Annotated in this window: 102 protein-coding genes (2 of these 102 only partly in view); 56 read left to right on the top strand and 46 right to left on the bottom strand. The window is 72.0% G+C overall.

Annotation, left to right across the window (positions count from 1 at the left end):
- From ACH34S_RS29230 to ACH34S_RS29200, 7 genes are all read right to left on the bottom strand, one after another.
- Positions 1 to 596 carry the 5' portion of a phosphoenolpyruvate hydrolase family protein gene (locus ACH34S_RS29230; RefSeq protein WP_395956037.1) on the bottom strand. Its footprint begins 226 nt before the window's first position, so only the first 596 of its 822 coding nucleotides appear in the window; it begins with the start codon at positions 594 to 596; its stop codon lies off the left edge, out of view.
- On the bottom strand, positions 593 to 1,786 hold the full coding sequence (locus tag ACH34S_RS29225) for a Tm-1-like ATP-binding domain-containing protein (protein ID WP_395956036.1): 1,194 nt from the start codon (positions 1,784 to 1,786) through the stop codon (positions 593 to 595). Before ACH34S_RS29225 ends, ACH34S_RS29230 begins: the two co-directional genes overlap by 4 nt.
- Before the next feature lie 52 nt (positions 1,787 to 1,838).
- Positions 1,839 to 2,537 carry an ABC transporter ATP-binding protein gene (locus tag ACH34S_RS29220; protein WP_395956035.1) on the bottom strand — a complete coding sequence of 233 codons (699 nt, stop codon included), beginning with the start codon at positions 2,535 to 2,537 and terminating at the stop codon, positions 1,839 to 1,841.
- The gene (locus tag ACH34S_RS29215) at positions 2,530 to 3,498 is read right to left on the bottom strand and encodes an ABC transporter ATP-binding protein (RefSeq protein WP_395956034.1); all 969 of its coding nucleotides are present in this window, start codon (positions 3,496 to 3,498) and stop codon (positions 2,530 to 2,532) included. The genes ACH34S_RS29220 and ACH34S_RS29215 overlap by 8 nt, the downstream gene beginning before the upstream one ends.
- Positions 3,495 to 6,092: a CRISPR-associated protein Cas5 gene (gene cas5, locus ACH34S_RS29210; RefSeq protein ID WP_395956033.1), complete on the bottom strand. Its 2,598-nt coding sequence runs from the start codon at positions 6,090 to 6,092 to the stop codon at positions 3,495 to 3,497. Before cas5 ends, ACH34S_RS29215 begins: the two co-directional genes overlap by 4 nt.
- 73 nt (positions 6,093 to 6,165) lie before the next feature.
- Positions 6,166 to 9,483, bottom strand: a complete 3,318-nt coding sequence (locus ACH34S_RS29205) for an FtsX-like permease family protein (protein WP_395956032.1) — start codon at positions 9,481 to 9,483, stop codon at positions 6,166 to 6,168.
- A 105-nt stretch (positions 9,484 to 9,588) separates the two neighbouring features.
- Entirely contained in the window at positions 9,589 to 12,822 is a 3,234-nt protein-coding gene (locus ACH34S_RS29200) for a BTAD domain-containing putative transcriptional regulator (protein WP_395956031.1), read from the bottom strand.
- Between the two features lie 289 nt (positions 12,823 to 13,111).
- On the opposite strand from ACH34S_RS29200, the gene ACH34S_RS29195 reads away from it, so the two are divergent.
- Positions 13,112 to 13,672 carry a dihydrofolate reductase family protein gene (locus tag ACH34S_RS29195; protein ID WP_395956030.1) on the top strand — a complete coding sequence of 187 codons (561 nt, stop codon included), beginning with the start codon at positions 13,112 to 13,114 and terminating at the stop codon, positions 13,670 to 13,672.
- Between the two features lie 118 nt (positions 13,673 to 13,790).
- Here the strand turns inward: ACH34S_RS29195 and ACH34S_RS29190 are convergent, their stop codons facing one another.
- The gene (locus ACH34S_RS29190) at positions 13,791 to 14,765 is read right to left on the bottom strand and encodes a helix-turn-helix domain-containing protein (protein ID WP_395956029.1); all 975 of its coding nucleotides are present in this window, start codon (positions 14,763 to 14,765) and stop codon (positions 13,791 to 13,793) included.
- 363 nt (positions 14,766 to 15,128) lie between these two features.
- On the opposite strand from ACH34S_RS29190, the gene ACH34S_RS29185 reads away from it, so the two are divergent.
- The 3 genes from ACH34S_RS29185 to ACH34S_RS29175 all read left to right on the top strand — a co-directional run bounded on the left by ACH34S_RS29185 (position 15,129) and on the right by ACH34S_RS29175 (position 17,879).
- A complete protein-coding gene (locus tag ACH34S_RS29185; RefSeq protein WP_395956028.1) occupies positions 15,129 to 15,467 on the top strand; it encodes a YciI family protein in 339 nt (112 codons plus the stop codon).
- Between the two features lie 121 nt (positions 15,468 to 15,588).
- Positions 15,589 to 16,875, top strand: a complete 1,287-nt coding sequence (locus ACH34S_RS29180) for an RNA polymerase sigma factor (RefSeq protein WP_395956027.1) — start codon at positions 15,589 to 15,591, stop codon at positions 16,873 to 16,875.
- Positions 16,876 to 16,937: 62 nt separating this feature from the next.
- Positions 16,938 to 17,879 (top strand): threonine/serine dehydratase, encoded by a 942-nt coding sequence (locus tag ACH34S_RS29175; RefSeq protein WP_395956026.1) that lies wholly within the window; start codon positions 16,938 to 16,940, stop codon positions 17,877 to 17,879.
- Between the two features lie 56 nt (positions 17,880 to 17,935).
- On the opposite strand, the gene ACH34S_RS29170 is transcribed toward ACH34S_RS29175, so the two are convergent.
- From ACH34S_RS29170 to ACH34S_RS29150, 5 genes are all read right to left on the bottom strand, one after another.
- Positions 17,936 to 20,530: a DUF6493 family protein gene (locus ACH34S_RS29170; RefSeq protein WP_395956025.1), complete on the bottom strand. Its 2,595-nt coding sequence runs from the start codon at positions 20,528 to 20,530 to the stop codon at positions 17,936 to 17,938.
- Between the two features lie 86 nt (positions 20,531 to 20,616).
- Positions 20,617 to 21,933, bottom strand: coding sequence for a serine hydrolase domain-containing protein (locus tag ACH34S_RS29165; RefSeq protein WP_395956024.1), 1,317 nt, complete (start codon positions 21,931 to 21,933; stop codon positions 20,617 to 20,619).
- Positions 21,934 to 22,130: 197 nt separating this feature from the next.
- A complete protein-coding gene (locus tag ACH34S_RS29160) occupies positions 22,131 to 23,027 on the bottom strand; it encodes an RNA polymerase sigma factor (protein WP_395956023.1) in 897 nt (298 codons plus the stop codon).
- A 167-nt stretch (positions 23,028 to 23,194) separates the two neighbouring features.
- Positions 23,195 to 26,572 carry a pyruvate carboxylase gene (locus ACH34S_RS29155; RefSeq protein ID WP_395956022.1) on the bottom strand — a complete coding sequence of 1,126 codons (3,378 nt, stop codon included), beginning with the start codon at positions 26,570 to 26,572 and terminating at the stop codon, positions 23,195 to 23,197.
- A gap of 170 nt (positions 26,573 to 26,742) precedes the next feature.
- Positions 26,743 to 27,204, bottom strand: a complete 462-nt coding sequence (locus tag ACH34S_RS29150; protein WP_395956021.1) for an HAAS signaling domain-containing protein — start codon at positions 27,202 to 27,204, stop codon at positions 26,743 to 26,745.
- A gap of 199 nt (positions 27,205 to 27,403) precedes the next feature.
- On the opposite strand from ACH34S_RS29150, the gene ACH34S_RS29145 reads away from it, so the two are divergent.
- Entirely contained in the window at positions 27,404 to 27,598 is a 195-nt protein-coding gene (locus ACH34S_RS29145) for a hypothetical protein (protein ID WP_395956020.1), read from the top strand.
- Between the two features lie 65 nt (positions 27,599 to 27,663).
- Here ACH34S_RS29145 and ACH34S_RS29140 read toward each other — a convergent pair whose 3' ends face one another.
- Positions 27,664 to 28,308 (bottom strand): TetR/AcrR family transcriptional regulator, encoded by a 645-nt coding sequence (locus ACH34S_RS29140; protein ID WP_395956019.1) that lies wholly within the window; start codon positions 28,306 to 28,308, stop codon positions 27,664 to 27,666.
- Positions 28,309 to 28,461: 153 nt separating this feature from the next.
- Here ACH34S_RS29140 and ACH34S_RS29135 point away from each other — a divergent pair, with 153 nt between their 5' ends.
- Positions 28,462 to 30,288 (top strand): serine/threonine protein kinase, encoded by a 1,827-nt coding sequence (locus ACH34S_RS29135; protein WP_395956018.1) that lies wholly within the window; start codon positions 28,462 to 28,464, stop codon positions 30,286 to 30,288.
- A 197-nt stretch (positions 30,289 to 30,485) separates the two neighbouring features.
- Here ACH34S_RS29135 and ACH34S_RS29130 read toward each other — a convergent pair whose 3' ends face one another.
- Positions 30,486 to 30,737 (bottom strand): DUF397 domain-containing protein, encoded by a 252-nt coding sequence (locus ACH34S_RS29130; protein WP_131967679.1) that lies wholly within the window; start codon positions 30,735 to 30,737, stop codon positions 30,486 to 30,488.
- Positions 30,737 to 31,558, bottom strand: coding sequence for a helix-turn-helix domain-containing protein (locus tag ACH34S_RS29125; RefSeq protein ID WP_395956238.1), 822 nt, complete (start codon positions 31,556 to 31,558; stop codon positions 30,737 to 30,739). The genes ACH34S_RS29130 and ACH34S_RS29125 overlap by 1 nt, the downstream gene beginning before the upstream one ends.
- A gap of 272 nt (positions 31,559 to 31,830) precedes the next feature.
- On the opposite strand from ACH34S_RS29125, the gene ACH34S_RS29120 reads away from it, so the two are divergent.
- The 6 genes from ACH34S_RS29120 to ACH34S_RS29095 all read left to right on the top strand — a co-directional run bounded on the left by ACH34S_RS29120 (position 31,831) and on the right by ACH34S_RS29095 (position 38,642).
- Complete coding sequence (locus ACH34S_RS29120; protein ID WP_395956017.1) at positions 31,831 to 32,448, top strand: ATP-binding protein; 618 nt, start codon at positions 31,831 to 31,833, stop codon at positions 32,446 to 32,448.
- Between the two features lie 121 nt (positions 32,449 to 32,569).
- The gene (locus ACH34S_RS29115) at positions 32,570 to 32,917 is read left to right on the top strand and encodes an STAS domain-containing protein (RefSeq protein WP_395956016.1); all 348 of its coding nucleotides are present in this window, start codon (positions 32,570 to 32,572) and stop codon (positions 32,915 to 32,917) included.
- A 259-nt stretch (positions 32,918 to 33,176) separates the two neighbouring features.
- Complete coding sequence (locus ACH34S_RS29110) at positions 33,177 to 34,433, top strand: M16 family metallopeptidase (RefSeq protein WP_395956015.1); 1,257 nt, start codon at positions 33,177 to 33,179, stop codon at positions 34,431 to 34,433.
- Positions 34,430 to 35,791 carry a M16 family metallopeptidase gene (locus tag ACH34S_RS29105; protein ID WP_395956014.1) on the top strand — a complete coding sequence of 454 codons (1,362 nt, stop codon included), beginning with the start codon at positions 34,430 to 34,432 and terminating at the stop codon, positions 35,789 to 35,791. The genes ACH34S_RS29110 and ACH34S_RS29105 overlap by 4 nt, the downstream gene beginning before the upstream one ends.
- 152 nt (positions 35,792 to 35,943) lie before the next feature.
- Positions 35,944 to 37,632, top strand: coding sequence for a sporulation protein (locus tag ACH34S_RS29100; RefSeq protein WP_395956013.1), 1,689 nt, complete (start codon positions 35,944 to 35,946; stop codon positions 37,630 to 37,632).
- A 128-nt stretch (positions 37,633 to 37,760) separates the two neighbouring features.
- Positions 37,761 to 38,642, top strand: a complete 882-nt coding sequence (locus ACH34S_RS29095; protein ID WP_395956012.1) for a hypothetical protein — start codon at positions 37,761 to 37,763, stop codon at positions 38,640 to 38,642.
- 14 nt (positions 38,643 to 38,656) lie between these two features.
- On the opposite strand, the gene ACH34S_RS29090 is transcribed toward ACH34S_RS29095, so the two are convergent.
- The 3 genes from ACH34S_RS29090 to ACH34S_RS29080 all read right to left on the bottom strand — a co-directional run bounded on the left by ACH34S_RS29090 (position 38,657) and on the right by ACH34S_RS29080 (position 43,789).
- Positions 38,657 to 39,946, bottom strand: a complete 1,290-nt coding sequence (locus ACH34S_RS29090) for a hypothetical protein (protein ID WP_395956011.1) — start codon at positions 39,944 to 39,946, stop codon at positions 38,657 to 38,659.
- Between the two features lie 155 nt (positions 39,947 to 40,101).
- On the bottom strand, positions 40,102 to 40,986 hold the full coding sequence (locus tag ACH34S_RS29085; RefSeq protein WP_395956010.1) for a hypothetical protein: 885 nt from the start codon (positions 40,984 to 40,986) through the stop codon (positions 40,102 to 40,104).
- A gap of 127 nt (positions 40,987 to 41,113) precedes the next feature.
- Positions 41,114 to 43,789 (bottom strand): SpoIIE family protein phosphatase, encoded by a 2,676-nt coding sequence (locus ACH34S_RS29080; RefSeq protein ID WP_395956009.1) that lies wholly within the window; start codon positions 43,787 to 43,789, stop codon positions 41,114 to 41,116.
- 429 nt (positions 43,790 to 44,218) lie between these two features.
- Between ACH34S_RS29080 and ACH34S_RS29075 the strand changes: the two genes are divergently transcribed.
- The 6 genes from ACH34S_RS29075 to ACH34S_RS29050 all read left to right on the top strand — a co-directional run bounded on the left by ACH34S_RS29075 (position 44,219) and on the right by ACH34S_RS29050 (position 52,767).
- Complete coding sequence (locus ACH34S_RS29075) at positions 44,219 to 47,356, top strand: M14 family zinc carboxypeptidase (protein ID WP_395956008.1); 3,138 nt, start codon at positions 44,219 to 44,221, stop codon at positions 47,354 to 47,356.
- 448 nt (positions 47,357 to 47,804) lie between these two features.
- Positions 47,805 to 48,425 carry a sigma-70 family RNA polymerase sigma factor gene (locus ACH34S_RS29070; protein ID WP_395956007.1) on the top strand — a complete coding sequence of 207 codons (621 nt, stop codon included), beginning with the start codon at positions 47,805 to 47,807 and terminating at the stop codon, positions 48,423 to 48,425.
- Between the two features lie 337 nt (positions 48,426 to 48,762).
- Positions 48,763 to 49,185: a CBS domain-containing protein gene (locus tag ACH34S_RS29065; RefSeq protein WP_395956006.1), complete on the top strand. Its 423-nt coding sequence runs from the start codon at positions 48,763 to 48,765 to the stop codon at positions 49,183 to 49,185.
- 111 nt (positions 49,186 to 49,296) lie between these two features.
- A complete protein-coding gene (locus tag ACH34S_RS29060; RefSeq protein WP_395956005.1) occupies positions 49,297 to 50,142 on the top strand; it encodes an ANTAR domain-containing protein in 846 nt (281 codons plus the stop codon).
- 75 nt (positions 50,143 to 50,217) lie between these two features.
- On the top strand, positions 50,218 to 52,224 hold the full coding sequence (locus ACH34S_RS29055) for a SpoIIE family protein phosphatase (RefSeq protein ID WP_395956004.1): 2,007 nt from the start codon (positions 50,218 to 50,220) through the stop codon (positions 52,222 to 52,224).
- Positions 52,225 to 52,257: 33 nt separating this feature from the next.
- Positions 52,258 to 52,767 carry a DUF6328 family protein gene (locus ACH34S_RS29050; protein ID WP_395956003.1) on the top strand — a complete coding sequence of 170 codons (510 nt, stop codon included), beginning with the start codon at positions 52,258 to 52,260 and terminating at the stop codon, positions 52,765 to 52,767.
- Positions 52,768 to 52,845: 78 nt separating this feature from the next.
- Here the strand turns inward: ACH34S_RS29050 and proS are convergent, their stop codons facing one another.
- Positions 52,846 to 54,294 carry a proline--tRNA ligase gene (proS, locus tag ACH34S_RS29045; protein ID WP_395956002.1) on the bottom strand — a complete coding sequence of 483 codons (1,449 nt, stop codon included), beginning with the start codon at positions 54,292 to 54,294 and terminating at the stop codon, positions 52,846 to 52,848.
- 76 nt (positions 54,295 to 54,370) lie between these two features.
- Here proS and ACH34S_RS29040 point away from each other — a divergent pair, with 76 nt between their 5' ends.
- From ACH34S_RS29040 to ACH34S_RS28995, 10 genes are all read left to right on the top strand, one after another.
- Positions 54,371 to 56,065, top strand: coding sequence for a proline--tRNA ligase (locus tag ACH34S_RS29040; protein WP_395956001.1), 1,695 nt, complete (start codon positions 54,371 to 54,373; stop codon positions 56,063 to 56,065).
- Between the two features lie 43 nt (positions 56,066 to 56,108).
- Positions 56,109 to 57,026: a DUF4429 domain-containing protein gene (locus tag ACH34S_RS29035; protein ID WP_395956000.1), complete on the top strand. Its 918-nt coding sequence runs from the start codon at positions 56,109 to 56,111 to the stop codon at positions 57,024 to 57,026.
- A gap of 68 nt (positions 57,027 to 57,094) precedes the next feature.
- Entirely contained in the window at positions 57,095 to 58,738 is a 1,644-nt protein-coding gene (locus tag ACH34S_RS29030; protein WP_395955999.1) for an ABC-F family ATP-binding cassette domain-containing protein, read from the top strand.
- 39 nt (positions 58,739 to 58,777) lie between these two features.
- Positions 58,778 to 59,620 carry an SAM-dependent methyltransferase gene (locus ACH34S_RS29025; protein ID WP_395955998.1) on the top strand — a complete coding sequence of 281 codons (843 nt, stop codon included), beginning with the start codon at positions 58,778 to 58,780 and terminating at the stop codon, positions 59,618 to 59,620.
- Positions 59,621 to 59,698: 78 nt separating this feature from the next.
- The gene (locus ACH34S_RS29020) at positions 59,699 to 60,688 is read left to right on the top strand and encodes an NAD-dependent epimerase/dehydratase family protein (protein WP_395955996.1); all 990 of its coding nucleotides are present in this window, start codon (positions 59,699 to 59,701) and stop codon (positions 60,686 to 60,688) included.
- Positions 60,685 to 61,848 carry a glycosyltransferase family 4 protein gene (locus ACH34S_RS29015; RefSeq protein ID WP_395955995.1) on the top strand — a complete coding sequence of 388 codons (1,164 nt, stop codon included), beginning with the start codon at positions 60,685 to 60,687 and terminating at the stop codon, positions 61,846 to 61,848. Before ACH34S_RS29020 ends, ACH34S_RS29015 begins: the two co-directional genes overlap by 4 nt.
- A gap of 10 nt (positions 61,849 to 61,858) precedes the next feature.
- Complete coding sequence (locus tag ACH34S_RS29010) at positions 61,859 to 62,587, top strand: hypothetical protein (RefSeq protein ID WP_395955994.1); 729 nt, start codon at positions 61,859 to 61,861, stop codon at positions 62,585 to 62,587.
- A complete protein-coding gene (locus ACH34S_RS29005; RefSeq protein ID WP_395955993.1) occupies positions 62,584 to 62,937 on the top strand; it encodes a hypothetical protein in 354 nt (117 codons plus the stop codon). The genes ACH34S_RS29010 and ACH34S_RS29005 overlap by 4 nt, the downstream gene beginning before the upstream one ends.
- A complete protein-coding gene (locus tag ACH34S_RS29000) occupies positions 62,937 to 64,058 on the top strand; it encodes a glycosyltransferase family 4 protein (RefSeq protein WP_395955992.1) in 1,122 nt (373 codons plus the stop codon). The genes ACH34S_RS29005 and ACH34S_RS29000 overlap by 1 nt, the downstream gene beginning before the upstream one ends.
- Positions 64,055 to 64,822, top strand: a complete 768-nt coding sequence (locus ACH34S_RS28995) for a hypothetical protein (RefSeq protein WP_395955991.1) — start codon at positions 64,055 to 64,057, stop codon at positions 64,820 to 64,822. The genes ACH34S_RS29000 and ACH34S_RS28995 overlap by 4 nt, the downstream gene beginning before the upstream one ends.
- Here ACH34S_RS28995 and ACH34S_RS28990 read toward each other — a convergent pair.
- The 4 genes from ACH34S_RS28990 to ACH34S_RS28975 form a co-directional block, all read right to left on the bottom strand.
- A complete protein-coding gene (locus ACH34S_RS28990) occupies positions 64,806 to 65,336 on the bottom strand; it encodes a YceI family protein (RefSeq protein ID WP_395955990.1) in 531 nt (176 codons plus the stop codon). The two genes, ACH34S_RS28995 and ACH34S_RS28990, sit on opposite strands and share 17 nt — an antisense overlap.
- Before the next feature lie 18 nt (positions 65,337 to 65,354).
- The gene (locus ACH34S_RS28985) at positions 65,355 to 66,398 is read right to left on the bottom strand and encodes a VanW family protein (protein ID WP_395955989.1); all 1,044 of its coding nucleotides are present in this window, start codon (positions 66,396 to 66,398) and stop codon (positions 65,355 to 65,357) included.
- Positions 66,399 to 66,542: 144 nt separating this feature from the next.
- Positions 66,543 to 66,779 (bottom strand): DUF6158 family protein, encoded by a 237-nt coding sequence (locus ACH34S_RS28980; RefSeq protein ID WP_395955988.1) that lies wholly within the window; start codon positions 66,777 to 66,779, stop codon positions 66,543 to 66,545.
- 46 nt (positions 66,780 to 66,825) lie between these two features.
- Positions 66,826 to 68,394: a bifunctional phosphatase PAP2/diacylglycerol kinase family protein gene (locus ACH34S_RS28975; RefSeq protein ID WP_395955987.1), complete on the bottom strand. Its 1,569-nt coding sequence runs from the start codon at positions 68,392 to 68,394 to the stop codon at positions 66,826 to 66,828.
- 209 nt (positions 68,395 to 68,603) lie between these two features.
- Between ACH34S_RS28975 and ACH34S_RS28970 the strand changes: the two genes are divergently transcribed.
- From ACH34S_RS28970 to ACH34S_RS28940, 7 genes are all read left to right on the top strand, one after another.
- Entirely contained in the window at positions 68,604 to 69,503 is a 900-nt protein-coding gene (locus ACH34S_RS28970) for an ABC transporter permease (RefSeq protein ID WP_395955986.1), read from the top strand.
- On the top strand, positions 69,496 to 70,293 hold the full coding sequence (locus tag ACH34S_RS28965) for an ABC transporter ATP-binding protein (protein ID WP_395955985.1): 798 nt from the start codon (positions 69,496 to 69,498) through the stop codon (positions 70,291 to 70,293). Before ACH34S_RS28970 ends, ACH34S_RS28965 begins: the two co-directional genes overlap by 8 nt.
- A 258-nt stretch (positions 70,294 to 70,551) precedes the next feature.
- A complete protein-coding gene (locus tag ACH34S_RS28960; protein WP_395955984.1) occupies positions 70,552 to 71,886 on the top strand; it encodes an ABC transporter substrate-binding protein in 1,335 nt (444 codons plus the stop codon).
- Positions 71,887 to 71,895: 9 nt separating this feature from the next.
- On the top strand, positions 71,896 to 72,972 hold the full coding sequence (locus ACH34S_RS28955) for an ABC transporter ATP-binding protein (RefSeq protein WP_395955983.1): 1,077 nt from the start codon (positions 71,896 to 71,898) through the stop codon (positions 72,970 to 72,972).
- Positions 72,969 to 73,892 (top strand): carbohydrate ABC transporter permease, encoded by a 924-nt coding sequence (locus ACH34S_RS28950; RefSeq protein WP_395955982.1) that lies wholly within the window; start codon positions 72,969 to 72,971, stop codon positions 73,890 to 73,892. The genes ACH34S_RS28955 and ACH34S_RS28950 overlap by 4 nt, the downstream gene beginning before the upstream one ends.
- The gene (locus ACH34S_RS28945; protein WP_395955981.1) at positions 73,889 to 74,770 is read left to right on the top strand and encodes a carbohydrate ABC transporter permease; all 882 of its coding nucleotides are present in this window, start codon (positions 73,889 to 73,891) and stop codon (positions 74,768 to 74,770) included. The genes ACH34S_RS28950 and ACH34S_RS28945 overlap by 4 nt, the downstream gene beginning before the upstream one ends.
- A gap of 55 nt (positions 74,771 to 74,825) precedes the next feature.
- A complete protein-coding gene (locus tag ACH34S_RS28940; RefSeq protein WP_395955980.1) occupies positions 74,826 to 75,341 on the top strand; it encodes a YbhB/YbcL family Raf kinase inhibitor-like protein in 516 nt (171 codons plus the stop codon).
- On the opposite strand, the gene ACH34S_RS28935 is transcribed toward ACH34S_RS28940, so the two are convergent.
- The 5 genes from ACH34S_RS28935 to ACH34S_RS28915 are packed head-to-tail and all read right to left on the bottom strand — an operon-like array spanning position 75,319 to position 80,002.
- Positions 75,319 to 76,134 carry an ABC transporter ATP-binding protein gene (locus tag ACH34S_RS28935; RefSeq protein ID WP_395955979.1) on the bottom strand — a complete coding sequence of 272 codons (816 nt, stop codon included), beginning with the start codon at positions 76,132 to 76,134 and terminating at the stop codon, positions 75,319 to 75,321. The genes ACH34S_RS28940 and ACH34S_RS28935 overlap by 23 nt on opposite strands.
- Complete coding sequence (locus ACH34S_RS28930; RefSeq protein WP_395955978.1) at positions 76,131 to 77,150, bottom strand: FecCD family ABC transporter permease; 1,020 nt, start codon at positions 77,148 to 77,150, stop codon at positions 76,131 to 76,133. Before ACH34S_RS28930 ends, ACH34S_RS28935 begins: the two co-directional genes overlap by 4 nt.
- A gap of 50 nt (positions 77,151 to 77,200) precedes the next feature.
- Entirely contained in the window at positions 77,201 to 78,196 is a 996-nt protein-coding gene (locus tag ACH34S_RS28925) for a FecCD family ABC transporter permease (RefSeq protein ID WP_395955977.1), read from the bottom strand.
- Positions 78,180 to 78,998, bottom strand: a complete 819-nt coding sequence (locus tag ACH34S_RS28920; protein ID WP_395955976.1) for a siderophore-interacting protein — start codon at positions 78,996 to 78,998, stop codon at positions 78,180 to 78,182. Before ACH34S_RS28920 ends, ACH34S_RS28925 begins: the two co-directional genes overlap by 17 nt.
- 8 nt (positions 78,999 to 79,006) lie before the next feature.
- Positions 79,007 to 80,002 carry an ABC transporter substrate-binding protein gene (locus ACH34S_RS28915; protein WP_395955975.1) on the bottom strand — a complete coding sequence of 332 codons (996 nt, stop codon included), beginning with the start codon at positions 80,000 to 80,002 and terminating at the stop codon, positions 79,007 to 79,009.
- A gap of 119 nt (positions 80,003 to 80,121) precedes the next feature.
- On the opposite strand from ACH34S_RS28915, the gene ACH34S_RS28910 reads away from it, so the two are divergent.
- Positions 80,122 to 80,949 (top strand): helix-turn-helix domain-containing protein, encoded by an 828-nt coding sequence (locus ACH34S_RS28910; RefSeq protein WP_395955974.1) that lies wholly within the window; start codon positions 80,122 to 80,124, stop codon positions 80,947 to 80,949.
- Here ACH34S_RS28910 and ACH34S_RS28905 read toward each other — a convergent pair.
- Both ACH34S_RS28905 and ACH34S_RS28900 read right to left on the bottom strand, forming a co-directional pair.
- The gene (locus ACH34S_RS28905) at positions 80,903 to 81,238 is read right to left on the bottom strand and encodes a hypothetical protein (RefSeq protein WP_395955973.1); all 336 of its coding nucleotides are present in this window, start codon (positions 81,236 to 81,238) and stop codon (positions 80,903 to 80,905) included. The two genes, ACH34S_RS28910 and ACH34S_RS28905, sit on opposite strands and share 47 nt — an antisense overlap.
- Before the next feature lie 159 nt (positions 81,239 to 81,397).
- Complete coding sequence (locus ACH34S_RS28900) at positions 81,398 to 81,550, bottom strand: hypothetical protein (protein WP_395955972.1); 153 nt, start codon at positions 81,548 to 81,550, stop codon at positions 81,398 to 81,400.
- Between the two features lie 188 nt (positions 81,551 to 81,738).
- Here ACH34S_RS28900 and ACH34S_RS28895 point away from each other — a divergent pair, with 188 nt between their 5' ends.
- Positions 81,739 to 82,557, top strand: coding sequence for a Scr1 family TA system antitoxin-like transcriptional regulator (locus ACH34S_RS28895; protein ID WP_395955971.1), 819 nt, complete (start codon positions 81,739 to 81,741; stop codon positions 82,555 to 82,557).
- Positions 82,554 to 82,844, top strand: coding sequence for a DUF397 domain-containing protein (locus tag ACH34S_RS28890; protein WP_395955970.1), 291 nt, complete (start codon positions 82,554 to 82,556; stop codon positions 82,842 to 82,844). Before ACH34S_RS28895 ends, ACH34S_RS28890 begins: the two co-directional genes overlap by 4 nt.
- A 177-nt stretch (positions 82,845 to 83,021) precedes the next feature.
- On the opposite strand, the gene ACH34S_RS28885 is transcribed toward ACH34S_RS28890, so the two are convergent.
- Both ACH34S_RS28885 and ACH34S_RS28880 read right to left on the bottom strand, forming a co-directional pair.
- Positions 83,022 to 84,260: a DUF222 domain-containing protein gene (locus ACH34S_RS28885; protein ID WP_395955969.1), complete on the bottom strand. Its 1,239-nt coding sequence runs from the start codon at positions 84,258 to 84,260 to the stop codon at positions 83,022 to 83,024.
- A gap of 430 nt (positions 84,261 to 84,690) precedes the next feature.
- Complete coding sequence (locus ACH34S_RS28880; RefSeq protein WP_395955968.1) at positions 84,691 to 85,671, bottom strand: ArsR/SmtB family transcription factor; 981 nt, start codon at positions 85,669 to 85,671, stop codon at positions 84,691 to 84,693.
- A 60-nt stretch (positions 85,672 to 85,731) separates the two neighbouring features.
- On the opposite strand from ACH34S_RS28880, the gene ACH34S_RS28875 reads away from it, so the two are divergent.
- A complete protein-coding gene (locus ACH34S_RS28875; protein WP_395955967.1) occupies positions 85,732 to 86,211 on the top strand; it encodes a hypothetical protein in 480 nt (159 codons plus the stop codon).
- Between the two features lie 24 nt (positions 86,212 to 86,235).
- Positions 86,236 to 86,985, top strand: a complete 750-nt coding sequence (locus ACH34S_RS28870; RefSeq protein ID WP_395955966.1) for a hypothetical protein — start codon at positions 86,236 to 86,238, stop codon at positions 86,983 to 86,985.
- Positions 86,986 to 87,028: 43 nt separating this feature from the next.
- Here ACH34S_RS28870 and ACH34S_RS28865 read toward each other — a convergent pair whose 3' ends face one another.
- Positions 87,029 to 88,345 carry a KamA family radical SAM protein gene (locus tag ACH34S_RS28865; RefSeq protein WP_395955965.1) on the bottom strand — a complete coding sequence of 439 codons (1,317 nt, stop codon included), beginning with the start codon at positions 88,343 to 88,345 and terminating at the stop codon, positions 87,029 to 87,031.
- 373 nt (positions 88,346 to 88,718) lie between these two features.
- On the opposite strand from ACH34S_RS28865, the gene ACH34S_RS28860 reads away from it, so the two are divergent.
- From ACH34S_RS28860 to argS, 6 genes are all read left to right on the top strand, one after another.
- Positions 88,719 to 89,408, top strand: coding sequence for a DUF998 domain-containing protein (locus ACH34S_RS28860; RefSeq protein ID WP_395955964.1), 690 nt, complete (start codon positions 88,719 to 88,721; stop codon positions 89,406 to 89,408).
- An 11-nt stretch (positions 89,409 to 89,419) separates the two neighbouring features.
- A complete protein-coding gene (locus tag ACH34S_RS28855; RefSeq protein ID WP_395955963.1) occupies positions 89,420 to 90,298 on the top strand; it encodes an alpha/beta fold hydrolase in 879 nt (292 codons plus the stop codon).
- On the top strand, positions 90,295 to 90,651 hold the full coding sequence (locus ACH34S_RS28850; RefSeq protein WP_395955962.1) for a hypothetical protein: 357 nt from the start codon (positions 90,295 to 90,297) through the stop codon (positions 90,649 to 90,651). Before ACH34S_RS28855 ends, ACH34S_RS28850 begins: the two co-directional genes overlap by 4 nt.
- Positions 90,652 to 90,733: 82 nt before the next feature.
- Positions 90,734 to 91,192 carry a hypothetical protein gene (locus ACH34S_RS28845; protein ID WP_395955961.1) on the top strand — a complete coding sequence of 153 codons (459 nt, stop codon included), beginning with the start codon at positions 90,734 to 90,736 and terminating at the stop codon, positions 91,190 to 91,192.
- Between the two features lie 136 nt (positions 91,193 to 91,328).
- Positions 91,329 to 92,474 carry a phosphate acyltransferase PlsX gene (plsX, locus tag ACH34S_RS28840; RefSeq protein ID WP_395955960.1) on the top strand — a complete coding sequence of 382 codons (1,146 nt, stop codon included), beginning with the start codon at positions 91,329 to 91,331 and terminating at the stop codon, positions 92,472 to 92,474.
- 52 nt (positions 92,475 to 92,526) lie between these two features.
- On the top strand, positions 92,527 to 94,272 hold the full coding sequence (gene argS, locus ACH34S_RS28835; RefSeq protein ID WP_395955959.1) for an arginine--tRNA ligase: 1,746 nt from the start codon (positions 92,527 to 92,529) through the stop codon (positions 94,270 to 94,272).
- A 3-nt stretch (positions 94,273 to 94,275) separates the two neighbouring features.
- Here argS and ACH34S_RS28830 read toward each other — a convergent pair whose 3' ends face one another.
- The 6 genes from ACH34S_RS28830 to deoC form a co-directional block, all read right to left on the bottom strand.
- Positions 94,276 to 95,184 carry an LLM class flavin-dependent oxidoreductase gene (locus ACH34S_RS28830; protein ID WP_395955958.1) on the bottom strand — a complete coding sequence of 303 codons (909 nt, stop codon included), beginning with the start codon at positions 95,182 to 95,184 and terminating at the stop codon, positions 94,276 to 94,278.
- A complete protein-coding gene (locus ACH34S_RS28825) occupies positions 95,181 to 95,426 on the bottom strand; it encodes a DUF2630 family protein (RefSeq protein ID WP_395955957.1) in 246 nt (81 codons plus the stop codon). Before ACH34S_RS28825 ends, ACH34S_RS28830 begins: the two co-directional genes overlap by 4 nt.
- A gap of 12 nt (positions 95,427 to 95,438) precedes the next feature.
- Positions 95,439 to 96,413, bottom strand: a complete 975-nt coding sequence (locus tag ACH34S_RS28820; protein ID WP_395955956.1) for a hypothetical protein — start codon at positions 96,411 to 96,413, stop codon at positions 95,439 to 95,441.
- Between the two features lie 82 nt (positions 96,414 to 96,495).
- Positions 96,496 to 97,350 carry an aldehyde dehydrogenase family protein gene (locus tag ACH34S_RS28815; RefSeq protein ID WP_395955955.1) on the bottom strand — a complete coding sequence of 285 codons (855 nt, stop codon included), beginning with the start codon at positions 97,348 to 97,350 and terminating at the stop codon, positions 96,496 to 96,498.
- Positions 97,343 to 98,773 carry an aldehyde dehydrogenase family protein gene (locus tag ACH34S_RS28810; protein ID WP_395955954.1) on the bottom strand — a complete coding sequence of 477 codons (1,431 nt, stop codon included), beginning with the start codon at positions 98,771 to 98,773 and terminating at the stop codon, positions 97,343 to 97,345. The genes ACH34S_RS28815 and ACH34S_RS28810 overlap by 8 nt, the downstream gene beginning before the upstream one ends.
- A gap of 2 nt (positions 98,774 to 98,775) precedes the next feature.
- Positions 98,776 to 99,699, bottom strand: coding sequence for a deoxyribose-phosphate aldolase (gene deoC, locus ACH34S_RS28805; protein WP_395956237.1), 924 nt, complete (start codon positions 99,697 to 99,699; stop codon positions 98,776 to 98,778).
- Positions 99,700 to 99,815: 116 nt separating this feature from the next.
- On the opposite strand from deoC, the gene ACH34S_RS28800 reads away from it, so the two are divergent.
- The 4 genes from ACH34S_RS28800 to ACH34S_RS28785 all read left to right on the top strand — a co-directional run bounded on the left by ACH34S_RS28800 (position 99,816) and on the right by ACH34S_RS28785 (position 103,337).
- Positions 99,816 to 100,220 (top strand): GntR family transcriptional regulator, encoded by a 405-nt coding sequence (locus ACH34S_RS28800; RefSeq protein WP_395955953.1) that lies wholly within the window; start codon positions 99,816 to 99,818, stop codon positions 100,218 to 100,220.
- Complete coding sequence (locus ACH34S_RS28795) at positions 100,217 to 101,095, top strand: ABC transporter ATP-binding protein (protein ID WP_395955952.1); 879 nt, start codon at positions 100,217 to 100,219, stop codon at positions 101,093 to 101,095. The genes ACH34S_RS28800 and ACH34S_RS28795 overlap by 4 nt, the downstream gene beginning before the upstream one ends.
- Positions 101,092 to 102,156, top strand: a complete 1,065-nt coding sequence (locus tag ACH34S_RS28790) for an ABC transporter permease subunit (protein WP_395955951.1) — start codon at positions 101,092 to 101,094, stop codon at positions 102,154 to 102,156. Before ACH34S_RS28795 ends, ACH34S_RS28790 begins: the two co-directional genes overlap by 4 nt.
- Before the next feature lie 125 nt (positions 102,157 to 102,281).
- Positions 102,282 to 103,337, top strand: a complete 1,056-nt coding sequence (locus ACH34S_RS28785) for an ABC transporter permease (protein ID WP_395955950.1) — start codon at positions 102,282 to 102,284, stop codon at positions 103,335 to 103,337.
- Between the two features lie 14 nt (positions 103,338 to 103,351).
- Here the strand turns inward: ACH34S_RS28785 and ACH34S_RS28780 are convergent, their stop codons facing one another.
- Entirely contained in the window at positions 103,352 to 104,110 is a 759-nt protein-coding gene (locus ACH34S_RS28780) for an IclR family transcriptional regulator (protein WP_395955949.1), read from the bottom strand.
- A 157-nt stretch (positions 104,111 to 104,267) separates the two neighbouring features.
- On the opposite strand from ACH34S_RS28780, the gene ACH34S_RS28775 reads away from it, so the two are divergent.
- Both ACH34S_RS28775 and ACH34S_RS28770 read left to right on the top strand, forming a co-directional pair.
- Positions 104,268 to 106,208 carry an acyl-CoA dehydrogenase family protein gene (locus ACH34S_RS28775; protein WP_395955948.1) on the top strand — a complete coding sequence of 647 codons (1,941 nt, stop codon included), beginning with the start codon at positions 104,268 to 104,270 and terminating at the stop codon, positions 106,206 to 106,208.
- A gap of 152 nt (positions 106,209 to 106,360) precedes the next feature.
- A complete protein-coding gene (locus ACH34S_RS28770) occupies positions 106,361 to 107,182 on the top strand; it encodes a class I SAM-dependent methyltransferase (RefSeq protein ID WP_395955947.1) in 822 nt (273 codons plus the stop codon).
- Positions 107,183 to 107,454: 272 nt separating this feature from the next.
- Here the strand turns inward: ACH34S_RS28770 and ACH34S_RS28765 are convergent, their stop codons facing one another.
- On the bottom strand, positions 107,455 to 110,367 hold the full coding sequence (locus ACH34S_RS28765) for a helix-turn-helix transcriptional regulator (RefSeq protein WP_395955946.1): 2,913 nt from the start codon (positions 110,365 to 110,367) through the stop codon (positions 107,455 to 107,457).
- A gap of 152 nt (positions 110,368 to 110,519) precedes the next feature.
- Here ACH34S_RS28765 and ACH34S_RS28760 point away from each other — a divergent pair, with 152 nt between their 5' ends.
- Entirely contained in the window at positions 110,520 to 111,476 is a 957-nt protein-coding gene (locus ACH34S_RS28760; RefSeq protein ID WP_395955945.1) for a DUF1152 domain-containing protein, read from the top strand.
- Between the two features lie 12 nt (positions 111,477 to 111,488).
- Here the strand turns inward: ACH34S_RS28760 and ACH34S_RS28755 are convergent, their stop codons facing one another.
- Genes ACH34S_RS28755 through ACH34S_RS28745 form a run of 3 tightly spaced genes read right to left on the bottom strand, consistent with a single transcriptional unit; the run spans position 111,489 to position 113,384 of the window.
- A complete protein-coding gene (locus ACH34S_RS28755; protein WP_395955944.1) occupies positions 111,489 to 112,136 on the bottom strand; it encodes a hypothetical protein in 648 nt (215 codons plus the stop codon).
- A gap of 20 nt (positions 112,137 to 112,156) precedes the next feature.
- On the bottom strand, positions 112,157 to 112,891 hold the full coding sequence (locus ACH34S_RS28750; protein ID WP_395955943.1) for a hypothetical protein: 735 nt from the start codon (positions 112,889 to 112,891) through the stop codon (positions 112,157 to 112,159).
- A gap of 46 nt (positions 112,892 to 112,937) precedes the next feature.
- Entirely contained in the window at positions 112,938 to 113,384 is a 447-nt protein-coding gene (locus tag ACH34S_RS28745; protein ID WP_395955942.1) for an ATP-binding protein, read from the bottom strand.
- 99 nt (positions 113,385 to 113,483) lie between these two features.
- Here ACH34S_RS28745 and ACH34S_RS28740 point away from each other — a divergent pair, with 99 nt between their 5' ends.
- From ACH34S_RS28740 to ACH34S_RS28730, 3 genes are all read left to right on the top strand, one after another.
- The gene (locus ACH34S_RS28740) at positions 113,484 to 114,359 is read left to right on the top strand and encodes a Scr1 family TA system antitoxin-like transcriptional regulator (protein ID WP_395955941.1); all 876 of its coding nucleotides are present in this window, start codon (positions 113,484 to 113,486) and stop codon (positions 114,357 to 114,359) included.
- Positions 114,281 to 114,556 (top strand): DUF397 domain-containing protein, encoded by a 276-nt coding sequence (locus ACH34S_RS28735; RefSeq protein WP_395955940.1) that lies wholly within the window; start codon positions 114,281 to 114,283, stop codon positions 114,554 to 114,556. Before ACH34S_RS28740 ends, ACH34S_RS28735 begins: the two co-directional genes overlap by 79 nt.
- Before the next feature lie 110 nt (positions 114,557 to 114,666).
- Positions 114,667 to 114,954 (top strand): DUF397 domain-containing protein, encoded by a 288-nt coding sequence (locus ACH34S_RS28730; RefSeq protein WP_395955939.1) that lies wholly within the window; start codon positions 114,667 to 114,669, stop codon positions 114,952 to 114,954.
- Positions 114,955 to 114,969: 15 nt separating this feature from the next.
- Here ACH34S_RS28730 and ACH34S_RS28725 read toward each other — a convergent pair whose 3' ends face one another.
- On the bottom strand, positions 114,970 to 115,033 hold the final stretch of the coding sequence (locus ACH34S_RS28725) for a tetratricopeptide repeat protein (protein WP_395955938.1). It continues 2,288 nt past the right edge of the window; 64 of the gene's 2,352 nt are visible here — the last part of the coding sequence; its start codon lies beyond the right edge, outside the window — the gene reads right to left on this strand; its stop codon occupies positions 114,970 to 114,972.

Here is a 115,033-nt window from a genome sequence, read left to right as displayed (position 1 = left end):
TCGTCGAGGGAAAGGGCCGTGCCCGCGCCGATGCTGCCCTTGGTCGTGAGCCCTACGTGCGGGACCAGGACGTCTGCGCCTGCTTCCGCCATTGCCCGTGCCTGGTCCTCGTCGAAGACGTACGGGGCGGTGACCAGGTCGCGTTCGTGCGCCAGGCGCACCATTTCGATTTCCAGGTCGTAGCCCATGCCGGTCTCTTCGAGGTTCTGGCGGAACACCCCGTCGTAGAGGCCGACCGTCGGGAAGTTCTGTACGCCGGAGAAGCCCATCGCCTTGAGCTGGTCGAGGAATACCGGCATGAGGCGGAAGGGGTCGGTGCCGCATACTCCGGCCAGGACGGGTGTTTCCTTTACCACCGGGAGAACCTCGGACGCCATTTCCACGACGATCTGGTTCGCGTCCCCGTAGGGCAGGAGACCGGCGAGTGATCCGCGTCCCGCCATCCGGTAGCGGCCCGAGTTGTAGATGATGATCAGGTCGACGCCGCCCTCCTCCGCGCACTTGGCGGACAGGCCCGTGCCCGCTCCCGCGCCGATGATGGGCTGCCCCTCCGCGATGGTCCTCCTCAGCCGCGCGAGGACGTCCTGACGGTTCATTCCCCCTCCGAGATCATCTGGTGCAGCCGGTCGGCCATCGCGCGGCCGAACGCCGGGTCGTTGATGTTCAGGTCGAGACGTTCCGTGTCCACGGCGCCCTCCATCGCCGCGAAGCACGCCTCGTCCGCCTTCGGATCATGGAAGGGCATGCCGGGCGCGTCCAGCGCCGACACGCCTCCGAGCGGGATGAACAGGGTGGTGGGGCCGGTCGCGGCGGCCAGTTTCGCCGCCACGCGGCGCCCCAGCTCGGACATCTCGTCCGGCGTCGTTCGCATGAGGGTGACGGTGGGGTTGTGGACGTACAGGTTCCGTCCCGTGAACTGCTCCGGGACGGTCTCGCGCGGCCCGAAGTTGACCATGTCGAGGGCTCCCGGCGCCACCACCTGCGGGAGCCCGTGCCGGCCGGCTGCGGTGAGGCGGTCGGGTCCGGCCGACAGGACGCCGCCGACCAGGTCGTCCGCCAGTTCGGTCGTGGTCAGGTCGAGGACCCCGGCCAGCAGGCCGCTCTCCACGAGGCCCTCTAGGGCCCGGCCTCCGGCGCCGGTCGCGTGGAAGACCAGGACTTCGTAGCCGAGTTCGTCCAGGCGTTCGCGGGCGGCGTCCACCGCCGGTGTCGTGACCCCGAACATCGAGGCGCCCACGAGGGGACGTTCCTCGGCAGTGGGCGCAGGTGTGTGCGCTTTCGCCATTCCGGCCGCCGCTGCCGCCGCGTTGCCGAGGATCAAGCGTGATACCCGGTTCACGCCCGCTATGTCCACGACGCTGTACATCAGCGTGACGTCCTTGGCGCCCACGTAAGGGGTCACGTCACCGGAGGCCATTGTCGACACGATCAGCTTGGGCAGGCCGATCGGCAGGTCCCGGACGGCCCGTGCCGCTATGGACGAACCACCGCTCCCGCCTACGGCCAGCACGGCGTCGATCGGGTCCAGCCGGGCGAGGACGGCCGCCGCGCCTTCTCCCATGGCCGTGACCGCAGCGCCCCGGTCACCTGCGTCCCGTAGGGCCGCCAGTGATGTGCCGCCGGCCTGCGCGACCTCCTCGGCGGTGACGTCGGCGTCCACCTCGGACGGGCCCACGCCGACGTCGACCAGGACCGCGTCGCAGCCCAGTTCCCGCACCCGGTCACGCAGCCACGCGTACTCCGGCCCCTTGGTGTCCAGCGTCCCCACCAGTACGACAGTCGCCATACAGCCCTCCCATCCCGGTACCGATTCCCCGGTTGATCAGAGGGCAACCGGGTCAGCCGGGAGTGGGGACGGGGGTCTCCGTCGTCACGCCGTCCTCCAGGTTGAGGACGCGGTCGGCTTCGGCCAACAGGGCCTCGTCGTGGGTCGCGACGATGACCGTGACGCCCTCGCTGGAGACGACCGCGCGCAGCAGCGGCATGATCGCGGCGGCCGTTTCGGAGTCGAGCTGGCCGGTGGGCTCGTCCGCCAGCAGCAGGCGGGGACGGTTCGCCAGCGCGCGGGCGATCGCGACGCGCTGGCGCTGCCCGCCCGACAGCTCGTACGGGCGCTGGGCGGCATGATCGGCCAGGCCGACGAGGCCCAGCAGGACGCGGACGCGCTCGTCGCGTTCCGCCGGGGGCGTCCTGACCAGCCGCAGCGGAATCTCGACGTTCTCCGCGGCCGACAGCACGGGGATCAGGCCGTGCGACTGGAACACGTAGCCGATGTGGTCGCGGCGCAGGGCGAGCAGCTCGTCCTCGCTGAGGGCGCCGACGTCGCCGCCGTTCACGCGGACCGTGCCGCCGTCCGCGGTTTCGAGGCCGCCGATCAGGTTCAGCAGGGTCGTCTTCCCCGAGCCTGAGCGGCCCTTGATCGCGACGAGTTCCCCGGCCCCGACCGTGAAGGACACGCCGCGCAGCGCCGGAACCTCCAGGTCACCGGTGCGGAAGGTGCGGGTGAGCTTCTCCACGACCACCATCGGCTCAGTCATCGTCGCTCTCCTTCCGGACGGCCTCGCGATCCGGCCAGACGCCGACGTGGTCGGTCTCCAGGTTGAGGCGGACGCGGTCGCGCATTTCCAGCGCCGCCGTGAACCCCTTCGGGAGCTGGACGCGTCCGGCGCGGTCGAGCACCGCGTACTCCTCTGCGGTGCGGGTGCCGTCCTCGGCGGAACGGCGGCGGACCTCGCTGCTGGTGCGGCCGTCGCGGATGCCGATCGTCCGGTCGACGCGCTCGGTCACCTGCTTGTCGTGCGTGACGACGACGACCGTGGTGCCCAGCTCCTCGTTGACGCGGCGGAGCGCGGTGAAGACCTCGCCGCCGGTGGCGGTGTCCAGCTCGCCGGTCGGCTCGTCGGCGAGGACGACGTGGGGCTCGTTCGCGACGGCCACGGCGATGGCGATGCGCTGCTGCTGGCCGCCGGACAGCTCGTGCGGGCGGCGTCCCGCGCAGTCGCCGACGCCGAGCATGCCGAGGAGTTCGGCGGCGCGGGCGGCGCGGGCGCGGCGGGACCGTCCGGCGAACCGCATCGGCAGCGCGACGTTCTGCTCGGCGGTCAGGTACGGGAGCAGGTTGCGGGACGTCTGCTGCCAGATGAACCCGACCTGCTCGCGCCGGAACCGGAGCCGTTCCTTGGACGCCATCGTCAGCAGGTCGGCCCCGGCGACGCGGGCGACCCCGGCGGTCGGCACGTCCAGCCCGGACAGGATGTTCAGCAGCGTCGACTTCCCGGAGCCGGACGCCCCGACGATCGCGACCAGCTCGCCCGCGTCGACGAGCAGGTCGAGGCCCTGCAGCGCGACGACCTCGATGCCGTCGGTCTTGTAGATGCGGACGAGGTTGTCGCAGACGATGTGCGCGCCCTCGCCGTAGACGGGGCCGCGCTCGGCGGCGCGCCGCTCCAGCTCGGCCAGATCGGGTGCGTTGATGCTGCCGGGTGCGTTGGTGCTCAAGAGTCCCCCGTTCTCAGGACGGTTCCGGGGCGGGCGTCGAAGGCGCGGTCCACGGTGACGGCAGCGGCGGCGGCGAGGAGCAGCGCGCCGAGGAGGCCGAGCAGCGCGGGCAGGCTCGGGACGTGGGCGGTGACGGCGTGGCCGCCGGTGTAGGGGCGCAGGTCCACGACGGGGCCGGTGATCTCGGGCAGCAGCAGCCCGAGCACCCAGCCGGCGCCGACCGCGCAGAGCAGGACGGGGGCGATCTCCACGAGCGCGAGGCGGCGGCTCTGGCGGCGGGCGAGGCCGAGGGCGCGCAGGTGGGCGACGGTGCGGCTGCGGGCGCGGGCCCCGACGACGAGGACGAGCAGGACGGCGAGGAGCCCGAAGGCGCCGCCGATGAGGGAGCCGTCCCGGAAGGTGTCGCGGACGACGGTGACCATCGGCACGTCCGTCATGGTCCGCAGCACGTCCTGGCGGAGGTGGACGCCGCGTCCGGGGGCGGCGGCGCCGAGTTTCTTCGCGTCGATGTCGTCCCCGGAGAGGAAGACCTGCGACGGGAACCCGGTCGCGCCCGCGACGGCCTGGTACGGGACGACGACGAACGCGCTGCCCGGCGACTGTCCCGGGAAGTGCTCGATGACGCCGGGCGACTGGACGCGGATCGGGTCCATTCCGGCGCGGCTGAGCGTCGCCGGGCCGGGGGCCATCGTGCGGGCGGCGAGCGGCGAGGCGAGGGCGGCGGGCGCGCCGCCGGGGATTCCGGGCACGCCGGGCGCCAGCTTGCGGTAGGCGGCGAGGTCCACGCCGACGACGGTCAGCGGCGCCGTGTTCGACTGGGTCGTCACCTCCGTGATCACGCGGACGCGCACGGCTCCGGTGACGCCGGGGACGGCGCGGACGCGGGCGAGGGTCGCCTCGTCCATCGGCCCGGCCTCGATGCGGCCGTCGGCGCCGACCTCGGCCCAGGACGCGCGTTCCTGCCCGGTCCGCAGCCCCGTTTCGACGGTGGCGGCGAAGCCCGCGACGGTGGCGGCGAGCAGCAGGACGACGAGCGGGAGCGCGCCGACGAGGGTCTGCCGGGACGCGCGGGCGATGCCGATGAACGCGACCGCGCCGCGGCGGCGCCGCAGGAACGGACCGGCGGCGCGCAGCAGGTACGGGTAGACGCGCAGGACCAGCACGGCGAGGGCGGCGCCGAGCAGCACCGGTACGGCGGCGATCAGCGGGTCGGTGCCCGCCCGCTCCCCGCGCTGGCGCAGCAGCACGGCGGCGATCACGGCGAGGGCGACGAGCAGCGCGTCCAGGACGAACCGGCGCCGCGACGGCCGGGTCGAGACCAGGTCGTCCCGGCGGCCCGACGACCCGGCGCCCGCGTCGCGCTCCCGCAGGACCACGACGACCGGCACGGTGAGGACGGCGGCGACCGGCACGGCGACCGCGTAGATCGAGCTGGATTGGGGCGGCCCGGCGTCGAGGAGGCGTCCGGCGGCGTATCCGAGCGCCGCGGACGGGACGGCGGCGAGCGCCGTCAGCCCGCAGGCGGGCAGGGCGAGCTGCCGCAGCGACGCGCCGCGCGCCCGCATCGTCCAGAGGACGGGCCTGAGCCGTTCCCCGAGGAGCCCGGCGGCCAGCAGCAGCACCCCGGCGGCGACCGCGACGAGCCCGCCGAGCACCAGCCCGAGGACCGATTCGGCGGTGCGGAGCTGGCCCGCGAAGGCGTCCAGCCGGTCGTCCAGCGCGGTCACGACGGCACAGGGGAACATCCCGGTGCGGCCCTGGACGGCGGAGCGGAACGCGTCCATGTCGGCGGCGACGTCGCGGGCGCCGGACGCGCCGATCGCGCCGGGGCGGACCGGGAACCGCCAGCTGAAGGTGAAGTGCCGTCCGGGCGTGCGCGCGGCCATGGCGTACCCGGCGCCGTCGATCAGCGCCGTGCCCGCGTCGGCCTCCACGGGATCCCGGTCGCCGAGCGTCTCCCGCACCGGGTGCAGGATCCGGGCGCGGGGCGTCCAGTACGGGTCGGCGGCGTTCACCGGCTCGTACAGGCCGGTGATCTGGACGCGCAGCGCGGGCTCCGCGGGCGTGCCGCCCGCCGCGGCGATGCGGTCGCCGACCTTGTAGCCGAGCCGGTCGGCGAACGTCTTGGCGACCATGACCCGAAGGTCCTCGCCGGGCTTCAGGTCGAAGCTGTAGGAGGGGGTGCCGGCGACGATGCGGACGCGTTCCCACGCGCCGACGTCCCAGCCCAGGTAGAGCAGCCTCGGCCGGGAGAACCGGCCGTCGATGCCCATGCGGTCGCTGGTGGCGGACGCCTCGGGCTGCCCCGTCACCGCACGCAGGGACGGCGGCATCAGCTGCTGGTAGGTGAGGCCGTGGGAGACCAGCGCGTCCTGGCTCGGGACGGACGTCGTCGCGGCGATGTCCGCCGCCCGCCCCTCGACCCGGACGTCGGCGCCGGACCCGGCCGCGGCCGCCGCGCTCCGGTCGTATCCGGCGGCCATGCGGGCCGGGAGGGCGACGGCGAGCAGTGCGGACACCAGCGTCAGCACGGCCAGCGCGACGAGCGGCGCCCACTGCGCACGCGCCAGCCGCAGCCCCGCCCCCCACCTCATCGGTCCCTGCCTTTCTGGGGGGCGACCCCCAGACCCCCGAGTGGTCGGACCGATGATCCTCGCTCCGCTCCGGTCATCGGTCCTCCCCCACGCGCAACCCCGCGCCGACGTTCCGGCGGCGCAAGACCCGGATCACCGGGGGCAGCACCAGGCCGAGCACCGCGGCGACCCCGGCGACCATGCCGAGCACCACCGGCCACCGGACGACCAGGTCGGCGGGCGGGTACGGCTCGGCGGCCTGCACGCTCAGCACGACGTGCGGGACGACCAGCCGCGCCACGACCAGCCCGAGCAGCGTCCCGCCGAGGAGTCCGAGTACGACCAGGTACGCCTGCTCGATCGCGAGGACCCCGGTGACCTGCCGCGGCGGGACGCCGAGCGCCCGCAGCACGGCGAACTCGCGGGACCGCTCACCCGCCGTCACGGCCGCGTTCACCACGAACGCGATGACGGCGAACGCCAGCGCCGCGCCGAAGCCGAGCACCAGCGCACCTTGGAGCGCGGCGCCGAGCGGGGCGTCGCGGAGCTGGGAGCGCAGCTCGGCGCGGTCCGCGGCGACCTCGCCCCAGGCGGGATGATCGGCGAGCGACTTCGCGGCCGGGCCGGTGGCTCCGCCCCGTGCGGACGCCCACCATTCCCCGGGCGCGATGCTCGTCGGGTCCGCGCCGTTCGCGGCGAGCCGGGTGCCGGTCAGCGTCGGCAGGTCGACGAGGACGCCGGGCTCGCCGGGCGGGACGCTCGGCAGCGCGGGCGCGATCCCCACCACCTGTACCGGCTGCTCACCGTCGACGGTGCTGACCGTGACCTTGCCGCCGACGCCGACCTTGGCGCGGCGGGCCGTCTCCGCGGTGATGACGCCCGGCACGACCGGCTGGAGGTCGGTGTTCGTCCCGGCGCCCGAGTCCCGGGGAGGCGGCGGGCCCGCGATGAGCATGGCGTGGACGTCCCCGATGGTGTCGGAGAAGATCCTTTCCCCGGCCCACGACGGGTGCGCCGGGATGGCGAGCTTCGTCAGCGCGCCCTCCGCGGGCACGGCGGCCGCCTTCGGCCGCGAGTCCTGCGGCCGGACGAACACGTCCCAGCGGGCCCCGGCGGGAGGCGCCGCCTCCCCGGTGCCGTCGCCCCGCACGTGCAGCAGTTCCAGGTCGAGCGGCCCCGAGAAGGTGTTGGCGTCGAAGGAGTAGTGGAGGCCCCGGACCGACAGCGGATAGGACAGCGCACCGCCCGGGCCCGCGAGACCGGCGACGTCCAGCGCGAGGGTGTGCTCGCGTCCGTCCGCCGCGAGACCGGGCAGCGTCATCTCCCGGACCAGGCCGCGCGCGTCGGCGATCGTCACCGCCACCTCGTAGGGAAAGCCGGCGGACGGCTTGAGACCCAGTTCGTTCGGGGGCACCGGGCCGGCGCGGGTGAGCCGGACGTCGAACAGCAGCCGTCCCGGCTTTCCGGGGACGGTCAGCGCGGGCGTGGCCGGGCGTGCCCCGGCCAGCTCGGCCAGCCGCAGATCGTCGCGCAGGCCGGGCTGGACGCGCAGGACCCGGCCGAGCTCCCCGGCGTCGGCGGCGAGCAGCGTCGCGGGCGCGGTGCCGAGGTCGGCGTCGGAGCGGAGCACGGCCGTCGCCGCGGTCACGCCGGGCAGCGCCGCGACCCGTCCGCCCTGCCCGAGCACGGACGGGGACTGCGGGCCGCTCGCGCGGGCGACGCGCAGGTCGGCGCCGGCCTGGAAGTCGGCCTGGTCGGTCTGGGACCGGCGCCAGGTCGCCATCGTCGTCACCGACAGCACCCCGACCGCCATCGCCATGACCAGCAGCAGGACGGGCCCGGCGTACCGGAGGCGGCGCCGTCCGACCTGCCGGGTGCCGAGCGCGGTGACGAGCCCGCGCCCCCGCGTCGCGGCCCGCTCGGCGACCCGGGACGTCACCGGCACCACCCGGAGCAGCAGCACCCCGCCCGCGAGCAGCGCGAGCGCCGGGCCGGACACGATGAACGGATCGACCCCGGACGTGCCGGCCCCGCCGCCCGTGCCGTCGGCCCCGTACCGGGTGAGCTGCCAGATCGCGAGCCCGGCGACGAGGAGCAGCGCCAGGTCGGCGCCCGAGCCGCGCAGCCGCCGGGTCCGGCCGATCCCGGCCTGCGCCTCGACGAACGTGCGGTTCGCGCCGCGCAGCGTCGGGATCGTCAGGACGACCGCGCAGGTCAGCGCGGTCGCCACCGACACGATCCAGAGCGGCGCCATCGGCCCGGCGTCCAGCCGGAGGCCGGAGTCGCGCACCATCGGGGCGTGCGCGGCGAGCCGCAGCAGGGGCCCCGCCAGCAGCGGGCCGAGCACGGCGGCGGGCAGCACGATCAGCAGGCCCTCGAAGAGGCCGAGCCGCGCGAGCTGCCGCATCCCCATGCCCCGGGTCCGCAGCAGCGCGACCTCGCCGCGCCGGTGGTCGGCCAGCAGCCGCGAGACCAGCAGCCATGCGACCCCGGCCAGCAGGACGAGCTGGATCACCGGGATCAGCATCGTCGACCGTGCCACCAGCACGGCGTCGTCGAGCTGCGCGGTCAGCTCGGGCAGCTTGGTCACGACGGAGAACTGCGCGCCGTCACCGGCCTTCCTGAAGGTCTCCTCGGCGTTCGCGACGCGGTCGCCGAGGGGCCCGAGTTCGCCTGACTCCAGGCCGCGCAGGTCGGGCATGACCGTGAAGCGGGCGTCCGCGCCGGTGCCGGTGAAGCGGGCGGCGAACACGTCGGGCGGCACGACGAACGGCCCGTACGTCGTGTAGTCGAGCTTCTCGACGCCGGTCGTGAGGAGGCGGTCGCCCTGCCAGAAGTAGCCCTCCGGGTCGGGGACGTCGAACAGCCCGACGACGCGGACCTTGACGACGGATTTCTTGTCGACCCGCCCGTGGAGGACGAGGACGTCGTCCACGTCGGCGCGCATCGCGCGGGCGGCGGCGCCGGGCAGGGCCGCCTGGACCTCGCCGTCGCGCGCGGCGGTCGGGTCGGCGGCGGGCCAGCGCCCGCGCGTCAGCCGCGCGTGCTTCTCGATCCCGGTGTAGGTGCCGAACGCCGTCAGCTCGGGATGGTCGCTCTTCTCCTGCCCGGGAAGGGTGTAGGAGTCGCTGCGCACGCCGACCGAGATCGTGAGCGGGACGTCCCCGTACATCTGCGTGAGCGCCTGCCCGACCTGTCCCCGCACCTTGCCGAGCCCGTTGGCGGGGACGTTGGTGCCGATGGTCGTCCCGACCGACTCGAACGTCGCCCCGGCCAGGGTCTGGCGCAGCCCCTCGCGGGTGACCGATCCGGTGTAGCCGACCAGGGCGGCGAGGACGGTGGTGGCGAACAACGCGGTCGCGCATGCGGCCAGGATCAGCGTCCTGTCCCCGGCCATGCGCCTGAGAACCATCCCCCGACCCCTCACGATCGCTCATGATCATTGATGGGTCGTGGGCGTTACAAGAGGCCGTGACGTTTCTGTGCCGATTCGCAACCCTCTTGCAATAAGGACAAATTACGCATTAGCGGCCCAGATCGAGGGGCCTTCCGGCCGGACGGCCTCGGCACGCCGCAAGATGTCCGCAGGCTCCAGCGCCGCCCCCGCCTCGAAGGCCGCCGCGAATGCGGCGTCGTCCAGGGCGCCGCGGGCGCGTTCCTCGGCGCGGGCGGCGGCGGCCTGCTCCGACCGTCCGGGCCGGACGCCGCTCGTCTCCCGGACCGACGCCGCCTTGCCGAGCGCCTCGGCCGCCTGCCCGTGATATCCGGACAGCGCCAGCGCGCAGGCCAGCCCCTCCAAGGCCCCGGCCGTGTCCCTCGGCGCCTCCAGCCGGAGCGCGACGGTCAGCGCGTCGCGCTGGTAGGTGAGGGCGGCGGCCACGTCGCCGCGCGCCTCGGCCACCTCACCGAGCGCACTCTGGACCATCGGCAGGTAGAGCGGCGGGAACTCCTCCGGGGACGCGGCCCGGAGCAGGGGTTCGAGGCGGTCTTCGGCGTCCTCCAGCCGTCCCTCGGCGCACGCCGCCAGGCCCAGCCCGACCTCGGCGAACATGACGGCGCCCGCGTGGCCCTGCTCCACGGCCACGCGCAGCGCCCGGCCGAAGAGCCGCCGCGCGGCGGCCGGATCCCCGCGCAGGTGCGCGACCCAGCCGCGCCACGCCATCCGGACGGCGGCGTCCGGCCACATGTGCAGCTCCTCGGCCATCCGCTGCCCGTCGAGCTGGAGCCGCTCGGCCCGGTCGTAGTCGCCGGTCAGCTCCGCCAGCGCGCCCAGCCACTCGACCGCCTGGAGCTGCCCCCAGCGGTCGCCGGTCTCGCCGAACAGCACGGCCGCCCGCTCGGCGTCGCGGCGCAGCGCGACCGGGTCGCCGTGCGCGTGCGCCTGCTTGGCCCGCAGGACCAGCGCCGCCGCCTCGCCCCACCGGTCGCCGCACGCGCGGAACCCGGCCAAAGCCTCGTCCACCACGATGGCGCCCGCGGCGGTGTCCTCCACGTCGAAATGGGCGAACGTCAGGAACCAGCGCGCCCAGGCCCGCAGGCCCGGATCGCCGGACGCGTCAACGAGCGCGAGCGCCTCGTCGCGGCGCGCGGCGCCATCGCCTCCGGCGCCCTTCAGGACGGCGAGCCCCGCGCGCCATGTCAGCGCCCGCGCCCGCCCGGCGGATGGGCCGCCCTCCAGCGAGAGCGCGGCGTCCAGCGAACGCAGCGCCTCGGTCAGCCGGCCGCGCAGGAACCAGTACCAGGCCAGCGCGTTGACCAGCCGGAGCGCGTCCCCGGCGGCGCGGCCGGTGACGGCGTCGTCCAGCGCGGTCCGGACGTTGGCGGCCTCGGTGTCGAGCGTCCGCAGCCAGCGTGCCTGGTCGTGCCCGTAGAGGTGCCGCTCGGCGCGTTCGGCCAGGCCGATGTAGTGGAGCCGGTGCGCCCGCCGGACGTGCTCGTCCTCCCCCGCCTCGGCGAGCCGCTCGGCGGCGTAGGCGGCGACCGACTCCAGCAGCCGGTACCGGGGCGGCTCGCCCGGCCGTTCCGTCATGACGACCAGCGAGCGGTCGACCAGCCGGACCAGCATGTCCAGCACCTCGGCCTCCGGGACGTCGCCGCCCGCGCACACCGCCTCGGCGGACTCCAGCGCGCAGCCGTCGGCGTGCACGGACAGCCGCCGCAGGACGGCCCGTTCCGGCGCGGTCAGCAGGTCCCAGCTCCAGTCGATCACCGCGGTGAGCGTCCGCTGCCGGGCCGGGGCGCCGCGATGCCCGGACGACAGCAGCCGGAACCGGTCGTCCAGCCGGGCGACGAGGCCCTCGACGCCGAGCGTCCGCACCTTGGTCGCGGCGAGCTCAAGCGCGAGCGGGAGCCCGTCCAGGCGGCGGCACAGCTCCCCGACCGGCCCGGCGGTCGCGGCGTCCAGCCGGAACCCGCGGGACGCCGCCTCCGCCCGCGCCGCGAACAGCCGCACCGCGCTCGCCGCGCTGGCGTCGTCGCCGTCGCCGGGCACCTCCAGCGGCGGGACGGCCCACACCACCTCGCCCGCCAGCCCCAGCGGCTCCCGGCTCGTCGCGAGGATCCGCACGCCGGGAACCCCGCGCAGCAGCCGCTCCGCCAGCTCGGCGGCCTGCTCGATCACGTGCTCGCAGTTGTCCAGGACGAGCAGCAGCCTGCGGGCGCCGAGCGCCGCCGCGAGCCGGTCGAGCGCGGCCTCCGGCGCCCCCGGCGCGTCCCGGATGTCGAGGCTCGCCGTGACGACCTCGGCCAGGTCGGGCACCGTCGAGCGCTCGAACCCGGCCAGCTCCGCCATCCAGACGCCGTCGCCGAACGCGTCCACCAGCCCGGTCGCCGCCTCCACCGCCAGCCGCGTCTTCCCGACGCCGCCGGGGCCGGTCAGCGTGACCAGCCGGTCGGTGCCGATCCTGGCGCGGATCTCCCTGGCGGCGTCCTCGCGGCCGATCAGCTCGGTCGGCGGGACGGGCAGGTTCGACCGCGGCCCCGGTGCGGGCGGCACGGGCGCACTGAGCCCGGGGTCCTGCCGCAGGATCGCGCGTTGCAGATCGGCCAGCTCGGCGCCGGGGTCGAGGCCCAGCTCGTCGGCGACCAGCGTCCGGTGGCGCTCGAAGCTCTCCAGCGCCTCGCTCTGCCGTCCCGCCCGGTACAGCGCCAGCATGTGCGCGGCCCGCAGCCGCTCGCGCAGCGGATGCTCGCCGACCGCGGCACCGAGCTCCCCTGCCAGCGCCCCGTGCTCGCCGAGCAGCAGCCGCGCCTCGGCGTGCTCCTCCAGCGCGGTCAGCCGCAGCTCCTCCAGCCGCGCGGACGCGGCCCGGGTGAACGGCTCGTCCGCGAAGTCGGCGAACGCCGGGCCGCGCCAGAGGCCGAGCGCCTCGGCCAGCAGCGCCGCCCGCTCCTTCGGCTCGCCCGCCTCCCGCGCCCGCCCGACCAGGGCCTGGAACCGCAGCGCGTCCACGCGCTCCTCGCCCGCCCCCAGCAGGTATCCGGCGGGACGCGACGCCACCAGCGCCCGCGCGCCCGGCTCCGCGTCCTCCAGCACCCGACGCAGCTGCGACACCTTCGCCGACAGCGACCCCATCGGGTTCCCGGGCGGCGCGTCGCCCCACAGGTCGTCGATCAGCCGGTCGGCGGGCACCGGGCGCCCGTCGTTGACCAGCAGGTCCGCCAGCAGGGCCCGCACCTTCAGGCCGGGCACGGGAACGAGCCCGCCGTCGTCCGTCCAGACGGCGAGCGGCCCGAGCACCCCGAAACGCACGCCCCGCACCCTATCCGCGCGCCGCCGGAAACGACCTGGCCGATCCGTCCGCCCCGGAAGACCTTGCCGCCGGGTCAGCTCCCGGGGCAGGTCAGAACGGGTTCGCGCTGGCAGCGGCGTGATCGCCAGCACCGCGACGGCCGCCCGCCGGCGCCGGGCGCGCGGGCGCTCTCGTCATCGCAGCCGCACGCCCGGGGTCTGGAGGTGGGACCGTAAGAATTCCGTAAACGACCTGGGCCATGGTGGTTCCAGCTCGCCGGACGGCGAACGATGAACATCGGAGGACATCATGCGCAAGATCATCAACTCGACCTACATCTCGCTGGACGGCGTGATCGAGAACCCGCAGAACTGGACCTCGGCCTACTTCCAGGACGAGGCCGCCGCCTACGCCCGCGACCTGCTGTTCTCCTGCGACGCGATCCTGATGGGACGCGCGACGTTCGACGGCTTCTCGCAGGCGTGGCCGGCGATGGAGGAGGCGACCGGCGACTTCGGCGTCCGGATGAACACCCTGCCCCACTACGTCGTGTCCGACTCGCTGCAGAAGCCCGGCTGGGGCGACACCACGGCCATCCGCCGGGCGGACGCCGTCGCGGAGATCGCCAAGCTGAAGGAGCAGGACGGCCAGGACATCCTGCAGTACGGCTTCGGCGCGGTGTCCCGGACCCTCGTCGACAACGGCCTGCTGGACGAGCTGCGCCTGTGGATCCACCCCGTCATCGTCGGTACCGGCGACCCGGCGGAGCTGCTCACCCGCGCGGACTTCTCGGCGACGTTCGAGCTGGCCGACACCCGGTCCTTCAAGACCGGCGTCATCGTCGCGACCTACACCCCGGTCGCGAAATAGCACGCCGGGCTCGGGGGCACACCGGCGGCCGGGTGACCGGGCCCGCCGGGGCACGCCGGGCGGCGCCTGCCTGCTGAGCGCCGCCCGGCTCCTCACCACCCCGCCCTAGGGTGAAGGCTTAGAAACCGCCCAGGAGAAGCTGGTCGAGCATGCCGTCCAGGAAGCCGGGGGTCCGGACGGGCGGCTCCGCCTGGAGGCCGAGCCGGTTGAGGACGTCGCGGTACCGGGTGATGTCGGAGGGCCGGTCCGGGTAGAGGGCGCCGGTGAGCTGCTCCAGGTAGACGACGTCGGGCAGCTCCGGCTCGGCGAACCGCAGCAGCGTCACCGGGCCGCACTCGGCCGCGTGCCCGCCGGACGCGAACGGCAGCACCTGCAGCGAGACGTTCGGCAGCCACGACATGTCGATCAGGAACCGGAGCTGCGCGGCCATCGTCTCGGGGCCGCCGACCTGGCGGCGCAGCGCCGCCTCGTCCACCACGGCCCACAGCTTCAGCGGCCCCGGCCGCTCGAACACCCGGCGCCGGCGCCGCATCCGCAGCTCGACCCGCCGCTCGATCTCCTCCGCGGGCGCCTCCGGATGCCGGGCCGTGAGGAGGGCGCGGGCGTACTCGGGGGTCTGCAGCAGTTCGGGGACGTCCTGGACCTCGTACACGCGGGCGATCACGGCGCCCTGCTCCAGCCCGAGGTAGGGCTCGTACCAGGGCGGGACCAGGTCGCCGTACTCCTGCCACCAGCTCGGCCGGTTGGCGAGGTCGACGAGTTCCAGCAGCGCGTCGCGGCGGTCGGGGTCGAGCACGCCGTAGAGGGTGAGCAGGTCGGCGACGTCGCGTTCCTTGAGCCCGACGCGGCCCAGCTCCATCCGGCTGATCTTGGAGTGCGAGCCGCGGATCTCGTAGGCGGCGGCCTCGGTGGAGATCCGCGCCTTCTCGCGGAAGCGGCGCAGCTGCGCCCCGACCAGCAGGCGCGGGACCGTCGGGCCCGCGATCCGCTGGTGCCCGTTGCCGTGCGTCCGCCCGTAGGTGTAGCCGCTGGTGGGGACGGTCCGGCCCGGCCACGTCTCCGCCACGTCGTCCGGATGTTCGCCGGGGCTCATCGCGTCCCGGCCCGGGCGCGTGCGGACCGCGGCGCCGGGCCGCCGATCGGGGACTCTGACGGCACATGGGTCCGTGGTGCGGGGAGTCCCACGGGATGCCTCCTCAGGGCGCGCAAGAACCTTTCCTCCGGGAGAAGTTACTCGTCAATCACTGACTTGCCCAGCTATCCCGATTGTCCGGTTTCATCCCGATCTCGGGATATGCATCGCGCCAACGCGCGTGAGCCCCCCGTGACCTGGCACGATACGGCTCCAAGAAAAATCTTGGAAGAAGTCCGGCCGGGGATGTCGATCCGGCCGGAACCTCTTCGACGCGTCAGTGAGGGCCGGGAGGGACCGGCCACCGAGACTGAGGAGACCACCATGCGGTTCTTGCTGATGACCACCGACGACAACTCGGCCGACACCCCGCCGGACGAGACCATGATGGCCGAGATGGGCAAGTTCATCGAGGAGACGTCCAAGGCGGGGGTGCTGCTGGCCACCGGCGGGCTGGAGCCGCACGGCACCCGGATCGCCTCCTCCGGCGGCAAGGTCACCATCACGGACGGCCCGTTCGCCGAGGCCAAGGAGTCCGTCGTCGGGTTCGCGCTGGTCGAGGTGCGCACCCGGGAGGAGGCGATCGAGCTGTCCAAGCGCTTCTACAAGATCGTCGGAGACGGCGAGGGCGTCATCAAGCAGGTCTTCGGCCCCGGCGACTGAGCCCGGCGGCCGAGCTTGCGCGGCGGCCGGTGCGGGTGCTCTCATCGACAGCGTGACGACACCGAACGGGCCCGGTACGGGCAGGTCAGGTGGGGAAGGCCCCGGCGAGGACAGGTCCCGCGTGGATGCGAGCATCGACGCGGTGTGGCGGCTGGAGGCCGCCCGCATCATCGCCGGCCTCGCCCGGATGGTGCACGACATCGGGCTCGCCGAGGAACTCGCGCAGGACGCGCTGGTCGCCGCGCTCGAACAGTGGCCGGAGTCAGGCGTCCCGGACAACCCGGGCGCCTGGCTCATGGCCGTCGGCAAGCGCCGCGCCATCGACCGGATCCGCCGCCGGCAGCGCCTCGAGCACAAGCTGGAGGAGATCGGCCGCGACCTGGAGACGCAGGCGCCGCCGGAGCTCGACGTCCCCGACGAGGAGCACATCGAGGACGACGTGCTCCGCCTCGTCTTCACCGCCTGCCATCCCGTGCTGTCCACGCAGGCCAGGGTCGCGCTGACGCTGCGGATGCTCGGCGGCCTGACCACCGAGGAGATCGCGCGGGCGTTCCTCACCGCCGAGCCGACCGTCGCGCAGCGGATCGTCCGGGCGAAGCGGACGCTGTCGGACGCGGGCGTCCCGTTCGAGGTCCCCGAGGGACCGGACCGGGCCGCGCGGCTGTCGTCCGTCCTGGAGGTCATCTACCTGATCTTCAACGAGGGCTACACGGCCACGGCGGGCGACGACTGGCTGCGGGCCGACCTGTGCCAGGAGGCGCTGCGCCTCGGCCGGAGCCTCGCCGAGCTGGCGCCCGGCGAGCCCGAGGTGCACGGGCTGGTCGCGCTGATGGAGATCCAGGCGTCCCGGACGCGGGCGCGCACCGGGCCGTCCGGCGAGCCCGTCCCCCTCGCCGACCAGGACCGTGGCCGCTGGGACCGCCTCCTCATCCACCGCGGCTTCGCCGCACTCCTCCGGGCCAAGGCCATCAGCGAGCCCTCGGGCGGTTCCGGGGGGTGCGGGGGGTCGTCCCCCCACACGACACCCGGCCCCTACGTTCTCCAGGCGGCGATCGCCGCGTGCCACGCGCAGGCCCCCGCCGCCGAGGACACCGACTGGGCGCAGATCGCGTCGCTGTACGAGATCCTCGCGCGCGTCGCCCCGTCCCCCGTCGTGGAGCTGAACCGGGCGGTGGCGGTCGGCATGGCGCACGGGCCGGCCAGGGGCCTGGAGATCGCGGACGCGCTGCTGGACGAGCCGTCCCTGCGCGGCTACCACCTGCTGCCGAGCGTCCGCGGTGACCTGCTCGCCCGGCTCGGCCGCGCCGCCGAGGCACGGGAGCAGTTCGAACGCGCCGCCGCGATGACCCGCAACGCCCCCGAACGCAAGGTCCTCCTGGACCGCGCCGCCGCATTGGCCACCACCTAGGGAACAGGCATCAAACGGTGTTTGCTACTTAGGTGAAGCCGATGCTCGGAGAGGAACCCCCGGTGATCGATCGCGCAGCCGTTCAAGCCGCCAGTGCCCGGGTGGACGGCCACGTCCGCCGCACGCCCGTACTCGCCGTGGACCCGGCGCCGTTCGCGCCCGCCGCGCGCATGTGGCTGAAGCTGGAGCTGACCCAGCACACCGGGACGTTCAAGGCGCGCGGCGCGTTCAACCACATCCTCGCCGCGCGGGACGAGGGCCGCCTGCCGGACTCCGGCGTCGTCGCGGCATCCGGCGGCAACGCGGGCCTCGCGTTCGCGTACGCGGCGTCGCAGGCGGGCGTCCCGGCCGAGGTGTACGTGCCGGAGACCGCGCCGCCGGTGAAGGTCGCCCGGCTGCGCGCGCTCGGCGCCACGGTCGTCCAGGTCGGTACCCGGTACGCCGAGGCGCAGGACGCCGCGACCAAGCGCGCCGCCGACACCGGCGCGCTGTTCTGCCACGCCTACGACCTCCCCGAGGTCTGCGCGGGTCAGGGCACGCTCGGCGTGGAGATCCTGGAGCAGACCGGCGGGGAGGTCGACACGGTCCTGCTGGCGGTCGGCGGCGGTGGCCTGATGGCGGGCGTCGCCACCGCCCTTGAGAGCCACGCCCGCGTCGTCGGCGTCGAGCCCGAAGGCATCCCGACCCTCGAACGGGCCCTGCACGAGGGGCGCCCGGTCGACGTGGACGTCTCGTCCATCGCCGCCGACTCGCTCGGCGCCACCCGGCTCGGCGAGATCGCGTTCTCCGTCGCGTCCCGGACCGGGGTGGGGTCGGTCCTCGTCACCGAGGAGGCGATCATCGAGGCACGCCGCTTCATCTGGGACGAGTACCGCCTGGCCGTCGAACACGGCACCGCCACCGCCGTGGCCGCGCTCCGCTCAGGCGCCTACCGCCCGGCCCCCGGCGAACGCGTCATGCTCGTCCTCTGCGGCGCCAACACCGACCCCTCCGACCTGACCTGACACCACCCCCGACCAGGGACGTCCCGTTCCCCTGCTGCACGGCGTCCTGTTCACCTTCAGCCTGACGCGGCGCCTTCAGTCTTGGGTTGCGTGGCCAGATGGGCGACCAGGGCGCGGGCCTCGCGGACGAGGTCGGATGAGGCCTTGCGGGACGCGAGTTCCTCCAGTTCTGGGATGGGGCCATGGGCACCGGACCAGCGGGCGGTCCGCAGGCCGAGGGCGATCAGGCGTTTCAGGCCGTGCACGGGGCGCTCCCCCGGCCCCGGGCACAGGACGGGCAGCGCGGCGGCGATGACGTCCCAGACCGCGGTGTAGGCGCCGGCCTCCGCCGCGCGTTCGAGGGCCTCGATGATCCTGGCCGGCTGGATCTCGCCGTCGCGCGCGAGGCGTCCGATCTGGCGGCCGAGTTCGGCGGCGGGCAGGTCGCCGCGGGCGGCCATGGTGAGCAGCGCCCGGTCGGCCTCGGCATGCCTGCGCTCGCCGAGCCGGCGCGCCAGAAAATGCGCCACGGCCCCCGCGAACGGCCCGTCTCCCGGCGTCAGCTGGAGGAGTTCACCGACCGGCGTCCCGTAGCCGAAGGAGATCATCCCGTGCCGCAGTTGCGGCAGGATGTGCGCCGCGACGACGTCCGGATGGGACGGCAGCATCCGCGGCCAGATCCGCTGGTGGTAGCCGTGCGCGTCGTAGACGTACCCGGGCGCGGCCGTGAACACGGCGTCGACCAGCGGCAGCCCGGTCGGCGGCGCGCTGACCACGGCCTCCAGGCGATCGTGTTCCAGCGGCCGCATCGAGACCTCGGGGACGGGCAGCCCGCCCTCGGCCAGCCATCTCGCGGCGGTCCGCCCTTCCGGTGAAGTCAGCCCGGCCGCACGCCGGACCGCGTCGGGAGGGATGTCGCGGGGCAGCCGCAGAAGTGCCTGCTGCAGGTCGGCGGGCCCCGGGTCGGCGCCCGCCGCATGGAGCCGCTCCAGGCGCTCCACGAGCGCGAGCGGGTCGAGGTGCCCGGTCGGCTCCGTGGGGACGGACAGGAGGAACGGCGGCGGCGAGCCCTTCTCGACGGCGGCGTAGATCTCCGCGCAACGGTGCAGGTAGAGCAGATGCAGGGCGGAGACGCCTCGGGGCGGCGGAAGCCTGCCGTGCCAGTTCGCGGGCACCGGCGCCGTCCCGGTCAGCAGCCGTCCGGCCGCCACGAGCCATTCATGGGGATCCGTCCAGAGGTCGTCCGACTCCAGGCGCGGGTAGAAGTTCGGCCGCAGGACGGGCGCGAGCGCGGCCCGGACGGTATCCGGGCCGTCATGGGCGAGCCGGACGAACCCGTCCATCACCCGCTCTGTTCCGGCCCAGTCGAGGAAGCTGTTGCCGAAGGCAAGGGCCAGGTCGGCGCCGGTGGTGATCGGCGGCGGGAGCGCGGGCAGCGGGTCGGCGGGCGGGGGCGCGGTGAGCGGGGGCGGCGGCTCGGCGGGCGGTTCGGGCCGGGCCACCTCGCCGCCGAAGCGGGCGGCGGCCTCGGCGCCGAGGTCGGGCGGGAGCAGCGGGACGGCGGCGGCGATCGGCGCCGCGTCGGCCGGCGCGGGGAGCTTGAGCGCGACGCGGACCGCGCGCCGCTGCACGCTGTAGGACTCGTGCGCGAACGCCTGGGCGAGGGCGGTGGCGCAGTCGTCGGCGAGCCCCGGCCGCCGCTGGACGGTCTGCTCCAGCCACGACAGCCCCGACTTCACGAGCCCGGACTCGGCGCGGAACAGCACCCCGTCAAGCGCCTCCACCACCTGCCGGGACGGCAGCCCGGGGACCTCCCTGAGCAGGTCGAGCGCGATGTCGGCGACCGGGCCCGGCGCGGCCGGGAGCAGCCGCACGTAGTCGAGCGCGTGCGCGCGGACCTCGCGTTCCCTGACGGCCGGGTCGGCGGGCAGGAGCAGGGCGTGCAGCCGGACGAAGAAGCGCAGGTCGGCTGCCGTCCCGCCGCGCAGGAAGCGGCGGACGCAGCCGTCCAGGAGCAGCCGCCGGTCGACGGTGCCCCGGTCGGCCATGGTGGCGAGGGTCCGCGGCCAGGACGGGTTGTCGCGCAGCCGGCGGCCGACGCCGTCGGCCTCGAAGATGCGCGGCAGCAGGAAGGGCAGCAGCGGATCCTTCGGGCGGGGCGGCCCGGAGATCACCCAGCCCACGACGAGCGGGTCGTGCTCGGGCGGCTCGATGCCCGTCTCGGCGAGCAGCGCCAGCGCGAGGTCGAGCCCGATGTACTGCGGGCCGCGCAGCCGGAGCGTGAGCCGCCGCGCGAGGTCGGCCAGCCACGCGTCGTCGCGGTCGGCCCAGAGGTCGAGGAGGAGGCCGGTGTCCCGGTGGTCGCCGGACCAGCGGGTGTTGAGCTCGCGCCGGTTGAGCCAGGTCGCGACCGCGGACGCGCCGGTGAGCGTGCCCGCGCCCGCGGCGCGGAAGGCGGGCGCGTAGTCGTCGATGGGTTCCCAGGGTTCGCGCCGGGCCCTGACCTGCTTGAGGTGGCCGGGCAGTGCCTTGGCGACCGCGCGGCGGGCGGCGGGGTCGAGATCGCGGACGGCCCCGGCGACCGCCCGCGGTTTCTGCTCGTCGATGAGGACGGCGATCGTCTCCCACGCGCGGGCGCCGTCCAGGACCGGTAAGTGCGTTGCGCTCGGCATGCCAGGGACACTAGAGCCCGCCACCGACAGTTTGGCTCCGGGTCAACTACGCAGTCAGGTTCCTGTCGGTATGGGCTGGTTTCGCCTCAACCGACAGTGCGGAGCGCCTGCAAGGGCAGCGGCCGGACGGGCCGCTCCGGCCCGCTGGACTGGATCTCGCGCCCGCTCCCGCACAGCGCCTCCACGACGTGCGCGCTGAGCGCGCTGTCGATCGGATGCGGGACGGGAACGCCGTTGGAGTCGAGCTTCTGGTACTTCGTCAGGTTGAGCGCGAACGTGATCTGGCGCGCGCCGCCCGCCGACGCCAGCGACTGGGTGCCCGCCCCGAAGACCACGCCGTCATGGCCCCAGAACGTCCCGCACGGCAGTTCGGTGGAGTAGAGCCCGAGGCCGTAGTTCAGCAGGACGTTGCCGTCGGCGTCCTTCGCCGGGACGGTGCGCTGCATCTCCGCCAGCGCGGCCTTGCCGATGAGCCCGCCGGTGAGGAGCCTGCGGTAGAAGCGGTTGAGGTCGTCCGTGGTGGAGACGAGTGCGCCCGCCGTCCATGCCCAGCTCATGTTGAACGTGCTGTAGTCGCGGGGTGGTTTCACCTGCTGGTAGAGCGACTCGTACATCCGCGAGTGCGGCCCGTCGATGTGCGGATCGGACGGAAAGTACGTGTGCTTCAACCCGGCCTTGCCGATGACGTTCTCGGCGATGTACTTCTCCGCCTTCGTCTCTGTGACCTTCTCCAGGAGACGTCCGGCGATGACGTAGTTGGTGTTGGAGTAGGACCAGCGCTCGCCCGGCTCACCGGTACGCGGCGCCTGCATGCCCCACTTGATGAGCTGCTCGGGTGAGAGCTTCCGCAGGCGGTTCTCGTCCAGGCTCTTGGGAGAACCTTCCGTCAGCGACGGGAACGCAAGGGCCACGTAGTCGCCGATGCCGCTGGTGTGGTTGAGGAGCATCCGGACGGTGACCTGCTTGCCGGGCCGTCCGGGGAACACCTCGGGCAGGTACCGGCCGACCGGCACATCGAGCCCTATGCGTCCCTTCTCGACCTGCTGAAGGATCGCCGTGGCGACGAACGTCTTGGTGATGCTTCCGGCCCGCTGCCGCATCTGCGGCGTGACGGGCCGCCCGGTCCGGGTGTCGGCGACACCGGACGCGCCGTCCCACGCGGTGCGCCCGTCCCGGACCGCGGAGAACAGCCCGGTCATGCCGGCCTCGTGCGTGGCGTCGAGGGTGGCGCGCAGCTTCGCCGCGTCGGACGGCCCGGTCGGCGGCAGCCCCGTGGCCGCGCCGGTTCCGCTGCCCGCGACGGCCGGCGACGCCGTCAGCGCCACCACGAGCCCGGCCGCGGCGCCCCACGCCGCGCCGGCGCCCGCGAGCCGCCGCCCCTGCCGCCCGAACCGCTTCGCCATCGCCCTCATCTCCAGTCGTCCGGCCCGTCCAGAGAAAGTCTCACGGAGATCATCGGCGCTGTCATCCGACTACGGAAGGAACCCGGCTCGTCCCGGAACGTGCCACGGCCGGGCCCGCAGGTCAGGCCCGGCCGCGCTCAGCCGTGAGTCCGTACGTCGGTTCGGTGGTCAGTCCGGCAGGTTAGTTCAGCAGCAGCTCAGCTCAGCAGGTCGGCAAGGGTCTCGCGCCGGGACGGATGGCGCAGCTTGTGCATCCCCTTGGACTCGATCTGCCTGATTCTCTCGCGCGTCACCCCGTAGACCTTGCCCACCTCTTCGAGCGTCTTGGGCTCCCCGCCGGAGAGCCCGAACCGCATCGAGATCACGCCCGCCTCCCGTTCGGTGAGCGTCTCCAGCACGGCGTCAAGGCGCCCGCGCAGCATCGAGGACGCGACGACGTCGGCGGGGTCGCCGCCGTCCGGGTCCTCGATGACGTCGCCGAGTTCACCGTCGCCGTCCTCGCCGAGGGGGGTGTGCAGCGACAGCGGCTCGCGGGCCTGCCGGCGCAGCCATTCCACCTTCTCGGGCGTGATGTCCAGCTCAACCGCCAGTTCCTGCGACGTCGGCTCCCGGCCGAGGTCCTGCATCATCCGCCGCCGGACCCGCGTCATCCGGTTGAGCACCTCGACGACGTGCACGGGGATGCGGATCGTCCGGCTCTGGTCGGCCAGCGCGCGGCTGATCGCCTGCTTGATCCACCACACCGCGTAGGTGGAGAACTTCAGGCCACGGCGGTACTCGAACTTCTCCACGGCGCGGATCAGCCCGAGATTCCCCTCCTGGACGAGGTCGTTGAGCGGCAGGCCATGGCCCATGTAGCGCTTCGCCAGCGAGACGACGAGGCGGAGGTTCGCCTCGACCATGTGCTCCTTGGCGCGGCGCCCGTCGGCGGCGATCCACTCCAGGTCGGCACGGTCCTGAAGGCTGAGGTCGTCTGCGGCGGTTTCGAGTCGTTCACGGGCGAACAGTCCGGCCTCGATGCGCTTGGCCAGGTCGACCTCCTGCTCGGCGGTGAGCAGCGCGGTGCGGCCGATGCGCGAGAGGTAGTCCTTCATCGGGTCGACGAGATTCACGGTCGCTCGCGGAATCCCACGGGGGGCCGCGCTGGGCGCGTCGGTGGCGTTCAGGGCGGTGTCCTTTGTTCGTCCGGCCGGGAGGGAACGGGTCACCCGTTCTCAGTACCCGATCGCACAACATCTCGAACCAGGTGGCGTGCCTCTTCCTACGAGACGGTGATGACCAGTAGGAGGTCTCCTGCCTGGACTTGGGTCACGTCCGGGACGGCCAGGCGGGCGACCTTGCCCGCCGCGGGGGCCGTGATCGCGGCCTCCATCTTCATGGCCTCGATGGTGGCGACCACGTCTCCGGCGGCGACCTCGTCGCCCTTGGCGACGCGGAGGGTCACCGAGCCGTCGAAGGGGGCCGCGACATGGCCGGGCTCGGACGGGTCGGCGCGCTCGACCGGCGGCGCGTCCGACACGACGGACTTGTCGCGGACGGAGAGCGTCCTGAGCTGGCCGTTCACCGTGCAGATGACCTGCCGGACGCCCGCCTCGTCGATGGCGCCGACCGCCTCCAGCCCGGCCAGGACGCGCACGCCGGGTTCCAGGTCGAACGCCACCTCGTGCCCGGTGCGGAGCCCGTAGAGGAACGGGTTCGTGGGCAGGACGGACAGGTCCCCGTAGGCGGCGCGGGCTTCGCGGTATTCCTTCGCCGGCCCGGGGAAGAGAAGGCGGTCGAGGGTGTCGCGTACCTGGGGGCCGTCCAGGGCCTTCTCTTCGTCACTGGTGAGTTCGGCACGGGCGGGCGTGTACTGGCGTCCCGCGAGGGCCTTGGTGCGGAACGGCTCGGGCCAGCCGCCGGGCGGGTCGCCCAGTTCGCCGTTCAGGAAACCGATGACGCTGTCGGGGATGTCGTAGCGCTCCGGGTTCTGCGCGAAGTCGTCGGGGTCGGCGCCCGCCGCGACCAGGTGCAGGGCGAGGTCGCCGACGACCTTGCTGGACGGGGTGACCTTCACGAGCCGCCCGAGGATCGCGTCGGCCGCCGCGTACAGGCGCTCGATCTCCTCGAAGCGGTCGCCCAGGCCGAGCGCCACGGCCTGCTGCCGCAGGTTGGACAGCTGCCCGCCCGGGATCTCGTGCTGGTAGACGCGTCCGGTCGGCGACGGCAGGCCCATCTCGAACGGCGCGTACAGCTTCCGGACGGCCTCCCAGTACGGCTCCATGACGGTGAGCGCGTCCAGGTCGATTCCGGTGGCGTGGCCGGTGGAGTCGGTCGCGGCGACGATCGCCTGGAGGGGCGGCTGGCTCGTGGTGCCCGAGAGCGGCGCGGCGGCCCCGTCGACGGCGTCGACACCGGCCTCGATGGCGGCGATGTAGGTGCCGATCTGGCCGCCCGCCGTGTCGTGAGTGTGCAGATGGACGGGCAGGTCGAAACGCTCGCGCAGAGCCCCGACGAGCGTACGGGCGGCCGGGGCGCGGAGCAGGCCGGCCATGTCCTTGATGCACAGGATGTGGACACCCGACTCGACAAGCTGCTCTGCAAGGCGCAGGTAGTAGTCGAGCGTGTAGAGCCGCTCGTCCGGGGAGGAGAGGTCGCCGGTGTAGCAGAGCGTCCCTTCGACAAGCGCATGCGTCTGCAGGGCGGCGTCGATGGCCGGGCGCATGCGTTCCACGTCGTTCAGTGCGTCGAACACACGGAAGATGTCGACACCCGTACTGGCCGCCTCCTTCACGAAGGCACGCGCGACCGAGTCTGGGTACGGGGTGTAGCCGACGGTGTTGCGGCCACGCAGAAGCATCTGGATGCACAGGTTCGGCGCGGCCTCACGGATCGCGGCCAGCCTGTCCCAGGGCGACTCGCCCAGGAAGCGGAGTGCGACGTCGTACGTTGCGCCTCCCCACGCCTCGATGGACAGAAGCTGCGGGGTCATACGGGCCAGGTAGGGCGCGGCTGCGAGCAGGTCGTAGGTGCGGACGCGGGTGGCCAGGAGCGACTGGTGCGCGTCCCGGAACGTGGTGTCGGTGACGGCCAGGGCGCTCTGGGAGCGGAGCTGCTCGGCGAACGCGCGCGCGCCGAGCGCGAGGAGCCGGTCCCGCGAACCTTGCGGGAACGGGGCGTCCATGTCGAGCGGCGGGAGCTTCGTCGCCGGGTCCAGGGCGGTGGGCGCCTCGCCGTGCGGCTTGTTGACGGTCACGTCCGCCAGGTACCGGACGAGCCGCGTCGCACGGTCGCCGCTCGACCGGGCCGTGAGCAGCTCGGGATGGTCGCCGATGTAGGACGTCGTGACGCCGCCAGCGCGGAAGTCGGACTCTTCTAGCAGCGCCTGAAGGAACGGGATGTTCGACGCTACGCCGCGGATACGGAACTCCGCGACGGCACGGCGTGCCCTGCGCACCGCCTCCTCGAACGTCCGGCCGCGGCAGGTCAGCTTGACCAGCAGCGAGTCGAAGTGCGGTGAGATGATCGCGCCGCCGTAGGCGGTGCCCGTGTCCAGGCGGACGCCCGCGCCGCCCGGCGACCGGTACGCCGAGATCTTGCCGGTGTCGGGACGGAAGCCGTTCGCGGGGTCCTCGGTCGTGATGCGGCACTGGACGGCGAAGCCGCTGACCGTTACCTCGTCCTGCGCGATGCCCAGGTCGGCGAGCGTCTCGCCGCCCGCGACGCGCAGCTGGCTCTGCACGAGGTCGATTCCGGTGACCTCCTCGGTCACGGTGTGCTCGACCTGGATGCGCGGGTTCATCTCGATGAAGACGTGCTCGCCGCGGTCGTCCAAGAGGAACTCCACGGTGCCCGCGTTCTCGTAGCCGATCTCCCGGGCGAAGCGGACGGCGTCGTCGCAGAGCCGCCGCGCGATCTCCGCGTCCAGCCCGGGCGCGGGCGCGATCTCCACGACCTTCTGGTGGCGGCGCTGCACGGAGCAGTCGCGTTCGCGCAGGTGGACGATGTGCCCGGCGCCGTCCGCGAGGATCTGCACCTCGATGTGGCGCGGCCGGTCCACCGCCTGCTCCAGGAACACGGTCGGGTCGCCGAACGCGCTCTGCGCCTCGCGGCGGGCGGTGTCGACGGCGGCCTCGAGGTCTTCGCGGTGGTCGACGCGGCGCAGCCCCCGCCCGCCGCCCCCGGCCGCGGCCTTCACGAACAGCGGGAAGCCGACCTCGTCGGCCGCGGCCAGCTCCCGTCCGGGCTCGGGCGTCGCCGAGCGGAGGACGGGCAGGCCGGCGCGCCGCGCCGCCGCGACCGCCTCGATCTTGTTGCCCGCGAGGCTCAGCACCGTCGACGGCGGGCCCACGAACTTGATCCCGTTGCGCTCGCACGCCTCCGCCAGCTCGGGGCTCTCCGACAGGAACCCGTAGCCGGGGTAGACGGCGTCTGCGCCGACCCTGAGCGCGGTGTCCACGATGCCGTCGACGTCCAGGTACGCGCGGACGGGGTGGCCGTGCTCGCCGATCTCGTACGCCTCGTCCGCCTTCTGCCTGTGCAGGGACAGCCGGTCCTCGTGCGCGTAGACGGCGACGCTGGCGATGCCGAGTTCGTAGGCCGCGCGGAAGGCGCGGACGGCGATCTCGCCACGGTTGGCGACGAGCAGCTTCGTGATCACGTGGTTCTCCAGGAGACGGCGGCGTGGGGGCGGCGGAATCTTCCAATACCTACCCAGTTGTGCGGTCAGGACCGCCGCTCAGGCCAGCCGAGCGCCGCGAACAAAGTGACAGATCCCGGCCTGCGGGAAAAAAGTGCGTTTGTTCACGACCCGTGTTCGCGGCCCGGCCGTCAGCCGCCGCGGCGGGCGCCTCGCCAGATGGTGACGCCGGCGACGACCGCCGCCGTGACGAGCCCCACCAGGGAGCCGACGAGGAAACGCGACCGGGACTCCGCGGGCGCGAACGCCACCCAGGCGACGCAGACGGCGATCCAGAAGCCGAAGTAGCAGGAGATGAAGAGGTAGAAGCGCCTGCTAGCAAGGAGCCGCGTGGCAGGCGCCCTGGGCGACTTCCCCAGGGCCGCGTCCGCATCCGGGCTCGCCGCCTCCGGACGCATGAAGACCACGCGGTCGTCCACGAACGTGACGAGCCGCGCGGCGAACTCCTCAGGCGTGCCGAACTCGTCGCCTGGGTCGGCCCCGGATTCGGCGACGTAGGCGGCGAGGTCGTCCACGGTCTCGGTGACCTCGTCCTCTGGGACGCCGCTGTCACGCAGCCGTCCTGCCAGCTCGTCGAAATAGGCCGTCGTCATGAGGGAGCTCCTAGGGGGCGGGCACCTGCGCACTGATTCATGCAACCTAGCCCCGCAGGCGGGCGGGCCGTGGCCGGAACAGGACGCGGGCTAAACGGAACGATCACTCGGAATAGCGATAAAGATCTTGCGGTTGCAACTACCGTGCGAAACCGGCGCCCCGGGTAGCACCCATGTCCACGCCCCATGGAGGTGAACCGTGCCGAGCAGCATCCCCAGGACCCGCGGCCACTCGCAGCGCGAACACGTGAAGACCACGTCGCTGCGCGCCCTCGCGGTCGCCGCGCGATTGGAACGCAATCACGCCCCGGAGGGTCCGCCGGGCAACGCGGACGGCCGGGCGGAGCACGCCGCGGAACGCCACACGGACCGCCGCAGCCCCGACCCGGCCTGACCCACCCGATCCAGCCATCCAGCCGATCTGAGGCCCCTGTGCACGCCACAGGGGCCTCGGCGTTGCTACGCAGGAGCCGCTTGAGCGGCCACCGCTTTGAAGAGCCCACGCACGGCGGCGCGCGCGCGTGCCGGCCCCAAGGTCTCCACCATCGCCGTGAGGTGCTCCGCGCCCAGGACGGCCAGCAGCGCGTGCGCCTGAGCATCCCCATCGGTGATGACGGTCTGGTCGAGCAGGATGGTCAGGTGCCGATGCCAGAAGCCGTAGGCGCCGATGCGGTACCGCGCGCCCGGCGACGCCGTTTCCGACATGCGGACCAGGGACAGATGGCCCAGCACATAGTCCAGGTAGGCGTCGGCGAAGGCGAGCAGCCGTTCGGACGGCGGGGCGGCCGCGTCCCCTCCCCCCGGGCCCAGCGGCGCGGGGCCGGAGAGTATCGCGTCCTGGAGGTCGCGTTCGCGTTCGTCGAGCAGGGCGACGGCCAGCCCTGCCTTGTCGCCGAACCGGCGGAAGAGGGTTCCCTTGCCGACGCCGGCCGCGGCGGCGACCGTGTCCATCGTGACCGACTCGACGCCGTGCCGGGCGAAGAGCGCGGCGGCGGCTTCGAGCACTTTGGCGCGATTCCGCGCGGCGTCCGCCCGCTCTTTGGGCGGCGGCGTGCGCATCAGTTTCAGGTCGACGCGCCTGCCACCGGCCGGACCACGGTCCATCACGTTCCCCTCCCCCTCCTATTCGGACTGTAGTCCACTTGCTGTCGTCATGCCACCGCGCTAGATCAACTGCTCGGCGGAGCGCCTACCATCATCTGGCCATAGGCTGGTGCACGTCTGCCGACGAGCCGGATTCGACGGGGAGCGAGTGGTGTGACGGACAGGACGATGCCGGACGCCCTTCCACTACGGTCGGGCGACCCGACCGAGCTGGGCGGGTACGAGATCCTGGGCCGCCTGGGCGAGGGCGGTCAAGGCTCGGTGTTCCTGGGCCGGCGGGCCGGTGAACCCGCTTCCCTCCCCGCGACGGACCATGTCGCCATCAAGCTCCTCCACGGCGGGCTCGCCGGAGACGATTCCGCCCGCGCGCGCTTCGTCCGCGAGCTAGAGGTCGCCAAGCGCGTGGCGCGGTTCTGTACTGCACAGGTCCTCGACGCCGACGTGGCGGGCGACCAGCCCTACATCGTCAGCGAGTACGTCCCCGGGGTGACGCTGCACCACGTGGTGCGCACGGAAGGGCCCCGCACCGGCGGCGCCCTGGAGCGGCTCGCCGTCAGCACCCTGACCGCGCTCACCGCGATCCACCAGGCCGGGATCGTCCACCGCGACTTCAAGCCGCACAACGTGGTGATGGGCCCTGACGGTCCGCGCGTCATCGACTTCGGCGTGGCGCGCGCGCTGGGCGCCGCCGGGGAGACGCAGAACGTCGGCACGCCCGCCTACATGGCGCCCGAGCACTTCACCGGCGGAGAGGTCAGCACCGCGTCCGACATGTTCGCCTGGGGCACGACCATGGCGTTCGCCGCCACGGGACGCCCCGCGTTCGGCAACGACGAGATGGCGACGGTCATGCACCGGATCCTGACCGGCGAGCCGGAGCTCGGCGATCTGTCCGGCCCCATGCGCGACCTGGTGTCCGCGTGCCTTGCGAAGGAGCCCGCGCACCGTCCGACCGCCCGCGAGGCCCAGGAAAGGCTGGTCGGCGCGTCCACCGGGACGTCACCTGGCGCGTCGCCCGTCCAGCCGCTGCCCGCGTTCCCAGGGCTCCCGGCCAATCTCCCGTCGCCACAGGCGCAGGCCACGCCGCCCGGGTCGAGCCCAGGTTCGACGGATCCGCACGCCGCCCCGCACGCCATGGCCGGGGCGGTCCTCCCGCCCGACCACGTCACGGACCCGTCCGCCCCACCGCACAGGACGGCCCCGCACCCCCCGCCCTACGAGCCCGTGGGGCACCCGCAGGGCGCGCCTGGCATGCCGCCGCCGTTCCCTCCTGGCCCGTCCCAGGCGCATGGGCCTGGCGGCAGGAAGCGCGGACGCCTCATCCCCATCGCGGCGGCCGCCGCAGTGGCGGCCACCATCGCGGGCGGTACCGTCTGGGCCGCGACCAGCTCCGGTGAAGGCAAGGGCAACGAGCAGCAGGTGGCCGCGTCCAACGACGCCCAAGGCTCCCAGGGCGGCCCGGCCGCCAATCCGACCGGCCCCGGCGGTACGCCCCAGAACCCGGCGAACACGAAGCCGGGGCAGCCGCACGGCAACCGGAACCCGGCGGGTCCGAACCCGTCCCAGAAGCCCGGCGTGCCACCGCAGGGAGGCTCCACACCGTCCCAGGGCGGCGGTGGGGGCGGCGGAGGCGGGGGAACACCGCCCAGGGAACCGGCCAACAAGTACACCCCGCAGCAGGCGTGCAACAGCGGCGGCCATGGCGGCGGCTACTACATCCAGCGCTCGATGCGCGTTTCCGGCGGCATCGCCTATCTGCTCTACAACAGCTCCACCTACAACTGCGCCGTCACGATGAAGACCAGCAATGTCGGAACGAAATCCTCGGTGTCGACCTGGATCCAGAAGCAGGGCGGAAGCAAGATTTCCGACAGCGGCTCGTTCGCCTGGTACGCAGGGCCGGTGTACGTGAAGGCGCCCGGCGCATGCGTCCGTTTCGGGGGAAATGGCGGCACCGCCCCATACGGCAATTGCGGCTGATCACCCGACATAGGGCAAAAGTAAAGGCCACCCTCGCGCCTGGGGTGGCCTCTGCTCTGTTGGCGGACGGGTCGACGCTCGGTTCCCCGGAGCCGACCCGTCGCGTTTTCAACTGGCCGCCAGGGCGCGCGCCCTAGGTGAGAGCTCGTCCCCCTGTAGCGTGATCGGGCGGCGGCCGTTCGGCGGGTTCGGACGTATCAGTTCCGGGAGGCGATGAGATGGTCGAAGTCGCCGTCCTTTGCACCAAGGATGAGCGCTTCGATCTCGGGGCGGGTGTATATGAGGGCCGGGCCCTCGGGATGACGAGAGTTGCGCATCGCCACCTGCCCTCCGGGCAGCTCGGCGATCTCGACGCAGTTCCCTTGGGAGTTGCTTCGCCGGGACTTCAGCCATCGGGCCCCTTGCAGGTCCGTGGCCGGCATCCCATTGTCGTAATCGGTTTGGAGCATCATGTCTCTCTGAGAAAATCACCGAGAAGCTCGACGGTGCGCTCCGGGGTCGCACTGTCGACGCACAGGCGTTCCATCGCCTGCAGATAGGTGTCGACGTCGTCTCGCTTGTCCAGGTACATAGCGCCGGTGAGGTTCTCGACGTAAACCACGTCCGGCAGGTCCTGCTCGGGAAAGCGCAGGATCGTGAACGCGCCTCCCTCGGCCGCGTGGCCTCCGAACCTGAACGGCATGATCTGGATGGTGACGTTGGGCAGTTTGGACATCTCGATGAGGTGTTCGAACTGGCCCCTCATCACCTCCGGGCCTCCGATGGGGCGTTTCAGCGCCCCTTCGTCCACCACCGCCCACAGGCGCGGAGCGTCCGGGCCCGTAAGGCGTCCCTGCCGTTGCATGCGCAGTTCCACGCGCTGGTCGATCTCTTGTTCCGCGGCCCCGGCGTTGCCCAGGCGGATCACCGCTCGCGCATACCCCTCCGACTGCAGCAGTCCCGGGACGAACTGCAGTTCATACGTGCGGATCAACGCCGCCGACTCTTCCAGGCCCACATAGGTCTGGAACCAGCCGGGCAACACGTCGTTGTACCGGTGCCACCAACCGGGGGTGTTGGCCTCCCGCGCCAACTGCAGCAGCGCTTCGCGTTCTGTCTTGTCGCTGACGCCGTACAGCGAGAGCAGGTCGTCCACGTCACGTTCTTTGAAGCTGACTCGTCCGAGCTCAAGGCGGCTGATCTTCGACTCCGACGCACGGATGACGTAGCCGGCGTCCTGACGGGTCACGCCCTTCTGCTCACGCAGACGGCGAAGCTGTGACCCGAGCAGGATCCGGCGGACCGTCGACCCGCTTCCCGGCGTCTCTGGAGTCACGCCCAACCTCCCGGCTATTCGGCGGACAGCGAACCTAGTGTGCCACTGGCCTCTGTGTCCTGCGGTTACCTCCGATCACTTGCGTGCGGTCCACGCCGCCCCACACCCTCACGACGCAGATGCACGTGCATTGGGCCTTGCATTCGCACGCTACGATGCGCAGGATAACGCACGAGACTTCCAAGCCACGGCTGCACAACAAGATCACTTTGCGGGGTCCGGTTGGAATGACGTCACGCCACGCGCACGACGACACGCGGTGGGGGTTCGGTCCGCTCTGCGGACCGGCCGATCCGCACGGCCATGCCGCCCCGTCGACTCCCGTCCCAGAGTCGTCTGACCTGCCCCAGAACCTGGACGCGGCCGTCACCGCCCTCACCCAGCCGAAGGATCCGGTGGTCTCGTTCACCGTGGAGCCCGACCCCGAGTCGGTCACCGCGGCCCGTCATTTCGCCACGTCGCAGCTCACCGAGTGGGGCCTGCCCGATCTGGCCGACGACGTGGGGCTCGTCGTCTCGGAACTCGTCACCAACGCACTGCGGCACAGCGGGGGGACCTCCCGCGGCCGGTCGGGCGACGACGTGCACCGCGAGGGCGTGTACGACGACCCGGCCGATCCGCTGGGCTCCGCCCCATCGGCGATCAGGCTGCGGCTGCGCCACGAGGACCCATGGCTCCTCTGCGGAATCATGGACGCGAGCCGCTCCGCGCCGCGCCGCAGGGAACCCGACTACATCGCAGAAACGGGACGCGGCCTGCACCTGGTGGAGTCGTTCAGCGCCCGCTGGGGTTGGCGCGCTCTGCCACAAGGAAAAATGGTGTGGGCACTGTTCCGTACCTCCTGAGTCGCGCGTAACGGCGCGTCACAGGGGTAACAAAGAAGTTCCCTGCCCGGTGCCCCAGAAACGACCGGGCCCCCGACAAACGACCGGCTCCCTGAGGAACGACCGGCAGAGAGGAGCAGCGGTGGACTTCGCCGTCGAGCATCGCGTCGAAAAGGGCCTCACGGTCGTGAAGATCAGCGGCGAGATCGACGTCTTCACCAGCCCCCGCCTGCGGGAGGCACTGCTCGGCATCATCGACAACGGCGGCGCGCATCTGGTCATCGACCTCGGCGAGGTCACCTTCCTGGACTCCACGGGCCTCGGCGTGCTGGTCGGCATCTACCACCGGCTCCGCGCGCGCGAGGGCTCGATGTCGTTCATGGGCGTCAACGACAGGGTACGCCGCGTCTTCCACGTCACCCAGCTCACCAAGATCTTCGTCCTGCACCGCTCGCTGGAGGACGCCATCGCGGCCCACGAGTCCGCCTAGCCGTCCTGATCATCGCCGTCCCGCTCCCGTCTCCCCGCCGTCTCCCCGCCTGCTCCCCGCTGCCGCAGGTTCTTGCCGCCATTCGCCCTCATTTGGCTGGGTTCGCTCTCACCGGTTATCCACAGTTCGCACGGACGCGCCCGCCGTCGCGAGTACCCGGTACGGTGAAGACCGAGATCAAGCCCGCCGCCTGGGCACGTCCCTCCGACGCGCGCGGTGCTGTCCGCCAGCCGACCCATCGAACGGACGGGAGCGCTCCGTGGCAGAACAGCCGCTGCATGAGCACACGCTCGGCAATGGCCTCCGCGTGGTGGTCTGCGAAGACCACGTCGTACCACTGGCCGCCGTGAACATCTGGTATGGAGTGGGCTCACGGCACGAACGTGCAGGCCGGACGGGGCTCGCCCACCTCTTCGAGCACCTGATGTTCCAGGGCTCGGCGAACGTCGCCGAGGGCGAGCACGCCGCGCTGCTGGAGAGCGCGGGCGCCGCGTTCAACGCCAGCACGTCGTTCGAGCGCACGAACTACTACGAGACGGTCCCGGTCAGCCATCTCGACCTCGCGCTCTGGCTGGAGGCCGACCGGATGGGCACGCTGCCCGCCGCGCTCACCCAGGCCAACCTCGACAACCAGCGCGACGTCGTGAAGAACGAGCGCCGCCAGCGCTACGACAACCAGCCCTACGGGACGGCGTTCGAGCGGCTGTGCGCGCTGACGTTCCCCGCCGGGCACCCGTACGCGCACACGCCGATCGGCTCCATGGAAGACCTCGACGCCACCACCCTCGAAGACTGCGCCGACTTCTTCGCCACCTGGTACGCGCCGGGCAACGCCGTCCTGTCCGTCGTCGGCGACGTCGACCCCGAGAAGACCCTCGCCGCGGTGGAGCGCTACTTCGGCGGGCTCCCGGCGGGCCCGGCGAAGCCCCCGTCGCGCCCCGGCGAACTCGGGCCGCTGGCCGGCATCCGCGAGGAGATCCTCGACGAGGACGTCCCCTCCCCCGCCTACTTCGCGATGTTCACGCTGCCCACCGACGGCGGCGACGACATCGAGGCAGCCGAGCTCGCGGTCGAGATCCTCGGCGGCGGCTCCGGCTCCCGCCTCTACGACCGGATGGTCCGGCGCGACGAGATCGCCACCGAGGTGTGGGCCGGGGTGACCCGGCTGGCGTCCGGCCAGTCCCTCGCGATCGTCGACGCGATCGGCCCCGAACCCGACAAGATCGCCGCCGTGCTGGACGAGGAGCTCGAGCGGTTCGCCGCCCACGGCCCCGACGCCGACGAGTCCGCCCGCGCCACCGCCCAGGCCGAGCGGGGCTTCCTGGAGCAGACCGAGACCGTCACCGGCCTCGCCAACGCGCTCTCGCAGAACGCCACCCAGTTCGACGACCCGGCCCGGGTCTTCACCGCCCCCGGCCGCGCCGCCGCCGTCACCGGGGACGCGATCAAGGAGATGGCGGGCCGCTGGCTCGCGCCCGGCGGCCGCACCGCCCTGACCTATGGAGGCGCCTCATGACCAGCGGCCTGGACCTGCAGCCCCGTCCCGTCCCGGGGCCCGTCCCGGCCTGGGCGTTCCCGGCCGCCGGCGCGGGCCGCGTCCCGGCCGGGCCGGGCACCCTCCGGTGCGACCTGCCCGGCCGCCGTCTCGCCGCGGTCCGGCTCGTGCTGCACGCGGGCGCGGGCCGCGAGCCCGGCGACCTCGACGGCGTCGCGACGCTCACGGCGCGCGCGCTGCTGGAGGGCACCGAGCCCGGCGGCGGCACCGCGCTGACCGCCGCGTTCGAGCGGCTCGGCGCCAGCCTGTTCGCCTCCGCCGACCTGACCGCGCTGCGCATCGCGCTCGACGTCCCGGTGACGCGGCTCGACGCGGCCCTTGAGCTGTTCTCCTCGGTGGTCCGGCGCCCCGCGCTCGACGACGCCGACATCCGCCGCCTCGTCCGCGAGCGCCTGGAAGAGATCGCGCAGGAGGACGCCGACCCCGGCTCCCGCGCCATGCGCGAGCTCCGCGCGGTGATGTTCCCCGCGCAGGCCAGGGCGTCCCGCCCCACCGGCGGCAGCCGCACCTCGGTCGGCGCGCTCCAGGGCGCCGACGTCCGCGGCTTCTACGGCTCCGTGGTGCCCGCTGAGGCCACCGCGGTCGTCGCCGGCGACCTGTCGGGGGTGGACGCCGACGCGGCCCTCACAGCCGCGCTGGAGGGCTGGGCGAACACCGGCGAGCCGCTGCCCACCGCCGACCGCGTCCTGCCGGAGTCCGCCGCCCGTATCGTCGTCGTCGACCGTCCCGGTTCGGTGCAGACCTACCTCGGCTTCGGGCACGGCGTCCCCGACCGCTCCCACCACGACTGGCCGTCCCTGATGGTCGCCTCGCACGTGCTCGGCGGCGGGCTGACGTCCCGGCTCAACGCGGTGCTGCGCGAGGAGAAGGGCTACACCTACGGCATGCGGGCCGGTCTGCTCCGCATCCGGCACTGCGGCCTGTTCATCGCGCAGGGCGCCGTCCACACCGAGGTCACCGCCGACGCCGTCACCGACGCGCTGACGGAGCTGCGCGGCATCCTGACCCGCGGCATCGACGCCGACGAGCACGGCTCGTCCGTCCGCGCGCTGGCCGACCGGGCGCCCGCCGAGTACGAGACGGCCCGCGCCGTCGCCGCCGAGCTGGCCGACGTGTCCGCCAACGGCCTGGGCGCCGACTACCCCAGCGCCTACCTGGCCGCCGTCCGCGCATCCACCCCGGACGGCGTCGCCAACGCCTACCGCAAGCACATCGACCCCGAGGCCCTGACCATCATCGCCGTAGGCGACGCCACCCAGATCCGCGAACCCCTGGAGAAGCTCGGCTACGCCCCGGTCACCGTCACCGCCAAGGAATAGACACCCCACGAAATAGGCCCGGAGATCCGCTTTCCGACCCGAACCGATGGCATGGTGGACTAGGTCTCATATGCGGTGGGCCGGACTCGTGCCGGGAAACGCGTGCTGACTCACGCGGGGAACGTCCTCGCGGTCGGAAGAGGGGAACGCCGGTGTCCTACGGGCAGATGGCGGGCGGCGGACCGTCCGTCGACACGATCCTGTCGGAGCCGAACTGCAAACCCGGCGGCGTCGTGGCGGGCAAGGTGCACCTGCGCGGCGGGGCCGGGCCCGTGGAGATCCGGCACGTGACGCTGGCGCTGATGCCGCGCATGCAGAACGGCTACGGCGGCGAGACGGCCGGCCCCGAGGTGTACCGGGGCGCCCTCACGCGCGGTTTCCGGCTGGACGCCGCCCAGCCGCGCGACCTGGCGTTCTCCATCCCGCTGCCGTACGAGCTGCCGTTCACCACCGTCCTCGGCCACGAGCTGCCCGGCTTCACGATCGGGATGTGCACGGAGGTCGACGCGAAGGGCCAGCCCGACCCCGGCGACGTCGACCCGATCTCCGTGGAGCCGCTGGAGTCGCAGCAGTGGGTGCTCGCCGCGATCGCCCGGCTCGGCTTCCAGATCACCAACGTCACGTTCGAGGAGTCCAAGCTGCGCGGCGTCTCGCAGCAGCTCCCGTTCCACCAGGAGATCCACCTCAACCCCCCGTCCTCGTACGCGGGCCGGATCGACAAGGTCGGCCTGAGCTTCGTCGCCAGCCCCCGCAGCATGGCCTTCGTCCTCCGCGCCGAAGACCGCGAGCCCCCGCGCGACGAGTCGTTCGGCGTGTTCCAGGTCCCGCACGCCGAAGCCGCCGAGACCGACTGGAACGCCAAGATCACCCAGTGGCTGGAGGCCGCGGCCGCGCTGCCGCGCAAGTCCCGAGGCGCCCCGACACCTCCCCCGGGCCAGGCGCCGCTGCCGCCCCCCGGCGGCCACTCGCCGTTCCCGCCACCGCCCCCGGCCCCAGGGCAACCCGCCGCCGCGTCCTACGGCGGCCCCAGCGAGTACGGCAGCGCCGCCAACGCGCACTTCCCGCCGCCTGCTCCACCGCCCGGCCAGGCACCGTCCCCCATGCACAGCCCGTCGCACGCGCCGCCCCCACCCGGCCCCCACCAGGCTCCGCCCTCTCCTGGTCATCACCAGGTTCCGCCGCCTCCCGGCCCCCACCAGAGCCCGCCCCCGCCTGGCCCGGCTCACACGCCGCCCCCTCCCGGCCCCGGTTACCCGCCGCACAACCCGGGCGCCCAAGGCTTCCCGCCACCGCCCCCAGGGGCGGCACCGCACCACTCCCCCATGCCCGGTCACCACGCGCCGCCCCCTGGAGGGCCTCCTCCGCCCGCGCCGGGTGGCCCCGCGCCCTACCCGCCGCCGAGGCACGCCGGTCCGCCCCCGCCCGCCCCGGCGGGCCCCGCGCCCTACCCGCCCGCTCCGCCCGGTCATGCGGGCCCGCCGCCCGTGCACGTCCATCACGGCTCGCCGGGCTACCGCGGCCACCACGGGCATCACGGGCACGGTGTCGCCGCCGCCGGTCTGGTCGGCGGCGCCGCCGCGGCCGGGATCGCGGGCGGCATAGCCGTCGGCGCGGTGGGCGACGTGGCCGGATACGCGGGCAACGTGGCCGGCTATGTCGCCGGCCAGCCCGTGGACGCGTTCGGCAACGCGGTCGCCGGATACGCGGGCCAGGCCGCCGGCCAGATCGCCGGCAACATGGCCGCCGACGTAGCGGGCGGCGTCGCGGGCGACGTGGCCGGCGAGATCGCGGGCGGCGCGGCGGAAATCCTCGGCGGCCTCCTCGGCGGCCTCTTCGGCTGAACGACCCCCGGCACGCTGGAGCATCGGCGACCGGCCCGCCGGCCGGCGGCGGGGAAAATCCGGAGGGTTTTGGACGAGATCTGTTGCGGTCTCGGCCAACGGGGCCGTGTGTGGTTATCGTCGTGACCATGACCACCCTGATCCTGGTCCTGCTCTGCCTTGCGATCGGCGGACGTGAGCTGTATCTGGCGTCCGACAAGCGGCTCCCTCGCGCGCAGGCGGAGCTGCGCGAACTGCGTAGCCAGGTGTCGGAGCTGGTGCGGCGGCACGAGGCGCTCTCGGCGGTGGTGAACGAGGCGACCGAGCCCGCCGGGATCCCGATCCCGCCGCCACCGCGTCCCGAGGTCCCGGACACGGACGTGCTCGACCGGCTCGACGCCCTCACCGGACGGGTCGAGCGGCTGGAGAAGGAGTTCGGCGACATCTCCGGCGAGCTCGCGGGCGTCGATCTCGACCGCGACGCGCAGCACGCCCTGGCCCGCTCGCTGGACGCGGTGGAGCGCGACGTCCTGGAGCTGCACCAGGAGATGCTCGACCGCCTCGACCGCGAGGAGGGCGTCGTCAACGGCGTCGTGCTCAGCGAGGAGGGCGAGGCGGAGGCGCTGCTCGCCGGCGCGTACGAGCGGTGCGCCGCCGAGTACGGGCTGCGCGTCCGGGTGCGTGACCAGCGTTCCGCGCAGGCCACCGGCGCCTATCGCGGAACGGTCTACCACCTTTCTGGACGCCGCCCCGAGGTGCTCGCCGAAGACCTGCTCTCGTATGTCCGGGGTTTGTACGACCCGCACGACTCGTCCGCCCTCAACGCGCTGCTGACCGAGCTGGCTGCGCTGCGCGGCGGGGGCGTCGCGCGGTTCGGGCCGTTCACGGCCGTCAGTACGCAGACCGCGCTCGTCTGCGGCGTGCTGCCGGACGACGCGCCGCCGACCGAGCCGTGGCAGCTCGTGGACCGGCTCCGCGAGCTGCCCGCCGACCGGCAGAGCGACCTGTCCTGGCTGCGCTCCGACGACTAGCCGCGCTCCGGCGCCTAGGGGCGGACGAAGCGCGGCGCGCCCTCCGTGCGGTCCACGCCGAACGCCAGCAGGCAGCGCGGCACGCGGCCCGCGTCGATCTGCAGGCACAGGCCGAGCCCGAGGTCCGGATCGACGAAGACCACGCGCCGGAGCGCCCACAGCGCCCTGCGGGTCCGGGACCGCGTCTCCGGGCGCGGCACCTCGTGCAGCGTCGCCGTGACGACGTGGCCCGCGTAGCGCCATAGCCCCGCGGAGTCCAGCACGCGGACGCCCGCCGAGGTCAAGTTCGCGACGATCACGACGCCGCTGTCGTCGTCCTCCGGGATCGGCGGCACCGGCACGCCCTGCCCGGGCAGGTCGCGGGGCGCACGCGGCCCGCCCACCGCCCGGTGGTAGCGCAGCGGGTCGAGCGTGTCGATGACGAACGCCCCGGCGTACGGTTTCGACGCCCGGGGCGGGCCGACCCGTCCACCGGGCGGGGCCTGGAGCGACACCGGCCTCAGGTGGGCGCTGAGGTCGAACACCATTCCGGCGTCGTCCAGCCACACGGGGACGCCGAGTTTCGCGGCCGCCTTCCGGTCGACGGCGTCCATGGTCCGCCACAGGTCGTCGGTCTGGTGCGACAGCCGCCCCGCCATGCCCAGGCCGGGGAACGCCCCCTCCAGGACCGCGAGCGTGGCCCGCCACGTGGTGCTGCTCACGAACTCGGCCACGAACGCGTCCGCCAGCGCCTTGCGCCGGGCGGGATCGGCCATCGGGCCCGGGGTCGCGGCCGTCTCCTGCGGCTCTCCCCAGCGCGGCTCCGGGACCGCCGACCAGTGCGGGTCGGGTGCCGTGGTCATGGACGGCGGCTCGGCCGCCAGGCCCTTTCCCGGCAGGAACGGCTCGTCGGCGGCGCGTTCATGCCGGCCCGGGAATTCGCGGGCCGGTTCGTGCTGCCCCCACGATGCCGGGGTGTCTCTGGGCGGCGGTGCTTCTTGCGCGGGCCGGGCCGGCGGCGGCTCTTCGGCGCTGGGCTCATGCGGTACCCAGAGCGGCGTCTCCTGTGCCGGGTCGGCGGGGGCCTCATGGCGCCCGCGTGCCGGTGGGACCTCGGGGGGAGGGGTCTGGGACGTCCACGAAGGCTCGGCGGCCGGTTCGTGGGGCGTCCAAGAGGCACCCCAGTTCGGCGGCGGCTCGGGGCGTTGCTCTTCGGTGGCCGGGGGTTCCGGCTGCGGTGCCGCAGGCTCGGCCGGTGGCTGGACGGGGACCCAGTCCGAAGGGGGCTGGGCGTCTTCGGGGGTCGCGGGGGGCGGGCCCGCCACGCGGACGTCCTCCGGATATGGGCCGGGACGCGGCGGTGCGGCAGGGTCCCGTTCCGGGGGGCCGGGGGCCGGGTCTTCGGGTTCGGGGCTCGGACGGTCACGCGGGCCGTTTCTCACGTTCCGATCCTGCGCTCAGATCAAGATCATCGGCAAGGTCATCGGCTGCTTTCAGGGGTACCGAACAGGGCCGTGCACAGGGCTTCGAGGCCGTCCGGGCCGCCGTGCGCGGGCAGGACGGTGAGGATCGGCTCCGGCTCGGTGTCCAGGCGCAGCCGGACGGCCACCTCCCGGTGGAGCGGCTCGTCGGCGCCCTGAGCGGCGGCGATGTCCCCCAGGCCGACGGAGATGATCTCGGGGAGGTCGACGACGAGGGGCTGCTCGCCGGCGGGCAGCACGTCCAGCCAGAGGTCGAGGACGCGGCGGGCGAGGCCGTTGAGGAGGCGCCCCCACGCTTCCACGAGATCGGGCGGGACGTGCTCGGTCTGCAGTTCGGGCAGCCCGTATCTGGCGAGGCCGTTGGTGGTGAAGTAGAAGCCGTCCGGGCCGGACGTGTGCGGCAGCAGCATCCAGTCGGTGAGCCGGACGGCGCCGTCCGGGCCGGGCAGGGAGCGTTCCAGGTGGCCGAGCGTGAGGATCTGCGGGGTGAACACGTCGACGACGGGCGCGCCCAGCGCGGCGGCGACGGCGCCCGCGACCGTCCGGGCGGACCATTCGTGCGCGGGCGGGCGGCCAGGACGGTACGCGGCGCTGACGGCGAGGATGTGGGGGGCGGCGTCGACCGCCGCGAGGTCGGCGGGCGCGGCTCCGTAGGCGGCGAGGAGGTCGCGGGGCAGCGGCGGGAACTGGGACGCGGGACGCTGGTCGAGGGTCAGCATGGGGCTGTCGAGCATGCCGAGAACGAGGCCGCGCAGCGGCGGGGCGGTGCGCCGCGCGACCTCGTCGTGGGCCGTCCGGGCCGGGTCGGCCAACGGTTCGGGGAGTGCCACGGCGTAGGTGCCGTAGAGCGTCTCCGGGACCGGCAGCGTCAGATTCTCACCCAACAGATTCCCCCGTGGGCAGCGATGAGCGGCGACACTATCGATCAGAGCCCACTGGAGCGTTGGAAACTATCCGTCGCGACGGGACATTTGCCTCACAGCACCGCCATGAACGCCTTGTCCGCGCAGGTCACCGTGGCGGGAGGGGCGTGGGGTAGTCGTGCTCGAACCACACGACCTTGCCCGGTTCGGCGCGGTGCGTCCCCCAGCGGGTGGCGAGGTGGGCGACGAGCTGGAGGCCGCGGCCCGTCTCGTCGGTGTCCTCGGCGTGCCGGAGCCGGGGCAGGTCGGCGCCGTCGTCGTAGACCTCGCAGAGCAGGGTCCGGCCCTTGATCAGGCGGAGCCCGATGGCGCCGGCGCCGTGCAGGAGCGCGTTGGTGACGAGCTCGCTGACCAGGAGCTGGACGGTGTCGGTGAGCGGTTCGAGGGCCCATTCGGCGAGCTTGGCGGCGACCTCTCCGCGCACCCACGGGACGGTGCCCGGCTCCGGGTCGAGCTCCCAGGCGGCGACATCTTCCTTGGGGATGCCGTCGAATCCGACCGCCACGATGGCGACGTCGTCGGCGGGCGTGGCCGCGCCGAGGGTGTCGAGGAGGGTGTCGCAGGTGAGGTCGAGGTCGGGGGTGGCGTCGGTGAGCCGGCCGCGCAGCTCCTCCAGCCCGTGGTCGATGTCGTGGCCGCGCCGCTCCAGCAGGCCGTCGGTGCACAGGACGAGCTGCGAGCCGTCCTCCACCTGGACCTCCATCGCCTCGAACGGTTCGCCGCCGACGCCGATCGGCACCCCGGACGGGACGGGCAGGACGCGGCTGTCGCCGAACGCCGACACCAGGACCGGCGGGACGTGCCCGGCATTGGCGAACGTGCACCGCCGCTCGACCGGGTCGTACACCGCGTACAGGCAGGTGGCGAGGTAGTCCTCGCCGAGCCGGCGGGCGAGGCCGTCGAGCTGGCGCAGCAGCCGGGCGGGCCGCATGTCCTCGGCGGCGAGGGTGCGGACCGCGGTGCGCAGCTGCCCCATGATCGCCGCGGAGGTGAGGCCGTGGCCCATCACGTCGCCGACGACGATGCCGAGCCGGCAGCCGGGCAGCGGGATGGCGTCGAACCAGTCGCCGCCGACCTTCGCGGCCTGCTCGGCGGGCCGGTAGCGGTACCGGACGCGCGCGCCCGCGACCTCCGGCGGGTCGTCGGGCAGCATGCTGCGCTGCAGTTCCTCGGCGACCTGGACCTCGCGCCGGTACAGCCGCCCGTTGTCGATGCACAGCGCGGCGCGGCGGCCCAGCTCGTCGATCATGGCGAGGCAGAGCTCGCCGAACGGCTCCCGGTCGGGCTTGCGCAGCAGCTTGAACGTGCCGAGGACGCGGCCGCGGGCGATCAGCGGGACGACCAGCAGCGCCCGGCCGGTGAACAGCGCCCGCAGCCCGTCGTCGCCGCCGAAGGACGCGGCGATCTCGGCCGCCTGCTCGGGGCCGACACGGGGGATGTGGACGGGCCGTCCGGTCCGCATGGCCTGGACGAACGGCGTGCCGGGCGACAGGAGCAGCGGTTCGCCTTCGGGGGTGGCGGCGTCCCAGCGTCCCGGCTCGTCGTTGTGGACGACCGCGACGCGGCGCATCTGGGTGGTCTCGTCGATCTCGTCGGCCGGCGGCGCCGAGTCGGCGACGACGCCTTCGAGCAACTCGACCGCGGCGAAGTCGGCGAGCCGCGGCACGAGCACCTCGGCGAGCGTCCGGGCGGCCTGCAAATGGTCGAGCGAGCTGCCGATCTGCTGACCGGCCTCGCCTAGATAGGTCAGGGGTTCCCTCACGGCCATCGTCTCCAATCCCTTCTCAGGGTGCGGACTCGGGTCGGGGGGCGGATACGGTGCATCCGGGCATGAACTGAACGGCGAGCGGGCTGCTCGGGGAGGCGGATCCGGTCGGAGCGGCGACTGGTCTGCTTGGGGCGGTCGAACTGAGCGGGGCGGCTCATCAGTACGGGGTGGGCGTCCGGCCTGGGGCGGGTCGGGCGGCGGCGGGTCGGCCCTGCTGGGCGTGCTGTTCGTTTCCGGCGGGGCGTTCGTTTCCGGTAGGGCCGCGCCCGTTTCCGGTGGGGCGGTCGTACCCGGTGGGGCGGTTGTGCGGGGCGGGGGTGGGGCGGTTCTGGGGACCGGGACGGGGCCGGGTGGCGCGGACGGCGCGCACGGGACGATCGGCAGCCGGACGGTCAGCCCGAGCGAGACGGCCGGGCTGCCGACGCCGAGCACCCGGGAGGCGATCCGCGCGGACGCGTCCGGGCTGAGCGCGGGGAGCAGTTCGGCCAGCCGCGCGGCGAAGGGCGCGGCGTACGGGGCGCCGTCCAGGCCGGACGACGGTTCCGCGAGCGCGGGCTCGACGCGCAGCAGCCGCGCACCGGACGCGCGGCACCCGTCGCCGCCCGGCCGCTGGACGGGCAGGTCGCCGATGGTGACGCCGGGGCCGTCCTGGCGTAGCCGGCGCAGGTCGGCGGCGAGCGCGAGCACCCGGACGTCATGGTCGCCGGGGCCGGGCTCGATGGGGTAGATCCACCAGCCGACCTCGGTGAGCACGCCGTCGTCGACGCGCGGCACGGTGCAGGCGCCGCACCAGACGTGGCCGAAGAGCCCGGGTTCGAAGACGCCGCGGTGCTCCGGCGGGAGCCGCAGCAGCGCGGCGGGCGAGCGGCCCACGGCCTGGAGCCGGGCGACGCCGAACAGGTCGACCGCGGTGTCGTCCCAATTGCCGATGCGCCCCCGCCCGTTCAGGGTGATGGCGGTCATCCGCGCCACACCGAGCAGGTCGGCGATGACCATGTGATGCCCCCTCCCGGAGCGAAGGATGCACGACGCTCCCGGCAACTCCTGGTAAAGGAGACGTTACCCCCTGTAAGAAGATCGCGCTGGGAGTCCGCAGAACTCGTCCGGCGAGCGCTCGCTCAGGCCCGCGCGGGTCACCGGCCGGCCGGTGCGCAGAAGGCGCGATCCAGGCGATGCACAGAAGGAAGGCGCCGCCAAGGTAGGGCGTGGGCCAGGAGTGGCCAGGGCGACGGGGCGTCCCCACTGGACGCTCCCCGGTGGCCCTCAGGTCGGTGTTCCGGGGCGGCGAACGGGCCGCTGAGGCCATGTCCGGCCGCTCGGATGGCCGAAAGCGGCATAGCGCACTATTGCCCCATTGACACCCTTTGTCCGCCCGGCAGAAGATCACGCGACCCCCACACTTGTGATCCCTGCCAGGGAGGCGCAATGCCGCGCACGAAGTTCCGGCATCGAAGACTCACCCCCGTCCTCGCTGCCGCCGCGCTCCTGATCGGAACGCTGGTGGCGACCCCCGTGAACGCCGCACCGAAACCCGCGTCCGCCGGCGCCGCCGTGGACCTCTACGCGGCCGAGCTGGCCCCCGACCAAGTGAAGCTGCTGACCCGCTTCGGCCTCGACCGGGAGGACGTCAAGTTCTCCAAGAGCGCCGTGAAGGGCAGCGTCCATGTCGAAGCCGTGATGAGCGCCGCGCAGGCGGCCGCGCTCAACCGGCAGGGCCTCGGCCTCACCGTGAAGAAGATCGGCGGCAAGGACGCCCGCCAGCGCTCGCTGGCCGCGGCGCCCAAGGTGTTCCGCCCCTACAGCGGGCCCGGGAACATCCGCGAGGAGCTGCTGAACGTCGCGGCCGCCAACGCGTCCATCGCGAAGGCCGTGGACATCGGGAAGTCCGGCACGGGCCAGCCGATCACCGCCGTCCGCGTCACCAAGGACGTGAACAGCCTGAAGCGGCACGACCGGCCCGTCGTGGTCTACCAGGCGGCCCAGCACGCCCGCGAGTGGATCACGCCGGAGATGGTGCGCCGGCTGCTGCACCACTACGTGGACGGGTACGGCAAGAACCCCGAGGTCACCAAGCTCGTCGACACGACGGAGATGTGGTTCGTCCCCGTCGTGAACGTCGACGGCTATGACCTGACGTTCAAGGACGGGTTCCGGCTCTGGCGCAAGAACGTCCGCGACAACGACGGCGACGGCCAGATCACCGGCCAGGACGGCGTCGACCTCAACCGCAACTTCCCCTACAAGTGGGGTTACGACAACGAGGGCTCGTCCAACCAGCGCACCAGCCAGACCTACCGCGGACCGGCGCCGGGCTCGGAGCCCGAGACGCAGGCGCAGATGGGCCTCTACAAGAACGTCCGTCCCGCCTACCTGGTCAACTACCACTCGGCGGCGGAGCTGCTGCTGCACGGCGTGGGCTGGCAGGCCCTGACCCGCAGCCCGGACGACGCCATCCACGACGCGCTGCTCGGCGACATCGACCACCCGGCCGTCCCCGGCTACACGCCCGAGCTGGGCGCCCAGCTCTACACCACCAACGGCGACACCGACGGCCAGGCCGACAACGTCTACGGCGCGCTGTCGATCACGCCGGAGATGGCGACCTGCGAGTCGGCCTCGCGCTCCGACCCGGACGACGAGTGGGAGCCCGGCGACTGCGCCAGCGGCTTCGAGTTCCCGGACGACGAGACGCTCATCCAGAAGGAGTTCGAGAAGAACATCCCGTTCGCGCTCTCGGTCGCCAAGTCGGCGAAGAAGCCGGACGAGCCCGTGTCCGCCGTCGGACGCACCGCGCCCGACTTCGAGACCGACGCGTTCACCACGTCCTACGGCTACTCGCAGGAGGTCGCCTCGGTGATCCGCCGGTCGCTGCGCCACAAGGAGCTGCGCTACCGGATCAACGGCGGCCGCGTCCGCGACGCCGACCTGCGCGAATGGCGCGGCGGTGAGCGGTTCGGCGACGAGAACGACACCTACTACGCCGAGTACCGAGCCAAGATCAAGCAGAAGCCGGGCGACAAGGTCGAGGTGTGGTTCGCCGGCTCGAAGGGCTACAAGCAGGTGGAGAGCAAGCACTTCACCTACACCGTCCGCGACCAGCACAAGGCGAACGTCCTGGTCATCGCGGACGAGGACTACACCGGCATCAACCCGACCTACCCGGCCGGGACGAACAAGCCGCGCTACGCCCGGCAGTACGCCGACCTCGTCAAGGCCGCCAAGCACAAGCCGCTCGTCTGGGACATCGACAAGGACGGCGTCCCGCACGACCTCGGCGTGCTGAAGCACTTCGACGCCGTCGTCTGGTACCTGGGCGACAACCGGCTCACCCAGGACGCCGCCGACGACCCGATCAAGACCTACCTCGGCGACCAGCCCGACTCGCAGGTCGCGGACCGGGAGAAGGACCTGCTCCTCTCCGTCCGCTCCTACCTGAACGAGGGCGGGAAACTCCTGCACACCGGTGAGACGACCGGGTACTACGGCCCCGTCAGCCGCCTCAACGGCGGCGGGATCTACTACGGGCTGAAGGGCCACCCGGAGAAGCCCTGCGTCGTCACGGGCAACTTCCGCGACGACTGCGAGCTGCTGTCGGACGACTTCTTCCAGTACTACCTGGGGGCGTACGACCGGCAGCGCGTGGGCGCACCGACCGCGTTCACCGGGACGGGCAAGCCGTTCGACGGCGTCACGTCGAAGCTGGCGGGCCCCGCGTCCAACCCGCTGAACGAGGCGGGCGGCTTCCAGGTGACCTCGACCGTCCTGCCCAAGGCGGACTTCCCGCAGTTCAACAGCTGGAAGGCCGGCGACTACACGGGCGCGGCGGCACCCACCGAGCCGGTCGAGGGCCAGTGGTACGTCGCCGGGCCGCATCAGGACGGCCTCTACCGGCGCCTGACCCGGACGATCGACCTGTCCACGGTCACCGCCGCGCAGGCGCCCGCCCTGCAGGCCCAGCTCTCCTACAGCACAGAGACGGGCTTCGACAACATCATCCTTGAGGCGCACACCGCCGGCGGCGATGACTGGACGACGCTGCCCGAGAAGGGCGGCCTGTCGAAGACGACCGTCCCCGAGCAGTGCGAGCAGGGCTACCTGCTCGACATGCACCCCTTCCTCGGCCACTACCTGACCAGGGGCAACCCCTGCGGGAACACCGGATCGTCCGGCCAGTGGAACGCCATCACCGGCAACTCCAACGGCTGGGTCCCGGTGACGTACGACCTGTCCGCCTACGCGGGCAAGAAGGTCGAGGTCTCCCTCTCCTACGTCAGCGACCCCGGCACCGGAGGAACCGGGCTGTTCATCGACGACACCAAGCTCACCACGTCCGGCGGCCAGCCCGACGCGGAGGGCTTCGAGACCGGTCTCGGCGCCTGGGCCATCCAGGGCGCCCCGGCCGGAAGCCCCGGAAACGGCGCCGAGTACGCGCGTGCGCAGGCGCTGATCGACTCCGTCTCCGCGGTCGCGACCGAGGACACCGTCCTGCTCGGATTCGGCATCGAGCAGGCCGCTGACCAGCGGGCTCTGATGATCAGGTCGCTGCGGCACCTGCTCGGCTGACCCCCGCGCCGAGCCTCGGGAGCCCGCCCCCTCCGGGCTCCCGGGGCTCTGTCTCGCGACCGGGCCCCGCGTGCGCCGGGGCCCGCTTCGCGACCAGGCCCTATATCGCAAGATCGAAGAACGCGCAGCTCCATGTGACGAACGACACGTGGCCACGTGCAACCATCCGAGCCCTCCCAGGCGTCTTTAAGGGCAGGAAGACCACCGGCGGGTGGTACCCCCAGATCGAGCACAGCCCGCGACGTCCCGCAGAACGGGGTCGCCCTGGCATCGCCGATCACAACGCACAAGCCTCGGCCCTCCCCATGGTGGGGACGGGAACGAACCCGCCGGGAACGGTGGCACGTATTACCTGACGGTGGGCGGTTCGTCCGCCCGGTCCGCGCGTGCCCCCGAACACGCGCCGGCAACCGGCCCGCCAAGGGGCCACTAACCACGGGGAGCGACGATGACCGCTGTCACCACACCTGTCCGCCGCAGTGCGAAGGGCACTCGCGCCGCGAGCGGTGCCGCGACCATCGAGAACACCCAGCGCTACGAGCGCGACGTCCTGCCGCTCGCCGACCCGCTGTACGCCAGCGCCGTCCGCATGACCCGCAACTCCGCCGACGCCGAGGACCTCGTCCAGGAGACCCTGGCCAAGGCCTACGTGAACTTCCACCAGTTCCAAGAAGGCACGAACCTCAAGGCGTGGCTGCACCGCATCCTCACCAACAACTTCATCAACACCTACCGCAAGAAGCAGCGCGAGCCGCAGCGCGCCGGGTCCGAGGAGCTGGAGGAGTGGCAGCTCGCCCAGACCGAGGCGCAGTCGGCCGGCTTCCGGTCCGCCGAGTCCGAGGCGCTCGACCGCATCCCCGACTCCGAGGTCGTCGCCGCCCTCCGCGCCCTCCCCAAGGACTTCCGGGACGCCGTCTACCTCGCCGACGTCGAGGGCTACCCGTACAAGGAGATCGCGGAAATGATGGGCACCCCCATCGGCACCGTCATGTCCCGCCTCCACCGCGGCCGCAAGCAACTCCGCGAGGCCCTCGCCGACCACCGCGCCGCCCACGTGCTGGCCGCATAGCCCTGAGCCCGCCATGTCCGCATGGCACGATCCGATCCCGTAGCTGCCCCGTGGCTACGGGATCGCTCTTTACGGTGCATGAGGGGTCGCACAGCGGGTACCGAGCCCAAAATCGGTGCGGACGCGTCAACCCCTGCCACGGCCGCCACCTCGCAACAACCCCAACAGTCGCGATCGCGAGCGAAGCCAGGTTCGAGCGGAGCGAGAACCTGATCGCGCAGCGAGCCGCCAAGGCGAGACGGAGCGATGCAGCGATCGCACCGCATTTCCCGACGATGGAGGCCCGCAAGGGCCGAAGGAGAAGGGAAAGGCAATAGACACTAAGGATGTGCACGCGATGCCCCCTAGGGTCAGCGACGTCATGACGGTGGAGCCGCAGACGTTGCCGCTGGACGCGACGTTGTACGAGGCCGCCCGGATCATGCGGGACAGAGGGATCGGGGACGTCCTGGTCACCTATGCCGGACGGCTGTGCGGTGTGGTCACCGACAGGGACATCGTGGTCCGGGCCGTCGCGGAGAGCCGGGACACCTCGCTCACCCCCCTCGGTGACGTGTGCACGGCGGAGCTGACGACCGTCCGCCCCTATGACGACACCGGGACCGCGGCGCGGCTGATGGCGGAGCAGGCGGTCCGGCGGCTGCCCGTGGTGGACGACGAGCAGCGTCCCGTGGGCATCATCTGCATCGGCGACCTGGCCGTGTCCGACGGTCATGTCGGGCCGCTGACGGAGATCAGCAAAGCCCCGCCGAACAACTGAACCCGCAGGTCGTCGCGAGGGACCCCCATGAACAACCGAGGACGTCGTGGCCGGGGCGGTAGCCAGGCGCCGGCGGCGCAGGAGCCCGCGGCGCAGGATAAGGTCGGAGGGGTGACGGCCACCGAAACGGTCCTGACGGACCAGCTCGCGTTGGAGATCGCCCGGCTGGGAATGGTCGGCGAGTCGTCCGACATCGGCACCCTGCACCGGGTGACGGAGCTCGCCGCGCGCGCCATTCCCGGGTGCGCGGGGGCGGCGAGCGTGCGGTGGGCGCTGCCGGAGATGCCCGGCGACGATCCGGGCTCCGCGCTCGGGCTGCCGCCGGACGCCGACCAGGACGTCCCGCGCGTCCCGGCGCAGGACCCTGGGCCCGACGCCGCGCCGCCGGAGATCCCGGCGCCGGAGGAGATCAGGCCGGAGCCGCTGGCCGCCGCCGCCAGCCATCCCGATCTCGCCGAGGTGACCGACCGGCAGCTGTCCCGCGGGCACGGGCCGATCTTCGACGTGGTCATGGACCGCCGCGCGCTGGCCTCCGACGACATCCTCGGCGAGACCCGCTGGCCGGAGGCGATGTCGGACATGCTGCGGCGCGGGGTGCGCTGCTTCACCACGACGCCGCATCTGAATCCGCCGGTCCTCGTCACGCTTACCCTGTACGGAGTGACCCCGAAGGCGATCTCCCGTGAGCGGCAGGCGCTCGCGTCGCTGCTGATCGCGCAGGGCAGCGCGGCGGTGACGAACACCCGGCAGTACGACAACGTGCACCGCACCGCCATCCAGCTGCAGGAGGCGGTGGAGGCGCGGGCCGTCGTCGACCAGGCGAAGGGCATCCTCATGCATGCCCTGGGCTGCGACGCGGACGAGGCGTTCGCGGAGCTGCGGCGCATCTCGCAGACGCGTCACGTGAAGCTCACCGCGCTCGCCCAGCGTATCGTCGGTCATCAGGGCCTTCCCTAGGTCATCGATCTGGGCGCGAGGCCACGAGTCCATGCGCCCGGTTCCACCGTGTGACGCGGACGAGAGGCAGACCAGATGCACGATCAGCCCGACCAGCTCGAACCCGAGACCCTGATGCGGGAGATCTCGGACCTCGAAGGGCGCATCGGCGAGCTGCGCCAGGCCGCCGGCCTGCCGGAGCCCGACCTGCGGGCGACCCTTGACGCGGCGCTGGTCGAGCTGGAACTGGCGCTGACCGCGCTGCGGACGATGGGCACCGAGCAGGCCGGCGGGCGGGGCGGGTCGGCGGCGGCGGAGACCGAGCGGCGGGTGCTGCGCACGGTGTTCCAGGACGCCCCCGTCCCGCTGTTCCTCTTGGACCGCAACACCAGCGTCCGGCGGGTGAACCGGCAGGCGGCGACGCTGCTCGGCACGTCGTCGGGATATGTGTCGGGCAAGCAGTTCACGGCGTTCTGCGACATGGCGACCCGCGCGGCGGTGCGGTCGCAGCTGGCGGCGGTCGTGCGGACGGGGCGGCGGCGCCGCGTCCAGGTCAGGTTCCTCGGCCGGGACCGTCCGGTCGACGCCGTGGTGACCCTGGCCCGCGTGTGGATCCGCGGCGAACCGGACCCGATGGTCGTGGTCGCCGCGGGCTCGTCGGACCAGCCCACCGGCGAGATCGCCGCGCCGGAACGCGCCAAGGGCGGCCGGGAGGCGGCGGGTTCCGGGCAGGCGCGGGCCGGGCAGGGCACGCCGCCCGACGACGAGGCCGTCGCGACGATCGTGCACCGGATGGACGTGCTCGCGACCGCGAGCGAGCTGCTGCTGGACGAGCCCGTCTTCAACGAGACGGTCGCGGTCCGGCGGTGCGCCCGGCTGCTGGCGGCCGAGCTGGCCGACTGGGCGTTCATCGACCTGACCGGCCCTGCCAACGGCGGCCCCGGCCAGGCGCCGCAGGGCGGCGCGCACGCGGCGGGCACGTCGCCCCGCTCGGCGCCGCTGCTGCGCAGGCAGGTCGTGATGGGCCCGGACGACGAGCGTTCCATCGAGGCCGCCCGGACGCTCGAAGAGGTCGATCCGGCCGAGGGCACGCTGCCGCACACCGTGTTCGTGACCCGGCAGAGCGCGCTGCGGCCGCATGTGGAGAACCTCGACGTCCTCGGCATCTGCCCGGACGGGCATCCCGTCTGCGGCAAGATCGGCGCGACGTCGGTGCTGAGCGTCCCGATCGAGGACGGCGACCGCGCGATCGGGACGATCACGCTGGCGGCGAGCGGCGACTACGGCCCGTTCGACCTGATGGACCTCGGGGTCGTCCAGCGCCTCGGCCGCTACCTCGCGCTGGTGATCAGGGCGGCGCGGCTGTACCGGCGCCGCGCGGAGGTCGCGGAGACGCTGCAGGCGGGGCTGCTGCCGAAGTCGCTGCCGTCCATCCCGGGCGTGACCGTGGCGGCGAAGTACCTGACGGCGACGCACGGCTCGGAGGTCGGCGGCGACTTCTACGACGTGTTCCGCACCGAGAACGGCTGGGGCATGATCCTCGGCGACGTGTGCGGCAAGGGCGAGGACGCGGCGGCCGTGACGGCGACGGCCCGGCACTGCGTGCGGCTGGCGTCGCGGTGGAAGGCGCGTCCGGGCGACGTCCTCGGGATCGTGAACGAGACGCTGCTGGACGAGGACCGCTTCGTCACCGCCGTGATGGCCGGGCTGACCATGGAGACCGAGAAGATCATCGTGTCGCTGGGCACGGCGGGCCATCCCCCGGCGATCGTGGTCCGCGCCGACGGGGTGATCAGGTCGGCGTCGCGCGGCGGCGTCCCGCTCGGCCTGTTCGAGGACTTCGAGCCCGGCCTCGACTCGGTCGACCTCACCGTCGGCGACACGCTCTTCCTGCATTCGGACGGCGTGCTTGAGGCGTGCGACATGATGCGGCAGGAGTTCGGCCAGGAACGCCTGCTGGAGGCGCTCGCCGCGCACGCGGGCGACACCCCGCAGGGGATGCTCGCCGGGGTGGAGCAGGCGCTGCTGGAGTACTGCGACGGTGACCTCCGCGATGACGTGTCGATGCTCGCCCTGCGCGTGGAGCCGCCGACCCTTGCCTGACTGATCACCTTTTTGCGGGGTAAGTCGGTTTTCATGAGCGTCGACCCCGCGGACAAGCCGCGCAACGAGACCCCCCACGAACGGCTCGACCGGCAATTGATGGAGCTCTTGCAGGGTTTCCGCGTCGCGGTCACCGGGGTGCAGGTGCTGTTCGCGTTCCTGCTGACCGTGCCGTTCGCGGCCGGGTTCGAGAAGGTGGACGGCCACGGCCTGCCGCTGTTCTACATCTCGCTGTTCGGTGCGGCGCTCGCGTCCATCTGCTTCATCGCGCCCGTGTTCCAGCACCGGATCCTGTTCCAGCAGGGGCAGAAGCCGCTGCTGATCAGGCGCGCGAACCGGTTCGGGATCCTCGGCGCGTTCGCGCTCGCCGTCTCGATCACCGCCGCCACCACGCTGATCGTCGAGACGCTGGAGGAGGAGGCCGCGCTGACGGTCGTCACGGCCGTGATCGTCCTGGCGCTGTGCGGGTGGGCGTGGTTCGTCCAGCCCTACCTGACGCGGCTGACCGCGAACGGCCGCCAGAACGGCGACGACGCCCCCTGACCCCGGCCGGGCCCCTGGCCGTGCCCCGTTGCGGCCAGGGGTCGAAGGGTCGAAGGGTCGCTCAGCGGTCCAGGGCGATCAGTAGGCGCGGCCGAAGATGACGCGCTTGCCGTAGTCGGACGGCCGCCCGCACTTCACGCACGTGCCCGTCTCCTCGGGCGCGTCGGCCGGGATGACCCGGGGCGTCGCGGCGGTCTCGGCCTTGATGTCGTCCTCGCAGGCGGTGGCGCCGCAGTGGAACGCCCGCGCCCAGCCGGTCGCGACCTGCGCGGTGAAGGCGTCCCAGCCGTCCACGACGGCGGTGTGGTCGTCGCGGAACCGCTCGGCCCTGGCCAGCAGGAACGCCTGGAAGTCGGCGAGGATGCCGGGCAGCAGCTCGGGCAGCTTCTCCAGCGGGATCTGCTCCTTGCCCTGCCCCTCCACGGTCGGCAGCCGCCGGACGAGCGTGCCCACCCCGGCCTCGATGTCGCGCTTGCCCAGCTCGATCCGGACCGGGACGCCGCGCATCTCCCACTCGTTGTACTTGAACCCGGGCGAGAGCTGCGGGCGGTTGTCGTCGACGTGCACGCGGATGCCCATCGACTTGATCGCCGCGCCGAGCTTGCGGGCCTCCGCCGCGGCCTCCTCGCCCTGCTCCTTGCGCCCGATCGGGACGATCACGACCTGGTACGGCGCGAGCCGCGGCGGCAGGACGAGCCCCTTGTCGTCGCCGTGCGTCATGACCACGCCGCCGAGCATGCGGGTGCTCATGCCCCAGGACGTGGTGTGCGCGAGGGTCAGCTTGCCCGCCTCGTCCTGGTACTGGATCTCGAAGGCCTTGGCGAAGTTGGTGCCGAGGTAGTGCGACGTGCCGGACTGCAGGGCCCGGCCGTCCCGCATCATGACCTCGATCGTGTACGTGCGGACGGCGCCCGCGAACCGCTCGCCGGGGGTCTTCTCCCCCGCGATGACCGGCATGGCGGCGAGGTCACGGGAGACGCCCGCGTAGGCGTCCAGGGCCCACATCGCCTCGCGCATCGCGTCGTCTTCGTCGATGTGCGCGGTGTGGCCCTCCTGCCAGAGGAACTCGGTGGTCCGCAGGAACAGCCGGGGCCGCATCTCCCAGCGGACGACGTTCGCCCACTGGTTCAGCAGCAGGGGCAGGTCACGGTGCGAGTCGATCCACTTGGCCATGTACTCGCCGATGACGGTCTCGGACGTCGGCCGCATGACCAGCGGCTCGTCCAGCTCCTTGCCGCCCGCGTGCGTCACGACGGCCAGCTCCGGGGAGAAGCCCTCGACGTGCTCGGCCTCGCGCTTGAGGTAGGACTCCGGGATGAGCATCGGGAAGGACGCGTTGTCGTGCCCCGCGTCCTTGATGCGCCGGTCCAGATCGGCCTGGAGCAGCTCCCACACCCGGTACCCGTACGGCCGGATGACCATCGTGCCGCGAACCGGTCCGCGGTCGACGAGCTGTGCCTGCACGACCAGCTCGTTGTACCAGGCGGAGAAATCCTCGCTCTGCGGCGTCACACCTTCTCGGCTCACGGCCACAGGGTACTGACTGCCGCGGTGCCGTACGAACGGTTTCACCCGCTCACGAACGCTTCGCTACCCTCGCGTGATGCGCTGGTCCCAGATGTTCGCGCCCACGCTCCGTGACGATCCCGCCGAGGCGGACGCGCCGAGCCACCGGCTGCTGCTGCGAGCGGGTTACGTCCGGCAGCTCACCGCCGGCCACTACTCGCTGCTGCCGCTGGCCGTCCGCGTCCGCGCCAAGATCATCGAGATCGTGCGGCAGGAGATGGCCGCGATCGGCGCGCAGGAGATGCTGCTCCCGGCCCTGCACCCGGCCGAGCCGTGGAAGCGCTCGGGCCGCTGGGAGCTGATGGGCCAGGAGATGTTCCGCCTCCAGGACCGGCGCGGCGCCGACCACGCCCTCGGCATGACGCACGAGGAGATCTTCGCGACGGTCGCCCGCGAGCTGAACTCCTACCGGCAGCTCCCGCAGCAGTGGTACCAGTTCCAGACGAAGTTCCGGGACGAGCCGCGCCCCAAGGGCGGCCTCATGCGGACCCGCGAGTTCACCATGAAGGACGCCTACAGCTTCGACATCGACCGTCCCGGCCTGGACGCCTCGTTCGAGGCCTACCACGGCGCCTACACGCGGATCTTCGAGCGGCTCGGCATCCCGGCGCTGCCGTGCGACGCCTCCAGCGGGACGATGGGCGGGTCCGGCTCGACGGAGTTCATGTGCCCGTCCGACGTCGGCGAGGACGTCGTCGTCCACTGCCCGGCCTGCGGGTACGCGGCGAACATCGAACGCGCGACGTCCGTACTGCCCGCCGCGTCCGACGGCCCCGGGCTCCCCTCTCCCGAACGCTTCGACACCCCCGGCGTCCGCACCATCGAAGACCTGCTGGCCTACGACGCGCCTGCCGACCGGCAGATCAAGACGCTCGTCTACATCCTCGACAGCACCCTCACTCTCGTCCTGCTCCGCGGCGACCACCCGCTCAACGAGCAGAAGCTCATGGACGCGACGGGCGCCGCCGAGGTCCGCGCCGCCGACCCGGCCGAGATCCGGGACGCGCTCGGCGCGCTCCCCGGCAGCCTCGGCGCGGTCGGCGTGTCCCTGCCCGTGCTCGCAGATCACGCGCTCCGCGACCGCCGCGCCATGTTCACCGGCGCCAACACCGACGACGTCCACCTGCGCGGCGTCGACGTCGGCCGCGACATCGACGTCGGCCTGTGGGCGGACCTGCGCGAGGTCGAGGCGGGCCAGCCCTGCGTCCGCTGCGGTGAGCCCCTGGAGACCCGCCGCGCGATCGAGGTCGGGCACATCTTCAAGCTCGGCGACCGCTACGCCCGCGCCCTCGGCGTCGAGGTGCTGGCCCAGGACGGCCGCCGCGTACCGGTGATCATGGGCAGCTACGGCATCGGGATCGAGCGCGCGATGGCCGCGATCGTCGAGACGCACCACGACGACCGCGGCATCGTCTGGCCGCTGCCGGTGGCCCCGTTCCAGGTCGCCGTCGTCGCCGCGCAGTCGGACGACGCCGACGTGGCCAAGGCCGCCGAGGACATATACACGGCGCTGTCGTCCGCGGGCGTCGAAGTGGTGATCGACGACCGTCCCGAGCGCGCGGGCGTGAAGTTCCGCGACACCGAGCTGACCGGCATCCCGTTCCGCGTCACCGTCGGCCGCCGGGGCCTCGCCGAAGGCGTCGCCGAGGTCACGAGCCGCGTGACCGGCGAGACCGAGAAGATGCCGCTGGACGCCGTCGTCCCCCACGTTCGGTCCCTGGCCGGTCCTTGACAATGATCGGACCGCACCTGGGTCGATCCATCGGGAAGAGGACATGGCAGAGATCATCGGAACCGACGGCACCTGGACGTTCGACGGCGGAGTTCTGCGCATCGTGCCCGGCCACGGACGCGGCGTGCACCGGCTCCGGCGGCTGCTCGGGGAACTGGCCATCCCGCTGGAGGGACTTGCCGGGGTCGCGGTCGAGTCGGGGCCCAAGGGCGGCGTGGTACGCGCGCGGCTGCGGCAGGGCGCCGACCCGCTGCTCCAGGCCGCCGCGGGCGCGCTGAACGAATCGTCCGACCCGTACCGGCTGAACGTGGAGGGCAGCCGGACGTCGGTCGCCGAATACCTCGTGGACGAGGTGCGGAATTCGCTGCTGATCGAAGAGGTCGGCAACGGTCCGGTCGACCGCTATCTGCTTCCCGGGCCGGATGTGCCGATCCGCGCGTCCGGGGGCGACGGATCGGCGGCGTTCGACGGCGAATCCGTCCGGCTTGAGTGGAACTGGATGGCCGAGACCGCCAAGAAGAACGCCGGGCCCCAGCAGTTGCCACTGCGGGAAATCGCGAGCGTGGAACTGCATCCCGCGATCGGCCTGGACAACGGCCATCTGCGTTTCCGGATGAACGACGGCGCCGAAGAGGCGGAGCCCACCCTCGACCCGCGCTGCGTGATGCTGTGGGGGTTCAAGAAGGAGGCTGCCGCCGCCATCGCGCTCGCCGCCGCCGTGGTGGCGCGGCTCCCGCATCCGAACGCGGTCGACTCGCTCCCGAACGCGGTCGAGCGGGCGGCGGTCGAACGGCCGGCGGACGACGACGCTACTTCGCCTCCAGAACCTGGGACAACCCCTGCAGATGATCATGACGCGCTCTTGCGGCGGCTGCGGGAACTGGGCGATCTGCGCAAGGAAGGCATCCTCACCGAAGAGGAATTCGCCGCCGCGAAGCAGGCCGTTCTCCGGCGCATGTGAGCCGGAAAACCATTTGACGGGCCGCCCGGAGTTTCCCAGACTCGGCACGAGTCGAAGGGGGGATCGCCGTGGGACACGTCGAGGTCGGGCACGTTCGTCACATGCTGCCGGACGGCCGCGTCCTGCTCGATGACGTGTCGTTTCGCGTCGGGGACGGTGTCGTCGCGGCGCTGATCGGGCCGAACGGCGCCGGGAAGACGACGCTGCTGCGGCTGATCGCCGGGGACGTCGCGCCGCAGGCGGGGACCGTCGCGCACAGCGGCGGGCTGGGCGTGATGCGGCAGTTCATCGGGGGGATGCGGGACGAGTCGTCCGTCCACGATCTGCTCCTGTCGGTGGCGCCGCCCCGGGTCCGGGAGGCCGCGGCGGCGGTCGAGGCGGCGGAGCTCGCGATGATGGAGCGCGACGACGAGCCGACCCAGCTGCGATACGCCACTGCCCTCGCCGGGTGGGGCGACGCGGGCGGCTACGAGATCGAGGTGCTCTGGGACGCCTGTTGCGTCGCGGCTCTTGGCATCCCTTACGACTCGTGCCGTTGGCGCGAAGTGCGCACCCTTTCGGGCGGTGAGCAGAAACGCCTGGCTCTGGAAGCCCTGCTGCGTGGCCCTGACGAGGTTCTTCTTCTGGACGAGCCCGACAACTATCTGGACGTGCCCGCCAAGCGGTGGCTCGAAGAACGGTTGCGGGAAACGTCCAAGACCGTGCTGCTGGTGTCGCACGATCGGGAGCTGCTCGACCGGTCCGCCGATCGGATCGTCACCGTTGAAGCGGCGCGGGTGTGGGTTCACGGCGGCCGTTTCTCCACCTATTCCGCCGCTCGCCGCGACCGCAACGAGCGCCTGGAGGAACTGCGGCGGCGCTGGGACGAGGAGCACGCGAAACTCAAGGAACTGGTCAACACGCTCCGCAACAAGGCGACGACGAATGACTCTTTCGCGTCCCGGTACCGTGCGGCCCAGACCCGCCTTCGGAAGTTCGAGGAAGCGGGGCCGCCGGAGCTTCCGCCCCGCGACCAGAACCTCAAGATGCGGCTGCGTGGCGGGCGTACCGGAAAGCGTTCGGTGATCTGCGAGAGCGTCGAGCTGACCGGCCTCATGAAGCCCTTCGACGCCGAGATCTGGTATGGCGAGCGCGTCGCGGTGCTCGGGTCCAACGGCTCGGGGAAATCGCATTTCCTGCGGCTGCTCGCCGCCGTCGCGGAGACCCTTCCGCGTGGCGCCACCCCGGCCGCGCCGGTCGCCCACACCGGCCGGGCCCGGCTGGGCGCCCGCGTCGTCCCGGGGCTGTTCGCGCAGACCCACGCCCGTCCCGACCTGGCCGGACGCACCCCGTGCGAGATCGTCATGACCGAGCACGCCCGGCTCCGCAACGACGCGATGAACGCCCTGACCCGCTACGAGCTCAACCACTGCGCGGAACAGCCCTTCGAGACCCTTTCCGGTGGTCAGCAGGCCCGGCTGCAGATCCTCCTGCTGGAACTGGGCGGCGCCACGCTGCTCCTTCTGGACGAGCCCACCGACAACCTCGATCTCGCCAGCGCCGAAGCCCTTCAGGAGGGTCTGGAAAGCTACGAAGGCACCGTATTGTCCGTTACCCACGACCGCTGGTTCGCTCGTTCGTTCGATCGTTACTTGGTCTTCGGAGCGGACGGCTCCGTATATGAATCCGCCGAACCAATATGGGATGAAGCCCGCGTCACACGGCCGTCGTAGGATCTTCGGAGGCGGCCACGACGATGCGAGGAGTCGAGTATGCCCCGACCCCCCGGCGGCACTCCACCGGCGGATCGTCCTCCCGGCCTGCCCGACGACGCCCAGGCCCGCTTCCGGACCGACGTCCCCTCCCCCGCACGGACGTGGAACTACTGGCTCGGCGGCAAGGACAACTACGAGGTCGACCGCATCGTCGGGGACGCCACCACGGCGGTGAATCCCGAGCTCATCCAGCAGGCCAGGGAGGGCCGCAGGTTCCTGAGCCGCACCGTGCGCTACCTGGCCGCCGAGGAGAAGATCCGCAACTTTCTGGACATCGGGGCCGGGCTGCCGACCGAGTCCAACACCCATCAGGTCGCCCAGCAGACCGCGTCCGACTCCCGCATCGTGTACGTCGACAACGACCCGATGGTGCTCGTCCACGCACGCGCCCTGATGCGCGGCACGACCCCCGAGGGCGTCACCGGGTACCTCGACGCCGATTTCCACGATCCGCAGAAGATCCTCGACGAAGCCGCCAACGTGCTGAACTTCAAAGAGCCGATCGCGGTGATGTTCATGGGCGTGCTCGGGTTCTGCCAGGACTACCCGACCGCGAAGCAGGTCGTGGCCGACACGATGGCGGGCGTGCCCTCGGGCAGCTTCCTCGTCCTGTGGGACTGCACCGACACCTCCGAGGCCGCCAGGCGCAGCACCGAGAAGTACGCCGAGTCGGGCACCGTGCCCTACAACCTGCGCAGCGTCGAACAGCTCGGCGGCTACTTCGAGGGCCTGGAGATGGTCGAGCCGGGCCTGGTCACCATCACGCGGTGGCGGCCCGACGAGGGCGACGACGAGCCGGAGCACGTCCACGGGTACGGCGCGGTCGCGCGCAAGGGCTAGCGCGCCCGGGCGGTGTCCCGTGTGACCAGGGACGGTCGAGCCTGTCCACATCGGTACGGCGATGGGTAGGGTGCCCGGGTGCGGGTGGTTGTCACGGGTGCGGCCGGGTTCATCGGGAGCCATGTGGTCGACGCGTTCTCGCACGCCGGTCACGAGGTGCTCGCCGTCGACGCGCCCCGCCGATCATCCACCCCGGACCTGGCGCGCCGCACCTGGGCCGAGGTGGCGGCCCGTCCGGGGGTCGTCGCGGCGGAACTCGACCTCGCGGTGCACGACCTGGACGCCGTCGCCGCCGCGGACGTCGTCGTCCACCTGGCGGGACGGCCCGGCATCCGCGACTCGTGGGGCGCCGGACGGGCCATCGCGGAACGGGACAACGTGCTGGCGACGCGGCGGCTGCTCGCGTCCTGCATGGACCGCCCGGCGCGGCGCCGGCCCCGGGTGATCGTCGCGTCGAGCTCGTCGGTGTACGGGTCGGCGGGGCGGCGGCCGAACCGGGAGGACGACCCGCTGAGCCCGGCGAGCCCGTACGCGGTCAGCAAGGTCGAGGTGGAGCGGCTCGCGGGGCTGGCGGCGCGGGACGGGCTGCGCACCGTCCTGCTCAGGTACTTCTCGGTGTACGGGCCACGGCAGCGGCCCGACATGGCGTTCCACCGGTTCGCGGAGGCGGCGCTGGACGGCCGCCCGCTGCCCGTGTTCGGCGACGGGCGGCGCTCGCGGAGCTTCACCCACGTCGGGGACGTGGTGGCGGCGACGCTGGTCGCGGCGGCCGAGGAGCTGCCGCCGGGGATCGCCGTCAACGTCGGCCATGCCGAGCCGGTGGCGGTCACGGACGCGATCGAGCTGCTCACCGGCGTGCTGGGCGTCCAGGCGGAGATCCGGCGGGAGACGCCGGTGGCCGGGGACGCCGAGCGCACGTGGGCCGACCCGGGCCGTGCCCGCGAGCTGCTCGGCTGGACGGCCACGACCGGGCTGGCGGCGGGCCTCGCCGACCAGATCGCCTGGCACCGCGGGCTGCGGGCCGGGCGGCGGACCGAGCAGGGGGCCGAAGGGGTGCGGGTCGGATGATGAAGCACCGGGCGGCCTATGTCGCGTTCGACCGGTTCCCGTCCAGCAAGGGGTCGGCCGTGCACATCGCGCAGATGGCCGACGAGCTGTTCACCCGGTTCGGCGGCGGGCTGCTCGGCGTGATCGGCGGCGGTGACCTGCCGCGCTACCAGCGGGAGGGGACGCGGGAGATCGCCCGGTTCGACGCGCAGGTCCCGAACCTGCTCGACCGGGCGGAGGCGTTCTCGCGCTGGGTCGCGGCCCATCTGGAGCCGCACTGGGACACGCTGGAGGTCTGCCACGTCCGGGACCCGTGGAGCGCGCTCCCGGCGATCGCCGACGGCCGCCGCCACAAGGTCGTCTACGAGGTCAACGGCCTCCCGTCCATCGAGATGGCGCACACCTGGCCGTGGGCCGCGCCGAGGACGCTCGACAAGATCCGGGAGCTGGAGCGGTTCTGCCTGGAGCGCAGCGACGTCGTCGTGGTGCCGTCGCGGGTGATCGGCGCGGCGGTCCGGCGGTTCGGGGTACCGGAGGACGACATCCATCTCGTGCCGAACGGGGCCGAGATCCGCGACAGGCCGCCACGGCCCATCGACGCGCCCGCCCGCTACATCGTGTACGTCGGCGCGCTCCAGCCCTGGCAGGGCCTGGACGTCCTGACGCGCGCGTTCGCACGGCTCGCCGACCTGCCGGAGCTGCGGCTGGTGATCTGCGCGTCCGTCCCGGAACGGCGCGCGAAGCCGGCGCGGCGGCTGGCCGAGCGGCTCGGCGTCGCCGGGCGGATCGACTGGCGGTTCATGCTGCCGCACCGGGAGATCGCGGCCTGGCTCGCCCACGCCGAGGTCTCGGTGGCGCCGCTGACCGGCTGCGCCCGCAACCTCGACCAGGGCTGCGCGCCGCTGAAGGTGATCGAGTCCATGGCGGCGGGCGTGCCGGTGGTGGCCTCCGACCTTCCGGCGGTGCGGGAGCTGATGGCGGACGGGGAGCACGGCCGGCTCGTCCCGGCCGACCGTCCCGCCGAGCTGGCCAGGGCCGTCCGGATCCTGCTGGAGTACCCGGACGAGGCGGCCGCCATGGGCCGCAGAGCACGGCAGCGCATCGAGCAGGAGCTCACCTGGACGCGTTCACGCGCGCTGCTGGCCGATGTCTACCGCACGATCACACCGTCGGATCGATAGGTGGTTCGTCATGTTCTGGCGTAAGCAGAAGGCCGCCATCGAGCGGTTCCACCCGCTGCACAAGGCGCTCACCCTGGAGCGGGGCTTCACGGTCTCGCTGCGGCGCGACGAGTGGGAGCCGGTGATCCAGAGCCTCGCGCGGCACCGCACCGAGATCCGGCGGCGGAGGTGGCTGCTGCCGAACCGGGTGCCGGGCGTCCTCGTGCCGATGCTGCGGGTGCTCGCGTCCGACATGGGGCCGAACGGGGTGCTGTCGGTCGCGGCCGACCTGCGCGGCGCGGAGACCCCGGACAAGACCGGGCCGCGGCACGACCTGCCGGTCCAGCGGCCGGTCCTGTCGTTGACGCAGTGGTACTCGATGGACCCGTGGCTGCGCATGCGGGCCGAGCTGCGGGACGGCAGCGTCCTGGAGCTGTCGGTCACCGACCGGGTGCGGTTCCGGCGGCGCCGCAAGCGGAACCCGCGCGGCAAGATCAAGATCAAGACGAAGTCGAAGACGGTCCATCTGGTGCGCGTCACCCGGCGGCTGGCGAAGGACACGGCCGTCCAGCGCCCGGGCACACCGCCGCCGCCCTGGATCAAGGTGCGGGTCAGGCAGGGACGGCGGATGATCTTCCGCGCGAACGCCAAGCTCCGCGGGCCGCTCACCGAGGCCGAGCTGACCGACCGGGTCCTGCACGTGTCGACGGAGCCGTTCCGCTGGACGCCGCCGGGCCGGGCCATGGGGAGAAATTCATGAACCGCTGCACCGTGACCACCGGCTTCTTCGTCCTGGGACGCTGCGGGCAGCCGGCCGTCGCCTCCTGCCCGCAGTGCGCGCGGCCCGTCTGCGCCGCGCACGCCGGGCACGGCGCGCTCTGCAGCGAATGCGCCACGGCCCAGGGCTACGAGACGCGCGACCCGCACGACCCCGCCTGGACGGGCGGATTCCGGCGCCGCTACTACCAGAGCAGCTCCCACGCCTATGGCGACGCCTACTGGTATTCGTCGTTCGACGACTACGACCGTGGCGCGTTCAACCCGGGCGACGACTACTCGCACGGCGGCGACTGGGGCGGCGACGACGACACCGGGTTCGTGGACAGCTGATGCACCGCGTCCTGTGGGTCACCGAGCACTACCCGCCGAGCCGGGGCGGCATGGCGCAGTCGTGCGACCGGATCGTGCGGGGGCTGCGCGGCGCCGGGGTGGAGGTCGACGTCGCGCACCTGACGCGCCGCGCCCGCCCGTGGAGCGTCACCCGCGAGCACGGCGGGCGCCTGATCTCCGCTCCGCTCGGCGACGACTCCGAGCACGCCCTGCGCCGCCTGTGGACGACGATCACCGCGGAGGACCTGACCGGCTACACCCATGTCGTCGCGTTCGGCGGTGTGTACGCGACGCTCGCCGCGCCCGTCCTGTCCGCGCTGCTGGACGCGCCGCTGGTCACGCTGCTGCGCGGCAACGACATCGACGTCGGCGTGTTCTCGCTGCGGCGGCGCGGTGTGCTGGCGGACGCGCTGCGCGCCTCGTCCCGCGTGTGCGTCGTCGCGCGCTCGCACGCGCCGCTGGTGACCGCGCTGGCCCCGGACGCGGCGGTGACGTTCGTGGCCAACAGCGTCGACACCGGGCAGTGGCGGGTCCTGCCGTCCGAGCGGGAGCGGGGCCGGGCGTGGCGGGCGGAGAACGTGGCGGCCGGCCGCCGCACGATCGGCCTCATCGGGCAGCTCAAGGTCAAGAAGGGCATCGGGTTCTTCCTGGACGCGCTGGAGGCGTCCCGGCACGCGGAGGCGTTCCATCTGCTGCTGGTCGGCGAGGTCGAGGAGCCGGTGACGGAGTGGCTGGCCGAGCGCGCGGACACCGTCCCGCATTCGTTCCTGCCGTTCCTTGACCGCTACGACCTCCCGGCCGTCTACGCGAGCTGCGACCTGGTCGCGCTGCCGTCGTTCTACGACGGGATGCCGAACGTGGCGCTGGAGGCGGCGGCCCTCGGCGTGCCGCTGATCGCCTCGGACGGGGGCGGCCTCGCGGACGTGGCCGACGACGAGATCGGCTTCACGTTCCCGGCGGGCGACGCGCACGCCTGCCGCGCCGCGATCGACCGGGCGGCACGGGCCGGGGACGCGGAACTCGCGAAGCTCGGCGCCGCCGGGGCGGAGCGCATCCGCCGCGACTTCACGCCCGCCGCCGAGACCGCCGGTTACCTCGCCGTCCTCGGCTCCGCGCGTTGATCGCCTGCTACGCGGCCGGTGACGGGCTGGGGCACCTGACGAGGCTCCGGTCCGTCCTGCACACCCTGGGGCTGGACGGCCCCGTGACCGTGGTGACGGCCTCCCCCTACGCGGCCGACCCGCGCGTCACCGGCGGCTGGCGCATCGTCTCGTCCCTGGATGTCGCCGACGCGGACGAGGTGATCATCGACGCCTTCCCCGCCGGGCTGAAAGGCGACCTGGCGCGCATCCCTCCCGGCCCAAGGGTCACGCACCTCGCGCGGCTGCTGCGCTGGGACGCCTACCAGCCGCTCCTCCCCGCCGTCCCGCCGCGCTTCGACCGCACGTTCGTCCTCGAACCGCTGGCCCCGGCGCACGCCGCCTACCTGGACACGGTCTCAGAGCAGGTCACGCCCCTGACGCTCACCGATCCCCCATCGGAGCCGCTGGACGTGTACGGCTGGCTCATCGTCCACAGCGGGCCCGACGCCGAGACGCTCGAACTCGTCGCCTATGCCCGCGATACGGCGGTCGTCGAGGGCGTCCGTCCGCCGATGACGCTGGTGTCGCCGCACAAGCCGGACGGTCTGCCCCCAGGCGTCGCGTACCTGGACGCCTATCCCGCGGGCCTGCCTGGCCCGAACGTCGAACGCATCGTGACCGCCGCAGGGTTCAACGCCGTCCGGCAGTTCGCGCCCTGGCGGGGCATCCACCGCGTGCTGCCGTTCCCCCGCAGCTTCGACGACCAGTTCGCCCGCGCCGCCCGCGTCACGCGGGAAGGGTGATGTCGAACTCGATCTCGACGTCGTCGGCGAGCCGGAGCGCGCCGAAGAACGCCGAGTACGGCTTGACGCCCCACCGGCTCTGCGTCACCGTGACGCCGCCGCGCACCCGGCCGCCTTCCAGGGCGGCCTTCACGCGGACCGGCTTCACCCGCCCCATGATCGCCAGGTCGCCCTCGATCACGTCCTCGCCGATGGCCGCCGAGGTGAAGACGATCTCCGGATAGGAGCGGGCGGCGAGCACCTCGCGCAGGGTCTTCTCGATCTCCGCGCGGTCCTGCCCGGTGAGCGGCTTGACGCCCCCGGTGCCCTCGCGGACCTTCAGCCCGTCCAGCTCCACGGTGACCTTGACCGACGACGCGTCCAGCGGCTCGCGGGCCTCGACGGCCGCCGTCCAGCGCGTGGCCTCGATGGTCAGGTCGTGGCCGGCGCGGCGGCCGAGCCCGCTGCGGCCCGTCCTGACCAGCAGCGTGCCGTCGTCCGGCCCCAGCTCGTAGGTTCCCTCTCGTACCGCCATGCCTTCACCATCGCACGCTCAGACGCATCTCACCTTCGGCTGGGGCCGGTATTCGGTGTGGAACCTCTCCCGGCGGACCTTGCGGCCGTGCAGCAGCAGCGTCCGCCACACGTCGATCTCGAAGCCCCGGCGACCGGCGGTCGCCACGCATTTCGGTCCCCGCCCGACACCCGTCGTGTACGGCACGAACCCGTACCGCTCGGACGTCTTCGACCGCACCTGGTACCGGCGCTCGCCGTACAGGCTGACGGTCAGCGACGACGCCGTCGACGAGAGCCGCAGCCGCACAGGACGTCCCGTGTCGTTCCGCCAGGTGAAATCCAGGCCCGGGTACGACACGGCGACCTCCCGCCCCGCCGGGTATTCCGGCATGTACATGCTGTGCGCGTGCGCCTTCCGGATGTCCAGGCCCGCGCGGAACACGGCGTTGAACAAGGTCGCGGAAACCTGGCAGATGCCGCCGCCGACGTCGTTCACCAGGCGCGGCCCGACGATGGCGGGCGCGGGCACGTAGCCGCGGCTCTCGGTCCGCGGGCCGACGACGGCGTTGAAGGAGAACGTCGTGCCGGGAGCGACGATGTGGCCGTCCAGGATGCGGGCGGCGATCTCGATGTTGCGCACCCGGGGCTCGCCCGGCTTGAACCGGGTGGTGAAGCTGCTCATCGGCCGCACGGACGGCGGCCGGTACGGCACGATGTTCTTCGGTAAGGGCCGCGCGGGCGGGTGCGCGCCGATGACGGCCAGCCGCGCGGACGTGCCGGGATCGCGCGGAGCCCACAGGTAAGCGCCGAGCAGCAGCCCGGTCGTCGCCAGCGCGCCCGCGACGATCGGCCACCACCGCCGGACGCATCCGCGCAGCTCCGGCTGGCGGTGCCCCGGACGCCGCCGCCTGCGACCGGCCCGCCGCCCGCCGAGCCTCCGACCCCCGAGCCGTCTGCTGCCGAGCCACCTGCCGCCGAGGCGCCTGCCGCCGAGCCTCCTTCGTCCTTGTCCTCTGCCTTGTCCCCTGCCGCCGGGTTTCCTCCGGCCGGGTCCCTTCCGGCCGGGCCGGGTCCGCCCCACAGATCACACCCCCCGAAGATTCCCAAACGGGATCCTCCAACGGAGGCTGCCCCGGCCCCACCGCCGACGTTCGCGTCTTTACCCGAAGAAGACCCGGACCAGAACGAAGCCGGGACCGCGGCGGGCTAGGGAGGCCGGAAACCGTCAGCGGGCGCGGGCGCCGTCGCGGAGCCGTTCGGGGTCGATCTCGCGGCCCGGGAACCTCCGCAGATACTCGGCTTCGAGCTGGTTCATCCGCCGCGTGTGCTCTCCGTAGGCCTGGGCGGCGGCGTGCCTGAGCGCGTCCAGCCGCGTCGCGTACAGGTGGCCGAGTTCGCGGAACAGGTCGTCGTCCGTGAGGTCGCCGGGGTCGACGCCCAGCATGGTGCCGTCACTCGTCATTGTCTGTCCGCTCCCTCCGCCAAGGGCCTTCGTGGGCGCCCGTCCCCTACCCGGCGGCGACCGGCGTGAACACGGCGAGGGCCCCGGCGTGCTTGCCGAACCGCACCGCCGCGGGCAGGGACGACACCTCGCCGTCGCGCGCCAGCCGCAGGTCCCCGGACCGGGACACCACCTCCAGCCCGGTCGCCCGCCACGCGCGGTACCCGGGGATGACGCGCAGGTGCCCGGCCAGGACGGCGGCGACCGCCCGGACGCGGGGGCTGCGGCGCCCGGTCGCGATCATCCGGACGTCGAGCCACCCGTCGTCGAGCCGGTCCCGCCAGGTGGGCGCGGCGCCGCGCGAGCCGTAGCCGCAGTTGCCGACGAACGCCAGCCAGACGCGGAGCTCCCGGCCGTCCACGGTCAGCTCGACCGGTTCGGAGTGCCGCAGCGTCCGGACGGCGGCGACCGCGAGCGCGGGCCACTTCCCGATCCGCTTCTCCAGCCGCTCCCGCCGGACGACCAGCTCCGTGTAAGCGCCAAGACTCGCCGTGTTGAGGAACAGCCGCTCCTCGCCCGCCGGGTCCCCGGCGACGGGGGTGACGTAGGACACGTCCACGCGGCCGGTCCGCCCGGACCGGTACGCCGCGATCGCCTCCGCCGCCGACTCGACGCCGATCGCCCGCGCGAAATGGTCGAACGTCCCGGTCGGGACGACGAGCAGCGGCACCCCGTGCTCCAGCGCGGCCCGCGCGCCCGCGTTCACGGTGCCGTCCCCGCCGATCACGGCGAGCGCCGCGGCCCGCCCGGCGGCCTCGTCGAGCACCTTGTCGGCGTCCTCGTCCGGTCCGAGCCGGACGATCTCCGCCGCGGGCAGCTCCCGCTCCAGCAGCTCGATCGCCAGCTCCGGACGGCCGGGCAGGAACGCGGCGGTCGCGCCGCCGGAGGCTCCCGACCCCGGATTCACGACCGCGACCAGGCCGGTCCCGTCAGCGGCGACCGCGTCCGCTCTGTCCTCGGCCCGCGCCACCTGGGCCACCGGAGGGCGGGCCGGCCAGGCCAGGCGCGTCCCGAGCGCGGCGAGCGCGCCGATCCCGGCCCCGGCCAGCACGTCGCCCGGGTAGTGCGCGCCGGTGTAGACGCGGGAGAACGCGACCGCCGCCGCCGTGACCGCGACCGGCGCGGCCACCCGGCGCGGCGCCTCCAGCGCGACCCCGGCCGCGAACGCGGCGGCCGACGCCGAATGCCCCGACGGGAACGCGTGCGAGGTCGGCAGCTTCCACCTGATCCGGATCGGCGGCACCAGGTCCACCACGGGACGCTTGCGCCGGAACGCCTGCTTGCCGAGGACGTTCACCGCCGGGCTCGCCACCGCGATCGCGATCGAGCCGCGCAGCGCCGCGCGCCGCAGCCGGGGCCGTCCGGTGGCGCCCAGCACGCCCGCCGCCGTGAACCACAGCACCCCGTGGTCGGCGAACCGCGACAGCCGCGGCAGGACGTACTCCAGCCCGCGCAGCCGCGCCGCCGCCACCCGGTCGAACGCCCACCGGTCCGCCCGCCCGAGCCTGCGCAGCAGGTCGTATCGTGGTTCCGGCACCGCCTCGCGGCGCCTCGGCAGCACGGTCCGTGACCGCATGGCGATACGCCGTGAATGGTTGACGCGCATGCCCCGGGTATCCCCAGGGACGCCGACATGATTCCGTAAAGATCTCAAATCGGGGGTCACATGCGGGCGAACGTCACGCACGACTCAGTGACTGCAATAGGCTTCGGCGCATGAGTCACCCGGAACGGCTCGGTTCCCCGGGTGGCGAGTCGGTCGGAACGATCGCGGAGCCTCCTCACGTGAACGAGACGCTAGCCGACTACGCCGCCCGCCACGGGCTGAGGCAGAGCGCCGCGCGCCCCCCGCTGCGCAAATACCTCCAGAGTGTGTGGGCCCGGCGGAACTTCATCTGGGCATTCGCGTCCGCCAAGAACATCTCGATGTACAGCGACTCGCGGCTGGGCCAGGTATGGCAGCTGCTGACGCCGCTGCTGAACGCCGCGGTGTACTACCTGATCTTCGGGCTGCTGCTGGGCACCGACCGCGGCATTCCCGGTTTCGTCCCGTTCCTGGTGACCGGTGTCTTCCTGTTCGGCTTCACCCAGCGGTCCGTGACCTCGGGCGCGAAGTCCGTCGGCGACAACCTGTCGCTGATCCGGGCGCTGCACTTCCCGCGGGCGACGCTGCCGCTGGCGATCGCCGTCGTCGAGCTCCAGCAACTGCTCATGGCGCTGGTCGTGCTGTTCGCGATCATCTTCGCGTTCGGTGAGGCGCCGACCTTCCAGATGCTGCTGTTCGTGCCGGTGATGATGCTCCAGCTCATGTTCAACGTGGGCATCAGCATGGTGATGGCCCGGCTCGGCGCGTTCAACCGCGACATCACCCAGCTCCTGCCGTTCGTGATGCGGACCTGGCTCTACACCTCCGGCGTGATCTTCAGCCTGCCCGCGCTGATCAAGCAGACCAAGCTCGCCGACTACCCCATCCTCAGCGAGCTGATGCAGCTCAACCCGGCGTACGTGTTCATCGAGCTGAGCAGGTACGTGCTGCTGAGCAGGTACCGCGACCACGTCACCAACGACCTCCACCTGAACGAGGCCGGGCAGCTGTGGCTCGCCGCCATCGTCTGGGCCGTGGTCATGCTGGTCGGCGGGTTCATGTACTTCTACAGAGCCGAGGAGCGATACGGCCGTGGCTGACACCGACACGAAGGTCCGCGGCGCCGAGCTGGTCGACCCCGAGCGGGAGCCGATCGTCGTCGTCGACGACCTGCACATCGTGTACCGCGTGTACGGCGCGGGCGGCAAGGGCAACGCGGCGTCGGCCTTCCGGCGCGTCCTCCGGCGCCAGCACCGCCCGTCCATGACGGAGGTCCACGCGATCAAGGGCCTGTCGTTCGTGGTCTACCGGGGCGAGGCCGTCGGGATCATCGGCAGCAACGGCTCCGGCAAGTCGACGCTGCTGAAGGCCATCGCCGGGCTGCTGCCCCCGCACCGCGGCGGCGTCTACACCGACGGCCAGCCGTCCCTGCTGGGCGTGAACGCGGCCCTGATGAAGGACCTCACCGGCGAGCGCAACATCGTCCTCGGCTGCCTCGCGATGGGCATGTCCCCGGCGGAGGTCAAGGCCCGGTACGACAAGATCGTCGACTTCGCCGGGCTCAAGGAGGGCTTCATCCAGTACCCCATGCGGACGTACTCGTCCGGCATGGGCGCCCGGCTCAGGTTCGCGATCGCCGCGGCCAAGACCCACGACGTGCTGCTGATCGACGAGGCCCTCGCCACCGGCGACGCCAAGTTCCGGGTCAAGAGCAAGCGCCGCGTCGACGAGCTGCGCAACGAGGCCGGCGCGGTGTTCCTGGTGGCGCACCAGCTCGACACGGTCAAGGAGATATGCGACCGCGTCATCTGGATCGAAGAGGGCCGGTTGCGCATGGACGGCGACCCCGAAGAGGTCATCGCCGCCTACACCGAAGCCACCGGCAAGTAGAGCGGGCCACCGGCAAGTAGAGGGCCTCCTGTGACCGGAGAGGTCACAGTGACGCAGAGTTACCTGATCGTCTCTGGATGAGACGGCCTCGCCGATCTACCTTCGAGGGAGACCCACGGCGACGGAGGCTCCCTCATGGCCGACCGGTTCAGTACTCCCCGAGGGGGGACGACCCCCCACACCCCCCGGCCCGACTCCGTCGGGTTCAGCAGACGAGGCTTCCTTTCCTCCACAGCGCTCGCGGCAGGTGCGTACGGTGTGCTGGCGGGCTGCGCCAGCGAAACGAGCGGGCCGCAGGCGAAGAACAGCGGGAACGCTCCGAAGGAGGTGTTCACCGCCCCCGCGAAGAAGCTCAGCGGCTCCCTCAGCATCCTGATGTGGAGCCACTTCGTGCCCCGGCACGACAAGTGGTTCGACAAGTTCGTGGCCGACTGGGGCAAGAAGGTCGGCGTGGAGGTCCGCGTCGACCACATCAACACGGTGGACGTCCCGCGCCGTGCCGCGTCCGAGATCCAGGCGGGACGCGGCCACGACCTCATCCAGCACATCGCGCCGTTCTCGCAGTACGAGCCGTCCGTGCTCGACCTGACCGACGTCGTCCAGGAGGCGAACCGGCGGTGGGGGCAGCAGCTCGAACTGTGCCGCAAGTCGAGCTACAACCCCAACACCAGGCGGTTCTACTGCTACTGCCCCGGCTGGTCGCCCGACCCCGGTGACTTCCGCAAGTCGATGTGGGAGAAGGTCGGGATGCCGAACGGCCCGGCGAGCTGGGACGACCTGCTCCGCGGCGCGGCCGAGATCAAGAAGCAGACGGGCGTGCCGTGCGGGATCGGGCTGTCCCCGGAGACCGACTCGAACATGGCGGCGCGGGCGCTGCTGTGGTCGTTCGGCGGCGCCGTCCAGGACGAGAACGAGCGGGTCGTCCTCAACTCCGACGCGACCGTCGCGGCCGTGGAGTACATGACCCGGCTGTTCAAGGAGGCCGAGACCAGCGAGGTCTTCTCCTGGACGCCGGCGTCCAACAACCAGGCCCTCATCGCCGGGAAGTCGTCGTACATCCTGAACTCGATCTCGGCGTGGCGCACCGCGATGGGCACCAACCGGAAGATCGGCGACGACATCTTCTTCGTGCCCGCGCTGCGCGGGCCGAAGGCGGCGCTGGCGGCGCAGCACGTCATCCAGCAGTGGGTCGTCCCGAAGTACGCGGGGAACGCGGACGCGGCGAAGGAGTTCCTGCTGCACTACACGGCGAACTTCCCCGCCGTGACGTTCCACTCCGAGCTGTACGACCTGCCGGGGTGGCCGTCGCTCGTCCCGCAGCTGAACGGCTGGCTCGACAACGACCCGTGGGGCGCGAAGCCCGCGAACAAGCTGAGCCTGCTGAAGACGGCGACGTCGTGGAGCGCGAACATCGGCTATCCGGGCCCGTCCAACCCGGCGATCGGCGAGATCTTCAACACCAACGTGCTGCCGACGATGTTCGGCCGCGCCGCCCGCGGCCAGACGTCCGCGCGGCAGGCGGTCGCGGAGGCGGAGGGGCGCGTCAACGCGATCTTCAGGAACTGGCGTTCCCGCGGTCTCGTCGGCGGTTGAGGCCGGCCTATGAACACCGTAGAGGTGAAGGGCCTGGTCAAGACCTTCGACGGGCAGGTGCGGGCCCGGCGGCGCGGGCGTTCTGACCAAGTGCGGGCGCTGGACGGGGTCGATCTGGCGGCCGAGCCGGGGGAGTACCTGGTGCTGCTCGGGCCGTCCGGGTGCGGGAAGACGACGCTGCTGCGCACGATCGCGGGCCTGGAGCAGCCGACCGAGGGCGAGGTGCTGATCGGCGGGAACGTCGTGAACGGGCTGCCGCCGCGCGTGCGGCAGATCGCGATGGTTTTCCAGTCGTACGCGCTGTACCCGCACAAGACGGTGATGGACAACATCGTCTTCCCGCTCCGCGCGGAGGGCATGCCCAAGGACGAGCGCGACCGCAAGGCGAAATGGGCCGCCGAACTCCTGGACATCCAGCCGCTGCTGCGCCGCAAGCCGCGCCAGCTGTCGGGCGGCGAGCGGCAGCGGGTGGCGCTGGCGCGGGCGCTGGTCCGCGACCCGGCGGTGTTCCTGCTGGACGAGCCGCTGTCGAACCTCGACGCGAAGATGCGCGCCACGGCCCGCGACGAGCTGAAACGCTTCCAGGAGCGCGTCGGCACCACGACGATCTACGTCACGCACGACCAGGCGGAGGCGATGGGCCTCGGCGACCGGATCGCGGTGCTGGAGCACGGCCGCGTCCGGCAGGTCGGGACGCCGCAGGAGGTCTACGACGACCCGGCCGACACGTTCGTGGCGACGTTCATCGGGTCACCGCCGATGAACCTCGTCAAGCGGGACGGGCGGCTGGTGGGGTTCCGTCCGGAGCATCTGCTGCCGGTGGAGAACGTCCAGGCGAAGGCGCGCGTGACGATGCCGTTCCAGGTGGAGCGGATGGAGTACCTGTCGGGCGACCGGCATGTGTACGGGACGGTCACGGGCATCGGCGAGGAGACCCGCGTCATCGCGCGGCTGTCCGCCACCGTGGGCACGCCGCTGGAGGCCGGGGAGACCCGCGAGTTTGCCGTCCCGTCCGAGCGGCTGCGGTTCTTCGGCGCGGACGACGGGAAGCGCGCGGCGGCCGTCCCGCTCGGGGAATCGCCGTGACCGCCGCCGAGTCCGGGCGCGAGGCCGAGCGCTCGCGGGCCGGGCTCGCCGACCGGGACGGGTTCCTCGCGTGGGTGATGCTGCTGCCGTCGGTGGTCTACATCGTCGCGCTGGTCGGCGTCCCGTTCCTGCTGGCGATCGCGTTCGCGTTCTCGGACGTCACCACCGGCGACCCGTCGTTCGACTTCGTCGGGTTCGGCAACTTCGCCGAGGTGTTCGACGACGGCGTGTTCTGGCGCTCGCTGCGCAACACGCTGTTCTTCACGGTGGTCAGCATGGTGCTGATCGTGGTGTTCGGGAAGATCCTCGCGAACATCCTGGTCGCGGACTTCCACGGCAAGTGGTTCGTCCGGTTCCTGGTGCTGCTGCCGTGGACGACCCCGGTGGCCCTCTCGACCGTGTCATGGCTGTGGTTCCTGGACTCGATCTTCTCGCCGCTCGACTGGGTACTGCGCAACCTCGGGCTGATCGACGCGAACGTCGTGTGGCTGGGCCGTCCGGGCACGGCGATGGCGTCGGTGATCGCGGTGCAGGTGTGGCGGCTGACGCCGCTGGCCGCGGTGATCGTGATGGCGGGGCTGGTCGCGATCCCCCGCGACATCGACGAGGCGGCGCGGATCGACGGCGCCGGGTTCTGGCGGCGGATGCTCGAGGTGACGATCCCGCTGACGCTGCCGGTGATCGCGGTCGCCGGGCTGTTCGGCGCGATCATGACGTTCACGGACATGACCGTCCCGTACGTGCTGACCCGCGGCGGCCCGACCCATTCGACGGACGTGCTCGCGTCGTGGGCGTACTTCCGCGGCATCGAGGGCGGCGACGTCGGCCAGGGCGCGGCGATCGCGCTGTTCCTGTTCCCGCTGCTGCTGGCAGGCGCGGTGGCGATCCTGCGGGCCGTCCGGCGGCTGGAGGCCAGATGACCACGGCGATCCAAGTCGAAGCGCTCCGGAAGCGGTACGCGCGCCGCCACGTGGCCGCACGCTGCGGCGTGTACGGGGCGGCGATCCTGGCGGCGCTGGTGTGCGCGATGCCGTTCCTCTGGAGCGTCGTCAGCGCGTTCAAGCAGAACCAGGACCTCTACAACCCCGAAAGCAACCCGTTCTTCTACAACAAACCCGCGACGCCCGACCATGTGACGTTCCTGTTCACCGACACTCCGTTCCTGACGTTCGTGGTGAACACGCTGATCGTCGGCGCGGCCGTCGTGGCGATCACGCTGGCGCTGTCGCTCCCGGCGGCGTACTCGCTCGCGCGCCTCGACCGCCCGTGGGGCACCCCGATGGGCATCGCGATCTTCCTGGTCTATCTGGTGCCGCCGTCGCTGCTGTTCCTGTCGCTGACCCGCGTCGTGGTGTGGCTGCGTCTGGAGGACACGCTCTGGTCGATGATCGTCGTCTATCCGACGATCACCGTCCCGGTGTCGGTGTGGCTGCTGATCGGGTTCCTGAAGGCCGTCCCGAAGGACGTCGAGGAGCAGGCCATGGTGGACGGCTACAGCCGCCTCGGCGCGTTCCTGCGGGCCGTCCTGCCGCTGGTGTTCCCGGGGATCGTCGCGGTCGTGGTGTTCAGCTTCACGCTGACGGCCAGCGAGTTCGTGTACGCGCTGGCGTTCGTGTCGGCGAGCCCGGAGATGGTGGTCAGCACCGGCGTCCCGACGCAGCTGATCCGCGGGGACGTGTTCTTCTGGCAGTCGCTGCAGGCGTCCACGGTGATCACGGCGGTGCCGATCGCGTTCCTGTTCAACCTGTTCCTGGACCGGTTCGTCACCGGGTTCACCATGGGCGCCGTCAAGACCTGATCTCCCCTGATAGAGATGGAGGAGCACACAGCCGATCCGATGTAGGAGGGCCGCCATGGCCGGCAAGCCGCCGCTTCCGCACGAGTTCCTGCCCGAAGTCCCGTCGTTCACCGTGACCAGCGAGGACGTCGCCGACGGCGAGCGCCTCGCGGACCGGCACGTGTACAGCGGCCTCGGCGGCGGCAACGAGTCCCCGCAGCTGAGCTGGTCGGGGTTCCCCGCCGAGACCAGGAGCTTCGCGGTGACGTGCTTCGACCCGGACGCCCCCACCGGCAGCGGCTTCTGGCACTGGTCGCTGTTCGACATCCCGGCGGACGTGACGGAGCTGCCCACCGGCGCCGGCGCGGAGGACACCAAGATCGGCATCCAGGCGCGCAACGACTACGGGACGAAGGCGTTCGGCGGCGCCGCCCCGCCGCCCGGCGACCCGCACCGCTACGTGTTCACCGTCCACGCCCTGGACGTCGAGTCGCTCGGCATCGACTCCGACACGCCCCCGGCCGCGGTGGGGTTCAACCTCACCGCCCACACCCTCGCCCGCGCGTCGATCATCCCCGTGTACGGCACCTGACGGGCAGCCCCGCGTACTCCTCGGTCGGGACGATCATCGGGGTGCCGGTGACCGGGTCGGGCGCGACGATGCACGACAGGTCGAACACCTCCTTGATCAGGTCGGCGTCGACGATGTCGGCGGGCGCCCCGGCGGCGACGACCCGCCCGTCCCGCATCGCGACGATGTGGTCGGCGAACCGGCACGCCTGGTTGATGTCGTGCAGCACCGCGATGATCGTCCGGCCCTCGTCGCGCAGCCGGGCCAGCAGCGCGAGGAGCTGGTACTGGTGGGTGATGTCGAGGAACGTGGTGGGCTCGTCCAGCAGCAGGTAGGGCGTCTCCTGCGCGAGCACCATCGCGATCCACGCCCGCTGCCGCTGCCCGCCGGACAGCGCCTCCACCGGCCGTTCGGCGAGGTCGGTGACACCGGCCGCCGCCATCGCCGCCGTCACGGCCCGCTCGTCCTCGCGGGACCAGGTGGACAGCAGCGTCTGGTGCGGGTACCGCCCCCGCGCGACGAGCTGCCGCACCGCGATGTTCTCCGGCGCGACGAGGCCCTGCGGCAGGAACGCGATCTCCTTGGCGATGGCCTTCGGCCGGTAGCCGCGGACGTCCCGCCCGTCGAACGCGATGTGCCCGGACGACGGCGCGAGCAGCCGGGCGAACGAGCGCAGCAGCGTCGACTTGCCGCACGCGTTGGCGCCGACCACAGCCGTGAAGGCACCATCCGGAACATCGACGGTCAGGTTCGTCGACACGACCCGGTCGCCGTAGGCGAGGGTGACGTCGGCTGCGGTAAGGCGTCCGTTCACGACCGTCTCATCTCCATGATCAGGAGCCAGCACAGATAACCGCCGCCGATCACCGTCGAGACGACCCCGACCGGCAGCTGGACGGGGGCCACCACCGTCTGGGCGGCGAGGTCGGCGGCGAGGAGCAGCAGCGCCCCGGTCAGCGCGGCGGGCAGCGCCGGTGTCCCGGCGGCGCCCGCGACCCGGCGGCCGATCTGCGGCGCGGCGAGCGCGACGAACACGATCGGCCCGGCCGCGGACGTGACCGTCGCGGTGAGGCCCACGCCCGCCAGGATGATCAACAGCCGGTACCGGTTCAGCGCCACCCCCGACGCCGCGGCGATGTCGTCGCCGAGCGCGGCCTGCCCCGTCGTCCGGGACAGGACGGCCGCCAGCAGCGCAAGCGCCGCGAGGATGAGGAACGGGAGGCGGACCTCGCCCCAGTCCAGGCCGTTCAGGGAGCCCGCGTTCCACGCGGTCGCGGCGGTCGCCACCTCCAGCTGGGCACGGAGCACGATCCACTGGTTGAGCGCGGTCAGCATGGCGTTCACCGCGATCCCGATGACGACGAGCCGCAGGCCGCTGAGCCCGGACCGCAGCGACAGCACGTAGACGGCGGCGGCCGAGGCGAGCCCGCCCGCCAGCGAACCGGCGGCGAGGCCCACCGCCGTCCCGCCGAACACGGTGATCGCGATCAGCACGCCGGTGTAGGCGCCGGCGTCCAGGCCGATCACGTCGGGGCTGCCGAGCGCGTTGCGGGTCACGTTCTGGAAGATCGCCCCGGCGGTGCCGAGCGCCGCGCCGAAGACCAGCGCCCCGGCCACCCGAGGCAGCCGCCACTCCTGGACGACCAGCGCCGAGTCCCCGTATCCGAAGAGCCCGGCGAGAACCTCACCGGGCGGGTCCCAGGAGTCCCCACGGCAGAGCGCGACGAACGCCAGCGCCAGGGCGAGGCAGGCCAGCACGACCGTCGCCACCATGGTCCGCCGCTCGATCAGCGCGGACACCCGCCCCGCACGAATCACCAGCACGCTCACGCCTGCTCGTTGTGGGGGGACGACCCCCCACACCCCCCGGTTCGCTCTGCTCACGCCTCGACCGCCCCGTACCTGCGGACCACCCAGATCAGCGCCGGTCCGCCGATGAACGCGGTGACGACCGCCACCGGCACCTCGCCCGTCGGCAGCAGCACCCGCGACCCGATGTCGGAGCCGAGCAGCAGGATGGGTCCGAGCAGCATCGTGTAGACCATCAGCCACGGGACCGACCCGCGGGCGGCCCGCCGCGCCAGGTGCGGGACGATCAGCCCGACGAACACGATCGGCCCCGCGATGGCGGTGGCGGCGCCGGCGAGGACGGTGACGAGCGCGAGCACCGCCACCCTGGTCCGCGCGACGCGGGCACCGAGCGCGTGCGCGACGTCCTCCCCGAGAGCGAGCCCCGCCAGAGGGCGGGTGACCAGCATCGCGCCCACCAGAGCGAGGACGATCGCCAGCAGCGGCACCTCGAACGGGGTCTGCTCGCGGCCGGCGAGCGAGCCGACCGACCAGAACCGGTACCGGTCCAGGACGTCGGGGTACACCACGCGCAGCCCGAGGGATATCCCCGACAGCACGAAGGTGAACGCGACACCGGCGAGGACGAGCCGCAGCGGCACGGCCCGCCCGATGCCGTACACGATGAGCGACGTGAGCACCGCCCCCGCCAGCGCGAGGCCGAGCCGTCCCGCCTGCGACCCGCTGATCCCGAGCACGGTCCCGGTCGTGATCGCCAGCCCGGCGCCCGCGGTGACGCCGAGGATGCCGGGCTCGGCCAGCGGGTTGCGGGTCAGCGTCTGGACGAGGGTGCCCGCGGTGCCGAGGGCGGCGCCCACGCAGACGGCGAGGACCGTCCGCGGCAGCCGGACGTCGCGGACGATGACCTGCTCGTCCGTCCCCGCATAGTCGGTGAGGGCACGCCAGATCTCGTGCGGCGGGGCGCTGCCCGCCCCCACGGCCAGGCTCACGCCCGCGAGCATCGCCAGCAGCAGGACGGCCCCCACCAGGACCGCCGCCTGCCGGACGGGTTCAGTCGTCTTCCTCAAGCCCGGCCACTCCGAGTTTCCAGTAACCGGTGAAGATCGCGTCCAGCCCGGCCGCGCGCGACCAGGCGCGCAGCGGCCTGATCGCGCCCGTCTCCCCGGCGGCGAACAGGAACGTCCGTTCTCCGGGAAGGCCGAGCGCCTGCACGGTGTCGGCCAGCGACGACTCCCGTCCATCCCGGACGAGCCAGGTGACTTCGACCCCGTCGCGGGCGGCCAGCAGATAGGCATCGTCGGCGGCATCGGCGGTCTCGATCACCAGCCGGGCGGACACGTCCGGCGGGGACTCCTCCAGCCACCGCGCGGCGGCGGGCAACGCAGTGGCATCAACGGCGAACACGTAGTGGTCGTAGTTGTGCGGGAACGCCTTGGCACCGGGCGGCCCCGCGACGGCGGCGTCCGCCCCCGGCTTGACGTCCGCCGCCCATTCCGAGGCGAGCCCGCCCGGGTGCAGGACGAAGTCCATGTCGAGTTCGCCCGCGCCCGCGTCGTACCGCCGGATGGTGTACCGGCGGCTGGGCGGCGACGGCTTCGGCCAGTCCAGGTCCAGGTCGTCGGTGGGTACGGGGAGCCGCAGCGCGCCGTCCGCGTCCGGAAAGACGATCTTGATGTGGTCGTCGGCCTGGTAGCTGTGGAACCCCGCCAGCTCCGGACCACCGAACGTCAGCCGAAGCATGTTGGGCGTGATCTGCTCCCGACGAAGCACCTGGAGCGTCCGGATGCCGATCGGGTACCCGATGCGGCGGATGCCGGTGCCATTGCGATGATGCTCCAGGACGCGGCCGCGCGGATCGTGGCGTTCCATAGGCGTCCTCACTTCTCCAGCAGCGGCGCGAGGGCCTTGTCGATCTCGTCCAGGGCCCGCGTGGCCGACTCGTACGTCGCCGCCTCGGTGTAGCGGAGCCCGAAGGCCTTGCCGTCCTTGACCGCGGGCAGGTTCTTCCACAGCTTGGACCCGAGGACGTACCGCACCGATTCGCCCACCGTGCCGTCGGGCTCCAGCGTGTAGGTGATGGCGTCGGCCTCACCGAGGCTCTGCGGCAGCTCCTCGATGGACGAGGTCTCGCTGACGTCCTTCGAGCCGCCGCCCTTCTGCTTGACCTCGCCGTAGTACGTCACGCCGATGTCCTGGGCGATGTTGGTGCCCCACGACCCGGCGAACTCGCGCATGAACGTCCCGGCCGCGACGTCCCCGTACTCGCCGACGTGCCCGAACTTCACACCGCCAAGAGCATTCGCGTACTTGGTCTTAAGCTCGGCGGCCTTCTTCTCGTACGCGGTCTTCGCCTCCGCGAGCCGTCCCGCCTGCCCGGCGGCGTCGGCCTGCCGCTGCGACAGCTCGCGCCACGCGGACGGCACGGTCGGCCCGATGGCCACGACCGGCGCGATGGACTGGAGGCGCTTCAGGTCCAGATCACCAAGAACGGGCTTCGGAACACCGATCACGATCAGGTCCGGCTTGACCTTGGCGATGGCCTCGTAGTTGGTCGACGCGGCCGTCTCATCGGCAATCTTCGTCAGCCCGTCGTACTTCTTGCGGTCCTCCGGGGTCATCATCGCCAGGCCGCGCTTCCAGGACGAGATCCCGACCAGCTTCGCGTCGGCCTCGATGAGGACCGGCACCGCGTACCCGGTGGCGACGACCCGCTTCGGCTGCGCGGGGATCTTGACCGTGCCGTTGTCGGCCTCGAAGGCCCGGGTCGCGGCGCCGCCGCCGGATCCGGACTCCGAGCCGGATCCGCAGGCGGACACGAGAACGAGCGCGGCGGCCACCGCGCCGGCGAGCCTCCAGGGCTTACGAGAATGCATGGTCGCGTTTCCTAGTTCCAGGGGGACGTTCGGGGGTCGGCACCCCCGCTGACATGGCCCAATGCCTGGTTAGGTTAGCCTTACTTAAAATCGCGCTCATATCGCTGGGAGGACACCCTGTGCCGGTCACACGACAACTCGGCAACGACCCGGAGTCGTGCGAGGAGTTCGCCTACGGCCTCGGCGCGCCGGACGGGATCCTCCTGCTCAGGTACCGCTCGGCGGGCGGCCTGACGCTCGGCGGGAGCCGCGACGACTTCCTGCACCAGCTCTACTGGTCCCCGGACGGGCCGCTCGCGACGCTGCACGGCTCGTCCATCCGGTTCACCGGGTCCGGCGAGGGGTTCTGGGCGCGGCGCGCGGTGACCCACGAGGTGCGCGCCGGCGACCGCCAGACCGTCTACCGCATCTGCGTGCGCGAGGTCCCGCCCGCCCTGGACGGCCTCCGCGCCGGCCCGGTGACGATCGACGCCGAGGCGGCCCGGCTCATCGCGGCCATCGCCCGCCGCACCTGCGACAAACCGGCCGCCCTGGCCGCCCGCCGCCGCATCCTGGCCGGGCTGGGCGCGTCCGCCGCCGCCCCGCCCCACCCGTCCGGCAACGGAACCGGCTTCGCCCTCGCCGTCGCCCGCACCCTCTCCCACAACCCCGCCGACCCGACCCGACTGGACGAATGGGCGGAGCACCTGCGCGTCAGCGTCAAGACCCTGCAGCGCGACTTCGTCCGCGAGTTCGGCATGCCCTACACCCGCTGGCGCACCCGCCTGCGCCTGCGCGCCGCCAGAGTCCTCCTGGACTCCCACCCGGTGACCACGGTCGCCCACCAGGTCGGCTACGCGAGCCCGTCCGCGTTCATCGCGGCCTTCACCAAGGAATACGGCCACACCCCCGGCGCGACGATCACCCGCGCGCAAGCTCACCCGCGACGGCGTCCAGCGTCGCGGTGACGTCGCAGGCGGGCCGGATGGGACGTCCGTCGGCCGCCCAGCAGAACCACCACTGACCGTCGCGGAAGTCGCACCCGATCTCGACCGTCCGCCGCGGCCCGCCATACCGCACCACGCTCACCCAGCTAACCCCGCGCCGCTCGATCAACCCGCCCGCCAGCTCCGGATGCGCCCGCACGCCCACGTCCAGCTCGGCCAGGTGCTCGCGCCGCTCGTTGCGCGGCAGCGGCACGTCCAGGGTCGCCGCGTGCCGTCCCTTGTCGAAGTTCATCGCATTCACCTCACTCACGTCGGTTCCTCTGTGCCGGTGGAGGGGCGCGGTGGCGCACCCAGGGGGACGGATGCGCACCACCGCGCCGCCTCCACCTCCCCCCTCCGGGACCGCGCCGCTATCGGCGGCGGTCCCGCAACCGGCGACCAGCGCGGGGCCTGGCGGTTCCTCCGCGCGTCACCGGACCCACGCCCGCTTGCGCTCCGCCCGCTCGGCCTCCTCGACCAGCGCGGCGCGCAGCGTCTCCGGCGTGGGGCACATGACGGTCGAGTCGACCCCGGCCGCCGGGTCGTGCAAGGTCGCCACCCATTCCCCCAGCAACCCGTCCACCCGAACCGCCCGGAATATCCGATGCCCACTGAATTCCGCGCGAAGTCGCGCAAGTTCCTGATCGTCGGGATGGATGCGAGTGTCCATGACATTGCCTCTTCGTCTTGTCATTTCCTGAGACAAGACTTGCGTCAGAGAACTAGTTTGTCGCGTGTCGATAAAACATCCGACACACCGGAGTGTGACCCGTGGCCCCCGTCGAGTCACTGAACCCAGATGCGTCGTTCAAGCATTGGATAGCCTCTGACCTGCGCTTCTGGCGCGAGCGAGAGGGTCTGTCCCTCGCGCAGTTGGGTCAGGTCATGGGAGCAAGTCGCCACACTGTGTCGAACATCGAGCACGCGCGTGACGGCTGGAACATGAACGAGGACCACGCCGACCGACTTGATCGCCACTGGAACCTCAACGGCCATTTCGCCCGCCTCGTCCGCTATGCGCGCACCGCCCACGACCCAGACTGGTTCGCCGAATACGCCAAATACGAGGCCAAGGCGCTACAGATCCGCCTGTACCGACTCTCGTTCATACCGGGGCTCTTTCAGACCCCGGAGTACGCTCGCGCCCTGATCAGGGGTGCACGTGCGATCGAGGACATCGAAACGGCCGTTCAAGATCGAATGAAGCGGCGGGAGGTGCTCGCGCAGAAGAACCCACCGCTCGTGTGGGTGATCCTCGACGAGAGCGCGCTGTTCCGACCGATCGGAGGGCCGGAGGTGATGCGGGAACAACTCGCGCTGTTGCGTGAAGCTGCCACCATGCGAACCGTGACGTTCCAGATCGTTCCGCAGTCCAGCGGCTACTACATGGGATTGGACGGTTCATTCAACAGTCTGACCATGCAAGGGGGCGATCTGGTGTTCGTCGAGGCACCGAACGGTGGCAGACTGGTACAAAACGCCCCGGAGGTCCGGGATTTCGGGACACGTTGGGCCCGGATCTGCGCAAGCGCCCTACCGTGGGAGGCTTCGCGCGACCTTATAGAACAAGCGATGGAGCGGTTCGCATGATCAACTGGCGCAAGTCCAGCCACAGCGGTGGCGGCAATGTGGGCGGCCAAGACTGCGTAGAAGTCGCCGACCTCACCCCGGACCTGTCGGCCGCGCTGTGGCTCAAAAGCAGTCACAGTGGCGGGGGCGGCGCAGGCGGCCAAGACTGCGTCGAGGTCGCCAAGCTCACCCCGGTGATCGCCGTTCGGGATTCCAAGGACCCGGACGGGCCCAAGCTGGCCCTCGGCGCCACCACTTGGCGCACCCTCGCCCACCAGATCAAGAACGGTGACCACGACCTGGCCTGAGCCATCCCCCACACCGACAAGCCCTCGACCTGCCGCAGGTCGAGGGCTTGCGACGTTGCTCCGGGGGGCACAGGGCACAGCGCTATGGCCACCGTCAGCGGCGTGCCTTCGCGCATTCGGAACAGGGTGAGTTGGACGGTGCCCCAGCCTCGCCCCTCAGCTTGGGAGCGGGAATGGCTAGGCGGCTTCGGCGAGTTCGGTGGGGTTGGCGGGTGGGGCGTTGGCGTCCGGTGGTGGGAGGACGCGGTAGACGTATCGTCCGGTGGCGTCGCGGACGATACGTACCTGTTCGGCGTTGGTGTGTTTGAAGCGGTTGTGCCATCCGCAGCACAGGGCGAGCCGGTCGATGTCGGTCGGGGAGCCGATGGCCCAGCCGCCGACGTGGTCGACCTCGCACAGGGTGCCGGGTACCTCGCATCCCCGTACCGCACATGTCGGGTAGAGGGTTTCGAGGACCTGGCGTTGACCGGGAGTGGCGAACCGGGTGCGGTGCCCGAGATAGAGCGGCACGTGTCCGCGTCCTAGAAGGAGCGGTGAGACTCCGGCGTTGAGAGCGATGCGGCGGGCCTGTTCAGCGGGGATGGGGGTGCCGTCGGTGAGGCGGCCGGGGGCGGTGCCGCCGGTGAGGGTGTCCAGGTCACAGATCACGGTGACCTTGGTGGCGCGGTGCCCGCCCGCCAGCACCCCGGTCAAGGCGGCGGCCATCCGCTCGGACAGATCACGCCGATCATCGGTCCCGGCGGGTTTGGCCAGCGGCCCGAGCGTGCCGTCCCAGACGGCGGCGTCCTCGGCGTTCAGCCAGCCCTTCACGTAACGGCCGCCGTCCAGGGACCGCGTGGACGTGACCCAGGACCGCGCATAGCCACGCCGGGAGTCCTCATCGACGTTCTCGGTGCCGTCGCGCTCGGCGATCACGTCACGGATGCGGCGGCCGAACGAGGCGACTTTTCCGGCCGAGAAGCCCTGGTCGACCATGTCGAGCAGCACCTTCTCAGCGGCTGCGCAATCCTCGTCGTCCAGCCGGGCGACGGCATCGGCCACGGTCGACGCATAGCCGTAGGTCAGTTCGCCGGTCGCCAGAAGTTCGGCGACTCGGGGCAGCCGATCCCGCTGCCGGGCCAGGGTGATCCGCTCCTTGGCGCGGGACTCTCGCATGCCCAGGCGTGACCGCAGCCACGCTTGGGTGGACGGCAGACCCCAGCGGCGCATTTCACCGGAGGCGTCCACCCGCCCGATCAGTTCGGCCAGCGCGCTTTCCTGCAGATCGGAGGCGGCTGCCAGCGTCTCGGCGAGTTCCATACAGGCGGCGGGCGAGTCGGGTGCATTCCGCTCGGCGAGTTCGCGGGCGATCGAGGCAATGGCGTTCACCAATTCCATGGTGGACGCCGCCCCAAGATCAACCTCAACCGAACTCATATTCGAATGATATCAAGGGAGCACTTCCAGTCGCCCCGAAATAGGGTTGGATTTTTGTCACCTGATAGACAGTCGGAGTCAAGCGAAATCAGAACCACATTCGAACGCCTCAGAACTCATGATCGTTCGATCTCCGAACTCAGGGAATTGGACGGTGGGGTGGCGCGTCGGGCGGGGGGCAGGCGGAGCCTGCCCGACGAAAGCTGCACCCAGGGGCCGCAGAGGCTCCGAAGTCAAGGGTGGGACGGAGTCCCATCGCGAAGCGACGCCGAAGGCGCCCTTGACTTTGGAGGGGCGGCCCCGTACGCAGCGCCACCCCACCCGAACCCTAGAACACCAAACCTCGAAAACCGGAACCGGAAACCAGAACTCGAAACTCGGAACAGAAAACTAAACTCGACCATAAACAAGGGCACACGCCCGGCCGCTGTCAGGACGTGCCTACGAGCATGTCCCCGACCGCGGTGCGGCGGTAGAGGACCGACCGGCCGCTGCGTTCCCGGGTGACCAGGCCGGACGCCCGCAGCACCGTGAGGTGGTCGCCGATCCCGCCGAGGCTCATCCGGAGCCGGGCGCTCAGCCAGGTCGTCGTGGCCGGTTCGGCGAGCAGCCGCAGCAGGTCGGCGCGAGTGCGGCCGAGCAACCTGGCCAGGGCGTCGTCGCGGCGCGGGGTCGGGCTCTCCCAGAGCGCCGCCACTCCCCTGGCCCGGTACATCAGCGTGTACGGCCAGTGCTGCTCGACCGCGAGGCCGAGTTCCGAGAAGACCACGGGCACGAACATCAGTCCGGTGCCGCCCAGCCTGCGGGTGGCGTCGCCGCCACCGAGAATGTCCACCTCGATCACGCCGTCGCGCCAGCGCACCTGGCGGGACAGGCCGTCCAGCGCCTCCGCCCAGCCGTAGGCGGCGAGGCGTCCCGCGCGGTGCACGATGTCGCGCTCCACGATCGACCGCAGCACCGGCCAGTCCGGCTTCAGCATGGCATCCCAGGCGGTTTCCAGGCCGGTGGCGAGGAGCTCGACCATGTCCGGCGCGTCCAGTACCTCACGGACGACGGCGTCCGGCTCCGGCAGGCCGACCAGGTTGCGGACGACCTCCCCGCGGGCCTGGTCGAGCGGCGTCGCCCGCATCGTGATGAGCTGCTCGGCGATCGTGAGATTCGGCCGGGCGGGCGGCGGGCTGATGAAGTCGGCCATGTAGCCGGCGCGGCGGCGCAGGAACGTCAGCGTCCGGATGGCCGGGTCGTCCGCGATCGGCAGGTACCTGGGCCGTGCCCGCGCCACCCAAGGGCCCAGCGGCCCGGCGGGCACCCGGTGCGCGGCGAGGCCGAGCGCGTTCAGGGTCTCCAGCAACGGTGCGACGCCGAAACGGCTGGCTGCCAGGTCGGCCTTGTCCACCTCGATCCGGTACATGTTTCGTTCCTCCCCGAAACATTGTCCGGGGCGGGGGGACGCGGTCGCACAGTTGCGGACATGACTGCTCCCCCCTCGGCGTCCGCGCGGTACCGGGACGTGTTCGGCGTGCCGGAGTTTCGGGTTCTGTTCGCGTTGCAGACGTTGCAGGCCGGGGGCGATTCGATCCGGATCATCGCGCTGTCGGTGCTGACCTTCGAGGAGACGGGTTCGTCGCTGATGGCGGCCGTCGTGTTCGGCGCCGGGACGCTCCCGTACGTGGTGGGCGGCGCGCTTCTGCTGTCGCTCGCGGATCGCGTGCCGAGTCGGCGTCTTCTGACCGCGTTCCATCTGCTGCGGTTCGCGGTCATCGCCGTTTTCGCGCTGGACGCCGTGCCGCTGTCGGTGACGATCCTCCTGCTCGTCGTGGTCGGGTTGTTCGCGCCGGTCGGGTCGGCGGCCGTGCAGGGCAGGCTGCCTGCTCTGCTGCCCGGCGACCAGTACGTGCTGGGACGTTCGCTGTTCACGATGACGGCGGCGTGCTCGCAGGTGGCGGGGTAGGGCGCCGGGGCGCTGCTGCTGTCGGTGCTGACGCCGTCCGGGACGCTCTGGCTCGCCGCCGCGACGGCAGGGCCGGCGGCTGTGATCGCCCATCTGGGCCTGCCGGACACGATCATGAAGCGGGGCGGCTCGCCCATAACGCGCGGCGACTCGTCCGTAGAGCGCGGCGGCTCGCCCATAGAGCGGGGCGGCTCGTTCGGGACGTTGCGGGAGACGTGGCGGGTGAACCGGGTACTGCTGGGCGGACGGACGACGCGCGGCCTGCTGCTGGCCGTCTGGCTGCCGATCGCCATGTCGGTGGGGGCGGAGGGCGTGCTGGTCCCGTATGCGACGGGCCTCGGCCAGGCGGGGTCGGCGGGGTTGATCCTCGCCGCCGCGGCCATCGGGATGGGGCTGGGGAACTTCGTGGTGGGCCGCCTCGTGCCGGCTGGACTGCGGCCGCGGCTCACGTTGCCGCTTGCGCTGCTGACCGGGTTGCCGCTGCTGTTCTTCGTGCTGGGTCCCGGTCTCGTCGCGGCCTGCCTGCTGATGCTGGCGACCACGTGCGGGCTGAGCTATGAGCTGACCGTCCAGCGCAGGTTGGCGGACGCCGTGCCAATGAAGATCCAAGGGCAGGCGATGGGGCTCGCCAACACCGGGCTCATGACCGGCCAGGCCCTCGGCATCGCCGCGGCCGGGGCGCTCGCGGAGTTCGCCGCGCCGGGACGCGTCATCGCGATCTGCGGCGCGGCGGCCATCGCCGTCAGCCTGGCCCTGTATCGCTACCTGCGCTGACCGCGTGCCCGGACCGGCCGTCGCCCGGGCACGCCGTCAGCGCTCACTTCTCCCAGGGGAACCTGTCGGAGAAGGCGGGCTTGAGGTCGTCCAGCCAGACCGCGTTGGGGTCGTACTGGGCGAAGAACGGCTTGCCGACGAGGTCGGCGTCGCGGCACTGGATGAAGTGGAGCGCGATGGCCTTCTCGCCGTGGATGTCGACGACGCCGTCCACGCAGACCTTGCCCGGTGTGGCCGACATGGACGGGCCGCGGACCGTGCGCGAGAGCCCGGAGACGTTCTTGTAGGCGTCGCGGAAGATCTCGTACGCGCGGACGAGCGGGACGGCGAAGTAGTCCTGCGGTCCGGTGTCGCGCTCCACGAACAGGTAGTACGGGACGAGCCCCATCCGGGTCTGGGCGCGCCACATGGTCTCCCACGTCTCGGCGTCGTCGTTGATCGTCCGGATGACCGGGGACTGGGTGCGGATGACGGCGCCGGTGTCGCGGATGCGGCGGCACGCCTCGGTGACGACGAGCGGCTCCAGCTCGCGCGGGTGCGTGAAGTGCGCCATGAACGCGAGGTTCTTGCCCGACTCGACCACCTGCTCGAAGAGGCGGAGCATGTCGTCGGCGTCGGGGTCGGTGACGAACTTCTGCGGCCAGTACGCCAGGGACTTGGTGCCGATCCGGATGGATTCGAGCTGCTCCAGGTCCAGCAGCGGCTCGACGTAGCGGCGCAGCACCGGCTCGCCCATGATCATGGCGTCGCCGCCGGTGAACAGGACGCTCGTCACCTCGGGGTGCTGGATGAGGTAGTTGCGCAGGGCGGTGACGTCGTCCCCGGCCATCTTGAGATCGGGCTCGCCGACGAACTGGGCCCACCGGAAGCAGTAGGTGCAGTAGGCGTGGCAGGTCTGCCCCTGCTTGGGGAAGTACAGGACGGTCTCGTCGTACTTGTGCTGCAACCCGGGGATCTTGCCGTCGCCGAAGCTCGGGATGTTCAGCTCCATCTGCCCGGCGGGGTGCGGGTTCAGGCGCATCCGCACCGTGTGGGCGGCGGCGTCGATCTCGGCCTTGGGCGCCTCGCGGCGCAGGAGGTCGGACAGGTGCGCGACGTCCTCCGCCGGGAGCATGTCCTCCTGCGGGAAGACCAGCCGGTAGATCGGGTCGTCGGGCGCGGCCGACCAGTCGATGAGCTCCTCGATGACGTAGGCGTTCGTCCGGAACGGCAGCACGGTGGCCACCGCGCGGGTCGCGAGCCGCTGCGCGGGCGACAGCCCCGCGCGAGCGGTGAGCTCGTCGAGGTGCTTCGCCGTGAAGGCGCGGAACTTGCGACCAGTGGATCGCACTGCGGGAGCCGCGTCGTTCACCAGTGTCACGTGTTGGTACTCCTTGCTGTCAGCGGGGAGGCGCACCCCTGGGACGCATCGTCACGGACCGTGATCAATTGCGCTCAGAACACCCCCCATTCAACCGTTTGAGGGCGGTTCATACCGAATTGATGCCCCCTGCCTGGGTAAGACAAAGCTGGTCAAGGACGATCCCGACAAATCGCCTCGACATCATCGTTGACGTTCCGCCCCTAGTACAACGACAACGGCCCGTGAACTTCTGCGTCACGAGACTCTGCGGCGTCAGGCGTCCTGTGCGCCGCGGCGAGGACGCGTCCCCGATCCCGGCCTCTCGTCACGCCGTGTCGCGATCTTCGGAAATACTGGGCGGGCTGGCGAAACCTAGCGGCGGGAGGGCCTCGTGGACGATGGACCGGGCGCCGTCCCCGCCCGCGTGGCCGCCCTGGCCGCCGTCGCGGCTCTAACATACGCGACATTTCTCCTGGAAATCCCGCTCAGCCTCGACGTCGGCAGCGGCTACGTGAGCGAGCTGTCGGCCGCCGACCAGCCGTTCAACAGCGTCTACGGCGGCGGCGACCTCGTCACCGGCGTGCTGGCGATCGTCGTCGCGGCCGAGGCGCTCCGCAGGCTCCGGCGCCGGGCCCTCGCCACCGCCGGATGGACGTTCCTCGCCCTGTTCGGCGCCTGCGCCGTCGGCGACGCGGCCTTCCCCCTCGACTGCGCGCCCAGCCGGGCGACCTGGTGCGCCCTGCGGGAACGGTCCGCGCAGGTGTCGTTCTCCCACGAGTTCCACGCGGTGACGAGCGGCGGCGTCGTCATCTGCGGGGTGGCCGCGCTGCTGCTCCTGTCCCTGGCCGCCCGCCGGTACGGCTGGTGGCCCGCCCTCGCCCGCTGGGGCCTGCCGCTCGCGCTGGCGGAGGCCGTGCTCGCACTGGCCATGATGGCGGCGATGTTCACCGGGCAGTGGCTCGGGCTCGTGCAGCGCATCCAGGTCGGTGCCCTGTGCATGGGGCTCCTCCTCATCGCGTGGGCGCTGCACGCCGGCCGGACCATGCCCATGGCCGTGGCGAGAGACGAGGCGCGGGCGTGACGGAGTCGGGCGTGACGGAGGCGGCTGTGACGGAGATCGTGGACGCGGCCGGGGAGCGGGTGCACGTCGTCGAGTCCGGGCCGGTGGACGGCGTTCCGCTGCTGCTGACGGCCGGGCTGGGCGGCGCCTGGTTCGACTGGGCCCCGACCGTCGAGCGCCTCCGGGACGACTACCGCGTCATCGTCTACGACCGGCCGGGCCTCGGGCTCAGCCCGGCGGCGGACGCACGGCCCACGCTGGCGCGCGACACCTGGATCATGGAGGCGCTGGCGGTGCGGGCGGGACGGCCGGTGATCGTCCTCGCGCACTCGATGGCCGCGTTCGCCGCCGAGGCGCTGGCCCGGCTGCGTCCCGACGACGTCCTCGGGCTGGTGCTGGCCGATCCGAGCCATGAGCGCACCCGGCTGCCGCCGGTCCCCGCCGGCGCGGCGCTGACCCCGCTGGCCACCGCGGCCGGGGCGGTCCTCGACGCCACCCGGCTCGCCGGGGTCGCGGGGCCGCTCGCCCGCCGGCTGATCATCCGCCGGACGAGCCGCCGCGGCGACGCCGTCCCGGACGAGCTCGTCCGGTCCGTGTACCGGCGCGGGACGGTGCTCGGCACGGTCATCGCGGAGGAGATCGCCTACCGGGAGATGGCCGCGCGGCTGGCCTGGCTGCGCAGGCGGTACTCGTTCCCGCCCATCCCGCTCGTGGTCGTGACCGCGCTCGGCGACGTCCGCGGCCCGCGCAGGAGGCGCGCCTGGGCCGAAGGCCACGAGCGGCTGGCGGAGATGAGCCCGAACGGGACCCGGGTCGAGCTTCCGGACGCCCTGCACATGGTCCCGCTCGACCGGCCCGACGTGCTCGCCGACGCCGTCGCCAGGATCCACAGGGCATCGGAGGTCGAGTGAGAAGGGTCGCTGTCGCGCTTCTCGCCCTGCTCCTGGGCACCGGCTGCGAGATGGCGCAGGGGATCTCCGAGGGCGCCTACCGCAACGCCGTCAGCGACGGTGTCGAAGACGAACTCAAGGTCCAGGGCATCAAGCTGCAAGGCCGTCCCCTGTGCACGACGTCGCAGACCAGCGCCGACTCGGTGGTGCGGGTCAAGTGCACGGCCATGACACAGACGAGCGAACCGGTCACCGTCCATGGCGTCGCCTATGACGCGCACACCGTCCGCCCACGCGAGTCTTACGTCGTCACCGTCGCCGGACGCGAAGTGCTGCGCAAGGACTGCCTCTCCCAGGGCTGCGGAAAGCGCTGACAGAGCAACGAATCCGCATACGGAACGGAAAAACGCAAACACCCAACGCATATGCCCCCGCACTGTCGGTGACGTTACGGGTGTGGAGATACGTCGCAAGGCCGTGGAGATGAGCCGCCAGGTCATGGGCTGGGTCACTGGCACCGGCCGCAAGAAGGCCCTGATCCTGGGTTCCGCCGCGCTGCTCGTGCTCGCCCTGGTGGGCGGCGGTGTCGCGTTCGTGGTGACGAGCGGCGATGACCTGACGTACCAGACGCAGTCCGCGCTGCGCAAGGCGATGCCCGCGACGGCGGCGGCCGAGCTGCAGAAGCGCGGCGTGACCCTGGCGTCCCCGCTGAAATGCGAGGACCTGCCCGGCTGGACGAAGACGAAGATGCGCGTGTCCTGCAGCGGGACGACGTCCGACAAGAAGCCGGTCGAGGTGCTCGGCAGCGGCGAGCAGGAGACGAGCAAGAGCTACTACACGATCCTCGTGGACGGGCAGCCGGTCGTGGAGAACGCGCCGTGCCTGGGCGCCGACTGCAACAAGCAGGAAGGCTGACGGGCCCGGCAGGAGGAGGGTGACGATCGCCACCTCCGGCCCGGTGCCGTCAAGACGGGTGAGGGAACGTCCTACGATGCGATGAGCTGCGCCATCACGGCGCATCGCATTTCCCTTCACCCCTCCTGGAGCGGCCATGACCGGCACTGGGACGACGGTGCCTCATCCCGGGGCGACCGTGCGTCCGCTGCCGATCGCCGTCGACACGATGGGCGGCGACCACGCCCCCACGGAGATCATCGCCGGTGCGGTGGACGCGTCCCGCGAGCACGGCGTCCGGCTGGTGCTCGTCGGGCAGGCCCCGCGGATCCGCCGCGAGCTCGACCGGCACGGGTTCATGGGCAAGATCCCGATCGTGCACGCCGACGAGGCCCTGGACATGGGCGAGGGCGCGCTGGCGAGCTGGCGCAAGCCCCGCTCGTCCATCGCGATCGCATGCCATCTGATCAGGCAGGGGCGGGCGTCGGCGCTGGTGTCGGCGGGCGGCACCGCCGGGGTGGTGGCGACGTCGCGGCTGCGGCTGAAGGGCCAGCAGGGCGTGATGCGCCCGGCCATCGCGGTGACGCTGCCGACGCGCCCGCGCCCGACGATCCTGCTGGACGCGGGCGCCACCACCGACGTCAAGCCGGAGGGCCTCGTCCAGTACGCGGCGCTCGGCACCGCCTACGCGCAGATCCTGCTGGGGCTGGAGCGTCCCACGGTCGGGCTCCTCAACATCGGCGAAGAGCCGGGCAAGGGCGGCAAGCTGACCAAGCGCGCCCACGAGCTGCTCACCGGGGGCAGCCACGGCATCGAGTTCGCGGGCAACGTCGAGGGCCACGACCTGCTCAGCGGGCGCGTCGACGTCGTCGTCGCCGACGGGTTCACCGGCAACATCGCGCTCAAGACCATGGAGGGCACGATCCGGACCGCGTTCGACGAGGTCCGCGAGACGATGTCGGGCGGCGCGGCGGCGCGGCTCGGCGCGCTGCTCCAGCGCCGCCGCCTCCAGGACCTCCGCGACCGCCTCGACCCGGACACCTACGGCGGCGGCGTCCTGCTCGGCCTGAACGGCACGGTCGTGATCGCGCACGGCGCCTCGCAGGCCCGCGCGATCACCTCGGCGTGCGAGCTGGCGCACCGGCTCGCCGCCGGCCGGATCGTCGAGCGGATCCGCGAGCAGGTCGCGCTGACCCGCACGTCCAGGTTCGGCCGCCGGACGCACACCGACCGCGACGGCGCCGAGACGCCCCCCAGGGAACCGGACGCGGCCGAGCCCAAGGACTCCCCGCCCGGCGCCTAGGCCCGGGGAAAACCGGGTCCGGGTGCGGGCGCGGCGCCGATAACCTTGGGACATGCCCGATCCGCAACACGTACTCGCCACCCGGGTCCAGGCCGCGCTGGGCGCCGCCTTCGGACCGTCGTACGCGGACGCCGACCCGGTCATCAGGCCGTCGTCGTTCGCCGACCTTCAGGCCAACGTGGCACTGCCGCTGGCCAAGAAGCTGGGGCGACGGCCGCGAGAGGTGGCGGAGGAGATCGTCGCGAACCTCGACACCGGCGACGTCGTGTCGAACGTGGAGGTCAGCGGTCCGGGCTTCATCAACCTGACGCTCAGCGACGGCTGGATCGCCGCCGAGGCGCAGCGGGCGCTGTACGACGAGCGGCTCGGCGTCCCCGCCGCGGTCAAGGCGCAGAAGATCGTCGTCGAGTACTCCTCGCCGAACGTGGCGAAGGAGATGCACGTCGGCCATCTGCGGACCACGATCGTCGGCGACGCGATCGCCCGCATCCTGGCCTTCCTCGGGCACGACGTCGTCCGCGACAACCATGTCGGCGACTGGGGCACCCCGTTCGGGATGCTGATCGAGCACCTGCTCGACCTCGGCGAGGACGCCGCCGCCCGGGGCGACTCCTCCGTCAGCGACCTGACCGCGTTCTACCAGGCCGCGCGGCAGAAGTTCGACGGCGACGAGGCGTTCGCCGACCGGGCCCGGAGCCGGGTTGTGGCGCTCCAGGCGGGCGACGCGGAGACCATGCGGCTCTGGAACCTCCTCGTGGACGTGTCCAAGCGGTACTTCAACGCCGTCTACGGGCAGCTCGGCGTCACGCTCACCGACGACGACATCAAGGGCGAGAGCTTCTACAACGACCTGCTCGCGCCGACCGTCCGGGAGCTGGAGGAGAAGGGCATCGCGGTGATCAGCGACGGGGCGCTGTGCGCGTTCCCGCCCGGGTTCACCGGCCGCGAGGGCGAGCCGCTGCCCGTGATCATCCGCAAGAGCGACGGCGGCTACAACTACTCCACCACCGACCTCGCGACGATCCGGTACCGGGTCGACACCGAGCACGTCGACCGGATGATCTACGTGGTCGGCGCGACGCAGGCGCTGCACTTCCAGATGGTGTTCGCGGTCGCGCGGATGGCGGGCTGGCTGAGCGACGGCGTCCAGGCCGAGCACGCGCAGATCGGCAGCGTCCTCGGCACCGACGGCAAGCTCCTGCGGACCCGGGCGGGCCGCACCGTCAAGCTGTCCGAGCTGCTGGAGGAGGCCGTCGAGCGGGCCGGGGCCGTGTTCGACGAGGTCCAGCACGACGACTCCTTCGACGCCGCCGACCGGGTCGCGATCGTCCGGGACGTCGGCATGGGCGCGGTGAAGTACGCCGACCTGTCGGTGGCCCGCGACAGCGAGTACACCTTCGACTTCGACCGGATGATCTCGTTCAACGGCAAGACCGGCCCGTACCTGCAGTACGCCACGGCGCGGATCCGGTCGATCTTCCGGAAGGGCGGCGTCGCCCCGGAGGACGCGACCGGCCCGATCGTGCTCGGCCACCCGGCCGAGCGGGCGCTGGCGCTGGAGCTGCTCGGGTTCGGCGCCGCCGTGCAGCAGGCCGGCGACACCGCCGAGCCGCACCGGCTGGCGAACTACGTCTTCGCGGTCGCGGACGCCTACACCACGTTCCACGAGAACTGCCCGGTCCTGAAGGCGCCGGACGAGGCGACGAAGGCGTCCCGCCTGGCCCTGTGCGCGGCGACGCTGCGCACGCTCGTCACGGGCCTCGACCTCCTCGGCGTCCCCACCCCGGAACGCATGTAGGGATCAGCCCCGGGCGGCGACCGTGCCCCCGCGTTCGCGGGCGATCTCCTCGCGGACGGCCGGGACGACCTCCAGCGCGAACTCGGCCATCTGCTCCTGGGGCCCGCCGAACAGGAACGAGTCGATGCGGTGGCCGATCGCCAGCTCGGTCAGCTCGTAGATCCACTGGCGCGGCGGGCCGTGCAGGAAGCTCCGCGCGTCCCGCGCGTCGAGGGATCCTTCGAGGACGTAGACGCGGCGGATCTCGCCCGGGTCGCGGCCCGCGCCGGCGGCGGCGTCGTCGAGGCGGCGCTGCCCGTCCGCGAGCCGTTTCGGCGGGACGAGGGACGACGGCGCGATCCAGCCGTCGGCGACCCGTCCGGCCAGGTCGAGGCCGCGCGGCCCGGTGACGCCCAGCCAGATGCCGATCGGGTGGACGGGCGCCGGACCGGCCTGCAGCGCCGTGAACCCGTAGTGCTCGCCCTGGTACCGCAGCCCGCTCTGGTCGCTCCAGTGCAGCCGGATGATCTGCACGGCCTCCTCCAGCGCCCGCCGCGCCGCCGCCGCGTTCGCGGGGCGGGCGCCGCCGTACGCCTCGACGCCGTCCCAGGACGTGCCCGCGCCGAGACCTAGCTCGACGCGGCCGCCGCTGAGCCGGTCCATCGTCGCGACCGCCTTCGCCAGGACGGCGGGCGGCCGCAGCGGCAGGCACGCCACGGCCGGGAACACCCGGATCCGGGACGTCGCGGCCAGCGCGGCCGCCACCAGCGTGAGCGCGTCGGCGGTGTCGCGCCGGTACGGCCGGTCGCGGACGCCGAGGAGGTCGAGACCGAACCGGTCCGCCTCCTGGGCGGTGCGCAGCAGCGGGACGGACGCGTCCGGCGCGAGGGACACCCCGAACCGCAGCGGACCGCGCCCGCTCGCGGGTGTCACTGCAGGTAGCCTTCGACCTCGTCCGGTGGCCTGACGTCCTCGCCGCGCGGGTCGTCACCGGCCTCCAGCCTGGCCCGGCGGCGGCGCAGCAGGTCCCAGCACTGGTCGAGCGCGACCTCCAGCGACTCCAGCCGCCGGTGCTCCTCCTCGCGGCCGAGCTCGCGCCGCTGGTAGCGCTCGCGGAGCCGCTGCTCCTCGCCGACGTACTCGTTGATGCGCGCGAGGATGTCGTTCTCGTCCATCGCCCGCCGGCCTCAGCGGCCGCGGCCGGAGCCGGTGAGCCCGCTGAGGAACCCGCCGTCCGTCCGCGTCGAGTGCTGGAGCGAGCCGGTCTTCGGCTCGACCATCGGCGCGGCGGCGGGCGCGGTCGCGGCGGCGTTGCGGGCCGCGTCCACGGCTCGGCCAGCGGGCGACTTGCCGGCCGCCGTCCGGGACGTGCCGGACTTGGCGCTCGTCCGGGTGCCGGACCGCTTCGCGGTGCCCGACCTGGTGCTCGCCGTCGTCCGCGACGACGTGGTCTTGCGGGCGGCGGACGTCCGCGACTTCGGCGCGGTCTTCTTCGCCGTGCCGCTCCTCGTGGTGCTGCTCTTCGTGGTGCTGCTCTTCGTGGTACCGCTCTTCGTGGTGCCGCTCTTCGACGCGGTCGTCTTGCGCGCCGTGGAGCCCGCCCGCGCCGACGTCGTCGACCGGGACCGGCTGGACGCCGCCGACGCCGACTTGCGCGCCGTCCCCGACTTGGACGCCGTGCTCTTCTTCGCCGCCGTGCTCCGGGTTCCCGTGGAGCGGGACGTCGTGGACTTGGCCGTCGTGGTGATGACCTTGGCGGCCGCGTCCATCGCCTTGGCGGCGTCGGACATCGCCTTGGTGGCGCTGGTCATGGCCTTGGTCATCGCCGTCATGGCCTTCGCCGACGTCGAGGCCTTGGTCGCCACCGACTTCATCTGCGTCGCGGCGGTCTTGGCCTGGCTCGCGGCCTTGGTGACGCGGGTCGCGGCCGCCGACGACGACCGGCTGGACGCCGCCGTCGACCGCTTCGCCGTGCCGCTCTTGGCCGCGCTGCTCTTGGCGCCGCTCTTGGTGGTGCCGCGCTTGGCGGCGGTCGTGCGGCCGGTCGCCGTCGTCCGGGTGGACGACTTCGCGGCCGACGTGCGCTTGGCCGCCGGCTTCCGGGCCGTGGTGGACTTGCTGGCCGATGTGCTCTTCGTACGTGTCGCCGTCTTGGTAGGCACTGATCTCCCCCCAGTGATGATCAGTTACGGGGAGATCTATTCCACACTTTGTGACGCTCTACACACCCGGAGTCATATCAGCTCAGAGGCCCACGGGATGCCAGACGGTCTTGGTCTCCAGGAACGCGGTCAGGCGGGTGGTTCCGGGCTCGTCCGTCCAGGAACCGGTTCCGGGCCGCAGCACGCGTTTCAGGTTCTCGGCCGCCTTGCCCTCCAGGCCGGGGACGTCGTCGCCCGCCACTCCGGCGAGGTCGATGCCGTTGACGTCCATGTGGGACGCGAGCCACGGCGCGATCTCGCTCCGCCGCCCGGTGAGGACGTTCACGACCCCGCCGGGCAGGTCGGACGTCGCCAGCACCTCCGCCAGCGTGATCGACGGCAGCGGTGAGGGTTCGGACGCGACGACCACGCACGTGTTCCCCGCCACGATCACCGGGGCCACCACGGACACGAGCCCGAGCAGCGGCGAGTCGGGCGCGATGACGGCGACGACCCCGGACGGTTCGGGCGTGGAGAAGTTGAAGAACGGCCCCGACACCGGGTTCGACGCGCCCGCCACAGCCGAGACCTTGTCGGCCCATCCGGCGTACCAGACCCACCGGTCGATGGCCGCGTCCACCTCGGCCGCCGCGCCGCTCTTGGACGCGCCCGCCCGCCGGATCTCGTCGGTGAACTGGTCGCGGCGCCCCTCCAGCATCTCCGCGACGCGGTACAGGATCTGGCCGCGGTTGTAGGCGGTCCGCCCGGACCAGCCGGGGAACGCCTTGCGGGCGGCGGTGACGGCGTCGCGGGCGTCCTTGCGGGACGCCTGCGAGGCGTTGGCCACGAACCGTCCCTTGGCGTCGGTCACCACGTACGACCTGCCGGACTCGGATCGGGGGAACGCGCCCCCGATGAACAGCTTGTACGTCTTGCGAACGGCCAGCCGCTCAGGCATTGAGGTAGCCCTCCAGTCCGTGGCGTCCGCCCTCGCGGCCGAACCCCGATTCCTTGTAGCCGCCGAACGGGGAGGCCGGGTCGAACTTGTTGAACGTGTTGGCCCACACGACCCCGGCGCGCAGCCGCTGCGCCGTCCACAGGATCTGCGAGCCCTTCTCCGTCCAGACGCCCGCCGACAGCCCGTAGGGGGTGTTGTTGGCCTTGGTGACGGCCTCGTCGGGCGTCCGGAACGTCAGCACCGACAGGACGGGCCCGAAGATCTCCTCCCGCGCGATCCGGTGCGACTGCGCGACGCCGGTGAACACGGTCGGCGCGAACCAGAACCCCTGCGCGGGCAGCTCGCACGGCGGCGACCAGGCCTCGGCGCCCTCGGCCTCCCCGGCCGCCGACAGCTCGCGGATCTTGGCGAGCTGCTCGGCCGAGTTGATCGCCCCGATGTCGGTGTTCTTGTCGAGCGGATCACCGACGCGCAGCGTCGCCATCCGCGCCTTGAGCCGCTCCAGGACCTCTTCGGCGACCGATTCCTGGACGAGCAGCCGCGACCCGGCGCAGCACACGTGCCCCTGGTTGAAGAAGATCCCGTTGACGATGCCCTCGACGGCCTGGTCGAGCGCGGCGTCCGCGTAGACGATGTTGGCGGCCTTCCCGCCGAGCTCCAGCGTCAGCTTCGTGCCGGTGCCCGCCAGGACGCGGGCGATCTGCCGGCCCACCTCGGTGGACCCGGTGAACGCGACCTTGTCGATGCCGCCGTGCGCGACGAGCGCGCGGCCGGTCTCCCCCGCGCCCGTGACGATGTTGACGACGCCGGGCGGCAGCTCCGCCTGGCGGCAGATGTCGGCGAACAGCAGCGCGGTCAGCGGCGTCGTCTCGGCGGGTTTCAGCACGACCGTGTTCCCGCAGGCCAGCGCGGGCGCGATCTTCCACGCCAGCATCAGCAGCGGGAAGTTCCAGGGGATGACCTGCGCGGCGACGCCCACCGGCTTGGGGTCGGGCCCGAATCCGGCGTACTGGAGCTTGTCGGCCCATCCCGCGTAGTAGAAGAACCATGCCGCGACCAGGGGGACGTCCACGTCCCGCGATTCGCGGATGGGCTTGCCGTTGTCGATCGACTCCAGCACGGCCAGCTCGCGCGAGCGCTCCTGGATGATGCGGGCGATGCGGTACAGGTATTTGGCGCGTTCCCGTCCGGGCATCGGGCCCCAGACGGTGTCGTAGGCCGTCCGCGCCGCCGCGACCGCGCGGTCGACGTCCGTCTCGTCGGCGCAGGCGATGTCGGCCAGGACGGTCTCGTCCGCCGGGTTGATCGACTTGAAGGGCTCGCCGTGGCCGTCCACGAACTCGCCGTCGATGAACAGCCCGTAGGAGGCGCGGATGTCGACGACCGACCGCGACTCGGGCGCCGGCGCGTATTCGAAAACCATGCTCAGTCCAAGGTGAAGTAGTCGGGACCCGAATACACGCCCGTGGCCAGCTTGCGGCGCTGCATCAGCAGGTCGTTCAGCAGGCTCGACGCGCCGAGCCGGAACCATTCGGGCGTCAGCCAGCCGGGCCCGGCGGTCTCGTTGACCAGCACCAGGTACTTGATCGCGTCCTTCGTCGTGCGGATGCCGCCCGCCGGTTTGACGCCGACCTGGCGTCCCGTCCGGGCCCGGTAGTCGCGGACGGCCTCCAGCATCACCAGCGTGACCGGCAGCGTCGCCGCCGGGGACACCTTGCCCGTCGAGGTCTTGATGAAGTCGGCCCCGGCCCGCATCGCCAGCCACGACGCCCGCCGGACGTTGTCGAGCGTGGCCAGCTCGCCGGTCTCCAGGATCACCTTCAGATGCGCCGTCCCGCACGCCTCCCTGACCGCGGTGATCTCGTCGAACACCTTCCCGACGTCGCCCGCCAGGAACGCGCCCCGGTCGATCACCATGTCGATCTCGGCGGCGCCCGCCGCGACCGCCGCCCGGGTGTCGGCGAGCTTGGCCTCCAGCGGCGCCCGCCCGGACGGGAACGACGTCGCGACGCTCGCCACCCCGATCCCCGTCCCCTCAAGGGACCGGACGGCGACGTCCACCAGGTCCGGGTAGACGCACACGGCCGCCACCCGCGGCACCGACGCGTCGGACGGATCGGGCCGCGCCGCCTTCGCGCACAGCGCCCGGACCTTGCCCGGCGTGTCCGCGCCCTCCAGCGTGGTGAGGTCGACCATCGAGATGGCCAGGTCGATGGCCTCGGCCTTCGCGGTCGTCTTGATGGACCGGGTCGCCAGCCGCGCGGCCCGCTCCTCGGCGCCCACCTGGTCGACGCCAGGCAGCCCGTTCAGGAATGCGCGCAGTTCAGCGGCGCCGTTCAGCGTCGTCATCGACGCGGTCTCCGTTGACACGCTCCCAATATCGCCGAACCGCGCCCCCTGCACAAAACGGATGTCCGTTGACAGCGGCCAGTGCCATACAGCTAAAGTACTAACATGATAGTTCAATGGAGGTTGCGGTGATCGAGTTCCATCTGGACTCTGGCTCGGGGGTATCGCCGTACATGCAGCTCGTCCAGCAGGTGAAGCACGCGCTGCGGCTGGATCTGCTCCGCGAGGGCGAGCAGCTCCCCACCGTCAAGGACGTGGTCGCGCAGCTCGCGATCAACCCGAACACCGTGCTCAAGGCGTACCGGGAGCTGGAACGCGAGGGCCTCGTCGCCCCGCGTCCGGGCCTCGGGACGTTCGTGACGCGCACGCTGGCGGGCAACTCGCTCGCCGCCCACGGCCCGCTCCGCAAGGACCTGGAGCGCTGGCTCGCCAAGGCCCGGCTCGCCGGGATGGACGACGAGAGCATCGAGGCGCTGTTCATGACGACCTTTCGGTCCGCCCGCCAGGAGGACATAGCATGACCGCGCTTGAGGCCCAGGGGCTCGGCAAGAAGTACGGGAAGCGATGGGCGCTGTCGGACTGCACCCTCGACATTCCGGCCGGACGGGTCGTCGGGCTCGTCGGGCCGAACGGGGCCGGCAAGACGACGCTGCTGAACCTGGCCGTCGGGCAGCTCCAGCCGACCGCGGGCAGCATCCGGGTACTCGGCGGCCGCCCGGCGGAGGGCCCCGCACAGCTCGCCAAGGTCGGGTACGTCGCGCAGGACACGCCCACCTACGCCGGGCTCAGCGTCGCCGACCACCTCAAGCTCGGCGCGCGGCTGAACCCCAAGTGGGACGACGCCCTCGCCCGCAAGCGCATCGAGAGCCTCCGCCTCGACCCCGCGCAGAAGGCCGGGAAGCTGTCCGGCGGGCAGCGCGCCCAGCTCGCCCTCACGCTCGGCATCGCCAAGCGCCCCGAGCTGCTGATCCTGGACGAGCCCGTCGCCGCGCTCGACCCCCTCGCCCGCCGCGAGTTCCTCCAGGGCCTCCTGGAGGCCGCCGTCGAGCACTCGCTCAGCGTCGTGCTGTCCTCCCACCTGGTGTCCGACCTGGAACGGACGTGCGACTACCTGATCGTGCTCGTCGACTCCCGGGTCCGGGTGGCCGGGGACGTCGACGACCTGCTCGCCGGCCACCACCGGCTGACGGGGGCGCGCCGCGACCCGTCGACGCTGCCCGCGGACCAGCACCTGGTGTCCGAGAGCCACACCGACCGGCAGAGCACCCTCATCGTCCGGACGGACGCCCCCATCCACGACCCCGCGTGGACCGTCGGGAAGGTCGGGCTGGAAGACCTCGTCCTCGCCTACATGAGCGCCGAGCCGGCGCGGCCCGCGCTGGAGGCCGTCCGATGATCTGGCTGACGCTGCGGCAGTTCCGCGTGCAGGCCGCGGTGGTGTTCGGTGGGCTCGCCGTCCTCGCCGCCGCCCTCCTGCTCACCGGCCCCGGCCTGCAAGACGACTACGACAGCGGAGTCGCGGCCTGCGGCGCGGCGGGCGACTGCTCGCGGTTCTACCGGTCCTTCTTCATCGACCACCAGTACTACTTCGGCGGGCTCCTCGCCGTCGTCGTGTTCCTCCCGGGCATCATCGGGGTGTTCTGGGGCGCGCCGCTCATCACCCGCGAGCTGGAGCACGGCACGCACCGGCTCGCCTGGAACCAGAGCATCACCCGGACCCGCTGGCTGGCCGCCAAGCTCGGGCTCGTCGGGCTGGCCGCCGTGGCCGCCGCGGGCGTCGCGGTGGTCGCCGTGGACTGGTGGTCCGACCCGATCGACGAGACGGCGGTCAACGCCACCACGATCAACGGCATCGCGCGCGTCACGCCGCTCATCTTCGCGGCGCGCGGGATCGCCCCGCTCGGGTACGCGGCGTTCGCGTTCGCGCTCGGCGTCACCGTCGGCGTCCTCGTCCGCCGCACCCTCCCCGCCATGACGATCACGCTGGTCGTGTTCGCCGCCGTCCAGATCCTGATGCCGATGTTCGTCCGGCCCCACCTGGTGTCGCCCGTGACCAAGACCATCGAGATCACGGCGGACAACCACGGGGACTTCATGCTGGACCACAGCTCGGGCGAGGCGCGCCTCCAGGTGGAGGTGGACCCGGAACGGGGAGCCTGGACGCTCACGAACGACACGGTCGACAGGTCCGGGAACAGGGTCAGCGAGATCGCGTTGCCCAAGAGCGCCGGGGGCCCGTGCGACCCGCCGGGCCCGGATGCGCAGGGCAAACCCCCCACGGGCCCGCCGCAGAAGTGCTTCGACTACCTCAAGCAGCAGGGGTTCCGGCAGAAGGTCGCCTACCACCCCGCCGATCACTTCTGGGCGCTGCAACGGGCCGAGACGGGACTGTTCGCCGTCCTCGCCCTGGGGCTGACGGGCTTCTGCTTCTACTGGACGCGCCGCCGCCTCTCCTAGCCGAAAGCGTCGGGGCGCGTCCTGGCCCGTGAGGGTCAGGACGCGCTCAAGACGCTCGGCACCAAAGCCAATGCACCCAATTCAATGGAGGTTGCCGTGATCGAGTCCCAGCTGGAGGCCGCTCGATGATCTGGCTGACCATGCGGCAGTTCCGCGTGCAGGCCGCGGTGGTGTTCGGCGGGCTCACCGTCCTCGCCGCCGCGCTCCTGCTCACCGGCCCCGGCCTGGCGGACGAGTACGACAGCGGCCTCGCCGCCTGCGGCGCGGGAGGCGACTGCACGCGATTCACGCGGCTCTTCTTCAGCGACCACCAGAACCAGCTCATCCTGCTGGTCGCCGTCGTCCTGTTCCTCCCCGGCATCATCGGGGTGTTCTGGGGCGCGCCGCTCATCACCCGCGAGATCGAACACGGCACGCACCGGCTCGTCTGGAACCAGAGCGTCACCCGGACCCGCTGGCTGGCCGCCAAGCTCGGGCTCGTCGGCCTGGCCGCCGTGGTCGCCGCGGGGCTCGCGGTACTGGCCGTGAGCTGGTGGTCCGACCCCATCGACCAGGCGGCGGTGAGCACCGGCGCCGCCCGCATCACGCCCGCGGTGTTCATGGCGCGCGGCATCGTCCCGCTCGGCTACGCGGCCTTCGCGTTCGCGCTCGGCGTCACCGTCGGCGTCCTCGTCCGCCGCACCCTCCCCGCCATGGCGATCACACTGGTGGCCTTCGCCGCCGTCCAGATCGCGGTGCCGATGCTCGTCCGGCCCCACCTGGTCCCGCCGGTGACCAGGACCATCGAGATCACGGCGGACAACCGCGGGGAGATCATGCTGCGCAGAGGCGAGGACGGCCGCGTGAGCCTCCTGCTCCAGGCGGAGGCGGAGCAGGCGTCCTGGACGCTGGAGAACACGACGGTCGGCTCGTCCGGGCGGAAGCTCGACGAAATCATCCTGACCGGTCCCGGCGCGGCCGCATGCGAGGCGCGGCCGCCCGCGCCGAACGGCGAACCGCCGGACGGCCCGCCCCAGGCATGCTTCGACTTCATCAAGCAGCAGGGATACCGGCAGAAGGTCGTCTACCATCCCGCTGATCATTTCTGGCCGCTGCAGCGGGCCGAGACCGGTCTGTTCGCCGTCCTCGCGCTGGGACTGACAGGCTTCTGCTTCTACTGGACGCGCCGCCGCCTGTCCTGAAAGGCCGGCGCGTCCTAGCCCGAGAGGGTCAGGGCGCGCTGGAGGCTCTCGGCACTGGCGCGCAACCGGTGCGCCGACCGCTCGATCCTCGGCAGCCTGCCGGGACGGCAGGACACGGCGAGCGCGCCGAGGACGGCGCCGCTCGCGTCCATGACCGGGACGGCGGCGCAGCCGGTGCCGAGCGCGTACTCCTCGCGGTCGAGCACCAGCCCGCCGGAGGAGTCGAGCGAGCGGATCAGCCGTCCGGGCTCGGTGATGGTGTGCGGGGTCAGGTCGGCGAGCGGGTGCCGGGACAGGTAGTCGCGGCGGCGGTCGTCGTCGAACTGGCTCAGCACGCACTTGCCGAGCGCGGTGGCGTGCGCGGCGTCCTCGAAGCCGACCCACAGGTCGACGCGGGGGGTGCGCGGGCTGTCGGCGACGTCGATGAGGCGGATCTCGTCGTCCATGTGCATGCTGAAGTAGGCGGCGGCGCCGAGCTCGTCGCGCAGCGCGATCAAGGCCGGGCGGACGGCGGCGAGCAGCCGCTGCGCCCGGCTCCGCCCGTGCAGGGTCTCGACGCGGTCGCCGAGCACCCAGGCGCCGTCCGGCAGCCGGGTCGCGTAGCCCTCGTGCGCGAGCGTGCGCAGCAGGTGGTAGGTGGTCGCGAGCGGGAGCCGGGCCTCGCGGGCCAGCAGCTTCGCGGGCGCTCCGCTCGGATGGGACGCCACCGCCTCCATCAGCCGCAGAGCACGCTGCACCGAGGCGATGAGCGTCGGCTTGCGTGGCTCACTCATCACGGACAGCGAACCCCTCCGCCTTGGTCTGGTCAAGGGCTTCGGTGACAGTCCAGCCCATTGGATCATTTCTGCTGTCCGGCGGGGCAGTGTTTCCCGATCCCGCCACGGGAAAGGCCGTGCTCATGTAAAGGCCACTCCGGGGCAAGGAGCACGCATGAGCCAGACGCAGCGGGCGCGCGGGCACGTCGACGAGCGGACGGCACGGAAGGTCGCCGAGGAGGCGCGCGAGGCGGAATGGCGGCTGCCGAGCTTCGGCAAGCAGCTCTTCCTCGGCGATTTCCGGCTGGACCTCGTCCATCCGCATCCCCGTCCCGCCGCGGAGGCGCGGCGCAAGGGCGAGGAGTTCCTGGCCGCGCTGACCGAGTTCTGCGCCACCAAGATCGACCCGGCGGCGATCGAGCGGGACTCGCGCATCCCCGACGACGTCATCGCCGGCCTGCGCGACCTCGGCGCGCTCGGCATGAAGATCCCGGAGAAGCACGGCGGGCTCGGGCTCAGCCAGCTCTACTACGGCCGCGCGCTGGTGATCGTCGGGTCGGTGAACCCGGCGCTGGCCGCGCTGCTGTCGGCGCACCAGTCCATCGGCGTCCCGCAGCCGGTCAAGATGTTCGGGACGCGCGAGCAGAAGGACGAGTGGCTCCCGCGCTGCGCCCGCCAGGTCAGCGCGTTCCTGCTCACCGAGCCCGACGTCGGCTCCGACCCGGCCCGGCTGCGCGCCACCGCCGTCCCGGACGGGGACGGCTACGTCCTCGACGGCGTCAAGCTGTGGACGACCAACGGCGTCGTCGCCGACCTGGTCGTCGTCATGGCCCGCGTCCCCAAGTCGGACGGCCACCGCGGCGGCATCTCCGCGTTCATCGTCGACATGGCCACGCCCGGCATCACGGTCGAGAACCGCAACGCGTTCATGGGGCTGCGCGGCATCGAGAACGGCGTCACCCGCTTCCACAACGTCCGCGTCCCGAAGGCGAACCTGATCGGCGCCGAGGGCGCGGGCCTGAAGATCGCGCTGACCACCCTCAACACCGGACGCCTGTCCCTGCCCGCGATCTGCGCGGCGAGCGGCAAATGGGCGACCAGGATCGCGCGGGAATGGTCGCGGGAGCGGGTGCAGTGGGGCCGTCCGGTCGGCGAGCACGAAGCCGTCTCCCGCAAGATCGCGTTCATCGCGGCGACCGCGTACGCGATGGAGGCGATGCTCGACCTGTCCGGCCAGCTCGCCGACGACGAACGCAACGACATCCGCATCGAGGCGGCGCTCGCGAAACTCTGGACCTCCGAGATGGCGTGCCGCGCCGCCGACGAGCTGATCCAGCTGCGCGGCGGCCGCGGCTACGAGACCGCCGAGTCCCTCGCGGCCCGCGGCGAGCGCGGCGTGCCCGCCGAGCAGCTGTACCGCGACCTGCGGATCAACCGGATCTTCGAGGGCTCCACCGAGATCATGCACCTGCTGATCGCGCGCGAGGCGGTCGACGCGCATCTGTCGGTGGCGGGCGACATCATCGACCCCGACGCGTCCACCGGCGAGAAGGCCCGGGCGGCGGCCAAGGCCGGTGGTTTCTACGCCCGCTGGCTCCCGACGCTGGTCACCGGCGCCGGGCACCGCCCGTCGTCCTACGGCGAGTTCGGGCCCCTCGCCAGGCACCTGCGGTACGTCGAGCGCGCGTCCCGCAAGCTCGCCCGGTCCATCTTCTACGCGGCCGGACGCTGGCAGGGCGGCCTCGAACGCCGGCAGGGCTTCCTCGGCCGGATGGTCGACATCGGCGCCGAGCTGTTCGCGATGAGCGCGGTCTGCGTCCGCGCCCACGCCGACGCGTCCGGCGAGGGGCCCCTGGCCTCGGGAGCCACGGGCATGTCGGCCGTCCGCCTAGCCGACGCGTTCTGCCGCCAGTCACGCGTCCGCGTCGAGGAGCTGTTCGACGGCCTGTGGCGCAACACCGACGCCCTGGACGTGAAGCTCGCCCACTCCGTCCTGGCGGGCGACTTCACGTGGCTGGAGGAGGGCGTCCTGGACCCGTCCATCCCCGGCCCCTGGATAGCCCCCAGCGACCCGGGCCCGACCGAAAAGGACAACGTCCACCGCACCATCCCCTGACCAGGGTCGCCGCGCGGCTCGCGCGCCTCCCGCGCGTGGATGGGTAGACTGGCGCGACTTTGCGCCGGAGATCGAACCGTCCCTTGCGGATCAGGTCATTTCGGTCCGGCGAACGAGAGCCGAACGCCAACGCACCCAGCGAGCGGGAAGTAATGCAGTCACCTGGTCAGAAGAAGTCCATCGCAGGAACCCTCCTCAATCTCGTCGGGAGCCGTCCGAAGAAGGCGGGGCCCGCGCAGGGGCCCGCACCGGACGGCGACGTCGTCCAGCCGGCCGCCGGGGAGGGGTCGCTGGAGAACCATCTGGGCGGGGACGAGGCCCGCAACTACCGCAAGTACGAGTACGACACCGTCGCGCCGCACGTCGGCCGGTCGATGCTGGAGGTCGGGTCCGGCCTCGGGCACTTCTCCGAGCAGTTCGCCGGACGCCTCGACTACCTCGTCGTCAGCGATAACGACCCCTACTGCGTCGGTGAGCTGCGCAAGCGCTACGAGGGCAGCGACGACGTCGAGGTCATCGACCTGGCCCTGCCCGCCGAGATCGAGATCCGGCAGAAGGTCGACACGGTCGTGATGATGAACGTCCTGGAGCACATCAAGGACGACGCGCAGGCGCTGCGCGACCTCGCCGCCGTCACCCAGCCCGGCGGCCGCATCGTGATCTGGGTGCCCGGCTACATGCAGCTCTACGGGGACTTCGACCGCAAGGTCGGGCACGTCACCCGGTACACGCCCTCGACGCTGGAGGAGACCGTCCGCGCGGCGGGGCTCGTCCCCGAGGTGCTCAAGCCGATCAACTTCCTCGGCGGGATCGCCTGGTGGTTCGCGGTCCGCCGCGGCGGCGCCGGCTACCCCGACCCGAAGCTCGTCAAGATCTACGACCGGACGGTCGTGCCGGCCACGCGGGCCATCGAGCGGTTCGTCCGGCCGCCGTTCGGGCAGACGGTCTTCTGCGTCGCGCGCGTGCCGCGCTAAGAGGGGCTATCCGGCGACGGGAATGGATCACGGACGGTGGTCCGTTCCCGTCGTCTTTTTCCGTCCGGTCAAGCGGTATGTCAATCGGTGCGACGGGACGGTCCGGGCACGACACTGGGCGGTGGCCGGAACGGTCCCGGGCCCGCCTCTCCGGGCGGAGAAGCACCGCCCTGCTTCCGCGTGCCGTGACCGCGAAGGCCGGCCACGAAGTTCCCGTGTGGTCCGACGGTCCGGAGGCGGGGGTCCTGGGAGGGGAGATCCCCGCCGCCGGGTCAGGCGCGCACCCGCCCGTTCTGGCCGAAGAGCGAGAGGCGGTGCGCGGTGGCGGCGGCCTCGCCGCGGCTCGCCACCTCCAGCTTGCCGAGGATGTTGGAGACGTGGACGCTGGCCGTCTTCACCGAGATGAACAGCGCCTCGGCGATGTCGCGGTTGCTGCGGCCCTCGGCGACCAGCCGCAGGACCTCGAACTCGCGGGGCGTCAGGCCGAGCGGCGCGGAGTCGTCGGCGCGGCGGGTGCGGGTGCGGCGGAGCAGGTCGGTGATGAGCTCGCCGAGCGGCGCGGCGCCGAGCCTGGCGGCCAGGTCGGCGGCGATGTGCAGCCGTTCGGCCGCGCCGTCGTGGTCGCCGCCCGCCACCGCGGCCTCCGCCGCGCGCAGCAGCGCCCGCGCCCGGTAGTAGGGGCTGTCGAGCGCGTCCCAGGCGGCTGCGGCCTCGTCCCAGGCCCGGAGGTCGAGGACGCCCCCGGCGCGGGCGTGTTCGGCGTCGAAGGTGAGGCGGTGCGCCTGCTGGAGCGGGCCGCTGACGTGGGTCGTGGCGGCGCGTTCGGAGATGCGCCGCAGGTCGCCGGCGGCCGTCTCGCCCAGTTCGGCGCAGGCCGACGCGCCGACGACCAGCGCGGGCCAGGCGTACCGGGCGTCGTCGGGGAGGCCGGAGTGGTCGAGGACGGGACGGACGGCGTCCAGCGCGGCCTCCGGACGCCCCTCCGCGAGCGCGACCTGCGATTCGAGCCACAGCGTGGAGAAGTAGTCCTGCGTCTTGAGCCACTTCATCTTCAGGTTCATGATCTCGCGGGACAGGACGAGCCGCTTCGACGCCGTCACCAGGTCGCCGCGCGCCAGCGCCACCCATCCGGCCAGGACGAGCAGCGAGGTGCGCGTCGTGACCGCCGGGTCTTGCTCCATGGCGTGGTTCAGGACGGTCATGGCCTCGTCCCACCGGCCGAGCGACACCAGCGGCTCGGCCTGGTTGATGGACAGGAACGTGCCCTGGGTGCGGGCGACGCCGTACTCGCGGGCGAGTTCCTTGCCGCGCCCGGCGATGGCGGCGGCCTCCTCGTGCCGTCCGGTGCCCTCCAGGAAGTGCGACTTGATCACGTAGTAGCGGAGGAGGACCCGATGGTTGCCGCTGCGCTCGACGGTCTCCTCGACCTCGGCGATCGCGGCGGCGTCGTCGTAGTCGATGTCGGTGCAGAACCGGGTGATCAGCGCCTCGGCCTCGGTGACCGGATCGCCGAGCCGCCGCGCGATGGCGAGGGACTCGGCCGCCGCCTTCCGGGCCCCTTCGATGTCGGTGGTGAGGCGGACGTAGTTCCCCAGCGTGGACAGCGCCCGCGCCCGCAGCGCGCTCGGCGGCTCGGCGGGCAGCGCCTCGACGGCGGCGCGCATGTCGTCGACGAAGCCGGGCCGCGCCATCTGGTAGCGCATCCGCCCGCGCAGCTCCAGCAGCATCGCCAGCCGGGACGGGTCGTCGGGCTGCCCGCCCTCGACGGCCTCCTCGACCTCGCGGAGCGCGGCGGTGACGAGCTTGATACCGCGGTCGTACTCCCCGGCCTGGTCGGCGGCGGACGCGGCGTCTTGCAAGACCTTGATGTGGTTGGCCTCGATGCGTTCTTCGGCGTCCGGCACCTGGTCCCACAGTTCCAGGACGCGCGACAGCATCGCCAGGCACTCGGCGTAGGCGAGGGCTTTGCGGGCCTCGGCCGCGGCACGCCATGACGCGACCATCGCCCACGTGCTGTCGTGGGCCGCGTTCCAGTGATAGCTCAGCTCGACCCACAGCCGACCGGCCGGAACAAGCCCCGGATCGTCTTCCAAGGCCTCGGCATAGCGCTTGTGCAGCCGCGTGTACTCGCCCGGCAGCAGGTCATCGTGGACGGCCTCGCGGATCAGCGCGTGCCGGAACGCGTAGCCGTCGCCGTCCACGACGAGAACGTTCGCCGCGACGGCAGGGCGGAGCACGCGGGTGAGGGCCGCGTCCTCGAGCCGGGTCACGGCCGCCAGCAGCGCGTGCTCGATGCGGGTGCCGCCGCCGCTGGCGTCGCGCAGCACCTCCTGCGTCTCCTCGGGAAGCCGCTGGACGCCCGCGAGCAGCAGGTCGCGCAGCGATTCGGGCAGCTCGCACGCGAGCGTCCCGTCGTCGTCGAGCAGCGCCTCGATGAACAGCGGGTTGCCCTCGCTGCGCGCCGCGATCCGGTCGACGAGCCCGGCCGGGGGCATGTGCCGGGCGCCCAGCAGTTCGGTGACGAGGGCGGCGACGGCGGCGCGCGACAGCGGCGAGATCTCCAACCGCCGGACGCGTTCGACCCGCTCCAGCCCGGCCAGCAGCGGGCGCAGCGGATGGGTGCGGTGCAGCTCGTCCGACCGGTACGTCACGACGATCAGCACCGGCGCCGCTCCGAGGTTGCGGATCAGGAAGGCGAGCAGGTCGCGGGTGGAGCGGTCGGCCCAGTGCGCGTCCTCGATCACCAGCACGACCGGGCCGCGCTCGGCCAGCCGCTCCAGCAGCGTCAGCACGACCTCGAACAGCCGCGCCCGCTCCTCGCCCGAGGCTGCGTCGGACTCCGGCTCGCCGAACTCCGGCAGCAGCCGGGCGAGGCCGCCGGTGTCGCCGCGCGGCACGAGCCCGGCGACGCCGTCGATGCCGATGTCGCGGACGAGCCCCCGCAGGACGGTCGTGAACGGCGCGAACGGCAGGCCGTCAGAGCCGAGCTCCAGGCAGCCACCGGCGAGCACCCTGGCCCGCTCCCCGTCGACGGCGGTCGTGAACTCGCGGATCAGCCGGGTCTTGCCGAGCCCCGCGTCCCCGCCGACGAGCACGGCCCCGGGCGCCCCGGCGAGCGCGCTCTCCAGCTCCGCCAGCTCGGCCGACCTGCCGATCAGGACGGGACTCATCGCACGTGGGCTCACGCCCCAAGCATGCCAAACGATCCGGACATTCCCACCTGATTAATCCCCCTGGGTGGCCGTGGTCCCCCGATGACCACGGCCACCACACAGTCAGACGACCGAGCCCCCGGTAATAGTTCGCAGTCCTTCCAGAAAACATCTACGGTCACGCCATGTTCTCCCTCCAGGAGCCCCCGCTGTTCACCCGCCTGAAGAAGGCACAGCGCATCCTGGTGGCGGGCGCGGGCGGCGGATTCGACGTGTACGCGGGCCTGCCCCTCGCCCTTTCGCTGCTCAACGAGGGCAAGGACGTCCATCTGGCGAACCTGTCGTTCAGCGCGCTCTACGGCCTGCCGCCCGACGCGTGGCTCGAAGCCGACGTCGCCGCCGTCACACCCGAAACCCCGGCGCACGCGACCTATTTCCCCGAGGCGACGCTCGCCCGCTGGCTCGGCCGCCACGGCTTCCCGTCGACCGTCTACGCCTTCCCGAAACTGGGCGTCCAGCCCCTTCGCGGCGCCTACCGTCACCTGGCCGGCCTCCTGAACCTGGACGCCGTCGTCCTCGTGGACGGCGGCACCGACATCCTCATGCGCGGCGACGAATCCGGCCTCGGCACACCCGAAGAGGACATGGCCAGCCTCGCCGCCGTCCACGGCCTCGACGTCACCGAGAAGATCGTCCTCTCCCTGGGTTTCGGGGTGGACGCCTACCACGGTGTGAACCACTCCCACGTCCTGGAGAACCTCGCCGACCTGACCGCCGACGGCTCGTACCTGGGCGCCTTCTCCATTCCTTCCGACAGCCGCGAAGCGGCTCTCTACCTGGACGCGGTCGACCACGCCCAAGCCTCGACCCCCGCCCACCCGAGCATCGTGAACGGCTCCATCGCGGCCGCCCTGCGAGGCCAGTTCGGCGACGTCCGCTTCACCACCCGGACCCGCAACAGCGAACTGTTCATCAACCCCCTCATGGCGATGTACTTCGCCGTCGACCTGGACGGCCTGGCCCGCCGCAACCTCTACCTCGCCCGCCTGGAGAACACGCGCGTCATCAACCAGATCAGCGCCATCATCGAGGAGTTCCGCTACAAGATCCCTCCACGCAAACCCCGCCAGTACCCGCACTGACCCCGTCTGCGGTCACGGGTCGTTGGCCTCGGTTCGGGACACCACCTCGCCGGACATCACAATGCGGATGTCACGGCCGTCCTCGGTGAGCACCTCGGTGTAAGGGCTCTGGACCTCCATCACATAACCGGTGATCGTGGTGCCGTCGCGCAACGTGATGAGCTGTTCAGGGACCCACACCGTGTCGGTCAGCCCGCCGAGGCCGAGGAACGCCAGCCCGACCACGACGCCCATATGCGCGAAGATCTTGGACAGATAGGGTCTGAGCGGCCCGCGCCGCCACATCACCGTGAAGACCAACGTGCTGACCACCAGCGCCACCACCAGCCCCGGCCAGCTCCGCAACGTGATCAGCGCCGCAACGAGCACCCCGACGAGCACCGACAGGAACACCGTCTGATGCGGCCGCCACTCGCCCCGCACCACGTGGTGGACGTGCCGGGCGACCGCGAGCGGGAGCACCAGCGCCAGCAGCACACCGGTCAGCGTTCCGGCGCCCAGAAGCGTGCCCACCACCACACCGATCACGTCGTCGAAGTTGACCGACTCGGCGAGCGAGAAGGCGACATCCCAGTCATAGTGAGCGACCGCCAGCAGGCGTAGCACCAGGAAAAGCATCCCGCCCAGGGCCACGGCGTTCACCCCGGCCTTCGACGCCACCGCTGCCCCCTTCGGACCCGCTACCCGGACGGACGTCCGGCGACGAGATCGCTCAGCCAATCCCCCAGCCGCTGGAGGGGCAGCCGATACCGCCGCTCACGCGCCTTCGCACGACGCTCCTTCCGCGACCCCTCCGCGTACCGGCGCTGGGCCCACAGCGAATCAGGGCGGGCCAGCCGGACGGCTCCGACGAACGCCACCACCCCGACGAACAACCCGATCAGCCCGGTCCAGACCTTGCCTTTCAGAAGCGCGACGAGGGCCAAGAACAGGTTGAGAACGAGCACGAACGCGATCGCCCACAACCCGTCCCCGGCGGCCTCGTCCATCCCCAACGGCCGCAGCCCTACCAAGAGCAACCCGCACAGCGCGACGGTGATGAACACGACCTCGACCGACAACCGGCCCTGCTCGCTCCAGTAGACGTCCTTCAAATGGAGGACGAGCGCGAACTCGTCCAGTACCAGCGCCGTGCCGAGCCCGAACACCGCCGCCGCGGCCCCCGCCAGACCGGATGTGTCGTCCGCGATGGCCAGCCCGCCCACACCGCCGACGCACATGAACACCAGCCCGAACACGACGTGGTGAATGTGCTGCCCGCCAGGCGAGACATTCCCCGGCCACCACCGCACCTGCCGCCGAATCATCCGCACGCTGAACCGGATGAACAGGAACCCGACGATGAACGCAAGCAGGAAACAGGACAGCCGCAGCCGCCCGGTGTCCGAGATCTCCCGCGAGAACCACTCCCCCACACCGCAGGCATTCCGCCAAGGCTCCCAACCCACACCCAGCGGTCGGCTACCGACGCTTTGCCTTCACCACCGCCCAGACGCTCTTGCCCTCGAACTCCGTCCGCACCCCGTGCAGCTCGGACAGGTATTCGACGATCCCGAGCCCCCACCCGCCCGGATCGGGATCGTCATCGCCCGGCGCCTCCTCCGGCATCGACAGATCGGGCGCCGACCTCTCGGGCCGCGCCGGCGAGGAGTCCCACACCTCGACCTGGAGCCCGTTGCCCACCAGTCCCATCCGCAGCGTGACCGGCAGGTTCGGCGTCGCCTCCACCGCGTTCGTGAGCAGCTCCGACACGACCCGGACGGCCGCGTCCACCGTCTCGTCGGCCATCCCCCACTGGAGCGCCTGCGACTCGACGATCATCCGCCCCTGCCGCACCACGTCCGGCGTGGCCAGAAACCCGCGCCGCAGAACCCGCGGCCCCGCCGCCGTCCTTTCCGTTCGAACCAAACAGTCCGTTATGTCGAACCTGTCGCTCCGCCGATTCCGCCAAATGATCATTTCTTTCACCACTCCCGATCGCTCGCTGTGTGCATTTCGCTACACATCGTGGGAGTTCCGAGCTATCGTCGGAAGTGGGACCGGCTTGTCCAACTCGATAGCTCCGGAGGGCAACTCGTGGTGAATCGGAAACAACTCGACCCGAGCAAGTCCGTAGCCGCACTTTTCGGGGCAAAGCTCCGAGACCTTCGGGACAAAGCCGGACTTTCTCAGGCCCAGCTCGGGGACGCGATCGGCTACTCCAACGACACGATCTCCAAGGTCGAGACCGCCGCCCAGGCCCCTTCCCCCGAACTGGCCAGGTGCCTCGACGCCCACTTCAACACCAACCAGTTCGACGAACTCCAGCCCCACGCGGCCAGGGAGAGCATCCCCTCCTACTTCCGCCCCTACGCCGACCTGGAGAGCACAGCCATCGGCGTCCGGGTCTACGAGCCGGTCGTGATTACCGGGCTACTCCAGACCGATGAGTACGCTCGCGCAGTTCTGCGCCCCGGTCAGCGCCCGAGCAAACTCGACCAATCGGTCGCCGCCCGCATGCTGCGCCAAGAGGTGTTGCGTAGGGAGGACCCGCCCTGGGTGGTCATCCTGTTGGCAGAGCCAGTCGTGCGAAAGCTCGTCGGCAACAAGGAGATCACCTCGGCCCAGCTCGCACATGTGCTGGAACTCGCGGACGACGCCCACGTGAACGTGCTCGTCGTCCCAAACGGTGCCGACGTCTACCCCTCGAGCGGATTCACCCTGTTCAGCCGCGAGGACGAACCCGACCTCGGGTATGTTGAGGGCGCTGCCGGACTTGGTCGCGTGATTGAGCAGAGCACTCATGTGGAGAGGCTCCGCCGACTATGGGACATCATCAGCAGCGCGGCCATGTCGGAGGCGGCATCGAAGGCTCTGATCCGCGAAGTGATGGAGGGCTTGTGAACCTTGCGATGAACGCAGCGTGGCGTAAGAGCAGTCACAGTGGCCAAGAGGGCACCACATGTGTCGAGCTAGCCGATCTGAAGACCGCCGTAGGAGTCCGAGACAGCACTGACCCAAGCGGGCCCGTTCTTCAATTCGGACGGAACGCTGTTGCCAGTCTTGTCCGCCGTGTGAAGGCTGGCGAACTCGACCGGTAGTCACCCTCCCGCACAGGCCCCCTCTTCGGAGGGGGCTTTTCTTGCGTTTCGGCCGGTCAGCCGCACAACGCAGCATCGCCAAACGTCCTCCCCGGGAGGACGATCGCGCCATGAGACCTGATCGCATCACATGGCGCAAGAGCAGTTACAGCACCCAAGAGGGCGGGCAGTGCGTTGAGTTGGCGAGCCTCGTCCAGCAGATCCGGCCTGGGGACTACACATGGCGGATGAGTAGCTACAGCAGCCAAGAAGGCGGCACCTGCATCGAGGTCGCGACCCTTAGCACAGCCATCGGCGTTCGGGACAGCACCGACCCCGACGGCCCGGTCCTCCAGCTCAGCCGTCCGGCTGTCGCTGGGCTCGTCAGTCGCATCAAGAGCGGCCAGCTCGACCGGTAACCACAGGGGCGATTCTCACGGCCGCTCGTCTTGCTCCTGCCTGGCTTCCTCCAGATTCTCGCGCACGGCCTTGGTCAGT

This window comes from Actinomadura sp. 3N508 (genome assembly GCF_044326375.1).
GTDB lineage: Bacteria > Actinomycetota > Actinomycetes > Streptosporangiales > Streptosporangiaceae > Spirillospora.
The sequence above is the reverse complement of the archived record's forward strand: the minus strand, read 5'-3'. Positions and strand labels throughout refer to the sequence as shown.

Bases quoted from the DNA above. Each gene is read 5' to 3' on its own strand.
- ACH34S_RS28735 (WP_395955940.1), top strand. From the start codon at position 114,281: ATGGGACATCATCAGCAGCGCGGCCATGTCGGAGGCGGCATCGAAGGC.
- ACH34S_RS28945 (WP_395955981.1), top strand. From the start codon at position 73,889: ATGACCACGGCGATCCAAGTCGAAGCGCTCCGGAAGCGGTACGCGCGC.
- ACH34S_RS29080 (WP_395956009.1), bottom strand. From the start codon at position 43,789: ATGGTCATCGCCGACCTGCTCGGTGTGGCGCGGATGACCGCCATCACC.
- ACH34S_RS28940 (WP_395955980.1), top strand. From the start codon at position 74,826: ATGGCCGGCAAGCCGCCGCTTCCGCACGAGTTCCTGCCCGAAGTCCCG.
- ACH34S_RS29170 (WP_395956025.1), bottom strand. From the start codon at position 20,530: ATGCCGAGCGCAACGCACTTACCGGTCCTGGACGGCGCCCGCGCGTGG.
- ACH34S_RS28790 (WP_395955951.1), top strand. From the start codon at position 101,092: ATGATCTGGCTGACGCTGCGGCAGTTCCGCGTGCAGGCCGCGGTGGTG.
- cas5 (WP_395956033.1), bottom strand. From the start codon at position 6,092: ATGAGGTGGGGGGCGGGGCTGCGGCTGGCGCGTGCGCAGTGGGCGCCG.
- plsX (WP_395955960.1), top strand. From the start codon at position 91,329: ATGACCGGCACTGGGACGACGGTGCCTCATCCCGGGGCGACCGTGCGT.
- ACH34S_RS28890 (WP_395955970.1), top strand. From the start codon at position 82,554: ATGATCAACTGGCGCAAGTCCAGCCACAGCGGTGGCGGCAATGTGGGC.
- ACH34S_RS28920 (WP_395955976.1), bottom strand. From the start codon at position 78,998: ATGGAACGCCACGATCCGCGCGGCCGCGTCCTGGAGCATCATCGCAAT.
- deoC (WP_395956237.1), bottom strand. From the start codon at position 99,699: ATGACGACGCTGAACGGCGCCGCTGAACTGCGCGCATTCCTGAACGGG.
- ACH34S_RS29025 (WP_395955998.1), top strand. From the start codon at position 58,778: ATGCCCCGACCCCCCGGCGGCACTCCACCGGCGGATCGTCCTCCCGGC.
- ACH34S_RS28815 (WP_395955955.1), bottom strand. From the start codon at position 97,350: ATGCCTGAGCGGCTGGCCGTTCGCAAGACGTACAAGCTGTTCATCGGG.
- ACH34S_RS29035 (WP_395956000.1), top strand. From the start codon at position 56,109: ATGGCAGAGATCATCGGAACCGACGGCACCTGGACGTTCGACGGCGGA.
- ACH34S_RS28885 (WP_395955969.1), bottom strand. From the start codon at position 84,260: ATGAGTTCGGTTGAGGTTGATCTTGGGGCGGCGTCCACCATGGAATTG.
- ACH34S_RS28810 (WP_395955954.1), bottom strand. From the start codon at position 98,773: ATGGTTTTCGAATACGCGCCGGCGCCCGAGTCGCGGTCGGTCGTCGAC.
- ACH34S_RS29205 (WP_395956032.1), bottom strand. From the start codon at position 9,483: ATGGTTCTCAGGCGCATGGCCGGGGACAGGACGCTGATCCTGGCCGCA.
- ACH34S_RS29050 (WP_395956003.1), top strand. From the start codon at position 52,258: ATGAGCGTCGACCCCGCGGACAAGCCGCGCAACGAGACCCCCCACGAA.
- ACH34S_RS29055 (WP_395956004.1), top strand. From the start codon at position 50,218: ATGCACGATCAGCCCGACCAGCTCGAACCCGAGACCCTGATGCGGGAG.
- ACH34S_RS29190 (WP_395956029.1), bottom strand. From the start codon at position 14,765: ATGAGCCCCGGCGAACATCCGGACGACGTGGCGGAGACGTGGCCGGGC.
- ACH34S_RS29185 (WP_395956028.1), top strand. From the start codon at position 15,129: ATGCGGTTCTTGCTGATGACCACCGACGACAACTCGGCCGACACCCCG.
- ACH34S_RS28730 (WP_395955939.1), top strand. From the start codon at position 114,667: ATGAGACCTGATCGCATCACATGGCGCAAGAGCAGTTACAGCACCCAA.
- ACH34S_RS29130 (WP_131967679.1), bottom strand. From the start codon at position 30,737: ATGCTCCAAACCGATTACGACAATGGGATGCCGGCCACGGACCTGCAA.
- ACH34S_RS29075 (WP_395956008.1), top strand. From the start codon at position 44,219: ATGCCGCGCACGAAGTTCCGGCATCGAAGACTCACCCCCGTCCTCGCT.
- ACH34S_RS29195 (WP_395956030.1), top strand. From the start codon at position 13,112: ATGCGCAAGATCATCAACTCGACCTACATCTCGCTGGACGGCGTGATC.
- ACH34S_RS28955 (WP_395955983.1), top strand. From the start codon at position 71,896: ATGAACACCGTAGAGGTGAAGGGCCTGGTCAAGACCTTCGACGGGCAG.
- ACH34S_RS29220 (WP_395956035.1), bottom strand. From the start codon at position 2,537: ATGACTGAGCCGATGGTGGTCGTGGAGAAGCTCACCCGCACCTTCCGC.
- ACH34S_RS29095 (WP_395956012.1), top strand. From the start codon at position 37,761: ATGACCACCCTGATCCTGGTCCTGCTCTGCCTTGCGATCGGCGGACGT.
- ACH34S_RS28975 (WP_395955987.1), bottom strand. From the start codon at position 68,394: ATGCGGTCACGGACCGTGCTGCCGAGGCGCCGCGAGGCGGTGCCGGAA.
- ACH34S_RS29070 (WP_395956007.1), top strand. From the start codon at position 47,805: ATGACCGCTGTCACCACACCTGTCCGCCGCAGTGCGAAGGGCACTCGC.
- ACH34S_RS28785 (WP_395955950.1), top strand. From the start codon at position 102,282: ATGATCTGGCTGACCATGCGGCAGTTCCGCGTGCAGGCCGCGGTGGTG.
- argS (WP_395955959.1), top strand. From the start codon at position 92,527: ATGCCCGATCCGCAACACGTACTCGCCACCCGGGTCCAGGCCGCGCTG.
- ACH34S_RS28800 (WP_395955953.1), top strand. From the start codon at position 99,816: ATGGAGGTTGCGGTGATCGAGTTCCATCTGGACTCTGGCTCGGGGGTA.
- ACH34S_RS29140 (WP_395956019.1), bottom strand. From the start codon at position 28,308: ATGGACCGTGGTCCGGCCGGTGGCAGGCGCGTCGACCTGAAACTGATG.
- ACH34S_RS28980 (WP_395955988.1), bottom strand. From the start codon at position 66,779: ATGACGAGTGACGGCACCATGCTGGGCGTCGACCCCGGCGACCTCACG.
- ACH34S_RS29005 (WP_395955993.1), top strand. From the start codon at position 62,584: ATGAACCGCTGCACCGTGACCACCGGCTTCTTCGTCCTGGGACGCTGC.
- ACH34S_RS28990 (WP_395955990.1), bottom strand. From the start codon at position 65,336: ATGGCGGTACGAGAGGGAACCTACGAGCTGGGGCCGGACGACGGCACG.
- ACH34S_RS28880 (WP_395955968.1), bottom strand. From the start codon at position 85,671: ATGTACCGGATCGAGGTGGACAAGGCCGACCTGGCAGCCAGCCGTTTC.
- ACH34S_RS29225 (WP_395956036.1), bottom strand. From the start codon at position 1,786: ATGGCGACTGTCGTACTGGTGGGGACGCTGGACACCAAGGGGCCGGAG.
- ACH34S_RS29015 (WP_395955995.1), top strand. From the start codon at position 60,685: ATGATGAAGCACCGGGCGGCCTATGTCGCGTTCGACCGGTTCCCGTCC.
- ACH34S_RS28770 (WP_395955947.1), top strand. From the start codon at position 106,361: ATGCAGTCACCTGGTCAGAAGAAGTCCATCGCAGGAACCCTCCTCAAT.
- ACH34S_RS29105 (WP_395956014.1), top strand. From the start codon at position 34,430: ATGACCAGCGGCCTGGACCTGCAGCCCCGTCCCGTCCCGGGGCCCGTC.
- ACH34S_RS29010 (WP_395955994.1), top strand. From the start codon at position 61,859: ATGTTCTGGCGTAAGCAGAAGGCCGCCATCGAGCGGTTCCACCCGCTG.
- ACH34S_RS28825 (WP_395955957.1), bottom strand. From the start codon at position 95,426: ATGGACGAGAACGACATCCTCGCGCGCATCAACGAGTACGTCGGCGAG.
- ACH34S_RS29000 (WP_395955992.1), top strand. From the start codon at position 62,937: ATGCACCGCGTCCTGTGGGTCACCGAGCACTACCCGCCGAGCCGGGGC.
- ACH34S_RS28780 (WP_395955949.1), bottom strand. From the start codon at position 104,110: ATGAGTGAGCCACGCAAGCCGACGCTCATCGCCTCGGTGCAGCGTGCT.
- ACH34S_RS28915 (WP_395955975.1), bottom strand. From the start codon at position 80,002: ATGCATTCTCGTAAGCCCTGGAGGCTCGCCGGCGCGGTGGCCGCCGCG.
- ACH34S_RS28875 (WP_395955967.1), top strand. From the start codon at position 85,732: ATGACTGCTCCCCCCTCGGCGTCCGCGCGGTACCGGGACGTGTTCGGC.
- ACH34S_RS28795 (WP_395955952.1), top strand. From the start codon at position 100,217: ATGACCGCGCTTGAGGCCCAGGGGCTCGGCAAGAAGTACGGGAAGCGA.
- ACH34S_RS29065 (WP_395956006.1), top strand. From the start codon at position 48,763: ATGCCCCCTAGGGTCAGCGACGTCATGACGGTGGAGCCGCAGACGTTG.
- ACH34S_RS29040 (WP_395956001.1), top strand. From the start codon at position 54,371: ATGCGCTGGTCCCAGATGTTCGCGCCCACGCTCCGTGACGATCCCGCC.
- ACH34S_RS29160 (WP_395956023.1), bottom strand. From the start codon at position 23,027: ATGAAGGACTACCTCTCGCGCATCGGCCGCACCGCGCTGCTCACCGCC.
- ACH34S_RS28760 (WP_395955945.1), top strand. From the start codon at position 110,520: ATGTTCTCCCTCCAGGAGCCCCCGCTGTTCACCCGCCTGAAGAAGGCA.
- ACH34S_RS29165 (WP_395956024.1), bottom strand. From the start codon at position 21,933: ATGGCGAAGCGGTTCGGGCGGCAGGGGCGGCGGCTCGCGGGCGCCGGC.
- ACH34S_RS29150 (WP_395956021.1), bottom strand. From the start codon at position 27,204: ATGACGACGGCCTATTTCGACGAGCTGGCAGGACGGCTGCGTGACAGC.
- ACH34S_RS29120 (WP_395956017.1), top strand. From the start codon at position 31,831: ATGACGTCACGCCACGCGCACGACGACACGCGGTGGGGGTTCGGTCCG.
- ACH34S_RS28775 (WP_395955948.1), top strand. From the start codon at position 104,268: ATGAGCCAGACGCAGCGGGCGCGCGGGCACGTCGACGAGCGGACGGCA.